This window comes from Embleya sp. L77 (assembly GCF_055557415.1).
This window is the reverse complement of the sequence record NZ_CM145709.1, coordinates 5,829,665-5,945,007: the sequence shown is the minus strand read 5'-3', so window position 1 is coordinate 5,945,007 and position 115,343 is coordinate 5,829,665. Positions and strand designations below refer to the sequence as shown.

Below are 115,343 nucleotides of genomic sequence, written 5' to 3'. Positions count from 1 at the left end.
GCTGCCGGGTCGATACGCGTCGAGCAGCGCGGTCGCCGCGCCCACTGTGGCGAGGCCGGTGGCTTCTGGGGTGGTCACCTGAGGCTCCTTTGATTCTCCGGCGGGGTGCTGCGGAGGCCGTGCGGTGGCTCGTTCGAAGAGCCGGGTCGAACCGGTGCGGGTGCGGGTGGTGCCCGCCGAGCCGGGCGGGACGGTGTGGGTCGGGCCCGGCGCGGGTGCCGAGGGTCCGTCACACGTGCAGCGTCGCGCCGCCGTCGACGTACATGTTGTGCATGGTGATCTGCCGGGCCCGATCCGAGGCGAGGAAGACGACCGCCTCGGCGATGTCGGCCGGGTCGGCGATCCGGCCCAGCGGGATCCCGGTGCGGTAGCTGGCGAGGTCGCCGTCGAGGACCCGCCGCGGCGCGTCCGCGTCGGTCCACAGGGCGCGTTGCATGGGGGTGTCGGTGGAGCCGGGTGAGACCACGTTGCAGCGCACGCCGCTGCGCGCGAGTTCCAGGCCCAGACACATCGTGAACATGGTCGCGGCGGCCTTGGACGCCGCGTACGCCGCCATCCCGGTGCGCGGGATGCCGGCCGCGTTGGAGCCGACCGTGACGATGCTGCCCGCACCGCGTTCGGCCATCGGGCCGGCCACCGCGCGGCTGGTGTGGAAGACCCCGGTGCTGTTGACCGCGAACGTCTGCGCCCAGGCCAGGTCGGTGAGTTCGGTCACCGGCGAGGTGTGCAGCACGCCCGCGACGTTGACCAGGATGGCGATCGGCCCCAGGTGTCGCTCGATCGCGGCCACGGTGGCGGTCACCGCCTGGCCGTCGGTGACGTCGAGCGGGTAGACGGCCACCGCGTCGGTGTCCTCGTCGACCACCGACTTCTTGACGCCGACCGGGTCGCGGTCGGTGGCGGCGACGATCGCGCCGTGGTCGACGAGGGCCCGGACGACGGCGGCACCGATGCCCTGGGCGGCGCCGGTGACCACCGCGACGCGGCCGGCGAGGTCTGATGGGTGCACGAAAATCCCCTCGGCAAACACGACTCCGAAGTCGGAGTTTAGGTGAGCCTAACCTAACCTCGTGCGTTCGGTCGATGGTGGCCGGGGGCCTCCTCGAATCACCCGAACCTCGACAACTGGCCGGATTTCTCCCGAGGATGCACCCCTCACGGCGCACGCTCGGAAGTCGCGCAGAGTGCCGCCGGTCCGCATGGTGACCCCTCCGGGCACCTCGAAGAGCCCTCGATGCTTAGGTTAGCCTCACCTTATGACTGTGCATCAGCCGATTCTGCGAAACTCGGCGGATCCTCCTAGCGATCCCGCCGACGCGACGCCCGAGCCGCCCTCGGACGAACGCGCCGACGCCCTGTCGAGGAACCCGCACGGCCGGCGCACGGTGCTCTTCTCCGGGATCGCACTGATCGCCACGGTGTCGGTGCTGGCCGGCGTCTCGCTCTCGGTGGGCGCCGGCGAGGTCGGCGTCGGCGGCGCGTTCGACTACCTCTTCGACCGGGGCGGCGCACGGTCGGACACCCACCTGACCCTGGTCATCCGCGACCTGCGGCTCCCCCGCACGCTGACCGCGCTGCTCGCCGGCGCCGCACTGGGCATGGCCGGGTGCCTGCTCCAGACGGTCACCCGCAACCCGCTCGCCGAGACCGGCCTGCTCGGCGTCAACGCCGGCGCCTCGCTCGGCGTCGTGCTCGGCATCACCCTGGTCGGCGTGCAGACCGGATACGGCTACCTGCTCTGGGCGTTCGCGGGCTCGGCCGTCGCGGGACTGCTCGTGCTGCTGATCTCCGGGCAGCGCGGCGGCGGTTCGCCGATGCGGCTGGTCCTGGCGGGCGCCGCGCTGAGCGCGACGTTCGGCGGCATCACCAACGTCCTGATCGTCAACTCGGCCGAGGCGTACGATACTTTCCGCTTCTGGGTGCTCGGCTCACTGGCCGGCATCCAGGGCTACGAGTCGCTCGGCAGCCTGGCCCCGGTGCTCGCGGTCGGCTTCGCGATCGCGCTGCTGACCTCCCGCTCGTTGTCCGCCCTGGTGCTCGGCGACGACCTCGCCCGCAGTCTCGGCCACCGCCCCGCGCCGACCCGGGTCCTGGTCGCCCTGGCGGTCACCCTGCTCACCGCGTCCTCGGTCGCCCTGGTCGGCCCGATCTCCTTCCTCGGCCTGCTCGCCGGCTTCCTCGCCCGCACCCTGGTCGGCCCGCGGATCCCGGCCCAACTGTGCTTCGCGGCCCTGATCGGCGCGGCCGTACTGACCGCCGCCGACGTCGCGGCGCGGGTGGTCTCCCGGCCGTTCGAGGCGCCGGTGTCGGTGATCGTCGCGCTGATCGGCGCACCGCTGCTGATCGGCGTGGTCCGCTCCCGGCGACTGGGCGCGCTGGGTCTGACCGATCCGGCCACGGCCGAATCGGCCACCCGCTCCGGCGGTCGCCGCTCGCCACTGCGGCGGCTGGGCCCGGCCGTGGCCGCCCGACTGCCGCGCCGGCTGCGCACGCCGCCCGAACACCTGGTGCTGCGCCGCGGCGCCCTGTCCCTGCTGCTGCCCAGCCGGGCCGTGCTGACCACGATCGTGCTCGCCGTCGCCCTGCTCGGTGCGATCGTGCTGTCCGTGTACTCCGGTCAACGCGAACTGGGCCTGGTCCGCACGTTCAACGCGGTCTTCGGCCACGGCGACCACTTCGACGTGCTGCTGGTCCGGGAGTTCCGGCTCGGTCGCATCATCGCCGGCGTGGCGGCGGGCGCGGCGCTGGGCGTCGCGGGCTGCCTGACCCAGACCCTGGCCCGAAACCGGCTGGCCACCCCGGAGTTGCTGGGCGTCAACGACGGCGCGACCGCCGCCGTGCTGATCTCCGTCACGTTCAGTGCGAGCGGCACCTTCGGCGCGTGGTGGGCCGGGCCGATCGGCGCGATGGTCGCCGTCCTGGTGGTCACCGCGGTCGCCGGCGGGCTGGGCCAACGCGGCTACCGGGTCCTGGTGGTGGGGCTCGCGCTGTCCGCACTGGCCTCGGCGATCACCCAGGTGGTGCTGTCCCGCCGCTCGCTCAATTCGGCGAGCGCGCTGTACGTGTGGAGTTCGGGCAGCCTGAACGGGCGCGGCTACGACGTGGCCGGGCCGGTACTGATCGGGTTGGCCGTACTGGTCCCGCTCGCGCTCGTGCTCGGCCGCAAACTGGACGTGCTGCGCTTCGACGACTCCACCGCCGCCTCGCTGGGCGTGGATCCGGCCCGAATCCGGCTGGTCTGCCTGATCGCGGCGGTGTGCCTGGCCGGACTGGCGGTCGGGATCTGCGGGCCGGTGGGCTTCGTCGCACTGGCCGCCCCGGTGATCGCCGGCCGGCTGGCCGGGCCGCTGCGGGTGCCGATCCTGGGCTCGATGCTGGTCGGCGCGATCCTGATCGTGCTGGCCGACATGCTCGGCCGCATCCTGCTGGACGGCGCCGAGATTCCGGTGGGCGTGGTCAGTACGGTGCTCGGTGGCCCGTTCCTGCTGTGGGTGCTGCTGGGGCGATCGAGCGCGACGCGCGCATAGGCTCGGCCCGGCGGCTGCGCGGACTGCCGGCGCCGGCGCCTGCGCTCCGCCGAACGCGGGTCTGCCCGGACCCGCCATGTCCCGTTCTGCCCAGATATGCCCCGCTCGGATACGCCCGGACACGCCCGGGCGACAAGAAATTACGCCGAACGGGTGTACTCCGAAACGGGCGGGGCACTATGCCCGGGCACCGAACACCACGCACCGGGTACGACCAAGAGGGGGAAGCCGACCATGATCCCGAGCGCCACGACCGCTTCCACTGCCGCCGCGGAGGCCGCTTACGCCGCTCCTCCCGTCGCGCCGTCGGCGGCCGAACCGCCGGTGGTCGATCTGCCGGTCGTCGAAGACATGTCGGAGGTCACCGCGAGCGACGCGCGAGCGATGTCCAAGGTGCTCTTCGACCGGCTGAAGGTGTTGGAAGAAGGCACGCACGAGTACCAGTACGTGCGCAACACGCTGATCGAGCTGAACATCCCTCTGGTTCGGTTCGTGGCCGCCCGCTATCGCTCGCGGCACGAATCCACCGAGGAGATGGTCCAGGTCGGCACGATCGGCCTGATCAAGGCGATCGACCGATTCGACGCGTCGTTCGGGACCGAGTTCCCCACCTTCGCGATACCCACCATCTCCGGCGAGATCAAGCGCTTCTTCCGGGACACCAGCTGGGCCGTGCACGTACCGCGCCGACTTCAGGAACTGCGCCTGGAACTGGCCCGCGCCCGGGACGCGTTCACGTGCGAGTTCGACCGTGAGCCGACGCCCGGCGAGTTGGCCGAGCGGCTCGGCCTCAGCGTCGAGGAGGTCACCGAGGGGCTGACCGCCGCCGCCGGATACTCGGCCGCCTCGCTGGACGCGCCGGCCGGGGACGACGGCCCCGCCGAGAGCTACGCCGTACGGTCCTCCTTCGTCGATCCCGGCTTCGAGATCGCGGAGAATCTGCACGTGCTCAAGCCGCTGCTGGCGGCGCTGCCGCAACGCGACCGGGACATCGTGTCGATGCGGTTCGGCGAGGAACTGACCCAGGCCCAGATCGGGGAACGCCTCGGCATCTCCCAGATGCACGTGTCCCGCCTGCTCAACCGCATCCTGACCCGGCTGCGCGCGGAACTGTTGGCCGACTGACCGGCCGGCGCCGCGGGCCCGGGACACGGGCTCGCGGCGCACACCGGGAGACCGGCGGGCCCGCGACCCGCGCCCGACCCCCGCCGGCCCGACCTGCCTGGCCCGACCTGCCTGGCTCGACCGCCTGCCGACCCCGGTGTCCGTCCGGCCCGAGGGCGGTCAGCCCTGGCGTGCCGGCAGCGCCGCCGCGCGGTTCAGGAGTGCGGCCATCGCCTCCGGGAAGTCGACCGTGATGGCCGGGCCCAGCTCCGGGCCCACTTCGTCCGCCGCCGCGCCGGTGATCTCCAGCCGGTGTGCCACCCGGGCGCCACCGCCGGGCAGACGGGTCAGGGTGTGGCTGAAACGCAGCCGTACGCCGCCGAACTCGGTCTCGTCCACGTAGCGCGCGTACTCCTCGATCTCCACGATCCGCGACCGGATCGGCTCCTGACCGGCGGGCGTCATCGAGACGTGCGATCCGACCTCGAACGGGCCCTCCAGCGAGACCGCCTCCAGCGAGGTGTCCCACTGCGCCCAGTTGTCGAGATCCGCGAGGACGGCCCAGATCGCCTCGACGCCGACTTCGGTCTCGACCGTGTGCTCGTGAGTCCACATGATGCGCCTGCTCCCGGTTCGTTCGGTTTCGCTGTGCATTGCTCGTCCACTGTTCGACCACGACGCCCGCTGGGACGTCCACGGGGACGTCCGCCGCGACGACTTATGCTACGCGGAGACTATCTCCGCTGCGATTATCCGGCAAGGACTCCGGATCGGCGGCGTCCGGCTCTGTGGCGCAGGGAACAGGGTCGAATCCCGCTTCGTTGTTCGATCGGCGTCGCGTGGCGCCCGGCGCGCCAGACGTCGACGACTACACGGGTGTGCACGCGCCCGCGGAAGTGGAGGCCCAGTGGGCTCGTCCGGTGCTCTCACCCGGTCCGTACGTCGCTTCCTGGGCAGACCCGGAACAGTGGGCTCGACCGGCCTGCGCCCGCTGGTCCGGCGCGCGGGAGAGCGGGAGCCGGACCTGCGCGCCCTGACCGACGCCGAGCTGCGGGCGGCGGTGGAGGTGCTGCGAAGCCGGGCCGCCGCGCGGGACGAAGCCGGCACACGGAAGGCGTCGGCGGCGTCCTGGGACGACGACGCCCTGGTCGAGTTGTGCGCACTGGGCCGCGAGGCCGCCCACCGCGCCCTGGGCGAACGCGCCTTCGACGTACAGCTCCTGGGCATGTTGGGCCTGCTGCGCGGCACGGTGGTGGAGATGGCCACCGGCGAGGGCAAGACTCTGGTCGGCGCGCTGGCCGCGGCCGGATTCGCGATCCAGGGTCGGCGCGTGCACGTCTTGTCGGTCAATGACTACCTGGCTCGCCGCGACGCCGAGTGGATGCGGCCCGTCTACGAACTCCTGGGCGTACAGGCCGGTTACGTCACCCAGGAATCCACCCACGCCGAGCGGCGGGCCGGTTACGCCCTGGACGTCGTCCACGTCGCGGTCGGCGAGGTGGGCTTCGACACGTTGCGCGACCGGTTGCGCACCGCCGCCGCGGAGTTGGTGCTGCCCGAGCCGGACGTGGCGATCGTCGACGAGGCCGACGCGGTGCTGATCGACGAGGCCCGGATCCCGCTCGTCCTGGCCGGCGGGGTGGCCGCGGGTTCGGACGAGGCGGAGGCCGCCCGGGTGGTCCGGGGCCTGGTCGACGGCCTGCACTTCGAGGCCGAGGCGGACGGCATGACCGTGCACCTGACCGACGCCGGTGTGACCGAGGTGGAACGCGCCCTGGGCGTGGACAACCTCTTCGCGCTCGGCATGGACGCCCGGCTCTCGCAGATCAACGTGGCGCTGTACGCGAGCGTGCTGCTGCGCCGCGACGTGGACTACCTGGTCCGGGACGGCCGGATCCGCCTGGTGGACGCCAACCGCGGCCGACTGGCGCAGCGCCAACGCTGGCCGGACGGGCTGCATGCGGCGGTGGAGGCCAAGGAGGGCCTGGTCGTCGGGCCGCGCGGTGAGGTGCTGGACCAGTTGATCGTCCAGGACCTGATCGGCGGATACCCCACCGTCGCCGGGATGACCGGCACCGCCGTGATCGTGGCCGAGCAACTGCGCGAGTTCTACCGCCTGGAGACCGGCGACCTGCCGCCGAACGTGCCGTGTGTACGGGTCGACGAACCGGACCGGCTCTACCACGACGAGGCATCGCGCGATGCCGCACTGATCGACCTGATCGAGCGCACCCACGCCACCGGTCGGCCGATCCTGGTGGGCACCCGCGACGTCGCCAAGTCCGAGCAGATCGGCGCGACGCTACGGGAGTCGGGCCTGCACTGCGCGGTGCTCAACGCCCGGGACGACAGCCGGGAGGCGGCGATCATCGCCGATGCGGGGGCGGTCGGGGCGATCACCGTGTCCACCCAGATGGCCGGGCGCGGCACGGACATCCGCCTCGGTGGCAAGGACGGCGCGGATCACGAACGGGTCGCCGAACTGGGTGGGTTGCTCGTGGTCGGGGTCGGCCGGTATCCCACCCGCCGACTGGACGACCAACTCCGCGGCCGGGCCGGCCGACAGGGCGACCCGGGCACTTCGGTCTTCCTGACCAGCCTGGACGACGAATCGATCACCCGGCACGCGTCCGACCCGCCGCCGCGATCCGCCCGGGTGGAGAACGACGGGCGGATCCGCGATGCCTCGGTGCGGCGCTACGTCGAGCAGGTCCAGCGGGTGGCCGAGGGCGCGTTGCTCGACGGGCACCGCACCACGTGGCGGTACAACCGACAACTGCGGCTCCAGCGCGAGGAGGTGCTCGACCTGCGCCGCCGCGTCCTGCACGGCGACGAGGCCGCCCGCGTCCTGGCCGAGCTGCGTCCCGAACGCTGGGCCGAACTCCTGGCCGAGGTCGGCGAATCCGTCCTGGCGGAGGCCGCCCGACAGATCCTCCTGCACGACCTCGACGCGGCCTGGAGCGAGCACCTGGCCCGCACCGCCGACCTCCGCGAGGGCATCCACCTGCGCGCCCTCGGCCGGCAGAACCCCATCGACGCCTTCCACGCCGAGACCCAACGCGCCTTCGTCCCGCTGATCGACCGCGCCCGCGAGGCCGCCGCCGACCACCTGGACACCGCCCACATCACCGAATCCGGCCTGGACGCCGAACGATCCGACATCCAACGCCCCACCTCGACCTGGACCTACATGGTCCGCGACCACCCCTTCACCTCGATGGACGAGCCGTTCCTGACCACAATCGGCAAACGCCTCCGACCGACGGGTCGGGAGGACTGAGGCGATCGGGCTTCGATCCCGGTCCGCTATCCCCCCGTCGCGCCCCCTCCGCCTCCCTGCCGCAGGAGGGCGTAGTCCGCGGCGGTCCAGGCCATGGCGGTGGCGCCGTCGAGGATGGCGCGGTCGGCGGCCGGGGAGACGGCGGCTTCGGCGAAGGCCGGTTCGTGCGGGCCGCAGGTGCCGCCGGTGATGTCCAGGACCGGGTGGATGGTGGGGATGGCGTGCGAGACGTTGCCCATGTCAGTGCATGCGAAGGGGTCTCGCTCGATCGGGTCCGGGCGACCCAACTCCCGGGCGTTGGCGCGCCACAGGGCGATCAGGGTCGGGTCGGTGCGGAAGTCGAGGTAGTCCGGCTCGGGGCGGGTCAGCCGGACCTCGCAGCCGATGGCCAGGGCGCCGGCGCGGAAGCAGGCCTCGACGCGGGTGCGGAGTTCGGCCAGGTGGGCCGCGTCGGTGGTGCGCAGCTCGTATTCGGCGGTGGCCCGATCCGGGACCGCGTTGGGCGAGGTGCCGGCCGCCGTGGTGATGCCGTGCACGCGCCAGTCGGTGGGCAACTGCCGTCCCAGTAGGCCCAGGGCGACCTGAGCCACCGTCAGCGCGTCGGCGGCGCTGCGGCCTTCGTGCGGGTTCAGGCTCGGGTGTGCGGCGGTGCCAAGGTATTCCACGGACAGCGTGCCGAGCGCGAAGGAACGGAACTCGGCCACCTCGAACGGGCACGGGTGCACCATCATCGCCGCGTCCACGCCGTCGAACGCGCCCGCCTCCAGCAGCAACGCCTTGCCCGCGCCGCGTTCCTCGGCCGGGGTGCCGACCACGCGCACGGTGAGGCCGAGCAGATCCGCGGCGGGCCCGAGGGCGAGCGCCGCGCCGACGCCGGCCGCCGCGATCAGGTTGTGTCCGCACGCGTGGCCCATTCCGGGCAGCGCGTCGTACTCGCATGCGATCGCGACGGTGATCGGGCCGGAGCCGATGCTCGCGACGAAGGCCGTGTCCAGGCCGAACGCGGGCGCGGTGACCGCGTATCCGTGGGCGCGCAGCAGGTCGGCGCACCACGCGGCGGCCCGGTGCTCGGCGAACGCCGGCTCCGGGTGGGCGTGGATGCGCCGGCTGAGTGCGAGCAGTTCGTCCCGGTTCGCCCGGACCCGATCGCGGATCGCGGCCCGGTCGGCATCCGAGGCCGGTCGGTCCGCAACGTCGGCCACGCTCATGTTCCGCTCCGCTCCATCGAGATTTCTTCGTCCCGGGGGCACCCTGACGAACCCCCGGAAGATAGCTTAGGCTTACCTAAATTCACGTGCCGGGGACCGGTACGTGCCGCCTGTCGTCGTCGCGCCCCGGGAGTCTCCACACCATGCGTCACCACCAGGCCGAGACCACCGTCCCTCATCCGGCCGAATCCGCCGACGCCGATGCGCCCGCCCGGGCCGCCGAGGGCGCGCGAACCGCCGAGTCCGCCGAGGCCGATGCGCCCGCCCCGGCCCGCGCCGGCACCGACGCCGCCCGGCTGCCCCTGCTCGCCGCGCAGGCCGGCATCGTCTACGCACAGGCCCTGATGCCGGACGATCCCGCTTACAACACCGGCGACCGGGTCGAGATCCGCGGCCCGCTGGACGTCGAACTGTTCGCCCGGGCCCTGCGCCGGGTCGGCGACGAGGCCGAGACGTTGCGCCTGCTGGTGGTCGCGGGCACCGACGGCACCCCGACCCAGCGCGTGACCGACCACGAACACCCGGTGCATCTCCTGGATCTGCGCACCGCGCAGGACCCAGCGGCGAAGGCCCGGGCCTGGTTGTACGCGGACCTGGCCCGGCCCGTCGCCCCGACCACCGGCCCGCTGGTCACGCACGCCGTGTTCCGACTCGCCGACGACCTGCACTGGTGGTACCGACGCGTGCACCACGTCGCGGTGGACGCGTACGCACTCACCCTGATCGACCGCCGCGTCGCCGAGTTGTACACCGCCTTCGCCCGCCATGACCGGCCCACCCCCAACCCGTTCGGCACGCTGCGCGAACTGGTCGCGGAGGAGGCCGACTACCGAGGGAGCGAAGCGTACGACACCGATCGCGCGTTCTGGCTGGATCGCCTCGCCGATCATCCCGAACCGGTCACCCTGTCCCGGACACCGGCAACCGTGCTGCCCACGGGCCCGGTTCTGCGCCGCAGCGTCGCACTCACGCCCGCCCGCACCGCGCGGCTCACCGCGGCCGCCTCGACCGCCCGGGCCACGTGGGCCGAACTGCTCATCGCGGCCACCGCCGGCTATCTGCACCGCAGCACCGGCGCCCGGGAGATCGTGCTCGGCCTGCCGCTGCTCAATCGACGCAGCCCCACCGCACTGCGCACCCCGGCGATGACGGTCAACATCCTGCCGTTGCGGGTGCGCGTACAACCCCGGGACACCGCAGCCGAGTTGCTTCGCCGAATGGTGCTCGAACTGCGCGCGGTGCGCCGACACCAGCGGTTCCGCCAGGAAGACCTGCTCCGCGAACTCGGCGCCACGGGCCGGGCCCGACCGCTGTACGGGCCGATGGTCAACATCAAGGCGTTCGAGCGGGATCCGGACCTCGGCGAAGCGGTAGGCCGGGTGCACAACCTGGCCGCCGGCCCCGTGGACGACCTGGCCGTCGGGGTGGTGCCGACCGCCGACGGCGGCCTGCGGATCGACCTGGACGCGCATCCCGCGCGCTACTCCCCCGCGGACCTGGCCGGCCACGAACTCGGCCTGCTGCGCTACCTCGACGCACTGGTCGACCACTTGCACGACGCGCCCGAGCGGCCGATCGGCCGGATCGACCTGCTCACCCCCGCCGAGGTCGAGCAGGCCACCGCCGGCCGCGCCGAGCCGCCGGCCGACACCACCCTGCCCGAGCTGTACTCCCGCCGGGCCGCCCGCACTCCGGACACGATCGCGGTCCGCGCCGGGGCCGACGCACGTACGTTCGCCGAGATCGAGTCGGCCGCCAACCGGCTCGCCCACGAACTGATCGCGATCGGGGTGACCGCCGAAGTCCCGGTCGCCGTCGCCCTGCACCGCGGTGCGGACACCGTGGTGGCGCTGCTCGCGGTGCTCAAGGCGGGCGGCGTCTGCCAGTTCCTCGATCTCGGCCACCCGGCCCGGCGGATCCGCGACGTGCTGGCCGACACCGGACCGGGCTGCCTGATCGGCACGACCGACACGATCGCGAAGCTGCCGGCGCACACCATCCCCACTCTGCTGCTGGACGATCCGGCCACCCGCGCCCGACTGGCCGCGCACCCGGACCGGGCCCCGCAACCGCCCCGTCTGGGGCAAAGCGCCTACGTGATCCACACCTCCGGCTCGACCGGCCGGCCCAAGGGCGTCGCGGTCACCCACGCCTCGCTCGCCAATCTGTACGCGAGCCACGGCGCCGACCACATCGCGCCCGCCGTCGAGCGCACCGGCCGCACCCGGCTGCGGATCGCGCACAGCGCGTCGTTCGCGTTCGACGCCTCCTGGGACCCGGTGTTGTGGATGGTGCACGGCCACGAGCTGCACCTGCTCGACGACGCCGGCTACCGCGATCCGCTCGCCCTGCTCGACTACCTGAACGAGCACCGGATCGACTACCTGGACGTGACACCCACCTACGCCGAGGCGTTGCTCGCCGAGGGCCTGGACGCGCCCGACCGGCACCACCCGGCCGTGCTGGTGGTCGGCGGCGAGAGCGTCGCCGAGCCGCTGTGGCAACGCCTCGCCGCGATCCCGGGCAGCCGACCGATCAACCTGTACGGGCCCACCGAGACCACCGTCGACGCCTACTTCTGGGGCCCGGACGGCACCGGCAGGCCCGTTCGTGCCTCGCGCGCGTACGTCCTGGACGGTTCGCTGCGCCCCACCCCGGTCGGGGTGACCGGCGAACTGCACATCGCCGGCGCCTGCCTGGCCCGCGGCTACCTGAACCGGCCCGACCTGACCGCCGAGCGGTTCGTGGCCGACCCCTTCGGCGCCGCGCACGGCGATCCGGGCGCCCGGATGTACCGCACCGGCGACCTGGCCCGACGCCGCGCGGACGGCACGCTCGAACTGCTGGGCCGGGCCGACGAACAGGTCAAGATCCGCGGCTTCCGGATCGAACCGGGCGAGATCCAGGCGGTGTTGGCCGCGCATCCGGACGTCGCGCAGGCCGCCGTGATCGCCCGGGACGCGGTGCACGGCAAACGGCTGCTGGGCTACGCCGTCCCGGTCGCCGGGCGCAGCCCGTCCCCCGAGACGCTCCGGGCGTACCTGGCCGCCGAGTTGCCCGAGCACATGGTTCCGGCCGCGGTGCTCGTGTTGCCGGCGCTGCCGCGCACCGCCAACGACAAGATCGACCGGCGCGCGCTGCCGGACCCGGCGCCGAGCGCGCCCGGTCTGCGGGAAGGACCTCGCGGATTGCACGAGGAGATCATCTGCGATCTGTTCGCGGCCGTCCTGGAATTGGCCGAACAACCGGCCCGAGACGCCGACTTCTTCGAGCTGGGCGGTCATTCGCTGCTCGCCGCGCGGCTGGCCGCGCGGGCCCGGGAGAGCTTCGAGGCGCCGATCGGCCTGGCCGACGTCTTCCGCCGGCCGACCCCGGCGGGTCTGGCCGAACTCGTCCGGTCGGGCACCGCGCCCGGGCCGCGCCCGGTGCTGGAACCGGTGGCGCACCCCGCCGACCGGTTGCCGCTGTCCCCCGCGCAGCAGCGGCTGTGGTTCATGTACCGGCTCGAAGGGCCCAGCCCCACCTACAACATCCCGCTCGTGCTGACCCTGACCGGCCCGCTGGAGCACACCGCGCTCGAACGCGCGTTGGGCGACCTCGTGGCGCGACACGAGACGCTGCGCACCGTCTACCCGACGCTCGGGGACGACGAGACGGGTGGAACCGGCGAGACCCCCGGGGTCGGCGAGGTGGATGCGGTGACCACGACGGGCGCGGTGGGCTCGCCGACCGCGATGGGCACGGTGTCTGCGCCCGGCGAGGTGCACGAGGCGTCCACGCAGGGCGAGGTGCGTGCGGCGGGCGAGCCGTATCAGCGGGTCCTGACGGTCGATCAGGCCCGTCCCCGGCTGCATCTCGCCGCGCCGGGCGCCTCGATCGCCGACGCCGTGCGGCACCCCTTCGACCTCGCGGTCGAACCGCCGCTGCGCGGCACGCTGTTCCGCACCGACGAGCACACCCACACGCTGGTCCTGCTGCTGCACCACATAGCCGGCGACGGCGCGTCCACCACGCCGCTCGCGCGCGACCTGGCCACCGCCTATGCGGCCCGGGTCGCCGGTCGCGAACCGGAGTTCACCCCGCTGCCGGTGCGCTATCCGGACCACGTCGCGTGGCAGGGCCGCCTGCTCGGCACCGCCGCCACGCCCACTCCCCTGGCCGTCCGGCAACTCGACTTCTGGAAGCGCACCCTCGCCGGCCTGCCGGACGAACTGGACCTGCCCACCGACCGCCCGCGTCCCCAAATCGCCTCCTACGCGGGCGACACCGTGCCGTTCCACCTGGATGCCACCGCGGCCACGGGCCTGGCCGAGCTGGCCCGATCGACCGGCACCAGCGTGTTCATGGCCGTCCAGGCCGCGCTGGCCGCGCTGCTCACCCGGCACGGCTGCGGTACCGACATCCCGCTGGGTGTCCCGGTCGCGGGCCGCGACGACGATGCCACCGCCGACTTGGTCGGGTTCTTCGTGAACACCCTGGTGCTGCGCGCCGACACCTCCGGTGCGCCGAGCTTCCGCACCCTGCTGGACCGGGTGCGCACCGCGACCCTGGCCGGGTACGACCACGCCGACGTGCCGTTCGACCGGGTCGTGGACGAGCTCAACCCGCCGCGCTCGCTGGGCCGGCACCCGCTGTTCCAGGTGCTGATCGCGTGGCAGTCGTTGCCCGACACCGAGTTCGCGCTCGGTCCGCTGACCGCGCGGATGACCGCCGTGCCGTCCGGGACGGCCAAGTTCGACCTCACCCTGAACGTGGGCGAGCAACCCGGGCGCGGTGTCGGCGGGTTCGTCGAGTTCCGCACCGACCTGTTCGACCGGGCCACCGTGCTCGGATTGTCCCGTCGGCTCGCCGCACTGCTGGCCGCCGCCGTCGCCGACCCGGACGCGCCGATCGACACACTGCCGCTGCTCGACGAACCCGAGCGGCACCGCGCGCTCGTCGAGTGGAACGTCGGACCCACCGCGACCGCGACCGCGTCGGCCACCCTGGTCGCCCGCTACGAACAGGCCGCCCGTACCCACCCCGAGCGCATCGCGGTCAGCTGTGCCGGCCTGTCGCTGAGCCACGCGGAGCTGTCCGCGCGCGCCAACCGCCTGGCCCGGCTGCTGGTCGCCCGGGACATCGGCCCCGGCGACATCGTCGCGCTCGCCCTGCCGCGTTCGCCCGAACTGGTCGTGGCCCTGCTCGCGGTCGCCAAGGCGGGCGCCGCCTACCTGCCGCTCGACCCGGACTACCCGGCCGATCGGCTCGCCTACATGCTCGACGACGCCGCGCCGGTGCTCCTGCTCACCGACTCGGCGACCGCGCTCCGGTTGCCCGCGCACGACCTGCCCCGGATCGCGGTGGACGGCAAGGACGCGGACGCCTACCCGAGTTCCGACCTGGGTCAGCACCAGCGCAAGCGCCCACTGCGGGCGAGCGATGCGGTCTATGTCATCTACACCTCCGGATCGACCGGTCGGCCCAAGGGTGTGCCGGTCACCCACCACAACGTGGCCCGGCTGTTCACCGCGACCGACCACTGGTTCGGCTTCGGTCCGGACGACGTGTGGACCCTGTTCCACTCCTACGCGTTCGACTTCTCGGTCTGGGAACTGTGGGGCGCGCTGCTGTTCGGCGGCCGGCTGGTCGTGGTGCCGCACCTGGTCAGCCGCGATCCGGCCGAGTTCCTCGACCTGCTCGCCCGCGAGCGGGTCACCGTGCTCAACCAGACCCCGTCCGCTTTCCACCAGTTGGTGGCCGCCGACCGGGAGCGTCCCGGCCGCGAACTGGCGCTGCGCTATGTGGTGTTCGGCGGCGAGGCGCTGGAACCGGCGCGGCTCGCCGACTGGTACGAGCGGCACGCCGACGACGCGCCGCGCCTGGTGAACATGTACGGCATCACCGAGACCACGGTGCACGTCACCTACCACCCGCTGGACCGGGCGTCGGCCGCCGCCGGGGCGGCGAGCACGATCGGGGTGAACATCCCGGACCTGCGCGTGTACGTCCTGGACCACCGGCTGCAACCGGTCCCGCCGGGGGTGACCGGTGAGATGTACGTCGCCGGCGAGGGCTTGGCGCGCGGCTACCTGGGCCGGCATGCGCTGACCGCGGGCCGCTTCGTGGCCGATCCGCACGCGGCCCGGTTCGGCGAGCGCGGGGCCCGGATGTACCGCTCCGGCGACCTGGCGCGGCGCCGCGCGGACGGCACCCTGGACTACCTCGGGCGGGCCGACCAGCAGGTCAAGATTCGCGGCTTCCGGGTCGAACTCGGCGAGATCGAGGCGGTGTTGGCCGCGCGTCCGGAAGTCTCGGACGCGGCCGTGGTGTTGCGCGAGGACACTCCCGGGGACAAACGACTGGTGGGCTATGTGGTCGCCGGTTCGCTCGCGGACGGATCCGCACTGCGCGAACACGCCGCCGCGACCCTGCCCACGCACATGGTTCCGTCGGCCGTGGTCGTGGTCGACCGGCTGCCGCTGACCGCCAACGGCAAGCTGGACCGCAAGGCGCTGCCGCGGCCGGAGCACACCGCCCCGGCCTCCGCCGGCCGTGCCCCGCGCGGACCACGCGAGGAGCAGCTGTGTGCGCTGTTCGCCGACGTGCTCGGCGTGCCCACGGTCGGCGTGCACGACAACTTCTTCGACCTGGGCGGCCATTCGCTGCTCGCGGTCCGACTGGCCGGGCGGATCAAGTCCGCGCTGGGCGCGGACGTGGGCATCGGCACGATCTTCCAGGCCCCCACCGCCGCCGGCCTGGACGCCGCGCTGGAGGCGACGGATCGCACCGACGCGCTGGACGTGCTGCTGCCGCTGCGTCCGGCCGGTCCCGCGGACCGGGCACCGCTGTTCTGCGTGCATCCGGCCGGCGGCCTCTCCTGGTGCTACGCGGGCCTGATCCGGAACCTGCCGGCGGATCTGCCGCTGTACGGCCTCCAAGCCCAGGGCGTCGGCCCGGCGACCGCCGGCGAGCCGCTGCCGGGCACGCTGGAGGAGTTGGCCGCGCACTACGTCGACCGGCTGCGCGAGGTGCGTCGGGAGGGCCCGTACCGGCTGCTCGGCTGGTCGACCGGGGGGATCATCGCGCACGCGATGGCGACCCGGCTCCAGGACCTGGGACACGAGGTGGAGTTGCTCGCGATCCTGGACGCGTACCCGGCCGAGGGTTTTCGCGAGTTGCCGGTGCCCGATCTCGCCGAGGCGCTGGAGGCGCTGCTCACCATGGGCGGCTACGGACCGGAGAGCCTGGCCGGCGCCCCGTTCGAACTCCGCGAGGTGATCGCGGTGTTGCGCCGCGAGGGCAGCCCGCTGGCCGGGCTGGACGAGGCCACGATCGAGGCGCTCAACGACATCTACCTGAACACCAACCACCTCGTCCGCGCCTTCGACCACCGGGTGTTCCGCGGCGACGTGCTGTTCTTCCGGGCCACCGTCGACACCATCGACGAGAACCTCACCCCCGACACCTGGGCCCCGTACGTCAGCGGTCGGATCGACACCACGAACGTGGCCTGCTCACACAAGGACATGACCCTGCCCGGCCCGATCGCGCAGATCGCGCGCGTGGTCCGGGACCGCCTCACCGAGTTGGAGAGCCCCTCCCATGACCTCTCGTGACCACGAGACCCCGACGAACCCGTTCGACGACGACACGGGCGAGTTCCTGGTCCTGGTGAACGACCTCGGGCAACACTCCCTGTGGCCCGACTTCGCCGCCGTGCCGGAGGGTTGGACCGGGGTGCACGGGCCGTGTGCGCGCTCGGCGGCGCTGGAGTGGATCACCGAGCACTGGACCGACCTGAGCCCGGCCGCGCGGTGACCGCGGAACACCTGGGGCCCGCTGCTCCGGCGACCACGAAACGCGCCTCCGGGTGGATCGTGATCGTCGTCTACACGGCCGCGATGTGCATGAACGGCCTGGATTCGACGATCGTCAATCCGGCGCTGCTGACCATCGCGGAGGACTTCGATCGGCCCGCGGTGGCCGCGAACACGGTCGAGATCGCTTTCCTGGTCGCGCTGGTGGCCGCGCTGCCGGTCGCCGGGCGGTTGAGTGATCGATTCGGCACCAAGCGCATCTTCCTCGGTTCGCTCGCCGTGTTCACCGCGGCCTCGGCCGCCTGCGGGCTGTCGCAGAACCTGGCCTCGCTGGTCCTGGCGCGCGTCGTACAGGGCCTGGCAGGTGGTCTGTTGACCCCGGTCGGGATGACCATCCTGTTCACCGCGTTCGCCCCGCACGAGCGCATGCGGCTGGCCAAGTGGCTGATCGTGCCGACCGCGCTGATGCCCGCCTTGGGCCCGCCGCTGGGCGGGTTCCTCACCGAACACCTGTCCTGGCACTGGCTGTTCCTGGTGAACGTGCCGATCGGCACGGCCGCCGTGCTGCTCGGCCTGTTCGGGCTGCGCGAGCACCGGGCGGGAGTGGTCGGTCCGTTCGACCGGACCGGCTTCGCGCTCACCACGCCGACCCTCGCACTGCTCACCTACGCACTCGGCTTCGGGCCGTCGCAGGGCTGGAGCACGCCCGCCATCGCGGTCTCCGGGATCCTCGGCCTCGTTCTGCTGGGCGTCACGATCGCGCGCCAACTTCGGGCCACCGAACCGCTCTTGCGCCTGCGGCTGCTGACCGACCGGGCCTTCGGCGCGGCGACCGCGCTGGCCCTGGTCACCTCGGCCGGGCTGATGGGTGTGCTGTTCGTCTTCCCGCTGCTGTATCAGGCGGCGCTCGGCGCTTCCGCGTTGGATGCCGGCCTGGGGGTCTTCCCCGAGGCGGTCGGGCTGATGTTCGCGTCGCAGGTGGTCGACCGGTTGTTGCCCCGCCTCGGCCCGCGGCGACTGGCCACGCCCGCGTTGTTGTCGGCCGCGCTGGTGTTCGGCGCGCTCGCCCTGCCCGGGGTCGCCGACAACGCATGGGCGGTACGGGTGTTGATGTTCTGCGTCGGGCTCGTGCTCGGTACCGCGGTGCTGACCGTGCAGATCGCCGGATTCGGCGAGATCGAACCACCGGACATGGGCCACGCGATGGCCCTGTTCACCATCGTGCGCACGCTCGGCGGATCCCTCGGGATCGCGGCCGGCGCCGCGGTGATCGAGGCGGGTGGCGGCTCGGGCCACGACGCGAGTGCGCCGGGGCCGTACCGCGCGGCGATCTGGGTCACGGCCGCACTGGTGGCGCTCGGTGCGGTGTTCGCGCTGCGACTCCCGCGTGAGGCGCCGGCTCCCCCACCGTTCGAGGACGACGACGACGCCGAACCGGCCCGCACGGACGCGGCCGGCGGCGAACCGGACCGGACCGAATCCGCGCGCCGAGGCGATGAGGCGGCCGGCACCGATTCCGCGGATCCCAACGCGGAATCCGACGCCGAGGCGGCCCGCAGCACCGATCCCGCGCGCCTCGACGTCGAATCGGGTCGCGCCGATCCGGCCGGTGCCTCAGTCCCCGGCCGAGGCTGACAGCAGCCCGACGAGTCCGACGGCGAGCCCGCCGCGCCAACAGGCGTAGTCGTGGCCGCCGTCGAACTCGGTGTAGGTGAGCGGGTATCCGCGTTCGAGCAGGACATCGCGCAGGCGCCGGTTCTCGGCGATCAGCATCCACTCCAGCAGCCCCACCTCGACGTGGAAGCGGATCGGCAACCGTTCGGTGGCGGCGAACCGCCGGGTCAGCCACTCGGGTCCGTCGTTGCTCTCGTCCGGGTCCGGCCACCAGAACGACCCGGACTGGGACAGCACGTTGCCGAACCGGTCCGGTCGATGCAGGGCCGCGAAGGCGGCGGTCAGGCCGCCCGCGCTCTGCCCGACGACCACGGTGTGCGCGGGATCCCCGGCGATCCCGTACTGCCGATCCGCCCACGGCAACAGCACGTCCGCCAGCCAGTCCACGAACGCCTCGTTGCAGGTGAGATCGGCGACCCGGCGATCCCGACCCATGGTGTCCACGAGCAGCGCGACGGTGGGCGGGATGCGGCCCTCGGCATGCAGGTTGTCCAGCGTGTCGCCGATGTCGAGTACCGAACCCCAGACCTCGCCGTCCAGCAACACCGCCACCCGGTAGGGCTCCTGCCGGTCGCCGGCGGGCACCAGCACGCTGACCCGGCGTCCGTCCACGGTGGTGTCCAGCCGCGATCCGCGCGGCACGCCCGGCCGTCGGCGCACCCACGGCTGCTCGGGCGCATCGGGCAGTGCGAGCACCGACGACGGGTTGCGACCGTCCCGCGCGGCCAGCGTGGGTGCGTGGTTGTACGGGTCGGGCACCGCGCCGTCCAACACGCCCAGCCAGGCGGCACGATCGGTGCGCAGGATCTGCTCGCGCGAACCGGCGCCGACGAAGAACTGGTACGACGCACGCAGGTCGGCGGGCAACCGATGGGTGAGCGCCCACACATCCGTCCCGGGCACTCGGCGCATCAGATGCGGCGTCAGGTCGCCCGCGTGCCGGTCCCGATCGGTGAACGTGTGCAGCAGCGCGAGCACGTCGCCGGCGGGCGCGGCCGGATCGTCCCGCCACACGAAGGTGACCAGGCGCTGCCCGGGATCGACCGGGTCCGGCTCGACCAGCGGAGCACCGACCGCCTCGACCCGGGCCCAGAACTCGGCGCCGGCATCGGCTCGTCCGGCGGCAACCGCCTCGGTCAGCGCGTGCAGGATCGGGGTGTCCATGATGCTCGGCTTTCTGCGCGAAGACGACGAGGACGAAGAACGGAAGAAGACGAAGGGGTTTCCCGGATGTCGGTGCCGGACCCCGGCGCCCGGGTGCGGGCACCAAGCCGGCGCGCCCGGTTCCGCAACGGGCCCGGCCCCGGAGCGCGTGTCGCGTCCCGGGGCCGGTCGCTGCCGTCGACGGCGGGTCAGGAGGTCGCGGACAGTGCCTTGGCGATGTCACCGAGCACCACGTCGGCGGCCAGCGGCCCGCCCCGGGTGGACCACACCGAACCGTCCACGGTGACCACGTGGTTCTTCTTGACCGCGTTCAACTCCTTGTACGCCGGCTTCTCCTGGACCTCCTTGAGCGCGCTCGCGCCGTCCGCGGTGAGCGTGCCCAGGAACAGCCAGTCGCCGTCGATCTCGGCGATCTTCTCCAGGCTCAGCGCGGGAGTGTGCGCGTTGCCGTCCTTGTCCTGCGCCTTGGGCCGGGTCAGCCCCATGTCGAGGGCGACACCACTGGCGAACTGGCGCTTCTCCATCCAGCTCGGGCCGTTCGGGTTCCAGCGCACGATGCTCACCGCGGCGCCCTTGTTCGCGGTCAGGTCCTCGCCGGTCTTCTTGGCCTTGGCCTCGTAGTCGGTGATCACCTTGTTCGCCTGGTCCAGCTTGTTGACCGCGTTGCCGATACCGCGGAAGGACAACTTCCAGTCGTCCGTGGGGGCCATCGTGACCAGCGTCGCCGGCGTGATCTTGCGCAGCTGCTTGAGCACCTGCTCGTCCTGCATGTCGCCGGCCAGGATCAGGTCCGGCTTGGCCGCGATCACCTTGTCCATCACCGGCTGGAGCAGGTTCCCGACCACCTCTATGCCCTTGACCTTGTCGGCCAGGTAGGCGGGCGGCTTGTCCAGGCCCTGGCCGTTGGTGATGCCGACCGGCTTGACGCCGAGCGCGAGCACCGCGTCCAGGTCCTCCTGGGTGAGCACCACGATGCGCTTGGGGCTCGCCGGCACCTGGACCGCGGTACCGGTCGCGTCCTTGACCGTGCGGGTGCCGCCGGCCGAGTCGCCGGCGGCCGGCGCCCCGCCGCCCTGGCTCGCGGCGGGCTTGGCCTCGGACTTGGAGTCGGAGTCGGAACCGCATCCGGTGAGCAGCAGACCGGCCGCCCCCGCCACGGCGAGCAGCCGAACCGCGCGCCGTCGGGCGGTCTCGAGCGGGCGATGAGATGAGGGCATGTGGGGCTCCGGGCACGAGTGAGGACGGGGGCCGGGGCTCGGCTCAACCCCCGGGGTCGTGCTTAGGTTAGCCTTACCTTCTACAAGTTGCGCAAGACGGTACGGGGCGCCATCCGCCCGGGTGGCACACGTCACGCCCGGGCCGCGAACGTGCGGTGCCCGTGCGGGGATCCCGCCGCTCGTTCGGGTGACCGCGGTGCGGTTGGCCGCCGTGCGCCCGGTGCCGGTCCGTACGGTGTCCGGCATGAAGCGGAGCACCGTGACGCGTTCGATGTTGTCGATGGCCGCAGCGTCCGCGCTCGTCCTGACCACGCAGGTCGGCCCGGCCACGGCCGACCTGCGTGGTCAGGACGCCGTCGGCTGCCTGGTCGACCGGTTGGACCAACTGCTCACGCTGCGCCACCGGTTGGACGGGCTGGCCCTGGACGGCCGCGCCGGCAACAGCCAGTACTGGTACGTCGACCATCAGCGCTGCACGCTCACGATCGCCAAGCTGCGCGGCGCCGCCGACCCGGCCACCTCGGCCTTCCTGCACACCGCCCGGATGTTGCCCGCGTCGGTCGAGGTGATCGAACTCCCCGCGCCGATCCGCCCGCGGGTGGCCCGAGGACCGGCCGCCGAGCCGAACTCCCGCGCCGCGACCGGGTTCCACGGCGGCAGCACGATCTACAGCGGGCTCACCGGCACGGTCTTCATCTGCACCGCCGGCTTCAACGGCTACCGCCCGAACACGACCGGTACGGCGGGTCATTGCGCCCGGGACGCCCCCACCTGGTACGACCGCACCGGGGCCCTCGTCGGCACCGTCGACCAGTATCGCTTCCCCGGCGGCGACTGGGCGGTCATCCCGGCAGCCGAGGGCCTGACTCCGACCGCCGACATCGTCGATGGCGCCTCCACCACCGCGATCACCGGCTTCGCCGTACCCCGGCTCCGTGACCGGGTCTGCGGCACCGGCGCCGCCAGCGGCACCCGGTGCGGCACCATCGACGCGACCGACGTCACCGTCAACTACCCCGAGGGCGCGGTCACCGGCCTGGTCCGCAGCACCCAGTCCGGCGCCGCCGGCGACTCCGGCGGCCCGGTCCACATCGGCCCCACCGGAGTCGCCCTGATCAGCGGCGGCCCACCCGAAGGCGCCCCCACCTTCCTCCAACCCCTGAACTTCTGAACCCACCAGATTTGCGTGACCCGGTCGGAAACCGGCACATTCAGCCGGCGAACGCGCTGTTCAACACCAGGGACAGATACGCCAGGGCCCCCAGACCCACTGCGTACCCATCGGTCCGGGTGATGAGTTGCCACCTGTGGTGATGGCATCGAACCGCCAGGCCGCGCCGGGGGTTCATACACGGACTGCCTGTCGCGGTCACCGCGCCACAACGTGAGACCATGGCCGCCGCGCCGAGCACCAACATCCAGAAGAGCACCATGAACATGGAGATCCCCTCATATCCGGGTGAGCCTTGCGAGGGAGCGGGCGACTAACCGGAAATACGTCGTTCCAGATCATTGAGAACCGCATGGGCCGGACCCCAGCACATCTTCACGGTGTCTTCGTCAGGGGTCATGCCATAGCTGAGCTGTGCACGTGGGTGAACGAAGTTGCGGTACTTGCGGACGATCGCGAGCAGATCCGATGCGTCCAAGTCCACATAGCCCCGGGCGTGCGCGGTCGTCAGGAGAAAGTCCAGGGATACCTTGTCGTCGGGATTCGGCTTTCCGTTGGGGAAGCGAAATCCGGCGGTACCGATGTCCGGCTCATGTTCCTTCAACACCGCAAACAGCAGACCTTCGACAAAGCTGCCGATGCCGATCACTGCATAGAGCGGGGCGCCGTGGGCCATGCAGATATCGGCCTGATTCGCGCGATCGAGCAGAACCTCCACGACTTTGTGATCCGCGATCAGCCGGGGCAATCGATCCGCCAGCCCCTCCGGCATGTAGAAATTTGCAAGCATGCCAACGCCGAGGCGACCGAGGACGGGGCGACCGGATACGTAGGTGACGGCCAGGTGCTCGGACTTGAGGACGAGATCGTTGATTGCCTCGCGTACCGACTCCGCGGCGTCGATGCCGTCGTCATATTCCCTGGGGTCACAAATCCGGCATACCAGTCGCCCAACGTCGTCGCCGGCGGTGTTCCGCTCCTCCAACAGGGCCCGCAGCCAGGCAACGCGTCCCATTGATCCGTCGTAGCGTGGCGTCGGTTGCCAGCCCGCGTGCTGCAGAAGCCGTTCCAGTTCGAACCCCTTGCGTTCGTATGGCCCATCGATATCGACGACGAACTCGGCCAGCCGTTCCAGGCTGCGCGGATCCAACTCCGGCATGTGCTCCTCCTAGGAGTCGTGAGCTGTTCGGGCACGGTCGTAGGCACGGGAGAGACGGTCTTCGATCAAACGCCCGCGACGCTTGAGTCCGAGCAGTCGCATCGCCTCGTCGATCCGAGCCTCTCGATCGTGTGGCAGGCCGTCGGACATCAACCACCGCATCGTCTCGACGAGTTCGGCCTCTTGATAGTCGGTGATCGAAGCGCGGCGGTCGATTCCGAACCACGGTGGGCGGGGGCGCGCAACAACGGTGCGCTCCGCGAGTGAAGGGTCGGTGCCGGGGGCCTCATCCCGCGAAATGGCGACCCCTCCCCTCTCGCGATCGCAGTCACGGACGGCCTCGTTCCAAGCAGTGACAACCGCGTGCAGTTCCTTTTCCGCGTCCCGGAACCAGTCCGTCGACCAAATCCGATGAAACCGCCATCCCAGCGATTCCAGATGCTGTTGCCGCAGGCGGTCACGGTCGCGAGCACTCTGCGTCCGGTGGTAGCTCGCGCCGTCGGCCTCGACCGCGAGAACGGGCCGGCCGGGCAGGTGTGGATGAAAGAGTGCGAAATCGATTCGGAAGTCCGACACACCCCACTGTGGGACCACCTGGATGCGCTCCGCGACGAGCGCATCGAAGATGGACCGCTCGAAGTCGTTCATGGGGCCGGCGACGGGTCCTCCCGACATGACGCCGTCGCCTCCTGCGGCCGCATATTCCAGGTATCGCCGCAGCACCTGGACGCCGAGATGGGGATCGTCCTGAGGACGCGGTGCCGGAAGCTCAGCCGCGGAAAACGAGCTGACTACCGTAACGCGTTCCCGCGCCCGGGTGATGGCGACATTGAGTCTGCGTGCACCACCCCGTCGATTCAGTGGCCCGAAGGTCAGGTGCAGCCTGCCATTGGCCTGCTTGGCATAGCCGATGCTGAGAATGACGGCATCCCGCTCATCCCCTTGTACTCGTTCGAGAGGACGAACGAAGAATGCGTGCCGAGCAGGAACGTCTCGGGCGAGGAACGCCTCAAGCTCGGGATGCTCTTGGCGCGCCTGTGCCAGCGCCGTCTCGATCCGCACGGCGTGTGGACTTCCCATCGTAATCACGCACAAGGACTTGTCTGGATCCCTGCGTGCGTGGTCCAGAACGAGATCCACCACCCGCTGTACCTCCTCGGGGGAGGACCCCTTCTGTCCCGGCCGGGCGCGACCGTCCACTACCTCCAGGCGGAGCGGGTCACGTTCCACAATCCCCGGGAATGTCACGAGATCCTCGTGATAGAACTCGACGTTGGAGAATGCGATCAATCGCTCGTCCCTGCTGCGATAATGCCACCGCAGTCGTTGGTTCACATGCCGCGGAAGCAGGGCCTTTACTGCTCCCAATAGGGATTCGTAGTTCGTAAGATTCTCCGACTCCTCGTCCTCGTCGGCATCGCCGGCGAAGACGCGGCGGAAGAAATCCGTCGGCGGGAGCTGTTGCTCGTCACCCGAGACAACGAGCTGCCGGCCGCGCATGATCGAGGTGATCGCGTGATGCGGTTCGATCTGGCTGGCCTCGTCGAAAATCACCACATCGAAAAGACGCGTGGCGGGCAAGAGCTGGCTCACCATCAAGGGCGACATCGCCCAGCAGGGGTGCAGTGCGAGCAGGACATCCGATGCCTGGCCGACCAGTTCGCGTGGCGCGGGCACTCGCTTTCGCCCCTGCACTTGAGCCCGCACCAGGCGGGCCTGGCGAGGGTGATCGTCCATCACCTTCTGGAGGTTTTCCGCGACTACGCTTTGCACTCGCGCGACGTTCCGACGTAGATGGTCACGGTCCGCGTGACAGAACTGGTCGATCGTACGCCGATGCTCCTCGCCGCTGAACTCGCCGAGTTGGGGTTCCTGCGCACGCATGTGTCTCAAGAGGGCAGTGAGCCAACTTCTGCGCAGGACCGTGGCCGCCGCCCGGGCGCTCAGGGGTCGCTCCCGGTCCATCTCGGCCAGTTGCCGAAGGAAGGAACCGAGACCGGATGCGCGCAGGTCGGCACCCAGCACCTTGAGAACCGGCAGACCATCGAGCAGATCACGATCCGCGTCGAGTTCGTGGAGCCAATCGTCGAGAAGGTCCGGAGAACTCGTTCTGACCCTCTCGTGGTCGACCGACGCCCAAGCCGCGATCGCGCCCAACCGGCGGTAGAGCGCGGTGAAGTCCGCGAGTAGCTCGTCCAAGTCCGCCATCTCGCCCGGTTGTCGGCCATCGACCGACCAGTCCGCCCACTTCTGTCCCCAAGCGATCGCCTCGGACAACTCCGCGAACAACCGAAGTGGATTGCGCTCCCCGACCGCGTGCATGGCCCGCGCCTCATTTCGCAACTTCCAACGGCGCCACGGACCCGGTCGGCCGGGTTGCGGGTGTCGTGTGCGCCAGCGGCGATCGGCGCACGCGTATCGCAGTACCTTCAACGGACTCCGGAAGACCTCGCCTCTCCACCGTTGGCGGGTCCGCTCGATTCCTTGGAGTAGATCGAAAAGCTCCTCCCAATGGACGAGTTGACTCGGCTCCCGCAGCCCGGCTGCGGCCACCGTCTCGCCGAGGCGGCTCCTGGTCGTGGCCAGCAGTCGCCGTGCCATGTCGAGATCACCGAGCACTGCGTCGACCTCGGCGACGTCTGTCACCGTGCTGCGTGCCCACGGGCTCTCGCCACGGATGACACGCAATCCCCCGTGGGCCACGAACTGCGCAAGGCGGTGCGAGATCTCCGCAAAGCGGTCACCAGGTACACGACGAAGCACGCTCTGTTGCAGTCGAATGGTGTCCGCATCCGTACCGGGCAAGGCAAGCAGTTCACCCATCACGTCATACGGGCTGAGACCCCAGAACTCCCAGGTTCGATGCAATGATTCACAATGATTGACCGATTCCCGGCGGGTCCTCGCCAAGGTTCGATGCAGCTCGGCAGCATCCACGGGAGGCCGGCTGCCGACTCGCTCCAGGGCATTGGCAAGGCGGCGCGCGAAATGCTTGCGCTCGAAGCTTTGCCCGTGCAGGTCGAAGACGAGATCCCCGAGCCCGATCTCGGTCAGCCGCTCGGTCACGGCCTCGATTGCCACACTCTTCTCCGCGACGAACAAGACTCGTTGATGCCGCGCAGCCAAGCTCGCGATGACATTGGCGATGGTCTGGCTCTTGCCTGTCCCGGGCGGGCCGTCGACGACCACGTCATGACCGCGCAGCACCAGATGGATCGCACGCGTTTGTGACGCGTCGGCGTCATGGACCAGATACTCGTTGACAGGATTCACGTCGTCGGCCCCGGGTACGGAGCCGCCACTCATGGCCCGTTGCCGAAGACGGTCCCACGCAGGCTCGTACCCGGCCATCGCAGCGACGATGTCGTGTTGGGCCATCAACGCGGTAGCCGCCTCGAGATCCCGGACCATCGGCAGCTTCTCATAGCTGAACAATCCGGCGAACAGTGCTCGTTCCAAACCGGATCCGACTTGTAGCGGCGCCAACAAGCGGTACACGGCCTCGTAGGCGAAGTCCAGCTTGTCATCCGGAGAATCGAACGCGTCCATCCGCGTGTCGATGTCTTCGAGCCATTCGTCGGGATCGCGCCCCAGCCCGAAGAGCCGATCCAGCGCGTATGGCAGGACCGGGTTGAAGACCGTCTCGTCGCCGGCGGTCAGGACATAGTCCCCGGCACTCCCAGGGCGACGCGTAAGTTCGGCCCCACGCAACACGAGAGGGGCGCGAAGCGGCCTGGCGGCGCCCCGACGGCTGTCCGCTTGGACCTCGATCGACACCAGCCCCGCTGCCAAACGCAGCGCGTCGAGACCGGCTTCGTCCCGAAGAGCGCGAGCATCCCGCGCCAGGAATCGGGCCGTGGTCGCGGCCTTTGCTTGGCGGTCTCGGCCGCGGATGAGTGCCTTGAGGGCGACCTGCGCGCCTGGCTCTGTCCAAAGGCGCAACATTTCGGGCGCCTCGGCGTCGGCAAGGTTCAGGGTGGCGCGCGTATCTCGGTAGTACAGCAGCGTGTTCTCCCACCCCATACCCCTGAGGTCGTCGATCCACGTGCTCGCTTGAGCGGCCACTGCCTCCGAAGCACCCGAAACATCCATCCGCCTCGCGCCCTCTCCCCGAGCCTGACAGCAACGTTTCAGGATTCGGCAGGCATACCAGGCATGCAACCTCATACCGACAAAATGGCTGGTTTGCATGCCTCGGATGAAATTGGGCCATCGCGTCGAACGCGCCCGGACATTCGCGCAGCCCCGCTTGAATGTGGAGTGCTTCGGTAGAGGGACTCAGCGGAGCAGTTTCAGTTGGGTCGTCAGGGTGTCCACGCCGCGGTAGGTAAGGCCGACGAGGGCCACGTGCTTCCAGCGGAGGATGCCGTCGGCGTCGATGATGAAGATGGCGCGGCGCAGCGCGTTGCTGCCCAGGCCGATGCCGTAGGACTCGACCACCTTGTGGTCGGTGTCGGCGAGCAGTGGCATGCGGAGCGAGTGCTTGCGGGCGAACTTCTCGTGGCTGTCCAGGCCTTGCGGGCTGATTCCCCAGACGGTGGCGTCGAGGTCGGTGAACTGTTCGAAGCCCGAGGAGTACGAGCACAGTTGCTTGGTGCACACCGCCGTGTCGTCGCCGGGGTAGAAGGCCAGCACGAGCGGACGACCGCGCTGCGCGGACAGGGTCAGCGATTCCCGGCGGACCTCGCCGTCGCTCAGGTGTACCGCGTCGAGGGTGAAGTCCGGTGCCGGGGCGCCGATCTCGGGGGTCTTGGACACGTCGTGGTCTCCTCGGGCGGGATGCCGGATGCGGGATGCGGGATGCCACATGCGGCATACGGGATGGGTGGCGGTGCGGAGCGGCCGGGCTTCGCACCGCGACGTTACCCCTATGGCGAAGGCACGTCCGCTATGGCCGGACAAGCGGTGTCCGGCGCGGCCGACCTTTCCGGCGTGGTCCGGCGTTCGACCGGCCACCCTCGATCGACAGTGCGCGGCCGATTCGGTCACCGCGTCGGGAAACGGACATCCCGGGGTCGCCGAAATCGAAGTCGCAGACTCCGGAATTCGATCCCGACTCGTTGTCCGGACCTGCACGCGAGTCTCTGCCGTACCGACCCCGGATCCGGCACCATGACGTAATGAGCCGTGTGGAGAAACGCACGTCGACCGAACCACTGCTGCCCGCACCGGAACCGCCCGCCCTGCCTCCGCTCGCGAAGCGGCCGATCGCGCTGATCACGATCGCGGTCTTCGCGGTGCAGGCGGCGTTGTCCGCGCGCTACGGCTTCCATCGCGACGAGTTGTACTTCGTGGTGGCCGGTCGGCACCTCGCGTGGGGCTACGTGGACCAGCCCCCGCTCACGCCGCTGCTGGCCCGCGCGTCCGGCGAGTTGTTCGGGGACGAGCCGCAGGATCTGCGGATATTCGCCGCGCTCGCGTGCGCGGCGACGGTCCTGGTCGTCGCGCTGATAGCACGCGAGTTCGGTACCGGCCGGGCGGGCCAGTTGCTCGCCGCGGCCTGTGCGGCCACGTCCGGGATCGTGCTGGGCGTCGGCCACCTGTGGTCCACCGCGACCTTGGACATCCTCGCGTGGCTCATGGTTGCGTGGTTCCTGCTGCGCCTGCTGCGCACCGGCGACGGGCGTTGGTGGCTCGCGGTGGGAGCGGCCGTCGGCGCCGCGATGCTGAACAAGTACCTGGTCGGTTTTCTCGTGGTGGCCCTGCTCGTCGGTCTGCTCGCCGTCGGCCCGCGCGAGGTGCTGCGCAGTCGCCTGCTCGGTGCGGGCATCGCGATCGCGGTCCTGCTCAGCGCGCCCGGCCTGATCTGGCAAGCCGGCCACGGCTGGCCGCAGTTCACCGTCGCCGGCGGGATCAGTGCGGACGACGGCACCGAGAACCGGATCATGTTCGTCCCCTTGCAAATCGCCTACCTGTCACCGCTGTTCGTGCCGATCTGGGTGGCCGGCGGGGTGCGGCTGTGGCGTTCGGCGGAGATGCGCTGGGCGCGCTCGATACTGCCCGGATACCTGGTCCTGTGCGTCCTGGTGATCGGCTCGGGCGGCAAGTCGTACTACGCACTGCCGCTGCTCCTGGTGCTGGTCGCGGCCGGTTGCGAGCCGACCGTGCGCTGGGCGGCGTCCCGACCCGCCCGGCGGGTGACGGTCGGCTCGATGCTCGTGGTCGCCACGGTCACCAGCGCGGTGATCTCGCTGCCGCTGCTGCCGGCCGACCGGGTGAACGCGGTGAACGGGATCAACCCGGAGCAGGGCGAGCAGATCGGCTGGCCCGAACTGGCCGACGCGGCGGCGGTGGCCTGGGCGCAGATCCCGCCCGAACAGCGCGACCGGGCGGTGCTGTTCGCGGGCAACTACGGCGAGGCCGGCGCGCTCGACCGGTACGGCCCCGCCCGCGGGCTGCCCAAGCCGTACTCGGGCCACATGTCCTTCGCCGACTGGGGCCCGCCGCCGGATCGCGCCGACGGTCCGGTCGTGATCGTACGCGAAGGCGAAGTGACCTCCAGATACCGGGACTTCATCGACTGCCGGCTGGTCACCCGGGTGGACAACGGTGAGGGCGTCGACAACGAGGAACAGCACGCGGTGGTCGAACTGTGCGCGGGCACGGCAAAGCCCTGGTCGCGTCTGTGGCCCGAGCTGCGGCACTTCTACTGACCGATCCGGGTCGACCCGCCGCACCCGGGTCGGCCCGCGCACCGGACCGAATCGACGCGCGCCGGGATGCAACCGGCCGGTGAGCAGTGAGAGTGAGAGGAGTGTCATGGCGAATGCGAGTCCGCCCGGCTACTACCGCACCGGCGGTGAGGGTCGGCCCGGGTCGCTGACCGGCTCGGCGTACCGGGAGGTCCGGCGTCGGGTTCTGCACCTGGAACTCGCGCCCGGCGCCCGATTCACCGAGAAGGCGGTGGCCGGCGAACTGGGCATGAGCAAGACGCCCGTACACGAGGCGCTCGCCCTGCTCGCCGAGGACGGTTTCGTCGAGGTGCTTCCGCGCAGTGGCTATCGGGTCTCCCGGGTCACCCTGCGCTCCGCGCGCGAACTGTTCGACCTGCATCGGGTGCTGGAGCAGGACGCGGCGGCCGCGGTGGCCCGGCGGCCGGCCGAGGTCGTCGCACTGGTGGCCCGCGAGGGCGCATGGGTGCGGGACGCGCAACCGGTCGAGGGCCCGGACGCGTGGCTGGACCGGTACACCCGGCTGCACCTGCTGCTCGGCGAGCTGGCGGGCAATCGGCACCTGCGCCGCGCCCTGGGCGGAACGCTGCACGCCCACCACCGGCTGCTCCGACTGTGCGTGGCCGCCGGCGGGCCGCACCTGCGCTCGCTCGCGGGCGACGACGCGCCGCTGCTGGACGCCCTCGCAGCGGGCGACCCGAACGCGGCCCGGCACGCGGTACACACCCGGCTGACCGGATGCCGCGAGCGGGTGCTGGACACACTCCTGTCCAGTGATGCCCTACTGGACGTGAACATCGCAGGACCCACGCCCGGGCCCTGACCGAACACGGCCGGTGTCGGGCGCGGGCTCGGCTCGCGCCTGGGGCCTTAATGGACTCGGCGGGCGCCGGGGGCGGGCTCAGTCCGCGCCCGGGCCCTGACGAACTCGGCGGGCGCCGCCGGCGGGAGGCGGACTCAGGCCGCGCTCGGGCCCTGAACGGACTCGGCCGGCGCCCCCGTCCGGGCGCGGGCTCAGGCCGCGCCCGGGGCCGGACTCGCCCAGCGCCCGGCGGCGAGACGCGGGCTCGGCTCGCGCCCGAGCCCTGAACGGACTCGGCGGGCGCTGCCGTCAGGGCACGGCCAGTCCGCGCCCGGGCCCGGATTCGGCCGGCGCCGCTGTCGGGACGCCCAGGCCCTGAACCGGCTCGGCCCCCGCCCCCGTCCGGGCGCCGGCTCAGCTCGCGCCCGTGCGGAGCAGTGTGCCCAGGTCCAGGTCGAGCAGGTCGGCCGGCAGTTCGGGGGCGCATTCGGCGCCGACCGTGCGGCCCAGGTGCGCGGCGACCGGCGGCACCAGCGCGCCGAACACGGCCGTGCCCAGCGCCCGGATGCCGTGCTCGACGGCGGCGGCCGCGGCCTCCTGGTCGCCCGCCGCCAGTGCAGCGCTCAGCGGCCCGTGGTCGGGCGTCGGCCAGGTCGGCTCGCCGAGTACGACGGCCAGGCACAGGTGGCGCAGCTGGTGGCGCAGCACGTACTCCTCGATCTCGGCGGCCCGCCCGTTGCCGGCCCGCTCGGCGAGCGCGGCGCCGAAACCGAGCCACCCGAGCGGCACGGACGCGACTCGGGCTCGCGCACGCACTCCGGCACCCATGGCGGGTCCGAGCGTCGACCCGACATCCGGCCCGACATCCGGCCCGAGACCCGACCCGACGCTCGACCCGAGACCCGCCCCGACACTCGACCCGTGCCCCGCCCCGACGCTCGACCCGCGCCCCGGCCCGGACACCCGATCCGCCGTCGAGGCCCCGCCCATCGCCGTGCGCCGCCACGCCCGCGCCGCCTCGTCCAACCCGCGCAGCCCCTCCGCATCGCGCCGTCCGGCCGCCAGTCGGGCCGTCAACGTCTCGATCGTCAGGCGCAGTTCGAGCAATTCCCGGATGTCGCGCAGGGTGACCGGCATGACCAGGTAGCCCGAATGCGGCGCGACCGCGACCAGGCTCTCGTGGGTGAGCAGGTTGAGCGCCTCGCGCACCGGCGTCTTGCCCATGTCCAGAGCGGTCGCCAGATCCCCTTCGCTGAACACCGTCCCGGGCAACATCTCCAGGCGCAGGATGCGGCCGCGGATTGTCTCCCGGGCGAGGGCGGTCCGGCTCTTGGTACGCGCTGTCGAGGTCGGCGTCATGTCCGGATTCTCCTCGGATCCCGGCCGCGATCGGCGTCGGCGACGAGGATCGGCGAAGATCGGCAAGCCGGTGCCGCGACCGGTTCACGGAACCCGGCGACCGGCGTATCGACCCCGACGCGGGCGGACACTCCCATGCCGCATGGGACTAATATCTCAGGCAGCCGGGTCGGCGACATGGATGCGGGGGCGCTCCGCTCCCGGATGGTGCCCACGACGTGGGACCTCTGCCATCGCCACCGCCGACTCCTGCGATGATCCTCGCGACGAGGAAGGTGGTTTCGGATGACCCGCGCGGCCCGCACGCCGACCGGCGCCGATCCGAGGCGCGCCCGTGCGGTGATCGGCCTTTCTCCTCCGACTCGCGACCGGGCCTACCATCGGAAGCGTGTCGAGGGCTCCTCCGACCGCATCCGCGAGCCGCACCCGCACGCCATCCCCTCGGGACGAACGACCTTGGACATCGACATATGACCGCGTCGCAGCACACCCGATCCGCATCCCCCATCACGCTCCTGCGGGAATGGCACGAGCGCACCGACGGCGCCGCCCTGCACGAGGCCCTGTTTCTCGGCCTGAACGTCGACCTGCCCTTTCTGGAGCGCGTCGCGGTCCCGCTCGCCCGTGGCCTCTCCGCCCGCGTCGCGATCTTCGGGGACGCCGCACAGGAGGCGCACCACCCACGCGAGGTACGCGGCGCCGGCCGTGACTACCTCTATGCGCCCACCGTGTGTTCCGGTGGTCTGCGCGCCAAGCTGGTCGTGCTGCTCGGCGAGCACGCGTGCCGAATCGCGGTCGGCGGCGGCACCGCGGCGCTGCCCGGCTGGGCGGGCGACGACCGGCTGTGGACGGTGGTGGAGACCGAGGACGACGCGTCCAACGCGCTGCTGGCCGACGTGGCCGACTGGCTGGACAAGCTGTCCGAACTCGACGGGGTCGCCATGGCCCCGTGGGCCGCCGAGTACCTGCGCGAGATCGCCGTGCTGCTGACCGAGCGGCACATCCTGGCCGACGAGACGCCCGGTCCCGACGCGCGGCTGCTGGACAACCTGGACCGCTCGCTGCTGGACCAGGTGCCGGCCGGCCCGGTGGAGGAACTGCACGTGTACGCGCCGGCCGTGGACCCGGCGGGTGACACGCTGCGCGAGCTGATCGCGCGACTGGCCCCCGCGCGGGTGCTGTTGGGTGTGCACGAGAACTGGTCGGGCCACACCGGCGCGTTGCTGCGCTCCGCGCTCGGCGGTCGTCCCGCCGACGTGCTCGTACTGCCCGAACAGCGGCTGGTACACGGCCGGTTCGCGCAGTGGCGGATCGGCGACCGGTGGTTCGCGCTGACCGGCAACGCCGACCTGACCCGGGCCGGGTTCGCCGGCACCGCGGCGGCCGGCGGCGGTCTCGACCTCGCCGTGCGCACCGCCGGCGGTCCGGTTTTGCCGCTCGGCGACGGCCGGCCCACCTCGCTCGCCGACCTGGACGCGCTGCGCGGCGTCGCGGCCGGCGCCGAACTCGTACTGCTCGGCGCGCGGGCGGACGGTGCGGGGCTGCACGTGGTGCTGGCCGGGGCCGCCCGCGAGCCGGTCACGGTGAGCACCTCCGCCGACGGTTCGCCGGGCTCCTGGCGGGAGTTGGGCATCATCCCGAGCGGCGCGTCGAGCGCCGACTTCCCGCCCGCAGCGGGCCTGGGGCCGGCCGTGCGCGGCAGCGTCGCCCGGGCCGACGGCAGCGTGGTCCACTCCGCCGCGGTCTTCGCGTACAGCCCGGCCGCCGCCGCGCGACCGAGCGACACGCGGCTCGCCGCCCGCCCGGAACCCATGTCCACCCCGCGGCCCGCGGCACCGGCGCCCGTGGTCGCGCCGCGGCCGGTCCAGGCCGCGTCCGCACCGGCGGCCGCACCGACACCGGCGCCGCGCCCGCCGGCACCGACCCTCACCCCCGCCGCGCCGCCTGCGCCGACCCCGACGCCTGCGCCGCTGTACGTGCCGTCCCACGTCGACCCGGAGCCGGTCCCGAGCGCCCCCGCCGAGGACGGCCCGTACGCCGAGGCCATCGAGGAGTTCGCCGCACACGGCTGGGTCGCCGGCATCGAGGACGGGATCTGGCGGATCACCGGCTCGTTCGGCAACCCGGTCCCGATCGCGGCGGTGGCCGCGACCCGGCTGGCGCAGTACGGCGAGCCGGTGCTGATCCAGGCCGGCAACGAGCGCCGCTGGGCCTTCATGGCCTGGCACGCGCCCGACCTGACGCTGCTGAACTGGCCCGCCCGGAACTGGCGCAGCTACCAGATACGTCCCCCGGCCGACCCCGAGTCGCGCTTCCGCGGCGGCGACTTGGCGAGCGTTCCGGGCCGGGTCGGTCCGCTCAACCGGCAGATCGGCGACCCGCCGCCGGCCCTGCTGCGGGTTCTGGACGAGGTCGGCATCGGCTTCGCCGAACTCGTCAAGACCCTGCAGCAGATCGGCGGCTGAGCGGCGGCACGAAGTACGGCGCCGCGCGGCCGGGTTCGGGGCCGGCTCGAATTCGCCGCAACCCGGGCACCGGCCGCGCTCGGGTACCGAGCGAGCGATCGTTAGACTGTCGACACCCAAAAACGGCGACACCCGAAATAGCCACACCCAAGACGATGTGCCCCGGAGCGGCCGGAGCCCGTGTGCGGAATCAGGAGCCGGACCCATGGCGGAGCCACTCGCGGCGGATCTGCGCGCCGACGGCCACACCGACTGGCGCGCGTACGAGCCGCTGCTTTTGCCACCGATCCTGGCCGCCTCGCTCGCCGCGTTCGACGAGCACGGCTATCACGGCACGACGGTGCGCGACATCGCCCGCCGGGTGGGCGTGACGGTGCCGGCGCTGTACTACCACTACCAGAACAAGCAGGCGCTGCTGGTCGAGTTGCTGATCGGCTCGATGAACGCGGCACTCGGTCGCTGCCGAGGCGCCCTCGCCGAGGCCGACGACGCGCCCACCGCGCGATTCGCCGCACTGGTCGAGTGCATCGTGCTGTACATGGCGAACCGCGCGCCGCTGGCCTTCCTGGACAGCGAGATGCGCAGCCTCGAACCCGACAACCGGGCCCGCTACATCGCCATGCGCGACGAACTCGAAGCCCTGATGCACGACGCGGTACGAGACGGCGTGGCCCTGGGCGAGTTCACCACCCCGTACCCGGTGGACGCCGGCCGCGCCGTCATCACGTGCTGCCAGGCAGTGGCCAACTGGTACCGCCCCACGGGCCCCCTGACCCCCCAACAAATCGCCAACCGCTACGTAACCATCTCCCTGGCCACAGTCGGCCACAAACCCACCCACCCCAGCCCGTGAGACAACTCAACACCCAACCCGGCCGGACCAATTCCAGCCCGGCCGGCGCTTGAGGCCACTCAGCCCCGCCGGCACTTGAGGCGAACCCAGCCCACCCAACACCCAACGCCGGCCGAACCAAATCCAGCCCGGCCGGCGCTTGAGGCCACTCAGCCCCGCCGGCACTTGAGGCGAACCCAGCCCACCCAACACCCAACGCCGGCCGAACCAAATCCAGCCCGGCCGGCGCTTGAGGCCACTCAGCCCCGCCGGCACTTGAGGCGAACCCAGCCCACCCAACACCCAACGCCGGCCGAACCAAATCCAGCCCGGCCGGCGCTTGAGGCCACTCAGCCCCGCCGGCGCTTGAGGCGAACCCAGCCCGGCCGGCGTTTGAGGCCAAATAGCCCGGCCGGCGACTGAGGCCCCGTCGGCCGGAGGCCGGGTCCCCAGCCCGGCCGGCGATTGAGGCCAAAAGGCCCAGTGCCCAACGCCTACTTCGGCGCCATCCTGATCGCACCGTCGAGCCGAATCACCTCACCATTGAGCATCTGGTTCTCCACGATGTGCGCGACCAACGCCGCATACTCCGCCGGCCGCCCCAACCGACTCGGATGCGGCACCTGCGCACCGAGCGACGCCCGCGCAGCCTCCGGCAGCGCCCCCAGCAGCGGCGTCTCGAACAACCCGGGCGCGATCGTCATCACCCGCACGGCCAGACCGGCGAGGTCCCGCGCGATCGGCAGCGTCATCGCCGCGATGCCGCCCTTGGACGCGCTGTACGCGGCCTGGCCGATCTGTCCGTCGAAGGCCGCCACCGACGCGGTGTTGACGATCACCCCGCGCTCGCCGTCCACCGGCTCGTGCCCGACCATGCGCTCCGCCGCCAGCCGCAGCACGTTGAACGTGCCGATCAGGTTGACGCTGACCACACGCGCGAACAGGTCCAGCGGGAAGGCGCCCTGCCGCCCCACCGTACGGGCCGCGTTGGCCACGCCCGCGCAGTTGACCGTGATCGCCAACGTGCCGTCCGCGTCCGCCGCGTCCACCGCCGCACGTACCTCGTCCTCCCGCGTGACGTCGCCGGGCACGAACACGGCCCGCTCACCGAGCCGTTCGGCCACCTCCTTGCCCTGTGACGAGGGCAGGTCGAAGAGCACGACCGACGCGCCCTTGTCGACGAGCAGTTCGGCGGTGGCCAGGCCCAGGCCCGAGGCGCCGCCGGTGATCAGGGCGGTGGTGCCTTCGATGCGCATCTATGTGTCTCCGTAACGATCAAAGCGAGGCGGGCAATTCGGAGCGCCGGGCCGGAAACAGGGTGAATCCGTGAATCCGAATCGGCAGAAAACAGGGTGGGCGGGTGCACAACCCTCAGAGGCGTTCGATGATCATCGCGTTGGCCATCCCGCCGCCCTCGCACATCGTCTGGAGGCCGTACCGGCCACCCGTGGACTCCAGCACCCCCAGCAGCGTGCTCAGCAGCCGCCCGCCGGACGCGCCGAGCGGGTGCCCGATCGCGATCGCACCGCCGCGCCGGTTCACCTTCTCCAAGTCGGCGCCCACCTCCGCCGCCCACGCCAACGGCACCGGCGCGAACGCCTCGTTGACCTCGAACGCGTCGATGTCGTCGATGCCCAGGCCGGCCCGTTCGAGCACCTTGCGGGTGGCCGGGATGATCCCGGTGAGCATCAGCAGCGGGTCGTCGCCGGTCACCGCGAACGCGTGGAAGCGGGCACGCGGGGTCAGCCCGAGCGCGGTCGCGCGCTCCTCGCTCATGATCAGCGCGGCGGAGGCGCCGTCGGTCAGCGGCGACGAGTTGCCCGGGGTGATCCGCCAGTCGATCTCCGGGAAGCGGGCACCCATGCCCTCGTCCACGAACGCGGGCTTGAGACCGGCCAAACCCTCCTCGGTCGTGGCGGGCCGCACCGTCTCGTCCACCCGGTGCTCGCCGCCGGCGAGCGTGATCGGCACGATCTCCCGATCGAACGCGCCCTCGGCGGCGGCCTGTGCGGCGAGCCGGTGCGAACGGGCGGAGAACCGGTCGAGCGCCGCCCGGTCCAGGTTCCAGCGGGCCGCGATCAACTCGGCCGAGTAGCCCTGTGGGATCAGTCCCTCGGGGTAGCGCTTGCCGAGCAGTTCGCCGAACGGGTCGCCCCCGCGCGCGGCGAAGCCCATCGGCACCCGGCTCATCGACTCGACGCCGCCCGCGATCACGATGTCGTACGCGCCGGCGATCACGCCCTGCGCGGCGAAGTGCGCGGCCTGCTGACTGGATCCGCACTGCCGGTCCACGGTCGTCGCCGGCACGCTCTCCGGGTATCCGGCGGCAAGCACCGCGTTGCGCGCGATGTTCAGCGACTGGTCGCCGGCCTGGGAGACGCACCCCGCGATCACGTCCTCGACCAGAGCCGGGTCGAGACCGTTGCGTTCGACCAGGGCACGCAGCGTGTGGGCGAGCAGGTCGACCGGATGGGCGCCGGACAGCGCGCCACCGGGCTTGCCCTTGCCGGAGGCGGTCCGCACCGCGTCGACGATGACGGCTGTGGTCATGGGTTTCGTCTCCTCGGATCCGCAAGGTTACTGAACGTTCGCTAAAGACATTCGACCCTCCGGCGCAACCCCTGTCAAGCATCGACCCGAGCACCACCGAACGTTGCCGGTCCCGACACCGGGCCCGGCTTCGATCGCACGCCGAGCACCGCGACGTGGGACCGAGGACAGGCCCTAGGCTGAACTCCGTGACCAGCGCACCCGTACGCGAACCACGCCAGCACCGCAGTCGCGTCACCCGAGTAAAACTCCTGGACACCGCCGTCGAGGTGCTGGCCGAGGTCGGCTGGCTCGGCGGCACCGTGACCGTGGTCGCCGAGCGGGCGAGCGTCTCCCGGGGCGCGGTGCAGCACCACTTCCCCACCCGCGAGGACCTGTTCACCGCCGCGATCGATCACATGGCCGGCGACCTGTTCGCCCGGATACGTCTGGACGGAGCGAGGATCCCGCCCGGCCGCGCACACACCGAGGCGGTGGTCGACGCGCTCGTGTCGATGTTCCGGGGCACGCTCTACCGGGCCGCGCTCAACCTGTGGGTGGCCGCGGTGGAGGACGACATGCTGCGGGCCAGGGTGGTGCCGCTGGATCGGCGACTGTGCGCCGCGATGTACGACATGGCGGTCGATCTGCTCGACGCCGACGTGTCCCGCCCCGGGGTGCCGGCCGCCGTCGAGGGCACCCTGAGCCTGGCCCGTGGGCTGGGCATCAGGGAACTGCTCACCGAGGACGAGGCGTGCCGACGGGCGATCGTCCGACAGTGGGCGGCGCACCTGGACACCGTGCTGACCGGCCGTACCCCGGCGTGACCCGCTCGTTCAGGCTCAGCCGGGCTCAGCCGCGCTCAGCCGGGCCGATCCGGCGTGATCGGGCCCGGGCGGGCCAGGGGCCTCATTTCACGCTTCGATGACCAATCCTTGATCCGCACCCGGCCAAATCCCGGACGGAACGGGATCCACGGGCCGTAACTTCACCGCGTGGACTGGAATCGACGGACCTGCGCCCGGCGCGGACACGAGACGTACGCTCCCGACGAACCGGCGTTGCGCGACCGACTGCACGCGAGCACGCCGGTCGGCGAGGCGTGGCGCTGCCTGCGCTGCGGGGACTACGTGCTCGGCGAGGTCAAGGGCCGCGGCCCGGCCGGCGACGCGCCGACGGTGATGCGCGGGCGGGCCCTGCGCGACGTGCTGATCCTGCGCTTCTTGGCCGTCGAGCGGGCCGCGCGCGGCGTACTGATCCTGCTCGCGGCCTACGCGGTCTGGCGCTTCAGCAATTCGCAGGACTCGGTGCGCAGGTTGTTCGAGGATGACCTGACCGCGTTCCGGCCGGTGGCCGAGCACTTCCATTACGACCTGGACCACTCGCCGATCGTCGACTCGATCCGCAAGACCTTCGACTACAAGCACTCGACGCTGGTCTGGGTCGCCGTCGCGATGGTCGTCTACGCGGTGATCGAGATCGTCGAGGCGGTCGGCCTGTGGCTGCTGAAGCGCTGGGCGGAATACCTCACGGTGGTCGCCACTGCGGCGTTCCTGCCGCTGGAGGGCTACGAGATGCGCGAGCACGTGAGCGCGTTCAAGGTGGCCACGCTCGCCCTGAACATCCTCGCGGTCGTCTACATCATCGTCGCGAAGCGGCTGTTCGGGGTCCGCGGCGGCGCCGAGGCGTTCGAGCGCGAACGGCACAGCGAATCCCTGCTGGAAATCGACGAGGCGATCCACCCCGGGCCGCCGCGGCAGCCGTGGGAGGAGCACGTACACACGCCCAAAACGCCGCACGCCCGCACCCCCTGACCGACCCACGCGGGCCGAACCCACACGGCCCCGGCCCGCGCGGACCCGCCCTGGACTCGACGCACGCGAAGCCGGCCCTGCGGTCCCGAGGCCCATGGATCCCACCCTCACGGACCCGACCCCGGACCCAACCCACGCGGACCCGAGCCCCGGACCCGACCCGCACGGACCGAGCTCGCGGACCGACCCCCGAAGCCCCGGGCGCCGGCCCCTGGTTCGACTCGGCCCCCGCCCCCTCACGGCACCAGCACCCACCGCCCCCGCAGCCCGCCCTTCGCCCGCCGGGCGTATGCCTCGGCCGCGTCCGCGAGCGGGACCGCCCCGGCCACCCGCAGGGTCAGCCCGCCCTTGTCGGCCAGCGCCGCGAGTTCGGCTGCCCGCGCACCGTCCGCACGCACCCAGACGTGGTGCACCCGCGTCCCGCGCAGGGCCGGCGGCGCAGCGCCCGCGTTGAGCGCCACGAACGCCCCGCCCCCGCGCACCGCGTCCAGCGCGTCCGGCCCGAGCATCGCCGCGTCCAGCGCCGCGTCCGCGCCGCCCGGCAGGATCGCCCGGATCCGGTCGGCCAGTTCCGGGCCGCGGGCCACGAACCACTCGGCCCCGACCCCGCGGAGGAAGTCCTCGTCCGCGGCGCCCGCGACCGCCGCCACGCGCACCCCGCGCGCCGCCGCGAGTTCGACCGTGAACCCGCCCACCGCGCCCGCCGCCCCGGTCACGACCAGGGTGTCCCCGGCTGTCAGGTCGAGCAGTTCCAGTCCCTGCCACGCGGTCAGCCCGTTCAACGGGATCGTCGCCGCCGCGACGGCATCCAGGCCGGTCGGCAGCGGCCCGACCGCGTCCGCGTCCAGCACCACGAACTCGGCCTGCGCACCCGTCCGTACATCCAGCCGATCACGCAACCCGAGCACCGCGTCGCCGACCGCGAACCCGGTGACTCCCGCGCCGACGCCTGCCACCTCGCCGGCGACGTCCCAGCCCAGGCCGAACACCTCGCGCGCGGACACCAGGCCGAATCGCACCGGCGCGCCCTCCAACACCATCGAATCCACCGGATTCACCGCCGCCGCCGCGACCCGGATCCGCACCTGCCCCGGCCCCGGTTCGCTGTCGGGCGCGTCCACGACCTCGACCACGGGCGATCCGGCTCGGGCGATCACCGCACGCATGACACCACTCCCACGCTCTGCGTCGGGCCGGTCCGTCCGGCCCCTCGACCGCCAACCTACGAAGAGTTACTCTCCCTTGGTAAGCACGTACCCGAGAGTGCGTATCCCACCCGAAGGAGAGCCATGCCGACCCGTACCGCGGCCGAACGTCGCGCCCAGGCCCGCTCCGCGTTCGACGCGTACATGGCCGAATGCCCGGCCCGGCGGCTCCTGGACGGGATCAGCGACAAATGGGTGAGCCTGCTCGTCAACGCGCTGGCCGACGGCCCGCAGCGCTACAGCGACCTGTCCCGCCGAGTGGCCGGGGTCAGCCAGAAGATGCTCACCCAGACCCTGCGCAACCTCGAACGCGACGGCCTGGTCACCCGCACCGTCACGCCGTCCGTCCCGGTCCGGGTCGACTACGCGCTGACCCCGCTGGGCGAGAGTCTGCTGCCGCTGATGCGGGCCATCAAGTCCTGGGCCGAGCAGCACATCCCCGAGGTGGACCGGGCCCGCGAGCGCTACGACGCGCAGCAGCCGCCGGCGATCGGCTGACCGGCCCGGCCCACGCACCGGGCCGCGGAATCGACCGCCCGTGCAGGTACGTTCGGGCCGCACGACCTCGGGTCACCGAAGGTCCGCCAGAAGATCGCCGACTGTTCATTTTCCGGCCCGCCGAGGGTGTTTCCGGCTCCATATCGTGATCTTGACCGGCGGAACGGACGTCGGCCGAACTTCCGAGGAGCCCAGTCGTGTCGCCTGGCCGTGAGACCCACGAGCGCGAACGGCGGATCGAACTGCTGATGGCGGAGAGCGCGCCGTTGCGCAGGTATGTGAGCGGAATCCTGGGCGCCGACCTGCACACCGTCGAAGACGTGGTCCAGGAAACGTTGTTACGAGCGTGGGAGGCCGCGGACCGGCTGGACTGGGACGGCCGACCGATCCGGATGTGGCTGTTCCGGGTCGCCCGCAACCTGGCCGTGGACGCCCGGCGGCGCAACCGATCACTACCGGTGGGCATCGATCCGAGCGAGTTCACCGGGTTGCCGACGGTGCCCGATCCGGCCGCGACGGTCGTGGATCGCTGCGTGCTCGTGCGGGCGTTGCGCGCACTGGCCGCGCCGCACCGCGAGGCGCTCGCCCAGGTGCACCTGCTCGATCGCAGCGGCGCGGACGTCGCCCGCGCCCTGGGGATACCGCGCGGGACGGTCAAGTCTCGTACCTACCACGGGATCGCGGCCATCCGTCGGGAGCCGGCCGCGATCGAGGAGAGCGGATGACAGGCTCCGAGGACCTCGCCATGCAGGTCGCCGGACACGACCTGACCACCCTGCTCGGCTACGCGGGGATCGTCGTCCTCGTCTTCGCCCTCGCGCACTGGGCCGCCATGCGGCGCGGCGGATGGCGCTTCGTCCGCCGCCGGCTGCGCCGGGAACTGGCGCTCACGGTGGCCGCGTTCGCCGAGCCGGTCACCGCATTCGGCCGGTATCGGCGGCGGCGCCGACTCTTGGTACGGGCGCTGCGCGGGCCGGACACCTGGGCCGACGCCGAGCACGCGCTGCGGCTCGCGGCCGGCATGGCGGCCGGTGCTCGTCCGTACGCGGCGCTGGTGGAGCGCGACGTGGTGGGCGTGTTGGTCACCTGCGGTCCGGACCTGCCCGAGCCCGCCGAGCCGTGGGCGGTCGACGAACTCGACCCCCGGCTGTGGTGGATCGCGCGCACCGACCTGGAAGTGGGCACCGGCCCGGCCCCATTGCTGGTCGCGATCGGTACCCGGGAGGACGCGGTGGTCTTCCTCGACCTGTTGACCGGCCCCCGCGTGCTCGCGGTGTCCGGCGAGCGGCGCGGCGCGCGGGCCACCGTACAGGCCCTGGCGGCGCAGCTCGACGCGCGGCTGCCGGCGGGTGCGGTCACCGTCGCGGACGGCATCCACCCGCGCCATGCCGGGCCGAGCACCGCCGAGGCGTTCGCCCTGGCGACCACCGCCGCGTCGAGCCGCCGCTACCCGCAGGTCGTGGTGTGTGCGGAAACCCCCGATGTGCCCGCCGCCTCACCGGTGTCGGTGCTGACCCTGGGTACGCCACGCGGCCACGCCCGGCTGTTGGCGGTGTCCCCGACCGGCGCCCTGCTCGTCCACGGCACCCCGCTGCGGGTGGACGCCCGTCCGCTGCCGCGCGCGATCGCCGCGACGGTGTGGCAACTGCCGCCGTGGTCCACGGAGGACGCCGCGCACCCGGCCCCGATCGCGGCCGACCCGGACCTGGATCCGGCCCCGGGCGCAGCAACCCCCGCCTCGGCCCCGGCATCGGGTCCGGCATCGGGTTCGACCCCGGGCGCGACCCCGGCCGAGCCGACCCCGCCGGCCCCGCACGACGACTTCGACGAGCCCGCCGACACCGACAAGCCGAGCGGCGTCTCCGTCGACGTGTGACCCCGCTTCCCCCACGCCGGACGGGCCGTTGATCGGCCCGTCCGGCGTTCGGGTCCTCTCCGGCGGATCCCGGTGGGGCCGCGCCGCCGAGATCCGCCGGACCGAACCTCCCGCATCCCATCCCAGGCCGCTCCCCCGGCCGCACCTCCCCGCCCACCCCCAGGAGCACGCCAACGTGAGACTCACCGTCACCACCGTGGACGCCGCGGACGGACTGCGCCGCGACCATCTCGTGGACCTCCCGCCCGGGAGCATCGTGGCGGACCTCGCGACCGCCGTGCGGCGACCGACCACACCCGCCGAGGCCGGCCCCGACGGGCACCCGCCCGAGTTGGGCGCGTTCCTCGACGGCGAGGCGCCGGCCGACGGGCAGGCGCTCTACCTCGGCGACACCGCGCTGGACCCGCACGCTCCGCTGACCGTCTCCGGGATCCGCGAGGCCACCGTCCTCGGCCTGGGTGCACCGCCCGCCGAGCCCGATCGGGTGCGCGCTCCGCGGCATCCCTTCGATCCGCAGACCCTGGTCCAGGTGCACGCGGTCTCCGGCCCCTACACCGGCCGGATCTGGCCGTTGGGCCCGGGCAGCCACGAGATCGGCGCCGACGAGGGTTGCGCGATCCGGCTGCCCGTCGCCGGCGTTCCGGCCCGGGGCCTGTGGGTGACGGTCTGCCCGGACGGCTCGGCGTACTGGCATCGCACCGTCCCCGACGACGGTGCGGTGCACGGCCGCGAGGTCGCGCCGCCGCCCACCGACGCGATCACCGCCGCCGCGGCGCTGCCGCGCAAGCACGAGGAACGGGTCCTGGAGGACGAGCGCGAGGCGGACCTCAAGGTGGAGCGGGAAAGCGCCCGGATCGCCCCGCCCAAGGAGCCGGTGGTCCGCACCCCCGCGCCGCCGGGCACGCCCTGGCCGCGGGAGGCCGACCTGGTCGTCGGCCCGTCCCTGCTGCGGTTGTCCGGGCCCGTCGAGGCGGACGCCGACGTCACGCCCTCCGACGACGGCATCGGGCTCGACTACAACCGGCCGCCCCGGATCGCCCCGCACCTGGACGCGGAGAAGATCCGGCTGCCCTCGCCGCCGCTGGAGCCGAACCGGCTGCCGTTCCCGTTGCTGGTGATGATCGCCCCGCTGGTGATGGGCCTGGCGATGGTCGGGTTCTTCCAGTCGTACTTCTATCTGATCTTCTGCATCATGAGCCCGCTCATGGCGATCGCGAACTGGATCTCCGGCCGCCGCGGCAATCGGCTCAAGCACCAACTCGACGGGGTGCAGTATCGGCGCCGGTTGCGCGTCCTGCACACCGACATCCGCACCGCCGTGCGGCGCGAGCGCATCGTCCGGGGCGAGGTCGGCCCCGACCCGGCCGCGGTCGCGCTGATCGCGACCGGCCCGGGCAGCCGGCTGTGGGAGCGGCGCCGGCGCGACGCCGACCACCTGGTACTGCGGATCGGCACGGTGGATCAGCCGTCGGTCAAGGAGGTCGAGGACCCGGCCCGGGACGAGCATCACCGCACCGCCCGCTGGACGTTGCCGGACACCCCGATCGGCGTCGAGATCGCCGACCACGGCGTGCTCGGGGTGGCCGGCCCCACCGAACCGATCCAGGCGCTGGCCCGCTGGCTGGTGATCCAGTCCGCCGTCCTGCACAGCCCGCGGGACCTGCGCGTGGTGGTGTTGACCGACCCCGATCGGGCCGCCGACTGGGCCTGGGTGCGCTGGTTGCCGCATCTGCGCCCGCAGTCCGGCTCGGCCGCGCCGGTCGTGCTGCTGGGTTCCGACCCGGAGTCCACCGCCAACCGGATCTCCGAACTGGTCGCGCAGATCCAGGGCCGCCGGCGCAGCATGGGCTCGTCGATGGGCCAGGCCATGTTCAGCGGCCCCGACATCCTGGTGATCGCGGACGGCGCCCGGCAGTTGCGCGAGGTGCCCGGCATGGTCCAGGTGCTCACCGACGGCCCGGCGGTTCGGGTGTTCAGCGTCTGCCTGGACGAGCAGGAGCGGCTGCTGCCCGAGGAGTGCGCCGCCGTGGTGCTGGCCACGGGTCGGCATCTGACGGTGCGCCAGACCGGCTTGCCCGACATCGCGGACGTGCGGGCCGATCACGTGGACGCCTCCTGGTGCGAGCAACTGGCCCGATCCCTCGCGCCGTTGCGCGATGTCAGCCCCGAACACGACAGCGGTCTCCCGCAGACCGTCAAGCTGCTCGACCTGGTCGACGCCGAGCCACCGAACGCGGCCGATTTCCAGGCTCGTTGGGCCCGCCGACCGGCCTCGACCACGTTCACCCTGGGGGCGGGCTACGACGGGCCGCTGCGGATCGACCTGGTGCGCGACGGCCCGCACGGCCTGATCGCGGGCACCACCGGCTCGGGCAAGTCCGAGTTGTTGCAGAGCTTCGTGGCGGCGCTCGCGGTGGCCAACCGGCCGGACGAGCTGACCTTCGTCCTGGTCGACTACAAGGGCGGCAGCGCGTTCAGCGAGTGTGCCGAACTCCCGCACACCCTGGGCATGGTCACCGACCTGGACGAGCACCTGGCCACCCGGGCACTGGACTCGCTCGCCGCGGAACTGCGGCGCCGCGAACACCTGTTGGCGGAGGTCGGAGCCAAGGACCACCCCGAGTACCGGGGCAAGCGCACCGCCGACCCCGCGCTGGCACCGCTGCCTCGACTGATCCTGGTGATCGACGAGTTCGCCACCCTGGTCCGCGAGGTGCCCGACTTCGTCGCGGGGCTGATCAACATCGCCCAGCGGGGTCGCTCGCTCGGCATCCACCTGGTGCTGGCCACCCAGCGACCGGCCGGGGTGGTCACCGGCGACATCCGCGCGAACACCAACCTGCGGATCGCCCTGCGGGTGACCGACGCCGGCGAGAGCCAGGACATCATCGACACCGCCGAGGCCGTGCACATCTCTGCCGGCACCCCGGGCCGGGCGCTGATCCGCACCGGACACAACGCGGCCGTGCCGTTCCAGGCCGCGTGGGTGGGCGCCGAGCGACCGATCCCCGGCAACGGCCCCGCGGCTGGCCCGACCCGATCGGTGCGCGCCACCGAACTGACCCTGGCCGGCCTCGGCCGCCCCGCGTCGCTGCCGGCCGTCGACGAGGGTCCGGACACCACGGACGCACCCCATCCGACCGACCTCAACGCGCTGGTCCTGGCCCTGCGCGAGGCCGCCGCGACGCTGCCGGACTACACCCCGCAGCCCAGCCCCTGGTTGCCGGCGCTGGCCGAACGGGTGCTGCTGGACGACCTGCCGGCGGTGGAGCGGGCCGACACCGGCGCGTCCGACACCTGCCCGCCGCCCATCCCCTACGCGCTGGAGGACGTCCCGCAACTCCAGGAGCAGCGGGTGACCACGATGGACCTGGCCACGTTCGGCCACCTGTACGTGATCGGCTCGCCCCGCTCGGGCCGCACCCAGGTGCTGCGCACCCTCGCGGGCGCCGCGGCGGCCACGGCGAGTTGCGCCGACGTGCACCTGTACGGGATCGACGCGGGCGGCGGCGGGTTGGCCGCGTTGGAGGCCCTGCCGCACTGCGGCGCGGTGGTCTCGCGGCACGACATGGAGCGGATGGGGCGGCTGCTGGGCCGCCTGGTGCGCGAGTTGACCGAGCGTCAGGAACGGTGCAGCGTCCACAACGCCGCCGGGCTGGTGGAACTGCGCCGGATGCTCCCGGCGGCCGAGCGCCCCGCGCACATCGTGGTCCTGCTCGACGGCTGGGACGCGCTGGTGGGACTGCTCGACGACCACGACGGCGGCCGGCTCGTGGACGACGTGACGCGACTGCTGCGCGAAGGCGCGGCGGCCGGCATCCACTTCGTGGCGACCTCCGAACGGGCGCTGCTCGGCGGCCGGTTGGCCGCGCACAACGACCACAAGCTGCTGCTGCGCCAGGTGGATCGCACCGACTATCAAATGGTCGGCATGCCGTTGCGCAAGGTGCCGGCGGTGATCCCGCCCGGTCGCGGCTGGCACGTGTTGTCCCAGACCGAGAGCCAGGTCGCGCTGCTGGCGCCCGACCCGAGCGGGCAGGAACAGGCCGAGGCGCTGCGCCGGATCGGCGCGGAGGCGGCCCGCCGCGATGCCGGGCTGCCGCGCGAGCGCATGCCGGTGCGGATCCCGACCCTGCCGCGGGTGGTCGAGTTCGCCACCGCGTACGAGCGGGTGCCGGCCGCGGTCCGTCGTCCGATGTGGGGGCTGCTGGGCATCGGCGGGGACAGTGCGGAGCCGGTCGGCGTGGACTTCGCCGGCAAGCCGGTGTTCTGCGTGATCGGGCCCTCCGGCACCGGGCGCAGCACCACCCTCGCGTCGTTGTCGGTGTCGCTGCTCGCGGGTGGCACCTCGCTGCTCGTACTGACCCCGCGCGAATCGCCGTTGCGCGCGCTGGCGCAACATCCGCAGGTGCGCCTGCTGACCGAGGAGGATCCCGCCGCCGAGGACGTCGAGCGGGCCCTGGAGGAGTTGTCCGGCCCGCGCGTGGTGGTCGTCGACGACGCCGAACTGCTCGGGATGCCCGCCGCCGACCGGGTCCTGCGCGACCTGGCGGTCGCCGGGCGGGACCGCGGTCAGGCGCTGCTGTACGCGGGTTCCTACGACGCCCTCCAGGTGGCGATGGGCAGTTGGCTCAGTGCGGCCCGGCGCGGCAGCCGCAGCGGGATCCTGCTCGCGCCGAAGAACCTCCAGGAGGGCGACATGATCGGCGTCCGGCTCCCGACGAACGTGGTGCGCGTGGCGCCGCCCGTGCCCGGCCGGGGGTGGACCGCGAGTCCGGGGGGCATGCCGATGTCGGTGCAGGTGCCGCTGACGGTGTTGCGGTCGGTCGAGTAGCCGGCGCCACCGAACCGCCCCGCGAGTGACACGAATTCGGGCCGCACCCCCAAGGGGTGCGGCCCGAATCGTGGTGGGCGGGCCCGGGTTCGTACCCAGGCCGCCCGATGGTGCCGGAGGCTCAGTTCTTCTTCAGGTTCTTCGCCATCTCGACGTCCATCTCGTGCATCTGCGTGCGGATCTTGGCGAACATCTCGGAGAAGATCTGGATGCCGTCGATGGCGGCGGTCAGGCTGGTGTCGAACTTCGCGTACGCGTCGCGCATGGCCGGGCTCGACTCCTTGAAGACCATGCCGTTGTCGAGCAGCCCGTTCACGTCGCCGAGCAGGGTCTTGATCATCGGCGTGATCGTCTCGCGAGCCTTGGTGAGCTTGCCGGCGACCTCGTCGATCCGGCCGAAGTCGAGTGCGATATCGGGCATGGGTTCCTCCTGGGGAGATCGGCTCACCGCAGGGGTGGGCGAACCGGGTCGGGAACTGCGGGGGTCGGGTGCAGCGGATCGCGTGATGCGGGGATCACGCGACGCAGGAATCGGGTGATGCGGAGATCACCCGATGCCGGGACGGGGCGGTCGGGGGCTTCGACGGCAGCGGAGGTCGAGCGGGCTCAGTCGCGGCGCGGGATGTGGCCACCACCGCCACCGCCGCCGCCACCGCCCGGGGGAACGGGCTTCTCCGGCGGCTTGGGCGTGACGTCCTTCCATTCGTGCTTGCCGTCGACGCGGGTATACAGGTGCGTCTTCCCCTCGGAGTCGACCACCGTCTGGGTCCCGCCGCCGTCCTTGTTCAGGTGCGTCTCGGTGGTGGTCACGCTGCCGTCGGCCGCGGTGGACACGGTCTTGTAGTTCAGCCGGTCCGAGTCGTAGGTGGTGACCGACGTGTAGGTCTGACCGTTGGAGGTGACCTTGGTCTCCTCCTTGATCACGTTCCCGTTGGCGTCCAGGGTCAGATGGGTCTCGATCCGGCCGCCGTTGGGCGTGGTGATCACCTGGTCGAGCGGCGGCTTGTCGCCGGGGTCCTGGGCCTTGCAGAACTCCGGGAAGGTGCCGTCGGGGCCCGGCGTGGCGCACTCGGACAGGTGCTCCTGCTTGTACTTCCAGGCGCTGACCTTGTTCCGCCACTCCTCCAGGCCCATGGTCGCGCCCATCACCCCCATGCCCTCGGTGATCTGCGCGTCGGCGTTGAAGTAGGCGTCGCCGACCTTGCCGAAGCAGTCGCCGAGCTTCTTGAGCAGGTCCTCGGCACGGGTCATCGGGCCCGCGGACAGCCGGTACAGGCTGCGGAACGCGCCGGTCAGCGTCGGGTCGCCGAACACCGCCTGGGCGTCGGTGTAGCCGCCCTTGCCCAGGGTGGCGAAGTCGCTGGACTTGAGCGTGGGCGAGATCCGCTCGGCCAGGTCGTACAGGTCCTTCTTGGCCTCGCTCAACGTGCTGTAGTCCAGCGCGAAGTCGATCACGTCCGCTCCCGTCGGGCAGCGCGGACCCACCGGCCGGATCCGTCGCCGTGACCACGCCGGGGCGACCCGCGCGGTTCATTGAACCGGGCAGCCGGTCCCGGCGTGGTCCCGGCGAGGTCCGGCGAGCACGGCGAGGAGACGACGGGTCATGGGCAATCGCCCCACCGACTGGAACGCGATCGGCTTGAGCACCGATCCCACCCCAGGCGACCCTGTCCGACTGCGTGCCCTGGTCACCTCGATGGAGAGCCTGGGCCGGGTCGCCCGCGAGATCGACGACGCGTTGAACTCGGTGCTGGACAAGACCGGCACGGGCGCCTTCGTGGGGCAGACCGCCGACGCACTGCGGGACAAGATCAGCGGCCCACTCCGGGAGTTCGTGCAGAGCATCGCCGACGCTTTCGAGAACTCGGCGAAGTCGATGCGCACGTACGCGGACGTGATGGAGGCTCAGCAGCGGGCCGCCGACACCGCGTTGAGCAACGGCCGGGACCTGGCACCGGAGGATCCACAGCGCGCTCATTTCGGGACGACCGCGCGCACCGCGGGCACCACCCAGCGCACCCAGGCCGAGGCCACGGCCAAGGTCGTCAACAGCGCGGCCACCGGGATCAAGCAGCCGGTGACCGACTGCGACCTGTTCTGGGAGGCGTTCAACTGGCTGGCGATCATCCTGATCCTGCCCGCGCTGCTGTTGGGTGGCCCGCTCGCGTTGCTGGCGATCGGGATCAACCTGGTCCTGTTCGTCAAGACCGCGGTGGACGTCGCGAACGGCAGGGCCGGGCTGCTCGACCTGTTCCTGGCCGGACTGGGAATGATCGCGCCGACCACCAAGGGCCTCAACCTGCTGAAGCTGTTCAAGGACGGGGCGAAGTTCGTCTGGGACAAGGGCCTCAAGGCCTTCGCGCAGGGCGCGTGGGGCGCCCTCAAGGGCACCTTCAAAGCGGGCGCGTTCCGCTCGTTCGCGTTCATCCCGGGCTTCAAGGACTTCGCCCGGCTCGCGGGCGGCTGGGTCAAGTCGGGCGCCCTGTGGGTGGGCGCGGCCACGCTCAAGCTGCCGTCCTGGGTCGGCTCCGCGCTCGGCAAGGGCGGCCTCGCGGTGATCAACGGCTTCAAGGCGGTGCCGGCCCTGTTCCGCGGCCTGCCGGGCCTGGTCAAGGGCGCCGCGGGCAGCACCTGGAAGTTCCTCAGGACCGAACTCGGCGGCACCAAGTGGCTGCGGCTGATCCTGCCGGTGGACGCGGCCGAGATCAGCCGGTTCGGCCTCAAGCGCGCACTGCGGATCGGCTTCTACGAGCGCGGCGTGCTGGGCAAATTCCGCTACGCCTCACCGCTGCTGAGCGCGGGTGGGCGCGGTCTGAGCCAGATCCCGACGCCGCCGCCGCTGCACGGGGTGGGCGCACTGCCCGAGATGTCGCTGGACAAGTTGGCGCAGATCCGAGCGGGCGACTGGTCCGGGTTCGGCGCGAACGACCTTCGGCTGAACAGCCTGGACCTGCCGACGAATCTGACCGTCACCTCCCCGGGCGGCCTGCACATCCCCACCTCCTTCGGCGAGGTGATGCAGTTCGCACCGGACGCGGTGCGCCGGATGGACGCGCTCCTGGACATCGGCGCGCGCGATCTGAAGATGGTGCAGATCGGCGACTGGGCCAAGTTGCCGACGCCGACGGGAAGCTCCCGACTGGAACTCGACGCGCTCGACTCGGTCGGCCGGCTCACTCCGACCACCGGCACGACCGGTGCGGTGCACGCGCCGCCCGGCCCGTCCGCGCTCCCGAGCGTCACGCACACCCCGTCCCCGACCTCGCTGTCCGCGCTCGACCTGGTCCAGACCGGGGCCGCACACCGGCCGAACCTGTCGTCCCCGATCGCCGGATCCGTCCCGGGCAGCGGCATCGCACACGTGGGCAACCCGAGCCTGAGCACCCACGGGTTGGCCGCCCCGACCCTGCCCGCGTCCGGCATGACCAACCACGCCCTGCCGGCGCCGAGCCTGCCCGCCTCGGGCCCGACCAACCACGGCCTGACCGGCCCGGGCCTGCCCGGCCACGGCGCGCCCGGCCCGCACGTGGAGGTCGGGCCGACCGGGTTCGGTACGCCGACGAGCCTGTCCGCACCGTCCCCGTCGGCCCTCGCGAGCGGCCCGGCGCCGACGGCGTTGGTCCCGGACCACGCCACGAACGCGCTCAACCTGCTGGATCACGGCCGGCCGGCGCCGCTGCGCCCGGACTCGGCCGCCAACGCGGGCGCGCTTCCCTCCGCGCCGCCGCACGGCCCCGGCGGCGGCGAGTTGCGCCCCGGCACGCCGAGCACGAACCCGGTCGCCGTCGCGCCGTCGCCGACGACGACCGGCGGCGGCCTGGCCGGCCCCGCCAACCGGCTGTCCCCGGCCCAACTGGAACAACTGTGGAAGAGCGACGCGGACCGGATCGGCGCGCTGTTCGGCAAGGCCGACGATCCGCTGCGATCCGGCCGCATCGAGGCCTGGCGCGACCTGGCCTCGGCGCGGACCGAACTGGGCCGAGCCCAGCAGGTGTTGCACGACCTGGAGATCCGCCCCGGCGGGTCCGCCAAGCCATCCCCGTTCGAGCGCGACGCCCGGATCGCGGTGGACCACGCCTCGACCAAGGTGGAGAACGCCCTCACCCGGCTGGATCAACTGGGCATGGACCCGGCCCGGATCGACCGCGACCTGGCCCGGGCACAGGCGGAAAGCCTGGTGGAACGCCCGAGGCTGGTCGGCGGGAGCGGGCACGACGTGGTCGGCGGCGGATCACCGGCGCTGCCGACGACGGCCGTGGCCGGGAGCGTCCCGCCGCCGACCGCGATCACCGCTCTGCATGTCGGCCTCGACTCGGTCGGGCTCGACAATGCGGCGATCCGCACGACGGTGAACGACGGCTACCGGGTCACCGACCCCGCGACCGGCCACTCCATCCGGTACGACAACGGGGGCACCGTCGTCGACGAGGGCCTCGCCCTCCACTCACCCGGTGAGCCCCGGTTCGTCGTCGACCACGGCACCGGTCACCCCTTCCTCACCGACGTGCACGGCAACCCCGTCACCGGCGTCGAGGTCACCGTGGTGCGGGGCGGCTACCGGGTCACCGACCCCGCCGGCGGCCACACCATCCGCTACCGCACCGACGGCGCCATCGCCGATCAGGGCATCGCACTCGGCGGGACGGGCGCACCCCGCTTCGTGGTCCACAGCGACGTCCGGCCTCCGGTCCTGACCAACGCCCACGGCAAACCGATCACCGACCACACCCTCACCACGATCCCCGACGGCTACCGGGTCACCGATCCCGCCGGCGGTGGGTCCGTCCGGTACGGCGGCGACGGCCGCATCGTCGAACGCGGCATCGCCCTCCAGGGCGCCGGCGAAGCCCACTTCGTCGTCCCCGGCGAACACGGCCCCGTCCTGACCGACGTACACGGCAACCCGGTCACCGACGTGGACGTCACCCCGGTCAACGGCGGCGGCTACCGCATCACCGAACCCGGCAGCGGCCAATCCACCCGCTACACCGGCAACGGCGCCATCGCGGAACACGGCATCGCCCTCCAGGGCGCCGGCGAAGCCCACTTCGTCGTCCCCGGCGAACACGGCCCCGTCCTGACCGACGTACACGGCAACCCGGTCACCGACGTGGACGTCACCCCGGTCAACGGCGGCGGCTACCGCATCACCGAACCCGGCAGCGGCCAATCCACCCGCTACACCGGCAACGGCGCCATCGCGGAACACGGCATCGCCCTCCAAGGCGCCGGCGAAGCCCACTTCATCACCCACGGCGACGTGCTCACCGACCTCCACGGCAACCCGGTCATCGGCGTCGACGTCACCGCCGTCAACGGCGGCGGCTACCGGATCACCGAACCCGGCACCGGCCAGACCACCCGCTACCGTGCCGACGGAAGCGCCGCCGAACACGGCATCGCCCTGGGCGGTTCCGGCGAGGGCCACTTCGTGGTGTTCCGCGACGGCCGGCCCCCCGTACCGACCGACGTACACGGCAAGCCGATCACCGACCGGACCCTGACCGAGATCGACAACGGCTACCGGGTGACCGACCCCGCGAACGGCAACTCCGTCCGCTACGCCGGCAACGGCACAGTGCTCGACCGGGGGTTGGCCCTGAACGAACTCGGCGAGCCCCGCTTCATCGTCGGCGGCAACACCGGCCACGTGCTCACCGACGTGCACGGCAACCCCATCGCCGGCGTCGAGATCACCCCGCTCACCGGCGGCGGCTACCGGGTCACCGAACCGGTCGGCGGCCACAGCACCCGCTACACCGCGAACGGCTGGGTCGCCGAACACGGCATCGCACTCGGCGGCCCCGGCGAAGCCCGCTTCGTGGTCGGCGAGGGCGGCGGGCGCGGCGTCACCGACATGCACGGCGCCCCGGTCGGCGACCGCGACCTCACCACGGTCGACAACGGCTTCCGGGTCACCGACCCGGCCACCGGCCACTCGATGCGCTACGACACCACGACCGGCGCCTTCGAACGCGGCACCCTGCTCGGCGGCGCGGGCGAGCCGCACTTCGTCGTGGCCCGTGGCGACACCGACCACATCCTCACCGACATGCACGGCACCCGCGTCGCCGACATCGAGGTCGCCGCGCTCGACGGCGGCGGCTTCCGGGTCACCGAACCGGTGAGCGGCCGGTCCACCCGCTACCTCGCCGACGGCTCGATCGCCGACCACGGCATCGCCGTCGGCGGACCCGGCGAGGCCCGCTTCGTGGTCGGCGACGACACGAACCGGGTCCTCACCGACGTGCACGGCACCCGGGTCGCCGACCGCACCCTCACCACCGTCGACAATGGCTTCCGGGTCACCGACCCGGCCACCGGCCACTCGATGCGCTACGACACCAGGACCGGCACCTTCGAACCCGGCACCGTGCTGGGCGGTACCGGCGGGACCCGGTTCGTGGCGGGCGACACCCTCACCGACATGCACGGCACCCCGCTCCCCCCGGAGCAACGACTCACCCGGCTCACGGACGCAGACGGCACGCACACCGGCTACCGGGTCGAGGTCGTGCACCCGAACACCGTGCGCAACGGCGAGTTCCACGAGTTCGGGGTGAACGGAAACGTCACCCGCGAGGGCTTCAACGTGCTCGACGACGGTCGGCTGACCAAGCATCAGTACATCGTCGACCACACCGGACCGACACCCACCTGGCGCCAGGATTTCCACCCCGGTCGGTCCGCCGACCGGGGATTCACCCCCCACGACTTCCAACACGGCACGGTGGACCTGCACGGCGCCGCCAACGGTCGGATCCAACTCAAGTCGAACACTCCCGGGAAGGCGGTCGTCTTCGAACGCCGACTGCTGCCGAACGGGCACACGCTCGACGCGTTCCGGCGTACCGACCTCAACGGCTTCGGCGCGTTCAGCCAACGCACCAAGTGGGTCGAATGGGGCACGGACGGTGTCCCGCTGGACCGGGGTTCGCGCAGGTTCGACACGTCCGGCTTCGGCTACACGGACGTCAACGAGCGCTTCATCACGGTGCGTGAATTCCGGGACACGCTCCAGAAGTTCGGCGACCGGGCCGGACACACGCTGGGCGTCAAGGGTGCCGACGGCTGGACCTGGCATCGCTACGACGGCGCGAGCGGGGAGCTGGCGAGCGGCCCGCGCACCCCGCACCGCGACGGCGGCTGGAGCGACCGGCACGGCCCGGCGGCCGGCACACACGCCGGGGAGGTGGTCCAGAAGCAGTGGGGTCCGATGCACCGGACCGACCATGCCCGGCACTACCTCGAACACCCGCTGGACGACGCGGGCATCCGCAAGGCGTCCTGGGACGAGCACTCGCCGCAGGGCAAGGAGACCGGCAAGCACGAGGTCAAGGCGGACGGCTCGACGTTCACCACGACCCGCATCTCCGAGCAGCGTCCGCCCCAGTGGGCCCGCAAGTTGCTGAGCAACAACCGGGTCGAACCCACCGGCACCCACGCGTTCCTCGCCTCCGACACCCGCTACCAGGTGTTCACGTGGGAGAAGTCGGTCCCCGGCGCGGACGGGCAGCTGGTCCCGGACAGCAGTGGCGTGCGGTTCGTCGGCGACGACGGCAGCTCCTTCGACATCCTGGCCGACGGCCGTTTCGCCCGCTCGCAGACCAAGTCGGCCGACGGTACGACGCTCAAGGTCGGCGACTCGGTGACGCCGCACCCCTCCTCCCCCGCCGGGGCGACCCCGTGGAGCCGGGGCGACGAGGTCGGCTACCGGCTGGAGACTCCCCACAACGGACCGGGCGAGGCGATCTGGCAGGACCTGCGTCCGGTGGTGGGCGCGGACGGCACCACCCGGTGGGCGGTGGTGCGCGAGGGGTTCCCGAACGGCAACGTCCGCCACTACACGACACCGGAGCCACCCGCTCCCGGGTCCACCGGCCACGCGGCCGACCCGCGCAGCGACTGGGTCGAGTACGACAGTCACGGATACCTGGCCGGCCGCAGGGACACCTGGCAGCTCGAAGGCACCGACCCGGTCACGATCGTCGCGCGCGGCTCCTCGACCGCGCGGACCTGGCGGTGGGAACGCGTCAACGCCGCCGGTGAGGTCCAGGAGTCCGGCAAGCGTGTGCTCTTCCGCGGTGCGGACGACCCCAAGCTGCCGTTCGACGACTCGTTCCGGGACTTCGACGCGGCGAAGAACCTGGTGCGCGAGCGGCGCATGCTCGACAGCGGTCGTTACGTCGACGCGTGCCGGGTCACCGGCGGCGACGCGTGGACGTGGCAGAAATACAACCGGGCCGGTGCGATCGTCCCGAGCGAGGGCGACCGGGTACGCACCTGGTGGAACCCGAAGGCGGACAACGGCGCCGGTGCCTGGCAGGCGACCCCGCTCGACGGCAGGAACCTGCACTTCCGCGACACGACGGTGAACGGTGGCGTGACGTCGGTGATCCACGAGACCCCGCCGCACATCACCGACGCACCGGCACGGGTGCGCGAGTACGGACCGAACGCGGGCGCCTCGCCGGAAACCGCCACCTGGAAGGAGTTCGACCACGGCACCACCGTCCGCACCCGCGAGGTCAAGACCACGCCCGAGGGGCGGAATTACTACCTGGAGACGGACGCGTGGCGCGGCCAGTGGCGGCGCTACAACGAGAACGGCGTCCTGGTGGCCCGGCGCACCGACGGCGGTGCGGTGATCGTCAACGACTCGTTGAACCGGTGGCGGGTGATCGGCAGCGAGTACGACTTCCGCGGCCAGGTGACCGAGGTGCGCGGCTGGGTACGGCGCATCCGCGAGGGTCAGCGCATGCCGTGGTCGGGCAGCCCCCTCGGCATCGACGCGACGCGGTTCCGTTCGGCGCTGGCCGAGCTCCCGGGCATCTCGCCCACCGGTACCGGCACCATCACCCTGGCCGAGGCCGCCTACCAGAGCTATGGGAAGTCGGTGCTGGTCAAGAAGCTCGCGCTGGAGTTCGCCCAGGAGTTCGCGATCGAATTCACCGCGAACATCGTCGTGGCCGACATCAACGCCAAGGCCCAGGGCAAGACCCTGGCGGAGACCGACTGGCAGAAGGCGGCGCTGAACGCGGCGGTGGGCGGCGTGGTCAAGGGCGGCGTGGGCGCCTTCGTGCACGAGAACAGGATGGACGGCTTCCGCAAGCTCGGCGACTTCAAGAGCGGCTACGGCAACATCGACGGCGGCAAGCACTGGAACCGGCGGCCGGGCAACCACGACAAGACGTGGGCCAACGAGTGGGCGGGCAACGAGACCGCGGTGCGCTGGCGCAGCGGCACCTACGACTTCGGCTACAGCGCCGGCGTCGGCATGTTGGCCGGTCTGGTCAACGGCAGCATCAACGCGAGCGTGTTCGGCGTCAAGGACGCCGACGGGGTCACCCACAAGCTCTCCGGCTGGGAGGCGCTGGGGGACGGCGCGATCTCGTCGTTGTCCGGCGTGATCAGCACCGGCAGCGTCTCGCTCGTCCGCATCGGTTTCCTCAATGCCGCCGGCGGCCGGTTCTTCCACCGCCAGGGGGCCACCGAGTTCCTGCTCAACATCGGCTTCAAGATCGGCGAAAAGATGTTCAACGGGTGGCTGTTGCCGCAGGTTCGCGCGGGAATCAACCCGGATTGGTACCGGCACAAGGATGCGTAGCGCACAGATGTCGAGCGTCGACCGTCGCGCGGCCGGCTCCACCGCGCCGGATGTCCGGGTGGCCGGCAAGGGCCGGGGCACGCATCGCCGGATCGCGGACGCGGTCCGCGCCGCCGCCCCCGGTGCGACCGTGCTGATCGCGGCCGGTCACTACACCGAATCGCTGGTGCTGGACCGGCCGGTGACGCTGTGCCCGGAACCGGGCGGCGGCGAGGTGGTGTTGACCGCGAGCGCGGCGGGCCCGGCGATCACCGTCGCCGCGGCGGACTGCGTGGTGCGCGGGCTGGGCCTGCGCGGCGCGGGCACCGATGCGCCGGCGGTCAGCGTGAGCCCGGGCGCTGGTCTGATCCTGGCCGACTGCGCGGTCACCGGCGGCCGAATCGAGGTGCGCGGCGGGCCGGATCGGGACGCGGAGGACGGCGGCGATCCGGATCCGGACGCGCCGCCGACGGCCGGCGGCACCACCTCGGCGCTGCTGCTCACCGGCACCCGCATCGGCGGCGCGCGGCTCGCGGGCCTGCATGTGTCCGGTGACGCGCGGGCCCGGGTCGAGGACGTCGAGGTGGGCGCGATCGAGGGCACCGGGATCGTGGTGTCGGGCAGCGCGCGGGTGGGCATCACGCGGTTGCGTCTGGACGCCACGTCCGGCTCCGGGATCCGGCTGCGCGGGCGGGCGATGTTGCGGCTGACCGATTCGGTGCTGAACGGCTGCGGGCGGGTCGGGCTGCTCCTGGAGGACGCCTCCTCGGCGGTGGCCGGCGAGAGCCGGGTCAGCGCGCCGGGAGCGGCCGGCATCCGGCTCGGCGGCAGCGCCCGGGCCGAGTTGACCGACTGCCGAATCCTGGACGCGGCCGCGGCCGGCATCGTGCTCGACGGCTCCGCGCGGGTGGTCGCGCAGGGCTGCGCGGTGCGCCGCTCGGCGACCAACGGCGTGCTGCTCACCGAGGGCGCGGGCGCCGACCTGACCGACTGTCGCATCCTCGACTCCGGCTACGGCGCGGTCCACGCGGCCGGCACCGCCGTGCTCAAGCTGGCCGACTGCCGGGTGCGGGGCACGCCCGAACACGGCGTGCACACCACGGACACCGCCCGGGCCGAACTGACCGACTGCACGGTCTCGGCCGCGGCGATGACCGGGATCGCGGTCACCGGCCGCTCCTCCGCCGCGCTTTCCGGCTGCCTGGTCGCGGACACCGCGACCGGGATCGGGATCGGTTCGCCGACCGGATCGCGGGTGTCCGGGTGCACGGTGCGCGCGGCCGGGCGGACCGGGATCGAGGTCACCGGCGAGGGCGTCGCCGAGTTGACCGGCAATCGGGTCACCGGTGCGGGGGCCGCGGGCATCGTGTTCGACGCGGGTTCGCGGGCCGAGTTGGCCGGCGGCTCGATCGAGGACTGCACCGGCTCGGGCCTGGTGGTGTGGACCGGCGCCCGGCCGAACGTGCACGGCCTGCGGATCGAACGGCCGGGCAAGAACGGCCTGTACGTGGCCGAGCAGGCCGGCGGCACCTTCACCGGGTGCGACGTGATCGGCGCCGGCTATGCCGCACTGCACGTGGGCGGCGGCGCGGATCCGCTGTTCCGCCGCTGCCGGGTGCGCGAGTGCACCGACGAGTTGAGCACCGAACCGGACGCCGCGCCGGTGTTCGACGACTGCGATCCGGCGCTCGGCGGGATCGCCGCCGCACAGCCCGCGACCGCCGCGGCCGCGGGTGCCGCACCGGGTCCGGTCACCGCGCCCACCCCGGAATTGCCCGACGTGGTCGAGGAGAGCCTGCCCGACCTGCTCGCCGAACTCGGCGAACTGGTCGGCCTGGACGGCGTCAAGCGCGATGTCGCGTCGATGGCCAAGCTGATGCAGACGGTCCGGCTTCGGGTCGAGGCCGGGTTGCCCGCGCCGCCGCTGAGCCGGCACTTGGTCTTCGCGGGCAACCCGGGCACCGGCAAGACCACGGTGGCCCGGCTGTACGGCCGGCTGCTCAAGGCGCTGGGCCTGCTCGGTCACGGACACCTGGTCGAGGTCGACCGCAGCGCGCTGGTCGGCGAGTACGTCGGCCACACCGGGCCCAAGACCGCCGCCGCGTTCAACCGGGCGATCGGCGGTGTGTTGTTCATCGACGAGGCGTACTCGTTGTCGCCGCTCGCGGGCGGCAACGACTTCGGCTCCGAGGCGATCGCCACGCTGGTGAAGCTGATGGAGGATCACCGCGACGACGTCGTGGTGATCGCCGCGGGCTATCCCGACGACATGGACCGCTTCGTGTCCTCCAACCCGGGACTGGCCTCGCGGTTCACCCGGACCCTGCTGTTCGAGGACTACGACGCCGAGCAACTCGTGGCCATCGTCGAGCACCAGGCGGAGCGCCACCGCTACGAACTGACCCCCGCCGCACGCACCGAACTGCTCGCCCTGTTCGGCGGGATGACCCGCGGCGGCGGCTTCGGCAACGGGCGCTCGGCCCGGCAGGCGTTCCAGGAGATGACGGAACGTCAGGCCGGTCGGGTCGCCGAACTCGACAACCCCGACGCGGCACAACTGATCGCCCTGGAGGTCGCGGATCTGCCCGCGTCCCTGGCAGGCGCGACCGCGTGAGCACCCTCCCCCCAACACCTGGAGTCCTCGTGTCCGCCAACAACCGCCCACGCAACGGTGGTTCGCCCGACGACCGGAACGGCTTCGCGGCCACCTTCGCCCGCCGGCCCGGCACCGGCGCCCGCGGCCCGCTGCCCGGCGCGCGGGTCTGGGGCACCATCGGCGGCGCCGCGGCGCTGACCACCGGCGCCATCGTGCTGGTGCCGCTGCTGGCCGCCCCCGGTGCGGCCTCGCAGCCGCGTCGCGACGTCGCGCACGTCGCGGCGAACGCCGCCCTGCCCGGCACGCCCGCCGGTTGGGGTACCCCGGGCAGCGCCGAACCGGCCCCCGTCGAGGGGGTTCCGGTCGGCCCGGACGGCACGCCCGTGCCGCAGGGCCCGCCCGGCGGCGCCCCGGTCGGCTACCCGCCGGCCGGTGGTTCGGGCACCGGGTCGGGTGGTTCGGTGCAGTACAACAACGGTTCCGGCGGCGGCGCGGCGGGTGGCGGGGGCGCGGTCGGCGGTGGCGCCGGCGGGGGCGGCGTGGGCGGCGGCGGTGCAGGCACGCCCGGCGGCGGATCCGTCCCGGGCATCCCGGCATCGAGCGCCGGCGGCGGAACGCCGCCGGGCCGTCCGCCCGTTCCGCCGGCGAGCACGCCCGCCAAGCCGCCGATCGCGCCGGCCCAGGGCCCGCAGATGGTCTACAACGGCTACGCCGGCCTGGGTTGCTCGAACTCGGGCGCCGGCTTCCGGGTGCAGGGCGATTACAGCGACGGCAAGGAGGGTTGGTACAAGGTCGGCAGCGGCGGCCTGGGCACGGCCGGCTGCGGGGACGACTTCTGGGCGATCCCGATGTCCGGCTCCAAGACCAAGGACGACTCCAGCGTCGCGGCCGTGTGGACCTGGAACGCCGGTGCCAAGGCCAAGAGTTGCTCGGTGCAGGTGTATGTCCCCGGCGGCTCGACCTGGCGCGACGCGGCCGGCAAGCCCGCGTTCTACCAGGTGTTGGACACCGACAGCGGTTCCGCTCCGGTCCGGTCCACCTTCACCGTCGACCAGACCGCGCACCGAGGTGCCTGGATCCAGGGTGTGAGTCTGCCGGTCAAGGACGGCAAGGTCGTGCTGCGGATGGTCAACCGGGGCGAGGACTGGGTCGGCACGACCAAGACCTACGCACACCTGGCGGCGGGCCAGGCGCGGGTGCTCTGCTACGACCGCTGAACCGGCGACCGCCTGCGCCGGCCGGGCCGTTCGCGGGCCGGCCGGCCTTCGGCCGCCCGCGCTCCCTGGCATGCGAAAGAGGCCCTTCCGGACCTTCCGGGAGGGCCTCCCGCCGCTCAGCGCGGATACATCTTGACGACCTTGCCGTTCAGGTCGGCCCGCAGATAGCCGCTTCCGTAGTCGTCGCTCACGTAGACCTTCAACGCCGGCACCCGGTCACTCAGCCCCATGTCCAGGATCACGTAGCGGTTCTTGGGCGTGGTGACACCCAGTTCCTTGTCGGCCTTGGCGATCAGGGCCGGAAGCGCGTCCCAGTTGACCTTCGCGAGGTCGATGGTCTTGTCGTCCCGGTCGGTCCCGGAGCCGGCGTCCTTCGTGGTGACGCCGTCGCGGTACGAGAACCGGTCGTACAGGCGGGCGTCGCCGGCTGTGGGTGCCTTCACCGACGCGAACTTGTCGTGCACGCTGAAGTCCTTGACCCTGGTGCCCCCGATCGTCGGGGCCATCGCCTCGATCACGCCGCGGATGGCGGTGGGGGTGAGCAGGTTCTCGGTATCCGTGGCGGGTTTGCTCGTGCGCGTCGCCGACGGCCGGATCGGCGTCTCGTCCACCAGGGGCACCGGCGCGTCCGGTGACCGGGTGGGGCTCGCGCTGTTCGTGGCTGCCTGCTTCTTGCCGGGGCCGGCCGCGTTCGCGTCCCGATCCGAATCCGAGCCGTCGAACTGGGACACCAGGACCACCGCGACCAGGGCGCCGACCAAGGCGGTGCCGAGCGCCGAACCGGTGATGATCCGGATCCGGCGCGCGCGCAGCCGGTCCGGCGAGCCGGGTTCGGCCGGGGTGAACGGCGTGCCGTAGTGCGAGGACGGTGGGGCGGACGGCGGTGGCGGGGTCGAAGACGCGTGCCGGGCGCCGGAGTTCGCTTCGGCGTCGATGCGGTCCGCGCCCGACCAGGCCGGTCCGGTGTCCGCGGGCCCGCCGTCCGCCGGTCCGCCCGCTGCCGCGCGACCGCCGCCGAGGTCGGCCGACTGCCAGGCGAGGGCGTCCGCGACCGGCAGTGCCGACGTGGTGTGTTGCGACGAGGGCCGGCCGGTCGGCTCGCCGGCCGCCGTGGCCAACAGCCGATCCAGGTGCGCCGCGTCCGGGCGGGCCGCGGGGTCGCGGACCAACAACGCGTCCAGGACCGGGGCCAGCGCGCCCGCGCGGGTCGGCGGCGGCACCGTCTCGGTCAGCACCGCGGCGAGCGTGGCCAGGCTGGTCGCCCGGCGCAGCGGATGTTGGCCCTCCACCGCGACGTACAACATCATCCCGAGCGACCACAGGTCGGACGCGGCGTTGTCCTCCTCGCCGCGGATGCGCTCCGGTGCGATGTACTCGGGTGAGCCGATCAGGTCGCCGGTCGCGGTCAGGCTCGTCGACTCGCGCAGCGCGGCGATGCCGAAGTCGGTCAGCACCGGACTGCCGTCGGCGCGCAACAGCACATTGCCCGGCTTGACGTCGCGGTGATGGATTCCGGCCGCGTGCGCCGCGCTCAGCGCGGACAACACCCCCCGGCCGATTGCGGCGGCCTCGGCGGGCCCGATCGGGCCGCTCGTCAGCCGGTCGTGCAGCGAGCCCCCGGGGACCAGTTCCATCACCAGCCACGGGTGCGGAACCTCGGCGGCGTCCACGATGTGATGGATCGTCACCACATTGGGGTGGTTCAGTCGGGCCAACGACCTGGCCTCGCGCAGCACCCGCTCGCGCAACATCCGCGCGGCGGTCGGGTCGTCCTCCAACAGCGCCGGGTCGGGCGGCCGGACCTCCTTGAGCGCCACCTCGCGTTCCAGGGCCAGATCGCGAGCCCGCCAGACCAAGCCCATACCGCCACCACCGAGCCGCTCCAGCAACTCGAAGCGGCCGTCGATCACGCGTCTGCCAGGTATACCCGGGGTCATGCGGCACACCCTACAAATCCGGACTCCCATCCCGGCAATCGGCGGCCGGATCGTGGGCAGATCCCTCGTCGGGAACCGAGTTCGGGCCGAGACTCGTCGCAGCAGGGGAAGCACGGAGCGCTCCCGATCCACGACGCACGGTCCGATCGACCGGACCCGAACCGGCCCACCCCGGCCGGCGGGGCCAGCTGCGACTCGGCCGGGAAGGCGTCACGGATCGTCTTCGCCCGGTCCTGTCGGTCCCAGCCGGAAGGCATCATGGCACTCGATCGCACCGTCACCCCGACCGGCACGTCCCGGGTGCCCGCCCCGACCGGCGGATATCACCGGTGGTTGCTGCTCGTCGTCGTGCTCGCCCAGTTGCCCGTCGTCGTGGGCGCATCGCTGCCGAGCACCGTCCCGGCGCCGTCGGCCGCCGATCTGCGGATCGATCCGGGCGACATCGCCTGGGTCGGTCACGCGCACCTGCTCGCACTCGGTGCGTTGTTGCTCCCGGCCGGCCGGCTCGCCGACCTCGTCGGGCCGCGCCGCACGTTCACGGTGGGGCTGATCGGCGTGGCCGGCGCCTCGCTCGTGGTCGGCACCGCCACCGGCCCGGGCCCGCTGTTCGCCGGTCGGGCGCTCCAGGGCGGCTTCGGCGCACTCGTGCTCACCGCCGGCCTGGCGCTGCTCACCACGACCTTCACCGACCGCTCGCAACGCGGCTGGGCACTGGGCCTGTACGCCGGCGTCGCCGCGGCGGGCGGCGGCCTGGGCGTGTTCGTGGCCGGCGCGTCCACGGCGAACGGCTACTGGCGGGCGCTGCCGTGTGCCCAGGCGGTCCTGCTCGTCGCCCTCGCCCTCGGCGTGCTCCGGCTGTTCGCCCGGCATCCCGAGCCGGCCCGCATCCGTATCCCGGGTCTCGACCTGCCCGCCGTGTTCGCCGCGACGACCGGCGTGGGTTGTGTGCTGTACGGCTGCCTGCGGTTCGAGACGCACGGTGGGCGGGACACCACGACATGGCTGTTCCTGGCTGCCGGCGGCATCCTGTCGGCCGTGTTCGCCCGTCGACAGAAGCTCGTGGGCAACCCGCTGAGTCCGCTGCTGCCGCCGCGGATCGTGCTGAACCGCGATCGCGGCGCGGCGTTGCTCGGCCTCGCGGTGTGCGGCATCGCCACCACCGTGACGGTTCGCTTCGTGTCGATCCATCTGCGCAGCGGCGGCCCGGGGTTCACCGACTCCCAGGTGGGGCCCCGGTTGTTGCCGCTGGTGTTGCCGCTGCTGCTCACCGCGCCGCTCGCGGCCGGCCTCCTGCTCCGCCGCTTCGGCGCCAAGACGATCGTGCCGATCGCCCTGGGCCTGTGCTGTGTCGGCTTCGTGCTGTTGTACGCGGTGGACCACAACAGTTCGTATCCGACGGACGTGGTCCCGGCGCTGCTCCTGATCGGATTCGGCGCCGGTCTGGCGTTCGGGCCCTGTGTGAGTGTGGCCGTGGACGGCGTCCGGGCGGTGGGTGCCGGCGCGGGAGCGACGGTCGGCGCGTATGTGCTCGGTGCCGCGATCGGGGTGTCCGTACTGGCCCGGGCCAGGGTGGACGCGTTCCGGTTGAGCGGTAGCCCGGACTGGGACGGGAATCCGATGGTGCCGTCGGCGGCCGGTGTGAGCGCCCGGCTGGTACCGGTGTACGAGTGGACCGGCGTGCTGCTCGCCCTCACCCTGGTGGCGACCGCCGTGCTCTTCTCGCCGCGCTCGCGCACGGTCGGCCCGGCGGAGGACGCCTGAGGTTGGCGCGTGGGGTGGGGCGTAGGGCACGGGCCTGGGGCGTGAGGAGACGTGGGATCCGGAGCCTGACGCTGACGCTCGGGGCCTGACGCCGGCTCCTGGCTCTCGACTTCCGGCTCCCGACACCACGACACCCGGCTCCCGGCTCCCGGCTCCCGGCTCCCGGCTCCATCGAGTGGCGCATCTTCCTCGGCTATCGAAACGCTTGCACCTTCCTGATCGGCCTGTTCGGCTTCGCGCTGGCCTCCGCCGCCGGTGGCGCCGCACCGAACTTCGAGGTTCTGGTCGCCGCCCGCGCGCTCCAGGGCGTCTTCGGCGCCCTGCTCGCGCCCGCCGCGCCGTCCCTGCTCACCACCACGTTCACCGATCCGGCCGAACGCGCCAAGGCGTTCGGCGTGTTCGGCGCCGTGGCCGGTGCGGGTGGTGGCGTCGGATTGCTCCTGGGCGGCCTGCTGACCCAGCATCTCGACTGGCGCTGGTGCCTGTACGTCAACCTGATCCTGGCCGGAGCCGCCATCGTCGGCGGTGTGCTCCTGCTCGGCAGGCACGAACCCGCCGCCGACCGCCCCCGCCTGGACCTCCCCGGCACGCTGGCCGTCTCGTCCGGACTGTTCGCCCTCGTCTACGGCTTCTCCCGTGCGGAGAGCGACGGTTGGAGCGACCCATTCACCTACGGCTGCCTCATCGCCGCCGTCGTGCTGTTGGCCGTGTTCACCCGGATCCAGAGCTCCGTCGCCAATCCGCTGCTGCCGCTTCGGGTCGTCGTCGACCGCGACCGGGGCGCCGCCCTGCTCGGCATGCTGATCTCCGGCGCCGGGATGTTCGGCATGTTCCTCTTCCTGACCTACTACATGCAGCAGACCCTGCACTACAGCCCGGTCCGGACCGGACTGTCGTTCCTGCCCATGGTGTTCGGCATCATGTTCACCGCGACCAGCGCAACCGTCGTGCTGCTGCCCCGATTCGGTCCCAAGCCGATCGTGCCGACCGGAATGGGCCTGGCCGCTCTGGGACTTCTCTACCTGACCCGGCTGGACCTGGACAGCTCGTATGCCGGCGACCTGATGCCCGGCCTGATCGTGTTCGGCGCCGGCGTGGGACTGGTGATCGCGCCGTGCATGAGCGCAGCCACCTTCGGCGTCCGTGCGGAGGATTCCGGGGTGGCCTCCGCCGCGGTCAACACCGTGCAGCAGGTGGGTGGTTCGGTGGGTGTCGCGCTCCTGAGCACGTTGTCCGCCACGGCCGGATCCGACTACCTGAAGCACCGTCAACCCAACCCGGAGACCTTCGCCCACGCCGCACTGGAAAGCTACGCGACCGCCTACCGCTGGTCCGCGGCGTTCTTTGTGGTCGGCCTGGTCGTCACGGCCGTACTCTTCCGCCCCGGCGCCCCGAAGACCGACCCGGACGCTGCCCCCGTCGTGCACATGTGAACCCGCCGGCGGGGTCCGCCGCTACTCGCCCAGGTAGGGGAACGCAAGCCGGAACACCCCGCCCCGCCCGGGTACACCCGGCGAAGCCGCATTCCGCTCGGCGGTCGCTCAGCCCTGCCGCTCCGCCAGCACGTCGAGCAGCCGACCGATGCGATTGCTGATGATCATGTCCACGCCCATGTCCAGCAGCCGGCGCATCACCCGCGGCGAGTCCACCGTCCAGGCGCTCACCCCGTACCCGTCCGCGTGGCAGCGGGCGACCGAGGCCGCGTCGTAGGCGCGCCAGCGCAGGTTGATGTACTCCGGCCGAAGGTCGCGCAGCACCGTCGCATCCGGTACCCGGGCGAACGAGTCGCCGCTGAGCCCGATGTGCGCGTCCGCCGCGTGCTCGCGCACCCGGCCCATCGCGACCGGTCCGCCGACGTACAGGATCTGTTCGTTCACGCCGTGCCGGGCGACCGCCTCGACCGCCGGTTCGGCCAATTCGATCTCGCCGAAGTCGACCATCAACCCGCCCTTGGAGCCCTTGATCAGCTCCAACGCCTCGTCGAAGCTGGGCACCCGATACTTCCCGCGCCGGCCGATCTCCCGGACCTGAGCCAAGGTCAGTTCGCGCACGTGCGCGTTGCGCCACCACAATCGGCGCAGCGTCGCGTCGTGCAACAGCACCAGGTGCCCGTCCCGGGTGATCTCCAGGTCGATCTCGACCAGGTCGGCGCCCCGGTTCAGTGCGCTGGCCAACGACGGCAGAGTGTTCTCCCGAAAGCGCCGGGGGTCGCCTCGGTGGGCCACGGCCAGGGTCACGACAATCCTCTCGATCGGGGACCGGCGGGCACACCGTACACGCCTGCCGGCCGACCCGACCTCATCGCCCGGAGCGGCCGGCCGGCGTGCCGAATCCGTGCAGCAGGGTGTCCACGATCCGGGTCGCGAGCACGTCGGCGTCCTCGCCCCGGTCGTCCTGTGCGGCCTCGTGGATCAGCGCGTAGTAGACGCGCCGGGTCCAGTCCAGGTCGACGTCCGGCCGCAACAACCCGGTCTCGCGCGCCCGCCGGAAGAGCCGATCGCAGCGGTCGAGCACGTCGGTGTGCACGTGCGCCACCTCCGGGTCGTCGGTGCGCAGCGCGTTCATCGCGAAGCCCCACGCGATCTTCACCCGCAGCACGTTCGCGGTCACCTGGTACAGCGCGACCGCGGGCGGCGTGGCTTCCGGGCGAGCCGCGGTCACCGCGTCGTGGAACTGCCGCGTGGCCCAGCCGGTCATCGCCACGATCAATGCCTCACGGGTGGCGAAGCGACGATGCACCGTCGTCCTGGCCACTCCGGCGGCCTCCGCGATCTGCTCCATCGTCGCCGCCGGATTGGCGCTGAGCACCCGCTCCGCCGCCTCCAGGATCGCCCGTACGGTCCGCTCGGCATCCGCTCGCAGCGGTCGCACCCGGTCACTGGCCCCGCCTGCCGTGGAAGTCACCCCCGAACTGTACGACAGAGTCGCCACTCTCTACCTACTTGCAACACTCATGACGCATGTTCTAGATTAACGGCATCAAAAAAGCTCCATGTATGCCGCCCGATGGCCCGAACTCATCACGCAGCATCCAGCTCATTCGCCACCCGGCTCATTCAGCACCGGCTCGTTCAGTACCGACCGTTCAGTACCGACTCAGCCGGCACCCGGCTCGTACAGCCCCCATCCCGCGACAAAGGAGTCCCCATGGACCTGCGCTCCACGACAAGACCGCCCTGGTGACCGGCGCAAGCCGAGGCATCGGCCTGGCGATCGTGTCCACCCTCGTCGACGAGGGTGTGCGCGTCCTGGCCGCCGCCCGCACCATCACGCCGGAACTGCTCGCGACCGGCGCCGGGACCATGTCCGTCGACCTGGCCCGGCCCGACGGGCCGACCCGCCTCGCCGAACGGGCCGCCGCCGAGTTCGGCAGGCTGGACATCCTGGTCAACAACGTCGGCGGCGGGGATGCGGGCGGGAACGACCAGACCGGCGGCTTCCTGAGCTTCACCGACGAGCAGTGGCTGACCTCGTTCGAGCTGAACTTCCTGGCCACCGTGCGTACCACCCGCGCCACGCTGCCCGCACTGATCGACGCGCACGGCGCGATCGTGAACATCTCCTCGCTCGGCGCCCGGGCACCGCACAGCGGACCGGTGCCGTACACCACCGCCAAGGCCGCGCTGACCGCGTTCGGCAAGGCCCTCGCCGAGGAGTTCGGCCCGCAGGGTGTCCGGGTCAACACGGTCTCCCCCGGCGCGGTGCGTACCGCGATGTGGGAGGCGCCGGATGGCTACGGCGCGCAACTGGCCGCGTCCATGGGCCTGTCCCACGAGCAGTTGCTCGCCGCCCTCCCCGGCGCGGCCGGCATGGTCACCGGTCGCTTCGTCGAACCCGCCGAGGTGGCGAGCACCGTCGCCTACCTGGTCTCCCCGCTCGCCGGCAGCGTGACCGGCACCGACCACCTCGTGGACGGCGGCGCGCTCAAGGCCGCCTGAGTCGCGGGCCCTTCTCGGGAAGGCCGAGGGTGCGACGGGGCCTACCCCCGAGGAGGGCCCCGTCGCATCCGACATCGCCGCCGGCGCGCCGGGTCCGTCCGTCCTCGGGCCGTCCGTCCTCAACCCACCCGTGGCCGCACACCCAGCGCCGGCAACACCGTCTCGCCGACCCGGTAGGCCTCCTCCAGCAGCGGATTGCCGGACAGGATGAACGTGTCCACGCCCATCGCCTCGAACTCCTGGAGCCGCTCGATCACCTGCGCCGTACTGCCCACCACGGCCGTGCCCGGCCCGGGCCGGAACAGCCCCATCCCCGGCCACAGGTTCGGGTACACCTCCAACTCCCGTGCACGCGCCGGGACCCGTCCTCCGTGCTGACGGAACTGCCGTTCCCAGCCCACCCCGTCCGCGTCCGCCGCCTGGCCCAGCTGCCGGGCGTAGGTGGCGTGGCTGGTCACCTCCAGCAGCCGATCGGCCGCCGCCCACGCCTCGTTCTCGCTCTCCCGAACGATCAGGTGCAACCGCAGGCCGACCCGCAGGGCCCGCCCGTGCGCGGCGGCACGCTCGCGTACCCGCTCCAGCTTCTCCTTGAGCAGGTGCGGCGGTTCACCCCAGGTCAGGTAGACGTCGACATGCTCGGCGGCCATCTCGATGCCGGCCGGCGACGAACCGCCGAACCACATCGGCACGTGCCCACCGTCCCGGTGCAACTCGCGCAGACCCGCGCCGGCCTGCCGCAGGTCGTAGAACCTGCCCTTGTGGTCGAAGACCTCACCCGCGGTGAGCCGCTTGACGATCGACCAGTATTCGGCGCTCAGTTCGTAGCGCTCGTCGTGGTCCAGATGCAGGCCGTACTCGCGCAGGCTCTCGGTCGAACCGTTGACCACGTTGAAGCGCAACCGACCCGCACCGAACAACGCCTCGAAGCTCAGCGCCATCTTCGCCAGCAGCGTCGGCGCGATCAGCCCCGGATGCACCGCGAGCAGCGGCCGGAACGTCGGCGCGGCGGCGGCCACCACGCCGGCCAGCGTCCACACGTCGTACAGGTCGGTCGCCAGCAGCGCGCCGCTGAAGCCCAACCGGTCCACCGCACCGGCGAGTTGCCGCAGGTAGTCCGCATCGACCGCACGCCGTCCGGCGGGCTCCCACGGGTAGGGACCCTCGCGCGGAATCACGTACCACAGCACCTCGGTGCTCATCGCGCACCGCCGTCCGCCGGCGCGAGCACCGCGGCCACCAGCGGCGTCAACGCGTCCGACCGCGCGTCGGCCACGGTGATCGGCCGGTCGATGAACCCGTTGGCGGCGAAGATGTCCGCCGCCTCCTGCTGCTCGGCGATGAACGACGCGGGTACCGGCTCCAGCCGCCACGGCAGCGCGGCCAGCGCCTCGGCCCAGTCCGCCTGCGTCCCCGGCAACTCGGCCGCGTGCAGGGCGGCCGCCTCGTCGAGATGCGTGGCCGCCCATTCGTCGGCCCGGCGCAGCGCGGCCACCACGATCGAAACCAGGTCGGGCCGTTCCTCGACGAACGCACGGCTCGCGAAGAACACCGAGCGGTCGGTGATCACTTCGCCGACCCGGTGCAGCACCCGCAGCCCGGGCTCGCGCCGCGCGGCGACCAACTCCGGGCCCTGCGCGACCCAGCCGGCGATCTCGCCGGAGCGCAGCCGCGCGGCCTGGTCCCGGCCCGCCTCCGGTCGCACCGCGGTGATGTCGTCCCGGTAGGACAGTCCGACGTCGTTCAACGCCTTGGCCACGAAGTGGGTCTGCCAGGAGCCGATGCTCAGCACGACCGTGCCGTCCTTGAGATCCACCGGCGCGCGCACCGGCCCCTCGTCGGCGACCAACAGCGCGCCGTGCTCGGGCCGCGGCGCGGACACCGCGACGTAGACGAGATCGTGGCCCTGCGCCTGACCGACGATCGGCGGCGTCGAACCGGTCCCGCCGAAGTCGATCGTGCCGTCGCCGAGCAGTTCGCCGACCCGGGTGCCCTCCACGGGCACCCAGGTCACGGTCTCGCCCAGCGGCTCCAGGGCGCGTTCGAGAATCCCCAGGCGCGCGAGCAGGTACAGCGACGGGTTGCTGCCGTGGACACCGATGGTGACGGTCATTCAGATCACTCCGGTCGAAGACGGGGAGGAGGAGAGGGACAGGGAGGAGGAGGGAGACGTGGACGGGGACGGGGATGGGGACGGGTGTGACGGGGAGGGTGCCGAGGGCGCAGGCAAAGGCGAAGGCGGGGACGAACGGCCGTCGGAGGAAGCGGGGACGGCGGCGGCTGCGGCGGCCTCCGTGGTGTGCACCCCCAGATCGGCGAGCAGTCGGCGCCGCAGCGCCGCGAAGGCCGGATCGGTGGGGTCGCGGGGCCGGTCGACGGCGACCACCTCGTCGGTGACGAGGTTTCCGTCGCGCAACACCGCGACCCGATCGGCCAGTCGGATCGCCTCCTCGACGTCGTGCGTGACAAGGAGCACGGCGGGCCGGTGCACCCGGCACAACTCGCCCACCAGGTCCTGCATACGCATCCGGGTGAGCGCATCCAGCGCCGCGAACGGCTCGTCCAGCAGCAGTAGTTCCGGCTCGCGCACCAGCGCGCGGGCGAGCGCGACGCGCTGTGCCTCACCGCCGGACAGGGTCGCCGGCCACGCCTGGGCGTGCCGCTCCAGGCCGACCTCGGTCAGCGCACGCAGCCCGATCTCCCGGGTGGCCCGGCCGCGGGGCAGTCCGACCACGACATTGCCCAACACCCGCTTGGAGGGCACCAGGCGCGGCTCCTGGAAGACGATGGTGCGGGCCTCGGGGACCAGGACCGTACCGCCGTCGCTGCGATCGAGCGCGCCGAGGATGCGCAGCAGGGTGGTCTTGCCGGTGCCGCTCGCGCCGAGCAGCGCGACGAACTCGCCGCGGGCGATGTCCAGGTCGACGCCGTCCAGGACGGCGCGGGTGCCGAACACCCGGCGCAGCCCCTCGATGTGTACCGCGGTCTCGACGCTCATCGGCCCGCTCCGTGTCCCTGGCCGCGCCACGGCATCAGCACCCGTTCGAGGACGCGTACGATCACGTCCGCGAGCAGGCCCAGGATCGCGTAGACCAGGATGCAGACGGTGAGGATGTCGGTCCGCGAGAAGCTCTGCGCCTGGCTCATCAGATAGCCGATCCCGGCCGTGGAGTTGATCTCCTCGGCCGCGATCAGCGCGATCACGCTCAGCGTCATGGACAGACGCAGTCCGGACAGCAGTGCGGGCAACGCCCCCGGCAGGACCACCTCGCGCACCAGCGCGATCCGGCCGACGCCGAAGCTGCGCATCGCCTCGACCAGCTTGCGGTCCACGTTGCGCACGCCGCCGGAGGCGGAGACGTACATCGGGAACGCGGTGGCCACCGCGATCAGGATCACCCGGGCGGATTCGCCGATGCCGAACCACACCATGAACAGCGGGACCAGCGCGAGGAAGGGCACCGTGCGAAGCAACTGCACCGAGGAGTCCAGGAGTTCCTCGCCGAGCCGGGAGAAGCCGGTGAGTACGCCCAGGGCCAACCCGATGGTCAGCCCGAAGACCAGACCCAGGCCCGCACGGCCCAGCGAGACCCGGAGCGCGTCCGGGAGTTGGCCGTTGTCCCACATCTCGCGCGCGGCCCGGACGACGTCGGCGGGCGAGCCGAGCAGGTCGGGGCTGAGCGCGCCGCTGTGCGAGGCCCAGGCCCAGCCGCCGATCAGCACGAGCGGGCCGATCGCACGAAGTGCCGGGCTGAGGAAGCGTGGCCGAGGACGCGGCAGCCGTGGGCGCGGGGTGACCAGGCCGGGATACGCGCGTTCCCGGGGTTCGGCCTCGACCAGGGTGGGCGCGGTCATCCGGTCGCCCCCGCCAGGGTGGCCACGTCCAGCAGGTGCGGCTTGACGTCGACCAGGCTCGGGGTGACCTTCTGGTCCAGGAAGAACTTGGCGACCTTGCCGAAGCGGTCCACGTCGGCGGGTCGGATCGGCTCCACCGTCGCGCCCTGCTTGGTGAACTCGACCTGGATCCGCTTGGGTTCGGCGCCGTACGCGGTGGGGCCGGTGTCGGTGAAGACGTTGATGTAGGCGGTCGGGTCGGCGATCTCCTTGATGCCGGCCTCGTGCAGGTAGGCGTAGAACGCCTTGATCACCTCGGGGTGCTTGTCCGCGAACGCGTTGCGCACCGCCCAGACCGAGTAGTTGTCCGAGCCGAGCGCGCGGCCGTCGGCCAGGAAGCGCGCGTTGCCCGAGGCCAGGGCGGGCACCGAGTAGGTGGCCCAGGTGGCCCACGCGTCGACCTGACCGGCGGCGAACACCGGTGCGGTCTGGTCGGCCCGCAGGTAGACCCGCTCCACCTTGTCGGCCGGGATGCCCGCCTGTTCGAGCGCGGCCAGGAGCAGGTATTCGCTGGTGCCGCCCTGCGAGCAGGCCACCTTCTTGCCGATCAGGTCGCGGATCGAGTGGATCTTCGAGTCGCTCTTCACCAGGATGCCCTCGCCCGCCAGGTCGGGGGCGGTGGCGCCGAACAGCTTGAAGCTCGGCTTCTGCCCGAGGGCGGCCACGGCGGAGGTGATCGAGCCGAGCGCGACGTCGAGTTGGCCCGCGTTGATGGCCTGCGCGGCCGGCGCGAACGGGCCCGCGCTGCCGGTCCAGGAGACCTTGGCGCCGACCTTGGCCAATGCCGCGTCCAGCGAGCCGTCCTTCTTGCCGAGCGCGAGCACCCCGTTGTTGCCGGGGTCGGGAATCCGCAACGTGACACCGCCCTTGGCGTCGCCGGCCGTCGACGCCTCGGCGTCCTTGGACGAGGAGCCGCAGCCGGTCAACGCGATCAGCGTCGCGGTCGCGACTGCGACGGCGGACAGCAGACGGGTGCGACGAGGGGGCCGGCTACTCATGGGATGCCTCCAGCGTGGATATGCGGGACGGTTCGGGGTCGAACGACGGTGCGGATGTGGGTGCGGGTGCGGATGTGACCGTGGGCGTGGATGTGGGTGTGTGGCCGAGCGGCCGGGTTGATTCGGGGGTGGGGCGCGGCGGTTGGGCCGGGGTGTCGGCCTCGGGGCGGCGTGCGCCGGCCTGCGCGCGGCGTGCGTCGGCGAGTTCGCGGGCCAGCCGCAGCGGCTCGGGGGCCGCCCACGCGTGCACATCCACGGGTGCGGCCAGGAAGCCCTGTCCGTACAGGAATCGTTCCTGCCGGGCGAGCAGGTCCAGTCGCTCCGCGGACAGGTCGATCCGCAGTGTGTCCGGGCCGAGTTCGCGGTACGCGCCGGCCACCCCGAAGGCGCCCGCACCGGTCTCGGCACCCAGGATCCGGGCCACCTCGGCGGGATGCCCGGGCGCCCAGTCCGCCGCCTCGACCAGCACCGCGAGGAACCGGGTGACCAACTCCGGGTGGTGGTCCAGCAGATCCTGGTGCACCGTGATCGGCCGCGGCGTCCCGTTGTTGATCCGGGCCCCGGGGTCGTCCGCCGCATCCAGGTCGACGGCCACCACCGCGCCGTGCCGTACGGCCGCCTCGACCGCGAGCGCGCCCTTGACGTACACGGCGTCCACCTCGCCACGGTCGAGCGCGGCCAACTCGGCCTCCCACTGCCCGATTCCGCGCGCCGCGGGCACCTCGACCGGGCGCGCGTCGGCCAGGCCGGCACCGGCCAGCGAGAGCGCCCCGGCGAAGCCGTGCAGCGCCATCGCCCGCCAGAAGTCGATCGCGATGTCATGTCGGGGAATCGCCAACCGCAACCCGCGCAACTGCTCGGGTGCGGTGATGCCGCTCTCCGCCCGGACCAGGATCGCCTGGCTCTCCTCGATCCAGGTCAGTCCGACCAGCCGGGTCGCCTCGCCGCGCGAACGCGCCCACAAGGCGGGCACGTTGCCGCCCTCGCGGAAGAGTCCGGGCAGCGCATGCGTGTAGTGGTGATCGGCGGCCACGTCGGCCGGGACGTCCTGGAGCGAGCGCACGGTGATCCCCTCGGCCGCGAACTCGGCGTCCAGCAGGCCCAGATCGGCCGCGATGCCGGTTGCGGTGGGGACGGGACAGCGGGTGAACCACAGTTCGTCGGGGCGGGCGCCGGTTACGGCGGTCATGGCGATACTTCCGTTCGCGTTCGTAGCGGCGGCGGGGGTCCGCGCGGCCCGGCCGGTGCGATTCCGGTCATGGCACCGGGCACGCACGGCACTGGGCACGGCGCGGATCGACCCGGGACCGAATCGGTCCGGGCAGGGGTCGACGGATGATGCGTGGTGTGATGCGCGGTGGGAGACCTACGCTTCGCGGGCGCCGCGACGACCGGGGGTGTGCGCGAGCGCCGAAGGTGACCGGGTCGATCGGGTCGATCGGACCGATCTGGCCGATCCGGCCGACCGGATCGACCGACTGGTCCGGTCGATCGAGTCGACCGGACTGGTCGGTCGGGCGCGGGCCTACGGAGGTTCGGTGCGGCGGTGGGTCAGCGACAGCCGGCGCTGGCGACGCGCGCGAGGTCGATGTGCCGGCGGCTGGTGAGCAGCGCGCGGGCGGTGGAGAGCGGCGCGGTGTACAACGCGTCTGCGGACACCGGGGCCTCCCTCTCGTTTTCGTCGATCACCGGTTCGGGTCGATCACCGGCGCTTGTCCATGACCGGCGTAAGTGCATCACCGGCGCATGTCCATAACCGGTGTACGTGCATCACCGGTGCACCGAATGGTGCTTCGGGTGGATCCTGGCACGCTCCGCGCCGCACGATCAAACTTTCCCACGATGTGGGATACCCGAATGCGCTCCGATGCGGACCGTGGCAGACAGTCGTCCTCGGGCTTGCCGTATGGTGAAAACTTCCGGTCGAACGGCGAGTCGGGGGATGCCATGGGCACGGTGGACACGAACGCGCCGCGCGCGGCCTCCGCACCGTCCGGGGCGCAGGCCGTACAGCGGGCCCTGGGCATCCTGCACTGCTTCCGGGCGACCGGCGCCGACCTGAGCGCGTCCGACATCGCCCGCCGGATGGACCTGTCGGTGTCCACCGCCCACCGTCTGGCCCGCACCCTGGTCGGTGCGGGCTTCCTCGATCAGGACGACCGCACCAGCCGCTACCGACTGGGCCCGGTGGTCGCCGAACTGGGCCTGCTGGCCTACCACCAGCGCGGACTGCACCACGCGGCACCCGAGTTGGAGCAGTTGTCCCGACGCACCTCGGCGACCTCCGACCTGGCGATCCGCAGCGGCCGGCACGCGCTGGTCCTGGTCGGCAGCTCGGTGCAGCCCGGCACCGGCCTCGGACTGCGCCGCCCGCTGCACTCGACCGCACTGGGCAAGGTGCTGCTGGCCTGGGCGGATCCGGCGGACGGCGGCCTGGAGCCGCTGCTGCCGCTGGCCCCGCAGACCGAGCGCACCATCGTGGACCCGGTCGCGCTCCAGGCCCAGTTGGATGCGGCCCGGGCGATCGGCTACGCGCTCAACGACGGCGAGTCGGTCCCGGGAGTACGCACCCTGGCGGTGCCGATCCTGAACCGGGCCGGCCACGCACACGCCGCGCTGGCCGTGCGGTCCACGCCCGCCGTGATGACCGACGAACGCATCCCGTGGTTCCGCGACCGGGCCCAGGCGTGCGCCGACGCCTTGGAAGTACTGCTGCTGCCGCCCCATCGCCGTCGACTGCGCGAGTCGGGGCTGCCGGCGGAATAGGTCCGGCACGACACGGGTCCGCACGACGCCTTGGGTCGGAGGTCGTGAACGGGCCTTCCCTGCCGGCTTCGGTGGGAGGTCGTGCATGGGCCCGGCCCACGACTTCGGTCGGGGGTCGCGAAACGGGGCCGCCCCACCGACTTCGGTGGGAAGTCGTGAACGGGCCCGGCCCACGACTTCGGTCGGGAGTCGTGAACGGGCCCGGCCCACGACTTCGGTCGGGAGTCGTGAAACGGAGCCCGCCCCATCGGCTTCGATCGGAGCGTGGGCCGCCCCACCGGCTTCGAGAAGAGGGTCGCGAAACGGGGTCCGCCCCACGGCTTCCGTCGGAAGTCGTGGGGCGGACCCGAGTTCGAGCGTCGGTCAGGCGGCGGCGACCAGTGCGTCGCGGCCGAGCGCGCGGGTGCGGGTGGCAGCGGTGACGGTCGCAGTGGCTGCCCACTCCGTCTTGGTCCTGGGGCCGGCGAACACCGCGAGCCGCAGGAAGGCGAACCGGGCAAGTCCGGCGATGCCCGAGGCGGTCAGGTAGGTGCCCTGCTCGACCATGATGCTCGGCGCGGTCTGCACCGCGTGCAGGCCGAGCACCGCCGCCGTGGTGAACAGGTAGGCGACCGCCGCCGAACCGCCCGCCTGGAAGTGCGCCTTGAGGTCGGCGCGGCCCGCCCGGAAGGCGAACCGGCTGTGCAGCTCGGTGGCCAGGATGGTGCCGGCCACGGTGATCACCGCGTTGGCGACGGCGATCGGCAGGTGCCCGGAGAGCGCGACGAGCGCGGCGCTGGAGGCCAGCCCCGTGCCGCCACCGAAGACCACGAAGCGAGCGAAGGAGGCGACCGTACCGGGCGTCGACGGCTGAGTGGTGTCCTGCTCTGCGACCCGGCTGCGGTTGTTCACGTGACTCTCCTTGACCCCCTGCGAGCCCTGTCGGCCCGTCTGCTTCAAACCTAGGGATCGCGCAACGCATTCCCCATGGGGCCCACTTCCCTCTCTCGGTGGGGCTGGCCCCACCCCTCACACGGCGGCCCTCCTCCGGGTGGTGCGGACACAACCGTGGCCGGCACCGAACGAAGACTGCCGACAATATGGTCGAAATCCCTCCAAAAAATACCGCGATTTCCGTCGATCACGACCTTCACGCGGCCCTTCCGATTCCGACCGGGCGTCGATGTCTGCCTCGTCACATCGCACCGTGTGTGCCAAGTCACTCACACGCGGCGACGCTCGACCGCCCGCGCACGGGGGCTGCCACCGGACCCGACCCCGGTCGCCGAGTCGAGGCCGAGGTCGCCGGAGCACGTCGATCCACATGGATGAGACAAGCCGGTAGCATTAGTTTTGTGAGCACACGAATCGCGGACCTCGGCACCGGCGGCGCACCCCTGCTCGGCGAGCCGCTTCCGGTGGAGCTGGCCAACACCCGCTACGCGGTACGGGGTGTACCGCACGAGGGCCTGGCCGAGCCGGAGCACCTGGCCGCCTGGCTGCGCGACGTCTCCCCGCGCCTGGCCGGCCCGCCCTCCGACGCCGCGCTGCTCGCGGTGGACGCGGCGGACCTGGCGGCGGCGCTCGACCTGCGCGAGTGCATCGCCGCGCTGCTGCGGGCCGCGATGACGGACACCGCGCCGGCCGCCGACGTGCCGACCCGGCTCAACGCGTACACCCGCGCGGCCCCGCACTGGCGCGAGCTGACCTGGCCGGCGGCGAGCACGCGTACCGAGGCCGGGCCGATCGCCGCGGTGCTGGCCGAGTTGGCGGACGCCACGATCGATCTGGTCACCGGTCCCGACCGGGCCGAACTGAGGCCCTGTCACGGTCCGGGGTGCGTACTGCACTTCGTCAAGAACAACCCGCGCCGCGAGTGGTGCTCCGCGGGCTGCGGCAACCGCGCCCGGGTGGCCCGGCACTACCAACGCACGAAGAACGCACCCGGGGCGTAGGCGGCGCCCTTCCCCCGAGCCGCAGTGGCCCTTGGCCTCGGCCTCGGCCTTGGCCTTGGCCTTGGGCCTTGGCCTTGGCCTTGGGCCTTGGCCTTGGCCTTGGCCTTGGCCTTGGCCTTGGACCTTGGCTTGACAGAGGCGCTCGCACGGCTCCGCCGAGGTGGCGGGAGCGGCGAAGGCACGCCGCGCCGCCGAGGCGGCACGCGGGCGCACCGTGGGGCGGCGACGGAATAGCTGCCGCCGGAATGTTACCCATCGGTTAACCCCAGGGTCTCCCGCAGTCAGCTGACGGACCGTCAGGATGGACGGCGTCCGTGCTCGATTCGCCCGCTCCGGTCGGTTCGGCCGGCTCGGCCGCCGACTCGTCCTGGAGGTCCGCCCGCATGTCTCCCCTCTCCCGTCGTGGCTTTCTCGGGGCCGCCGCCGCATCCGGCGCCGGGCTCGCCGTCGCCTCGGGTGTCTCGCCCGCCGTCGCGGAAGCCGTCGCCGCCACCGCCGGGACACCCGGCACCCTGGACGACGTCGAGCACGTGGTGATCCTGATGCAGGAGAACCGGTCGTTCGACCACTATTTCGGCACGCTGCGCGGCGTACGCGGCTACGGCGACCGCTCGCTGGTCCGCTTCCCCGGCGGTGGCGACGTCCTGCACCAGCGGCTGCTCGGGTCGGCCGGCGGCACCACACTGCTGCCCTGGCACCTGGACACCACGACCAGCAACGCCCAGCAGGTACCCGGCCTGGACCACTCCTGGGGCGGCGGCCACAGCGCGTGGGCGAACGGGCAGTACAACAACTGGATTCCGGCCAAGTCGTGGCTGACCATGGGCCACTACCAACGCAACGACATCCCGTACCAGTTCGCCCTCGCCGACGCGTTCACCGTGTGCGACCAGTACTTCTCGTCCGCGATGGCCTCCACCAACCCGAACCGCCTCTACCTGTGGACCGGCACCGTGGATCCGGCGGGCCGCGCCGGCGGGCCGGTCGTGGACAACAGCGAACCGGGCTTCCGCTGGACCACCTACCCGGAGCGGCTCCAGGCCGCGGGCATCTCCTGGCGGGTCTACCAGCAGGAGGACAACTACGACGACAACGCACTCGCCTGGTTCGACGCCTTCCGCACCGCGCCGCAGAGTTCACCGCTGTACGTGAACGGCATGGCGCGGCGCGGCCCGAAGGCGTTCGCCGACGACGTCGCGGCCGGTTCGCTGCCGGCGGTGAGCTGGATCGTGGCGCCCACCGAGGAATCCGAACACCCGAACTACCCGCCGGCCAAGGGCGCGCACTTCACCGCGACCTACGTACTCGACGCCCTCGCCGCGCACCCCGAGGTGTGGGCCAAGACGGTGGTCCTGCTCAACTACGACGAGAACGACGGCTTCTACGACCACGTCGTGCCGCCCACCGCGCCGCCCGGCACGCCCGACGAGTACATCTCCGGCGCGCCGATCGGCCTCGGCCCGCGCGTGCCGATGATCGTCATCTCGCCGTGGAGCCACGGCGGTCGGGTGTGCTCGGAGGTCTTCGACCACACCTCGGTGCTGCGCTTCCTGGAGAACTGGACCGGCGTACGCGAGGAGAACATCTCCGCGTGGCGGCGGACCGTGTGCGGGGACCTGATGAGCGCGTTCACGTTCACCGACAAGGACGTCTCGTTCCCGACGCTGCCCGACACCCGTGCGCTGCTCGACGATCTCGCCCGGCAGAAGTGGAAGTTGCCGCCGCTGATCCCGCCGATCGTGCAGCGGCAGCCGGTCCAGGAGAGCGGCGATCGGCCGGCGCTGCCGATCGACTACGGGTTCGCCACCTCCTCGCGTACCGAGGCCGACAAGGGCCTGCTGTGGATCCGGATCGAGAACACCGGCCGCCTGGGGGCGGGCTTCTCGATCTACACGGTCAACCACCGCAAGTTCGGCGCGTGGCAGTACACCGTGCCGGTCGGCGGCGCGGTCGAGGACTTCTTCAGCGCGCAGAGCGTCAGCGGCGGGCCGTACGACATCGACGTACACGGCCCCGACGGCTACCTGCGCGGCTTCAAGGGCGACGTCCGCACCTGGACCGACCCGACCAAGGGCCACCCGGAGGCAACCGCCGTCGACCGCCCCGGCCGCACCCTCGACCTCACCCTCACCAACTCCGGTGGCGCACCGATCACCTTCACGATCCAAGGCATCGGCACCCCCCGAACCCTCCTCGCCCCGCCCCACACCACCAGCCACATCGCAGCCCCCACCGACCCCACCGGTCACTACGACATCACCATCACAACCGACACCCAAGACAACTTCACCCGCCACTTCACCGGCCGCCTCCACCACTGAGGGACGGGGGGCCGGGAGACGGACGGGACGGGGGCGCCGGGGCGGGATGGCCCGACGCGGCGGCGCGGGCGGCCCGAGCCGCGCACGCGACGGCGCGGGCGGCCCGAGCCGCGCACGCGGCGAGGCGGAATCGCCGGAGCCCGGAGCGCGGCGAGGCGAGGTGGGTCGAGGGCACGAAGGCAGCGAGCCCAAGCAGCCCGAGCCACCGAAGCAACGAACTCGGAGCAGCCCAAATCGCGAACGCGACGAGGCAGGACGGCTCGAAGCGCGAACACGACGAGGCGGGACGGCCCGAGCCGCCGACGCGGGCGCGCCGGGAGAGGCCCGCGTCGCAGACGCGACAAGTCGCGGTGGCCCGGGCAGACACACAGCAGGGCGGAACGGCCCGAGGCGCGAACGCGAGGGCGCGGACGGCCCGAGCCGCGCACGCGGCGAGGCGGGACGGCCCCAGCCGCGCACGCGGCGAGGCGGGACGGCCCCAGCCGCGCACGCGGCGAGGCGGGACGGCCCCAGCCGCGCACGCGGCGAGGCGGGACGGCCCCAGCCGCGCACGCGGCGAGGCGGGACGGCCCCAGCCGCGCACGCGGCGAGGCGGGACGGCCCGAGCCGCCGACGCGGGCGCGCCGGGAGAGGCCCGGGTCGCAGACGTGACGAGTCGCGGTGGCCAGAGTCGCAAGCGCAACGTTGCTGCTTGTTGGGCGCCTTCGGCGCCGGCTCGCGAGGCACCACTTTTTCTTTCCCCCGCTTCGCTCCTCCAAGAAAAAGCGGCCCCTCGCTCGGGACGGTGTGTCCCTCCGCTTCGCTCCGGGCCACACCGTCCACACTTTGCGGCTCCGCCGCTCTCCGCGCTGCGCGCGTCGATCACGAGGTCTCACGTGCGTCGGGGGCGCTGACGCGCCGGGACGGGGGCAAACATGGCGACCGTCCGACCTGACCCAGTTCCAGCCCCAGCCCCAGCCCAGCCGCGGAACGCTCCCTCTCGGCCCTTCGCCCCCGTATCTCGACCCTTCGCTCACCCCCGGGCTCCGGCCCGGACCCCGCATCGCCCAGGTCCCGCAACCCCACCCGTCCCACCCGACCCGCCCGGCTCCGCCCCACCCAACCCCAACTCGCCCCGCCCAACCCCAACTCAACCCAACGCCACCCCCAGCCCAACCCAACCCGGCCGCCCAACCCCCCAGCCCAATATCGCGTTTGGGATCGGGGATGTCCCGTTCCCCGTCGATTCACCCGTTCGAGCGGCTTGTGCGTTACACGCCCGATCCGCCCCACGCGTCCGCGTAGCCTGGCGCCCGCGACGGTACTTCCCCTGCCCGACGAGGCTTTGCCCCGCCCACACGGGACCACCCGACCATCCCGCCGGCGGCCGGAAAAGAGTCCGCCGTGCGGTCCGCAGGACACCCGCACGATTCGTTTCCGACTTTTCGAGGATGCCGATGGTTCTCGCTGGATCGTCCCCCGGAGGCCGACGGCCGGCCCTCGCGTGGGTCCTCCCCCTCCTCGTGACCGCCGCGTGCGCGGCCGCAGCCGTGGCCGCGGTCTCCTCCCAGGCTCGCCCCGCGGTGGCCTTGTGCGGTGGACTCGCGACCGTCGCCGTCGCCGTGTGCGCCGCCGAGGCGGGCCGCCGTGGGCGCATCATCGCCCAACTGCACATGCGGCTCCAGCAGCAACAGGTCGGGCTGCGCCGTCGACTCGCCGCGCAGGAGGTGGAGACGGTCCGGCTGGCCGAGGAGTTGCTGCCCGAGGCCATCGGCCGCCTCCAGGCCGGCGAGCCCGTACCGGAGGTCATGCGCAAGGTCGCCCCGCAACCGGACGACCCGACCGAGTTCGCGGTCGCGCACCGCAACGTGATCCGCTCGGTGATCGACACCGTCAGCGCCGAGGAGGACCTGCGCGAGTCCGCCCAGCGCGCGTTCGTCAACATCGCCCGCCGCGTTCAGGCCACCATTCACCAACAGGCCCAGGACATGCGGGACATGGAGGACCGGCACGGCGACGACCCGGTCGTCTTCCGCGACCTCCTGCACCTCGACCACGGCAACGCGCTGATCGGCCGGATGGCCGACAGCATCGCGGTGCTCGGCGGCGCCCGCCCCGGCCGCCAGTGGGAAACCGACATCGGCATGTACAGCGTGCTGCGCGGCGCGATGTCGCGCATCCTGGACTACCGCCGGGTCAAGTTGCACTCGGTCGTCGAGGTCGCGGTCATCGCCCAGCACGTCGAGCCGCTGATCCACGCGATCGCCGAACTGCTCGACAACGCCACCCGATACTCGCCCCCCTCCACCACCGTGCACCTGAGCACCACCGAGGTGCAGACCGGCATCGCGGTCGAGATCGAGGACGCCGGCGTCGGCCTGAGCGAGGAGGCCCGCCGTCGGGCCGAGCGCATCCTGTCCCTGGACGGCGAAGCGCTCAACCTCAACGACCTGGGCGAGACCCCGCGCCTGGGCCTGACCGTGGTGGCCCGCCTCGCGCACGCCAACAACTTCAAGGTGATGCTCCGCCCGTCGGCCTACTCCGGCGTGCGCGCCGTCGTGGTCATCCCGCAGAACCAGATCACCGCGAACGTGCCGCCGATGTACCCGATGCCCGAGCACCTCCAGCACCTGGACGAACTCCCGTCCCTGCACGACATGATGACCGACACACCCGTCGGCACCGAGTTGGGGGCGAACGGGCTCCCGCAACGCCGTCGGCGCAGCCTGGGCACCGTCCCGCGCGCCGCGGCTCCCCGCGGCGAGCACCGCGCGACCGCGTCCAAGCCCGCCGTGCCGAGCGTCGACGACACCCCGCCGGGACTCGGGCTGGACGCCTTCCTCAGTGGCATCAACGGCGAACTTCCGCCCACCGAACGGCGATCCGAGACCGGGGACGATTCGTGGGACAACGGGGGATATCGATGACGGGGTACCGACCGAACATGGACTGGATGCTCGCCGACCTGGCGAAGAGCGTGCCGTTCACGCGCTACATTGTGCTGCTGTCCGCGGACGGCCTGCGGATGGCCCAGCACAACACCGCGGCGGACACCGCCGACCGGCTCGCCGCCGCGTGCGCGGGCCTGCAGAGCCTCGCCGCCGCGATCGCGTCCGAATTCCCCAAGGGGGACGGCCGGATGCGCCTGGTCGTGATCGAGGTCAACGGCGGCTACTTCTACATGATGGCCGCCGGCGCCGGCGCCTATCTCGCGGTACTGGCCGACGGCCAGGTGGACACCGGCCTGCTCGGTCACCGGATGCGCGACCTGGTCATCCGGATCGGCGAACACCTGACCAGTCCGCCGCGCCGCGACGGGGCCTTTCCGTGAGTGTGCCGCGGCGCTCACGGCGCGATCCGTACCCCGAACGGCTGTACATGGTCGGGGAAAGCCCCGAGGCCCAGAACCGGTTGGACCTCGTCACGCTGTTCGTCGCCAAGCACGAACCGAAGCGCGGGATGGCTCCCGAACTCGCCGCGATCCTGCGGATGTGTGAACAGCCGCTGTCGATGGCGGAGATCTCCGCCCACATGCGGTTGCCGACCAGCGTGCTGACGCTGGTGCTGCTGGACATGGTGCGCACGAACCAACTGGAGGCCAGGGCACCGATCCCGGCCGCTTCGTTGCCCGACATCGATCTGCTCAAGGCGGTGATGCATGGACTACAAAGGCTCTGAGACCCTCGCCGGGCCGCGCCCCGAGGACATGCTGCCCGCGACGGCCGCCGCCGCGGTCAAGGTCGTGGTCGTCGGTGGCTTCGGTGTCGGCAAGACCACCCTGGTCGGCGCGGTCAGCGAGATCCGGCCGCTCACCACCGAGGAGACGATGACCCAGGCGGGCGTCGGAATCGACGATCTCGCGGGCGTCGAGGCCAAGACCACCACGACCGTGGCGATGGACTTCGGCCGGATCAGCCTCAACGAGCGGCTGGTGCTCTACCTGTTCGGCACCCCCGGCCAGGAGCGCTTCTGGTTCCTGTGGAACGGCTTGTTCGACGGCGCGCTCGGTGCCGTGGTCCTGGTCGACACGCGGCGCCTGGAGGTGTGCTTCGACGTGATGGGCCGGCTGGAGGATCGCGGCGTGCCGTTCGTGGTCGCGATCAACACGTTCCCCGAGTCGCCGGTCTACTCGATGGACGAACTGCGCAGCGCACTCGACCTGGACGAGTCCGTACCGATGGTCGACTGCGACGCCCGCAGCCGGGGTTCGAGCCGGGACGTCCTGATGGCCCTCATGCAATACCTCTACACGCTCACCACGAACCGGGAGACGCAATGACCGCTCCTCCCCCCGTTCCGCCGCCGGGCTGCCCCGCGCACGCGGGCGCGACGGCCACCGAGGGCATCACCAGGTTGTACGGCCCGGAGACCATCGCGGACCCGGGTGCCGCGTACGAGAGGTTGCGCGCCGAGTACGGGGCGGTCGCGCCGATCCTGGTCGACGGCGACTTCCCGGGCTGGCTGGTACTGGGTTACCGGGAAAACCTGGAGGTCATGCGCACGCCGAGCCGGTTCTCCCGGGACGCGCGCAACTGGCGCGACTGGCGCGAGGGTCGCATCCCGCCGGACGCCACCATCCTGCCGATCCTGGAGTACCGCCCGGACTGCGTGTCCAGCGACGGCGCCGAGCACCAGCGGCTGCGCACCGTGGTGACCGAGAGCCTGGACCGGTTCGACCGCCGCGGCATCCGCAAGCACGTGCAACGACTCGCCCACGAACTGATCGACCGGATCGCGGCCGACGGCCATGCCGACCTGGTCGCCCAGTTCGCACAGCAGTTGCCGATGCTGGTCATCGCGCAGCTCTACGGTCTGCCCGACGAGATGGGCGCGCGCCTGGTCGAGGCCAGCGCCGAGCTGATGATGCAGGGCGAACGCGCGCTCGAATGCAACGAGTTCATCCTGCAGACGCTGCGCGACCTGGCCGACCGCAAGCGCGCCGAACCGGCCGCCGACTTCCCGTCCTGGCTGATCGAGCATCCGAACAAGCTGTCCGAGGACGAGGTCCTGCACCACCTCCGGCTGGTGATGGTCGCGGCGAACGAGCTGACCATCGCGCTGATCGCGAACACGCTGCGGGTGGTCCTGACCGACGACCGCTTCGCCGCCTCGCTGGCCGGCGCGCGGTTGACGCTTCCCGACGCGGTCGAGCAAGTCCTCTGGGACGAACCGCCGTTGTGGGTCATCCCGGGCCGCTGGGCCCTGGTGGACACCGAGTTGGGCGGACGTCGGATCAAGGCCGGCGACCTGCTCGTACTCGGCGTGATGGCCGGCAACGTCGATCCGCAGATCCGTACCGACCTCACCGTCCCGGTCCACAACAACCGCGCCCACCTGGCGTTCAGCGGCGGCGCGCACCTGTGTCCGGGACAGGACATCGGCCGCGCCATCACGGACACCGCGATCGACACGCTCAACAGCCGGCTTCCCGACATCCGCCTGGCCCACCCCGACCGCCCACCGGCCTGGCACGCGGCCACCTGGGCCCGCTACCTCACGTCGCTGCCGGTCGAGTTCACCCCGGTCCCCCTGGTCAAGCCCACCGAATGGACCCGCCCCCTCCGCCCACCACGCCCCACCACCCCACCGGAACCACCACTACCCCCCCTACCCACCAACTGGTGGACCCGCCTCACCACTTGGCTCTTCGGCTGACCCCCCAAAAAAGGAGATAGGCACCCCGGACGGGCTGAAGCCCCCACACACCCCCTCAGCCCGTCCGGCGCCTAAGGACAACAAAGCTCCGCCCCCGACACCGCAGCGCCCGACACCAACAACCTCTTCAGCCCGTCCGACGCTTGAAGACAACAAAGCTCCATCCTCAACACCGCAGCACGGGCACGAACCCCCTCAGCCCGTCCGACGCTTGAGGACAACGTGAGCCCCGTCCCCGACACCGCAACGCCCGGGACGAACAACCTCTTCAGCCCGTCCGGCGTTTGAGGACATCAAAGCTTCATCCCCCAACACCGCAGCGCGCGGCACAAACCCCTCCAGCCCGTCCGGCGCTTGAGGACAACAAAGGCTTCGTCCCCCACACCACAGCGCGCGCCACGAACCCCTCCAGCCCGTCCGGCGCTTGAGGACAACAAAGGCTTCGTCCCCCACACCACAGCACGCGGCACGAACCCCTCCAGCCCGTCCGGCGCTTGAGGACAAAGCAAGCCCCGCCCCCCCACACCGCAGCCCGCAGGACGAACCCCCTCAGCCCGTCCGGCGTTTGAGGACACCAAGGCCCCGCCCCAGCCGAGTGCACACCCGGGTTCACGACCCCCCGGTGATCACCCGCAACAGGTCCCCGACCACATCCGCCGCCGCCGAGCGCGAAGCGTTCAGTGCCGGCCGTGGATCGGCCTTCCCGGGCTCGGCGACCAGCCGCGACCGCAGGGTCCTGGTGTAGGCGATGTTGAGCGCCGTACCCACGTTGATCTTCGTCATCCCCGCGGCCACCGCTCGCCGTAGTTCGGTGTCCGGCACGCCCGACGATCCGTGCAGGACCAGCGGCACGTTGACCGCCGCCCGCAACCGCGCGATCAGGTCGTGGTCGAGCGTGGCGGTGCGATCCAGCATCGCGTGGCTGCTGCCGACCGCGACGGCCAACGCATCGACGCCGGTCGCCCGCACGTACGCGGCGGCCTCGTCCGGATCCGTGCGCGCCCCCGGCGCGTGTGCGTCGAGCGCGGGATGGCCCGGCTTGCCGCCGACCTCGCCGAGTTCGGCCTCCAGGGTGATCCCGCGCTCGTGCGCCCAGGCCACCGCGTCCGAGGTGGCGGCCACGTTGTCCGCGTAGCTCAGCCGCGACGCGTCGAACATGACCGAGCTGATCCCGGTCCCCTCGGCGGCCTGCAACAGGTCCACCGATTCGACGTGGTCCAGGTGCAGCGCGACCGGTACCGCGGCCTCCTCCGCAAGCACCCGACACGCGGCCGCGAGCGGACCGAGCCGCCCCCGCCGGAACTTCACCGCGTTCTCGCTGATCGCCACCACGACCGGCAGCCCCGCCGCCTCCGCCGCGATCAGCACCGCCTCCGCGTGCTCCAACGTGATCACGTTGAAGGCGGCCACCCCCACTCCGTCCGCAAGCGCCGCGTCGGTCAATATCCCCGTCGAGGTCAACGGCATGTCATCTCTCCTCGTGAACGATCCCGACCACCATCAGCCCCGAGCCCGCCCGCACCCGAATCCGCGCGGCCCGCCCGGACACCGGCCCGCGTCCCACAGGACCCTCGCCCGTACCTCATCGCGGCGGCTCCACCGCATCGACCCGCACCCTCGGCCGCCAGGTCCGGTACAGCTCGCCGTCCACGTCCCCCGCCGCCGGCGCGGCAACCGCCGCCGCCGACAGGGCCACCGCGTCCCGCAGCCGATCCGGCCACGGGCTGCCCTCGGCCAACCCGCGTGCCAGTGCCGCCACCGCCGCGTCGCCCGCGCCGGTGGCATTGCCGTGTACCGAAGCCGGCGGTACGGCTCGCCACCAGCCCGCCCCGGTCCCGGCGACCATGCCCTCCGGGCCGAACGAGGCGACCACCGCCGTGTCGGCCCGTGCCTCCCGCAGCAACCGCGCCACCGCCCGCAGCGGATCGCTCTCGCCCGTCGCCGCGACCAACTCGTCGGCGTTCGGCTTGACCACGTCCGGCCCGGCCGCGACGCCGGCGACCAGTGCCGGCCCCGACGCGTCCAGCACCACCGGCACCCGCGCGGCCCGCGCGAGCGTCACCAACTCCGCGTAGCCGTCCACCGCGATCCCCGGCGGCAGACTCCCCGACAGCACCAACACCGATGCGGCGGGCAGGAGTTCGGCCGTGGCGGCAACCACTCGGGCCCACTCCTGCGCGGTCCGCGCGGCGCCGAGTTCGTTCAGCGACGTCGCACCGCCCGAGCCGGTCTCCACGATCGTGGTGGTGCAGCGGGTCTCGCCGGACACCGGCACCGCCGTCAACGCGATGTCCGCCGCCGCCAGGTCGGCCCGTATTCGCTCACCCGTCCCGCCGCCCAGCGGGGCCACCACCACGACGGCGACCCCCAGCGAGCGCAGCACGCGCGCGACGTTGATGCCCTTGCCGCCGGCCCGCCCGCCGACCGAGTGCGGGCGGTTCGCGCCGTGCCGGATCAGCTCTTCCAAGTGGTACGTGACATCCCAGGCCGGATTCGGCGTCACCGTGAGGATCACGAAGCCACCCGCCCGTTCCGGGCCTCGCCGCCGGCCATCCGCTCGACGGTGTCGCCGATGCGGCCCCTCACGACCCGTCCAGCACCACGGACCGGGTCAGGTGCCTCGGCTCGTCCGGGTTCAGCCCCCGGCTCTCCGCGACCGCGACCGCGAGCTTCTGCACCCGGACCAGTTCCGCCATCGGGTCGAGCGCACCGGCCACGAACGTGCCACCGGTGGCCGCGACCTGATCGGCGAGGCCCTCCGGCGCCGGCCCGAACACCCACGTGATCCGGTTCGGCGCGGCGATGCTGATCGGCCCGTGCCGGTACTCCATCGCCGGGTAGCTCTCCGTCCACGCGCACGCGGCCTCGCGCATTTTCAGCGCGGCCTCCGCGGCGAGTCCGGTGGACCATCCCGTACCCAGGAAGCTGAACTGCTCCGCCGCCACGAACTCCGGTTCGGGCACCCAGGCGAGAGCCGCCTTCGCGTCCCGGATCGCCGCCGTCAGGTCCTCGCCCACGTGCGACCGCAGCAGCGCGAGTGCCGTGGTGGCGAACCTGGTCTGCACGACCGATTGTTCGTCCGCGAAGTCGAGCATCACGATCTCGTCCGCCGCGGTCATGATCGGCGTGCCCGGAGTTCCGGTGATCGCGGTCGTCGCGACGGTGCCCCGAAGGTCCGCCAGCAGCCGCAGCACCTCGGTGGTGGTGCCGGAGCGGGTCAGCGCGATCACCCGGTCGTAGTCCCGTACACCCGGGAACTCCGACGCCGCGAAGGCATCGGTGACGCCGAGTCCGGCCCGCTCGCGCAGCACGGCATACGCCTGGCCGATGAACCACGAGGTGCCGCACCCGACGATCGCGACCCGCTCACCGGACTTGGGCAGTCCTGCGCAGTCCACGGCCAGCGCGGCGGCCCGCGCCCACAGCTCGGGCTGGGTGGCGATTTCGGCAGAGGTGTGGCTCACGGTCGTCATGGCGCTCCCGGGTCCTGGACGGTACGGAGTGCGCACTGCTGCACTCCCATGCTTGAAACTATTCATTTGATAGCAGTTTCAAGCACGAATGAGCAATGCCGCGCACGCCAGCAAGGCATGATTCACACCCTTTCATCCAAGAATCTCCCCTCCCATGAGCCGCCCGCCAAGCCCGCGAGCACCCCGACGTGCTTGTCCGCTGCGCGGACGGTTGCGCGTCCCCTACGGGTTCGGGTCCGACCGGTCTCTCCGAGCCGGGGTGCGCGGCCCCTACGGGGCCGGTTGCGCGTCCGCTGCGCGCCGGGTCGGGGTCGGGCCGGGCGCTGCGGGGCGGTTGGTCGTGTGGTGTGGGTCGCGGGCGCGGAGCGGGCATGCACCCCGGCGCGCCCGACCGGGTTGCTCGGCCCCTACGGGGCGGGTTGCGCGTCCGGGTCGGGGTTGGGCCGGGTGCGCGGGGCGGTTGGTCGTGTGGTGTGGGTGGCGGGCGCGTAGCGGACGTGCATCCCGGGCGCGTAGCGGACGGCTCGACCGTGACCGCGAAGCGGGCATGCACCCCGGCGCGCCCGCCGGGTTGCTCGGCGGGTTGCTTGTCCGCTGCGCGGCCGGTTGCGCGTCCCCTACGGGTTCGGGGTCCGACCGGTCTCTCCGAGCCGGGGTGCGCGGCCCCTACGGGGCCGGTTGCGCGGCCGGGTCGGGGTTGGGCCGGGTGCGCGGGCGGTTGGTCGTGTCGTGTGGGGTGGCGGGCGCGTAGCGGACGTGCAGCCCGGGCGCGTAGCGGACGGCTCGACCGTGACCGCGGAGCGGGCATGCACCCCGGCGCCGACCTCTCCGAGCGGGTGGGTGGTCGGCGAAGAACAACCGTGGGCCGCACCGAGCGCGTCGAAGCCGGCGCGGGGCAACAAAACACCGCGGGCCGCGCGGGGACGGCCCCGAGACCGACCCGCGCAACGCCCCACGAGCCGCCGGTGCGGAACGGGCGGGACCGTGCCCGGCAAGCCGCAAGCGGTATGGCAAGCCTCAAGCGGTTCAGGGACCACAGCGCGGACGAGCAACCCAGCTGGCCGACACACAACGGACCCGAGACCGGCACGGGCGCCCGACGGCCTGGGCAGTCCGCGGGCAACGGACCAGCGACCGGAGCAGGCCCAACCGCCCTGGCTGCGGGCCCGGCCTCACCCCCGCCCCCGCGGCGGGCGACCGCGACGCGGTCCCGGCCCGGACCGACCCCCGGCAGCTCTGTCACCCGCGCACGGCCGGCGCTACATTGGCCCGGCTCACACGGCGGTCCGCCTCTTGCAGCGGCCCGCCTCCAACGGCACGCCATGCGTCACGTGGCAGCGCGCGTCCAGCGGCACGCGTCCCTCGCCACACGGCGCAACGCACCACGCACCACGCGCCACGCGGCGTAACACGCCACACGGCGTCACCACCGTGCGCCACGCGACGCAACGCACCACGCACCACACGGCGCCACGCGCCACATGGGCGCCGCACACCACGCGCCACACGGGCGCCGCACATCACGCGTCGCCCCGCGACGCCCGAACGACGAGGGATCCGTGCACATGGGAGGTCGTCCCGAGTCCGACAACCGCGCCGCCTGGCAGCCGTTGCTCGCCGATCTGGAGCAGCGTCGGGCCGGGTCGCGGGCCATGGGCGGACCCGCGAAGGTCGCCCGCTACGCGGCGGCGGTCCCCGGTCGGCTGCCCGCCCGGGCCAGGATCGCCGCGCTCCTGGACGAGCAGTCGTTCACCGAGATCGGCACGCTCGCCGGCGGCGCGGAGATCCCCTCCGACGCGTTCGTCGCCGGTTCCGGGTTGCTGGACGGCCGCCCGGTGTTCGTGGGTGCCGAGGACTTCACCGTCCAGGGCGGCTCGATCGGCCCGGGTGCCGCCGCGAAGCGGGCCCGGCTCGTGCGGCTGGCCGGCCAGGAACGCGCACCGCTGGTGACCCTGCTCGAAGGCGCCGGCCATCGCGCGGGCAATGCGCTCGCCGGGCACACCGCCACGCCCAACGACCTCCAGGCCCTGGTCGACCTCGCCGGTCTGGTCCCCACCGTCGCGATCGTGCACGGCCCCTCCGCCGGACACGGCGCGCTGACCGCGCCGCTGTCCGACTTCGTGATCATGGTCGAGGGCACCGGCGCCCTGTTCACCGCCGGCCCGCCACTGGTCGCCGCCGCGACCGGCGAACGGGTCGACAAGCACACCCTCGGCGGCAGCCAGGTGCATTGCGTGGTCAGCGGCGTCGCGCACAACGCCGTCCCCGACGATGCCGCGGCGCTCCGGCTGGCCCGCCGATACCTCTCCTATTTCCCGTCCCACGCCTGGCAACTTCCGCCGTACGCGGGACCGGAGTCGGGCAACGCCGACGTCGGCCCGCGCAGCACGGAGGCGCTCCTGGACCTGATCCCGCCGGACGCGCGTCGCCCGTACGACATCAGGGCCGTGCTGACCGAGGTCTTCGACGCGGGCACGGTCCTGGAGTTGCAACCGGCACACGGCGCCTCCATCGTCACCGCGCTCGCCCGCCTCGGCGGCCACGCGGTCGCCGTACTGGCAAACCAGCCCGCGGTCCGGGCCGGCACCATCGACACCGACGCCGCCGACAAGGCTGCCCGCTTCGTCCGGATCGCGGGTGCGTTCCATCTCCCGATGGTCTTCCTCGCCGACAACCCCGGCGTGTTGGCCGGCACCGCCGCCGAGCGGTCGGGCGTCCTGCGCGCGGCGGCTCGACTGTTCGCGGCCCAGCACCGGTTGCGGGTCCCGAAGCTGCACCTGACGCTCCGCAAGGCGTTCGGTTTCGGCAGCTCGGTGATGGCGATGAACCCGTTCGACGCGCAGACCGTCTCGTACGCGCTCCCTGGCGTCACCCTCGGCGGCATCCCGGCCGCCGCCGGCGCCGCCGCCGCGAAGCAGGACGCGGACACGGCACGCCGACTCACCGCGAGCGAGGCAAGCGGCCCGTGGCGCTCGGCGAACGCGCTCTCCTACGACGACGTGATCGCGCCGACCGAGGTCCGCGACGCCCTGCTCGCCGGCCTGACCCGCGCACGGGCTCGGCTGACCGGCCCGGTCGAGCCGGATCGGCGCCCCGACCTGCTGCCTTAGGCTCACCACATGGACGGTTTGGGTGACCTGCTGCGTGGGATCAGGGCGGACGGCGCGCTGTTCGACCGACGGTTGTTGCCGCCGGAGGCATCCGCCGAGGTCGCCTCCGGCGCGCCGCTGACCCTGTACACGGTGATCCGCGGCAGCGGCCGGCTGATCCCGGACGGCGGCCCGGCGCTGCCGCTGCGCCCGGGCGACACCGCCCTGGTCCGCGGCTGCCCCCCGGTCACGTTCGTCGCCGACGCCCGCCCGGATCGGGACGCGTCACCGAAGCCGAACCGGGACACGGACGCCACCACCGAACTCCTCTCCGGCGCCTACCGCGCGCACGCCGACGTCGGCCGCCGGTTGCCCGCCGCCCTCCCCCAGGCCCTGCTCGTCCCGGACGACGAGGGCTGCGACGCGGTCCTGAGCTTCGTATCCGCCGAGGTCGCCGCCGACAAACCGGGCCAACAGTTCGTTCTGGACCGCCTGCTCGACTGGATGCTGGTCTGTACGCTCCGCGCCTGGTTCGACCGCCCCGAGGCGCAACCGCCCGCGTGGTACCTGGCCCTGGCCGACCCGGTCGTGGGCGCCGCCCTGCGTGCGGTCCACGACGCGCCGGCCCGGCCGTGGACGATCGCCGCCCTGGCCGCGGAGGCGGGCGTCTCGCGCACGTCGCTCGCCGAACGTTTCACCTCCCGGGTCGGCAGGCCGCCGCTCACCTACCTGACCGAGTGGCGGATGGCCCTGGCCGCCGACCTGCTCACCGAGCGGGACGCCACGGTCGCCGCCGTGGCCCGCCGGGTCGGTTACGCCGACCCGTTCGCATTCAGCACCGCCTTCAAACGCGTCCGCGGCCTGAGCCCGACGGCCTACCGCAGCACCCGCGCGGCCTGACCGGGCCGGGTCCGGCGCGGCCACCCACCGACTGCTATTCCGGCGACTGCTCGAACATCCAGCGGTGCCCTTCCGGATCGGCCACGGTGTACGAACGCCCGTGTTCGGTGTCCCGCGGCGGAGCGAGCACGGTCGCGCCGCCGTCGCGGGCCCGGGCGAAGTGCCGGTCGAGGTCGGCGACGTACACGTGGACCCCGTCCACCACGTACGGCACGCTCAGCCACTTCGCCGCGTCCGCGCAGGTCTCGGCGTGCGTTCGGGGCGAGCGGTAGTCGGGGGTCGGCTCGCCGACCATGATCAGCGCCCCGTCCGGTGCCGCCAGCTCGCCGTGGCCGACCGAGCCGTCCGGCATCAGGATCCGGGTCACCTCGCGGAAGCCGAACGCCTCGCTCAGCCAATCCATCGCGGCGGCGGCGTCCTGGTAGGAGATCATCGGCGTGACGGTCTGCGGCATGGTCGGCTCCTTCGATCGCGCGAATCCCGCCCTGCCGAGTCTGGGCGCAGCGGGCGCGCCGGTCTTGGACGAATGGGAACGTGCGCGCGCCGCGGACCCTCCGGGTGGATGCGGCGGCGGCCCGGACGCACGCACATGTTCCCCGGCTTCTCGCCCATGGTCGCCCGGTCCGGCCGCGCCCAGGCTGGAGCCATGACAGAACCGACGCAGCACCCGATCCTCGTTCTCGGCGGCACCGGCAAGACCGGCAGCCGGGTGGTCGACGGGCTCCGCGCCCGAGGCGCCGCCGTGCGGCCGGCCTCGCGCTCCACCGCACACCACTTCGACTGGTCCGACGACACCACGTGGGGTCCCGCGCTGGCCGGCGTCTTTGCGGTCTACCTGGTCCCGCTGGACGGCGTGCCCACCGGCCCGGCCTTCGTCCGGCAGGCCACCGCCGCCGGGGTCGAACGGATCGTCCTGCTCTCCGCGCGCGGCGTCGACACTCCCGGCTACTTCGCCGCCGACGACCCGGCCAACCAGGCGCGCCTGGAGCTGGAAGCGGCCGTCCGCGACAGTGGCGCCGAGTGGACGATCCTGCGCCCCGGCTGGTTCGCGCAGAACTTCAGCGAGGGCTTCTTCCGCGACGACATCCGATCCGGCGAGCTGTACCTGCCGGCCGGCACCGCCCCGGTGTCCTTCGTCGACACCGAGGACATCGCCGCCGTCGCGGTCGCGGCCCTGCTGGACCCCGGCCACGCGGGCCGGACCTACGAGCTCTCCGGCCCGCGCGCGGTGACCTTCGACGAGGCCCTCGCCGAGATCGCCGCCGCGACCGGCCATCGGGCCCGCTACATCCCGGTCGAGCCCGCCGCCTACACCGCCGCCCTGGTCGACCAGGGCATGTCCGAACTCGACGCGGCCATCTGGACCTCGGCCCTGAACGGCATCCTGCGCGGTCTGGAGGCCAAGATCTCCGACGGCATCCCGCGCGCCCTGGGTCGCCCCGGCCGCGACTTCACCGAGTTCGTCCGCACGGCGGCCCCCACCGGCGCCTGGACCGTCTGACCCACCTGCCCCGCCCCCGCGGGCGGCCGACGATCGGGTCGTCGGCCGCCCGCGGCACGATCGCGCCGAGCCCGTGACCCGGCTTTCGCCGCCCGGCCGGCGTACCCGTCGGCCGGCGCACCCGTCGGCCGGGCGGCCCGGATCCCCGCACGCTCGCGGCCCGTCGTAAAGCCCGGCGATGATCGAATTCGACAACGATTCACGGCGCGCATATCCACCGCCGGTGCCGCCGCACGAACATCGATGCGTGACATCTCCCGCACCCGATCAATCCCGTGCGGCCGAATCCCGATCGATTTTGTCGAATCGATCCATTGCGATCGATCGCCGGGCGCCGTGTCGATTAGCGAAATACCCGAGGAATGATCTTTCCCGATTCGCCCCGCGCGCGATATCCCATCCGGCGCCGGTGAACATCGGAGACCGCCTTCACTCGGATGGCCGACAAAATCGCAAACCCGGTCCGGGGATTTACCGACCGCCCCGCCGGCCCGTCCATTACCGGTGCACCGGCCCGAAGAATCCGCCCGTCGCTTTCCGGCCGGCCCTCACCGCATCCGTGGCCGGTCCGCCCCGAGCCCGGCGCCGAGCGGGCGGCCGAGCGGGCGCCGAGGCACATGCGGCACAGCGAGCCGGCCCGTCCCGTGCGTAACGCGGCGGAGGGCGGGCATTCTCAAGACAGGTTCAGGACCGTAGGACCGACGCCGGTGCCCGACCCCACCCGCACCCTCAGGAAAAATCCGACCCACTGCCACCGGCGCTCGGATACCGTCGATCCGCGGCCACGACGGCGGCGCCGACCCCGGAACCCCGGGCCCACCGGCGCGACCGTGCAGATCACCGGGCCGTCCCGCACACTGGGGAACCCACCGCTCGAAGCCGCTGCGGGCCGACGTGACCCAGGTCACGCTCGCGGGGGCGTAACACTTTTGCCGATCGGAGCGATGCCTTGAGTGGCGCCGGCAGCGCCGACGGGTCCGGTCCCGCGGATCCGTCATCGATTCGGTGTAGTTGCGGCGCCGCAGCATGCCCGCGTGAACCGAGAGGTTATTTGTGACCCCGAGCTCGTCCAGCACGCTTCCCAACAGAATCGCCGAATCGGAATCTCTGGTGGCGCTCATCGAGCGTGGCCGTGCCGAAGGATCGATTACCGGCGAGGACATACGCCGAGCCTTCGAAACCGATGCCATCCCTGCAACGCAGTGGAAGAGCATCCTCCGTAGCCTCAACGAGGTCCTCGATGAGGCCGGTGTGACGTTGACCGTCAACCCGGTCAAAGAGACCCAACGGAGAGACGTAGCCACAACTCGGCGATCTGTCAAGAAGACGCTATCCACGCGCTCAACCCGTGTCAAGAACACAGAGACCTTGCCCGCGCAAGTCACGCCCGCGGCAACGGAATCGGGAGAGTCCGTCGTGGAATCTGCTCCGAAGCCGAAGAAGGCTGCAGCCAAGAAGAAGACGGCGGCCAAGAAGACCACCACCGCCACCGAGACGACCGCCGTCGAGTCGCCCGCCCCCAAGGACGGCGACGAGGCACTGGTCGAAGAAGACCTGTTCGACGAGCCCGCCGAGGTCGCGGCCCCCGAGGTCGGACCCAGCGGCTTCGTCCTCACCACGGACGAGGACGACGCCCCGCAGCAGCAGGTGACCACACCGGGTGCCACCGCGGACCCGGTCAAGGACTACCTGCGGCTGATCGGCAAGGTCTCGCTGCTCAACGCCGAGCAGGAGGTGTCGATCGCCAAGCGCATCGAGGCCGGCCTGTTCGCGTTGGAGAAGCTGGACTCCGAGCCCGGCCTCACGCCGCAGTTCCGGCACGAGCTGGAGCTCGTCGCCGAGGACGGCAAGCGCGCCAAGAACCACCTCCTGGAGGCCAACCTCCGCCTGGTGGTCTCGCTGGCGAAGCGCTACACCGGCCGCGGCATGCTCTTCCTGGACCTGATCCAGGAGGGCAACGTCGGTCTCATTCGTGCGGTCGAGAAGTTCGACTACACGAAGGGCTTCAAGTTCTCCACGTACGCCACCTGGTGGATTCGCCAGGCGATCACCCGGGCCATGGCCGACCAGGCGCGGACCATCCGCATCCCGGTGCACATGGTCGAGGTGATCAACAAGCTGGCCCGCGTGCAGCGCCAGATGCTCCAGGACCTGGGCCGCGAGCCCACCCCGGAGGAGCTGGCCAAGGAACTCGACATGACCCCGGAGAAGGTCGTCGAGGTGCAGAAGTACGGCCGCGAGCCGATCTCCCTGCACACCCCCCTCGGCGAGGAGGGCGACAGCGAGTTCGGTGACCTGATCGAGGACACCGAGGCGATCCGCCCGGCCGACGCGGTCAGCTTCACCCTGCTCCAGGAACAGCTGCACTCGGTCCTGGACACCCTGGCCGAGCGCGAGGCCGGCGTGATCTCGATGCGTTTCGGGCTCACCGACGGTCAGCCCAAGACGCTCGACGAGATCGGCAAGGTCTACGGCGTCACCCGCGAGCGGATCCGCCAGATCGAGTCGAAGACCATGTCCAAGCTGCGCCACCCGTCCCGCTCCCAGGTGCTGCGCGACTACCTGGACTAGGCAGGACCCCGGGTACGGACGGACCGCCCCTCGGCGGCCTCCGTCCGTACCCGGCGCCACACCCCGGGCCGTGCCGGTCAGGGTGCCAGTCGGTGCGGGCCGCGGAACAGGAACGTCGCGTCCCGGATCGAGGGCAGGTCCAGGAGCAGCATCAGCAGTCGGCTCAGCCCCAGGCCCAGGCCCCCGTGCGGCGGCATGCCGTAGCGGAAGCAGTCCAGGTAGGACGCGAGCGGTGCCGCGTCCATGCCCTTTTCCCGCAGTTGTGCGAGCAGTCGGTCGTGGCGATGCTCGCGTTGCGCGCCCGTGGTGATCTCGACGCCCTTCCAGAGCAGGTCGAAGCTCTCCGTGACGGTGGGGTCGTCGTCCGGGCGCAGGTGGTAGAACGGCCGGATCCCGGCCGGGAAGCGGGTCACGAAGACGAACTCGTGTCCGGTCTCCGCGGCGATCAGGGCGGACAGCGCCCGTTCGCCCTCGGGGTCCAGGTCGACCCTGGTGCCCGCCGGGTCCCAGCCCCGGGCACGCAGTCGGGCGAGCGCATCGGCCATGGTGATCCGTGGGAACGGCCGCTCCGGGACGGTGACCTGGACGCCGAGCAGCTCCTCGATCGTCGCGCCGTGTTCGGCTCGGACGTCGGCCAGTACCGCCCGCAGCAGTCGCTCCTCGAAGGCCATCACGTCCTCGACGCCGTCGATCCAAGCGAGTTCGGCGTCCACGCCGGTGAACTCGGTGGCGTGTCGGGAGGTGTACGACGGTTCGGCGCGAAAGACCGGGCCGATCTCGAAGACCCTGTCGATGCCCGCCGCGATGGCCATCTGCTTGTAGAACTGCGGTGATTGGGCCAGGTAGGCGGGGCGGCCGAAGTAGTCGACGGTGAACACCTCGGCGCCGGATTCGGATGCCGTGCCCATCAGCTTGGGCGTGTGCAGCTCGGTGAAGCCCTCGGCCGCGGTAACCCGGCGCATCGCCTGCTCGACGGTGGTCTGTACGTCCAGGACCAGTCGTCGGTCGGGGCGGCGCAGGTCCAGGAAGCGCCAGTCGAGGCGGCGGTCGGGGCCGGTGTGTGCGTCGATCGGCAGGCCGGGTTCGGCGGCCGAGAGGATCTCGACCCGTTCCGGCAGCAGTTCCAGGCCGCCCAGGCGGACCGTCTCGTTGGCCACGACCCTGCCGGTGATCCGTACCGCCGACTCGACGGTGACCCGCTCGAACGCGGCCTCGATCGGGTCGTCGGCGCCGGCGCGGGCGTGCGCGGCCTGGACCCGGCCGGTGTGGTCGCGGAGCACGACGAACTGCATGCGGCGTTGCAACCGGAGCGTGTCGATCCAGCCGTGCACGGTGACCCTCTCGTCCAGATGCTCGGACAGGTCGCGGACGAGGGTGCGCGGCATGGCGGCAACTCCCTTGGTTGCGGGCGCGTTGGTCGCGCCGGGTACGGCGGGTGGTAGACGGCCACCCGGGGGGATCGTCAGCGTAGGTCGGCCGGGTCGGCGGTGTCGCCGGATTTAGCGACGGCCGAGGGCGCGGGAGGGCCGGCCCGCCGGCGCCGGGCCCACCGGGCCGCGGCCGGCGATCGGGCCCGTGCAGATACCCGTGCAGATAACCGGCAGGGCCGTACATCACCCGACTTGTCCGTTCGCGTGATCGCGAACTGCCTTCGACGGCACGGCAATTGATCACGAGGGGCGTTACCTGCGGTTTACCATCGGTGGTGTGCCGCACCACCCCCGACCGGCGGCCCCGAGGTGTCGAGATCATGTCCGAGAACACTGGAGACCGAGTGTGGTCTACCGAGCCCGCCGGCGAGCGACCGCCCGCCGGCATCGACGTCAACGTGCCGAGCGTCGCGCGCATCTACGACTACCTGATCGGCGGCAAGGACAACTACGCCGCCGACCGCGCGGTGGCCCGGAAGTTGATCGAGGTGGCGCCCGACCTCGAACACGACGCCGGCGCGCATCGCCGGATCCTGCACCGCGGCGTGCGCTTCCTGGTCGAGCAGGGCATCCGGCAGTTCGTCGACATCGGGTCCGGCTTGCCGACCGCGCAGAACACCCACCAGGTCGCCCAGGCGGTGGCGCCGGAGGCCACCGTGGTCTACGTGGACAACGACCCGATCGTGCTCGCGCACGGCCGCGCGCTGCTCGCCGAGAACGAGCGGACCACGGTGATCACCGCCGACCTGCGTGAGCCCGAGTCGATCCTGAAGAACCCGGACGTGCTGCGCCTGATCGACTTCGATCGGCCGGTCGCGCTGATGTTGCTCGGGGTGATCCACCACATCAACGACGACGAGGATCCGGCCGGGTTGTTGCGCACCTACCTCGACGCGTTGCCGTCCGGGAGTTGGCTGTTCCTGACCCACTTCCTGCGCAGCGGCCCGGAGTCGGAGCGGATGGAGCAGGTGATGCAGGGCTCGCACAAGAGCGGCCGCTTCCGCGAGCGCGCGGAGATCGCCGCCTACCTGGACGGTCTGGAGCCGGCCGAACCGGGCCTGGTCTACATCGACCTGTGGCGTCCCGAGGAGCCGGTGGACGAGGCGACCCTGTCGGTCACCCAGCGCCTGGTCCTGGGGGCGGTGGCCCGCAAGCCGTAGCGGGTCCGGGGCCCGGGGGCCTGCGGACGGCGGGTCCAGGGCCCTGGGGCCTGCGGTCGACGCGATACGGCCCGCAGGCGGTTCGCGCGTGCGAACCGCCTGCGGGCCGTGGTGTCGGGGCGGGGCGGGCGAGCCGCCTGCGGTCACCGGGTGGCCGGGATCATCGCCGCCGGTTCGGTGGTCGCGGTGCCGGCCGCGACCGGCTCCGTGGCCGAGGTGCCGCGGGCGAAGCGCAGCGCCACCAGTGCGGTCGCGCCGACGCCCGCGCCGGCGATCAGCACCGCCGTACGCAGCCCGGCCGGCGTGGACGCGTGGGCGTTGGCCACCGCGACCAGGATCGCCAGGCCCACCGCGCCGCCGATCTGTTGGGCGGTGGAGGCCATGCCGGACGCGATGCCCTGCTCGTGCCCGGCCACGCCGACCGCGGCCGCGCCGAACATCAGCGTGTAGCCGGCGCCCTGGCCCAGACCCAGGATGACGAAGCCGGGGACCATGGACGGGTACGAGGCACCGGCGGACATCGACAGGCCGACCACGACGGTGCCCGTCGCGCCGACGAGCAGGCTCGCGATCATCGCGGTGCGCGTTCCGAAGCGGGTCGCCGCCCGGCCGCCGAGCAGCGAGCCCGCGGTGATCGCGAGCATCGGGACCAGGTAGGCCAGGCCGGTCTCCAGCGCGGTGTAGCCCTTGACCTCCTGAAAGTACACGGTGAGGAAGTAGGCGAGTGTGCCGATCGTCGCCATGTAGAGGAAGGTGACCGCCATGCCGGTGTTCAGGTTGCGACCGCGCAGCAGGCGCAGCGGCATCAGCGGGTCCGGGCTGCGGCGCTCGATGGACAGGAAGGCGCCGATCAGGACCACCCCGAAGGCGACGCTCGCCAGGATCGGCGCGGAGGTCCAGCCCGACTCGGGGGCCTGGACGAACGCGAACACGATCGCGATGGTGCCCACGGTCGAGGTGAGCGCGCCGGCCAGGTCGAAGCGGCGGTCCGCGCGCCGGGCGCCGTCCGCGGGGATCAGCCGCAGTGCGGTCAGCGCGGCGGCGCCGGCAAGCGGGACGTTGACGTAGAAGACCGCCTGCCAGCCCAGGAATTGGGTCAGTACCCCGCCGAGCAGCGAGCCCACGATCATCCCGCTGCCGCCCGCCGCGCCCCATACCGCGAACGCCCGGTTGCGCTCCCTGCCCTCGGCGAACAGGGTGCCGACCAGGGTCAGCGTGGCAGGGAACAGGAAGGCCCCGCCCACACCCTGCACGGCGCGGGCCGCGATCAACAGCCCGGGACTGCCGGCGAGCCCGCCGGCCAGTGAGGAACCCGCGTACAGCGCCAAGCCCAGGACGAACATCCGGCGTGGTCCGTACAGGTCGCATGCCCGGCCGCCGAGCAGCAGCAGGCCGCCGAACGCGACGGCGTAGGCACTGACCACCCATTGCAGGCTCTGCGCGGTGAAGCCGAGGCCGTCGCCGATCTCGGGCAGTGCGACGTAGACGATGTTGTAGTCGACGGAGATGATCAACTGGGCGAAGGCGAGCAGGGCCAGGACCAGCGCGGACCGACGGGCGCCGGTGCCGGTGGTCTTCGCGTCGGTACCGGTGCCCGTGCCGCCGGTGGTCCCGCCTCGGGTGGTGGTGATGCTCATCGGTGCTTCCCCCGCTCGTCCGTGCCGACGCGCTCGGCGACGCCGATCGCGATTCGGTTCGAGATGTGGTGCGCGCTGCTCATGACGACGAATCTAGGTGCGCAAACGACCGGGTATAGGGTTCATTTCCATGTCGGAAATCGAGGTCAATTCGGCCCGCTGGATCGGCCGTGACCTGCATCTGGAGCTGTCCGGTACGGGTGGTCGGCGGGCCGTGCTGATCCGCGCGATCCGCGAGGCGATCCGGACCGGTCGGCTGGCTCCGGACACGCCGCTGCCGCCGTACCGGTCGCTCGCGGTCGATCTGGGCATCGCCCGGAACACGGTCGCCGACGCGTATGCCGAGCTGGTCGCGGAGGGCTGGCTGACGGCGCGTCAGGGGTCCGGGACCCGCGTCGCCCGGCGGGCCGAACCGCTCGCCGCGCCACGCCGCCGGGCCCGAACCGGGCTGCCGGCGCGGCCCGCCGGGGCAACGCACAATCTGCGCCAGGGGCAGCCGGACGCGGCGTCCTTCCCGCGTGCCGCGTGGGTCGCGTCGGCCCGGCGGGCGCTGAACGCCGCGCCGAACGAGGCGTTCGGGCCGGGCGATCCGCAGGGGCGCCCGGAGTTGCGTCTCGCGCTGACCGACTACCTCGCGCGGGTGCGCGGGGTACGCACCCACCCGGACCGGATCGTGATCTGCTCGGGCTTCGCGCATGCGTTGCGGCTGCTGTTCGCCGGCGTGTTGCGCGGGCCGGCCGCCGTGGAGTCGTACGGGCTGGCCTTCCACCGTTCGATCCTGGCCGCCGCGTCGATCCGGACGCTGCCCCTGGGCATCGACGAACACGGCGCCGACACCGACGCGTTGGCCGCCCTGCCGAGCGCCCGCGTGGCGGTGCTGACGCCGGCTCACCAGTTCCCCACCGGCGGCCCGCTGTCGCCCGAGCGGCGGCTCGCGGTGTTGGACTGGGCGCGGGCACGGGGCGGGCTGGTGCTGGAGGACGACTACGACGGCGAGTTCCGCTACGACCGGCGTCCGGTCGGCGCGGTCCAGGGCATGGATCCGGACCGGGTGGTGTACGTGGGCTCGGTCAGCAAGAGCCTGTCCCCGGCGATCCGGCTCGGCTGGATGGTGCTCCCCGAGCACCTGGTGGACGACGTCCTGGCGGTGAAGGGCGTACGCGAGGCATGGGCCGGCGTCACCGATCAGCTCACCTTGGCCGACTTCATCGAGGGCGGCCACTACGACCGGCACATCCGCCGGATGCGCCGGCGCTACCGCGACCGCCGCGACCACCTGCTCGCCGCGTTGGCCGAACACGCCCCGCACGTCGTCGCGACCGGCATCGCCGCCGGACTGCACGCCGTCCTGCGGCTGCCGGCCGGCAGCGAACCCGCCACGGTCGAGGCCGCCGCCCGCCAGGGCCTGACCCTGGACGGCCTCGCCGACTTCCGCCACCCGGACGCGACGGGCCCGGTCCCGGACGGCCTGGTGGTCGGATACGCGACTCCCCCGGACCACTCGTACACGGCGGCGGTCGAGGCACTGTGCCGCTCGCTGCGGGCGGCGACGACGCACAACCAGGCCCGGCCCGCCCGGTCCACGGTGAACTCCTTCGACCCGGGCCCGGCCTAGGCCGTGTCCGGCGGATCTTGGTGGGGCCGCGCCGCCCGGCATCCGCCCTTCGGGCTCCTCGCTGCGCTCTTCTCGCCGCACCGGAGAAACAGCCGAAGAGAACCACTATGCGGCTGCTTCTCCGGCACGCCGAGCCACGGCACCAGACGACGCGACCTCATCCACCAAGATCCACCGGACCCGGCCTAAGCCAGTGCGTTGACGATCGTGCCGAACACCGTCGGCAGGCGGTGGGCCGCGGGGACGATCAGGCGGGCCGTGTGCGGGCGGGCGCGGGCGGTGAGGAGGGTTTCGGTGAGGACTCGGTGCCGGCGGGACAGCCGGCGCCAGTCGGCTTCGTAGCGCTCGGGGCAACCCGCGACGAGGGCGGCGACCAGGGCCCGGGCCGAGGCCAGGGCCAGCGCGATGCCCTCGCCGGTGAGCGCGTCGGTGTAGCCGGCCGCGTCGCCGACGAGCAGGACGCGGCCCGCGACCCGGGTGCGCACCCGGCGGCGCAGCGGCCCCGCGCCGCGCACGTCGCCGGCCGCCGCGCCCGCCAGCCGGGCCCGCAGTGCGGGGAACGCGGCCAGGTGCTCGTCGTAGGGCCGTCCGCGCGGGCCCAGGACCGCGACGCCGACCAGGTCCGGCCCGACCGGCGTCACGTACGCCTCGCCGTGCGGGGACCAGTGCACCTCGACGAAGTCGGTCCACGGCTCGACCGCGTAGTGCCGGCGCAGCCCGTACCGCCGGGCGCGCCGATCCGGCGGCGTCGGTCCCAGCGCGGCCCGGATCGGCGAGTGCAGGCCGTCCGCGGCGACCAGCCAGTGTGCGGTCAGTCCGGCGGCGGTCACCCCGTGTGCGTCCTGGTGCACGTCGCCGACCCGGCCGACCCGGTGCTCGACCCCGAGCGCGCGCGCCCGTTCGTACAGCGCGGCGTGCAGCGTGGTGCGCCGGACTCCCAGCCCCGGCCCGGTCCGGAACCGGGCCTCGACCGCGTGTCGGGCGTCCAGGTACCGGATCCCGGCCAACGGCCGGCCGGCGGGCGTGATGCCCAGTCGGGCGAGCGCGGTCACGCCCGTGGGCATCAGTCCCTCGCCGCAGGCCTTGTCCACCGGCGCCGGCCGCGGCTCCACCACCACCACGCGCAGCCCCGCGAGCGCACCGTGGATCGCGGTCGCCAGGCCGGCCGGCCCGCCGCCCGCGACGAGCAGGTCGATCACGCGGTCGCCGCCGACAGCGCGGCCGACTCGCAGCGGATCCGGACCACCATCAGCGCGGCGTTGAGCGCGGTGAAGGTGAGCGCGGTGACCCACGCGCCGTGTACGAGGGGCAGCGCCAGGCCCTCGACCGCGACCGCGACGTAGTTCGGGTGTCGCAACCAGGTCAGCCGATACGGTCCGCTGCGCACCAGCGGCAGCCCCGGCACGACCACCACCTGGGTGTTCCAGCGCGGGCCGAGCGCGATGATGCACCACCAGCGCAGCGCCTGCGCGGCAAGCACGAGGACGACCATGGTCCAGCCGAACCAGGGCACGAACGGCCGCTCGGCCGGCCACACTTCGAGCACGCATGCGGCCAACAGGCCGACGTGCAGCACGACCATCGGCGGATAGTGCCGCCGGCCGCTGACCACGCCGCCCCGGGCCAGGCTCCAGGCCAGGTTGCGTCGGGCCACCACCAACTCGACGACGCGTTCGACGGCGACCAGGCCCACCAGGACGAAGTACCAGTACATCGCGCCTACCACTCCACGAGGACGAGTTCGGAGCAGAACCCCGGGCCCATCGCGATCATCAGGCCCGGCGTACCGGGTTCGGGCCGGGCGGCGATCGTGTCGCGCAGCACGTGCAGTACCGAGGTGGACGACAGGTTTCCCGTCGCGGCCAGCGAACGCCACGTCAGATCGAGGGCGCCGGCCGGGAGTTCGAGCGTCTCGGCGACGGCTTCGAGCACCTTGGGGCCGCCCGGGTGGCACACCCACGCGGTGATGTCGGCCGGGCTCAGGTCGTGTTCGGCGAGGAAGGATCGCACGTCGCCGGCCAGGTACTCGCGGACCACGTCGGGGACGTTCGGGCCGAGCACGATCCGGAACCCGGAGCCGCCCACGTCCCAGCCCATCACCCGGGCCGAGTCCGGATACATGCGACTGCGGCCGGCCACCACTCTGGGGCCGCGCCCCGGCCCGGTGCGCGCGTCCCCGCAGGCGACCACCGCCGCCGCGCCGTCGCCGAACAGGGCACCCGCGACCAGGTTGGCGATCGAGGCGTCGGCGCGTTGGAGGGTGAGCGAGCACAGTTCGACCGAGACCAGCAGTGCGACGTGCTCGGGCCACCCGCGCAGGTAGTCGTGCACCCGGGCGATCCCGGCGGCGCCCGCGACGCAGCCCAGGCCGAACACCGGCAGCCGTTTGACGTCGGGGCGCAGGCCGAGCCGGCCGACCAGGCGGGCGTCGATCGAGGGCACCGCGAGGCCGGTCACCGTGGTGAACACGATCAGGTCCACGTCGAGCGCGCTCAGCCCGGCGGCGCCGAGTGCGGACTCGATCGCCTCGGCCGCGAGCTCGACCGCGACGTCCAGGTAGGCGTCGTTGGCCGCGCCGAAGTCGTCCAGCTTGGCGTAGTGGTCCAGGGGCAGCGCCAGATGGCGGGTGTCCACCCGGGCGCTCGCGTGCAGCCGGTCCAGGACGCGGCGATCGGCGCCGACCGGCAGACACAGCCCCGCGAACGCCTCGGTGATCTCGGCCTGTGGATATCGGTGCGGCGGCAGGGCACCACGGACGGCGGCGATGCGGGTCACGGCGAACCCCCGGCTGGATGAGGCGACGGAAATGCGGGACGGCGAACGGGTGTGACTGCTGGGGCGGTTGCGCCGAACGGGTGCGGGAACGCTGGAACAGTGCCCAGCGGGAACACCGAACCCACGTCGTTTGCCCGCGCACGCGACCCGCATGCGCCCGTCCCGCGCCGACTCCCGGAAAGGTCACCCACGTGAGCGAAGCCGCAGCGCCGCGCCGCCCGCCCGTGACCGCCCCCGCGCGCCCCCGCGAACGGGCCCCTGCGGTCGGCCTCGTGCTCGCCTGCCACCCGGGCCCGACCGTGGCCGTCACGGCCCTGGTGACCGCCCTGGCCGCCGCGGCCGGCCGGGACGCCGCGGGCTGCGCGCTGGTCGGCGCGGCGGTGCTCAGCGGGCAGTTGTCGGTCGGGTGGTGCAACGACGCGGTGGACGCCGCCCGCGATCGGGCTGCCGGGCGGACCGGCAAGCCGGTGGTCGCCGGCCTGGTCGGGGCCGAGCGGGTGGCGCTCGCCGCCGGTTCCGCGCTGGTGTTGTGCCTGCCGCTGTCCTACGCGTCGGGGCCGGCGGCGGGCACCGCACATGTGGTCGGGGTGGCTGCCGCGTGGACCTACGACCTCGGGGTCAAGGGCACCGCCTGGTCGTGGCTGCCCTACGCGGTCGGCTTCGGCAGCCTGCCGGCGTTCGTCGCGTTCGGGCTGCCCGGGCGGCCGGCACCCACGTGGTGGATCGTCACCGCCGCCGCGCTGCTGGGCTGCGGCGCGCACCTGGCCGACGCGCTGCCGGATCTGGACGTCGACCGCGCGGGCGGCGTGCGCGGCCTGCCGCACCGACTCGGCCCGACCGGCATCCGGGCGCTCGCACCGCTGCCGCTGCTCGGCGCCACCGCGCTGCTGGCGTACGGCCGCCCGGACCGGTCCGGGCGGCTCGCCCTGGTCGGTGCCGGTGTCCTGGCCGGGGCGGGTGCGCTGCTCGGCGGCCGGCGGCCCGGGGTCCCGTTCGCCGCCGCGATCGCCGTCGCCGCGATCGACGTGGCCCTGCTGCTGCGTCGGGGAGCCGGTATCGCCGCACACGGACGCGGATCACGCGGGGTCCGACGATCATCACACCAATGCGCGTAGACCGTGGCCTGCCAGAGCGGTTTCGGTATGCCCTGGAAAAGCGTCCGATGAGGTGATATATACCGATCACTGCTTGACATTCTGTCAAATTGGATCTTCGTATTTAACAATCTGTCCCATTGTCCAGTTCAGAGCACCAGGAAATCATTCATGCCCATAGCTCGATCCCGGATTCACACAAACCGCCCGCAGATCGGGCACCGCGAGCCAGCTCGTACCGTGCCGGCCCCCCTGTTGTCCCCTCATACCTGGAGGAACCCGCACATGAGCGGACGCCTTACCCACCGCCGCCTGATCGCCTGCGCCGCAACCTTGATCGCGGGCTCCATGCTCCTGACCGGCTGTGGGGACGACGGCGGCGACAGCGCGCTCGGCAAGAAGGACGAGAACGCGCCGTTCTTCAAGATGCTCCCGCCGGACGTCCAGAAGTCCGGCAAGCTCCAGATCGGCTCGGAGATCGCGTACGCGCCGATCGAGTTCATGAAGGGCGGCAAGGCCGTCGGTGTCGACCCCGAGCTGGCCGCCGCGCTCAGCAAGCAGCTCGGCGTCAAGTACGAGTACAAGAACTCGCCGTTCGACTCGCTGATCACCGGGATCACCTCCAAGCGCTTCGACCTGGTCATGTCCGCGATGACCGACAAGAAGGAGCGGCAGGGCCAGGGCCTGGCGTTCGTCGACTACTTCCGCGCCGGTACCTCGATCCTGGTGCAGAAGGGCAACCCGCAGAACATCAAGTCCCTCGACGACCTGTGCGGCAAGATCGTCGCGTTGCAGCAGGCGACGACCAACGAGGATGTCGCGATCGCCCAGTCCAAGAAGTGCGAGGAGTCGGGCAAGGGCGCGATCACGATCCAGAAGTACGAGCACGACGGCGAGGCCCTGCTCAAGCTCAAGAGCGGCGCCGCCGTCGCCGACCTCAACGACTTCCCGGTCGCCGCGTACAACGCGCAGACCTCCGGTGACGGCAAGGACTTCGAGGTCACGGGCGATCAGATCGATGCCGGGCTCTACGGCATCGGCGTCGGCAAGGACAACACGCAGCTCCAGCAGGCGCTGAAGTCGGCCCTGGAGGCCCTGATCAAGAACGGCGAGTACGCCAAGATCCTGGCCAACTGGAAGGTCGAGGCCGGCGCCGTCTCCGAGGTCACCATCAACGGCGGCACTTCCTGATCCGAGGTCCGGCCCCGTCGCCCAGGGCGGCGGGGCCGGACCCGGCGGACCGTCCCCCCATCGGTCCACCCGCGCCCGCGCCCGCACTCGTGCTCCAAGAGGAGGTCACCTTCCCGTGACCACACCCCCACCCCCCGCCGCCTCCGACAAACAGCCGGCCCACCGGGAACACATCAAAGCGATCCCGGTGCCGCACTACGGTCGTTGGGTCGCCGCCGTCGTGGTCCTGGCCCTGGTCGGCCTCCTGATCAACGCGTTCGCGAACGCGAAGATCCACTGGAGCGTGACCGGCGATTACCTGTTCGACGAGCAGATCATCAAGGGCGCCGTCAACACGCTCAAGATCAGCCTCTACTCGATGGCGCTCGGGCTCGTGCTCGGCGTGCTCGCCGCGATCGGGCGACTCTCCGGCAATCCGGTCACCTCGACGGTCTCGTCGCTGTACATCTGGTTCTTCCGCGGCACGCCGGTCCTGGTCCAGTTGCTCATCTGGGGCAACCTCGCGCTGATCTTCCCGACCATGCTGGGCCACAACACCAACGACGTGATCTCCCCGACCATCGCGGCGCTGCTCGGCCTCGGCATCAACGAGGGCGCGTACATGGCCGAGATCGTGCGATCGGGCATCCAGTCCGTCGACGAGGGTCAGACCGAGGCCGCACACGCGCTCGGCATGTCCAAGGGCCGCACCCTGCGGCGCATCGTGCTGCCGCAGGCGATGCGAGTGATCGTGCCGCCCACCGGCAACGAGTTCATCAACATGCTCAAGACGTCCTCGCTGGCCAGCGTCGTGGTGTACCCCGAGGTGCTGCAGAAGGCGAAGGACGTGTACACCAACAACCTCGCGGTGATGGAACTGCTCTTCGCGGCCTGCTTCTGGTACCTGCTGCTGACCACCGTCTTCAGCATCGGCCAGTACTACCTGGAACGCCGCTTCTCGCGCGGGGCCAGCCGGGCGCTGCCGCCCACCCCGCTCCAGCGGATCAGGGCCAACCTGTTCCCCACCCGGCGTCCGGGAGTCGAGATCCGATGACGACCAATTTCGACAAGCCCACGCCCGGGGCGGCGGACCCGGTGCGACCGATGGTCAAGGCCGAGGACGTCTGCAAGTCGTTCGGCGCGCTGGAGGTGCTCAAGGGCATCGACCTGGAGGTCGGCTCCGGCGAGGTCATGTGCATCGTCGGCCCCTCCGGCTCCGGCAAGTCCACCTTCCTGCGCTGCATCAACCACCTGGAGAAGGTCAACGCCGGGCGGTTGTGGGTGGACGGCGAACTCGTCGGCTACCGGGAGAAGGACGGCAAGCTCTACGAACTCCGGGACAGCGAGGTCGCGCTCAAGCGGCGCGACATCGGCATGGTGTTCCAGCGCTTCAACCTCTTCCCGCACATGACCGCGGCGGGCAACATCATGGAGGCGCCCACCCAGGTCAAGGGCATAAGCAAGCCCGAAGCCCGGGAGCGCGCCCACCAGCTCCTGGCCCGGGTCGGCCTGGCCGACAAGGCGAACGCCTACCCCGCCCAGCTCTCCGGCGGGCAGCAGCAGCGGGTGGCCATCGCCCGGGCACTGGCCATGGACCCCAAGCTGATGTTGTTCGACGAGCCGACCTCCGCGCTCGACCCCGAACTGGTCGGCGAGGTCCTGGACGTGATGCGCGACCTCGCCCGGGACGGCATGACGATGATCGTGGTCACCCACGAGATGGGCTTCGCCCGCGAGGTCGGCGACTCGCTGGTGTTCATGGACGACGGACTCGTCGTCGAGTCCGGAGTGCCGCGCGAGGTGCTGAGCAACCCGCAACACGAGCGCACGAAGGCATTCCTGTCCAAGGTGCTCTGACACCGCTCGGTTTCGCGTGTCGTGCTCCGTCCGGGGTGGTCATCCGCCCCGGACGGAGTAATTCCGTTCGCGCTCCGGGCCGGGTTGGGTAGGGGCAGGGTGCCACCCGGCAGGGAGCCCGGGGACCCACACCGCGGAGGAATCCGTCATGCCGCACACCGCCGACCGCCTGGCCGCGCTGGCCCAGCAGGTACTCGGCCGTCCGACCCCGATCCGCATCCGGGCCTGGGACCGCAGCGAGGCCGGACCGCCGGACGGCCCGGCACTGGTCGTCCGCAACCGGCGGGCGCTGCGCCGACTGATGTGGAAGCCGGGCGAGCTGGGTTTCGCACGCGGTTGGGTGTCCGGCGACCTCGACGTGGACGGCGACCTCTACGACGCGCTCGACCGGTTGTCGGGCATCGCGCTGCACCGCGACAAACCGGCGCCCGGGAGCACCACCCCGGCTGCCCAGGGCCCGGACGGCCGCGACCGCCGCCCCGAACGCCCGCGCCCGTCCGCGCGCGTCGCGCTGGGCATGCTGCGCCCGGTGGGCGAGGCACTCACCCTGACCGGGCTGCCGGTACCGCCGCCGGCACCCGCCGAGGAGGTCCGGCGCCGCCGGGGCATACTGCACAGCCTGCGCCGCGACCAGGAGGCGATCCGGCACCACTACGACGTCGGCAACGACTTCTACGCGCTGATCCTGGGCCCCTCGATGGTCTACTCGTGTGCGTACTGGGACCGCCCCGACGCGACGCTGGAGGACGCCCAGCGCGCCAAGCTCGACCTGATCTGCCGCAAGCTGGCCCTGGGGCCGGGCATGCGGCTGCTGGACGTGGGTTGCGGGTGGGGCTCGATGGCGCTGCACGCCGCCGAGCACTACGGCGTCCAGGTGGTCGGCATCACCATCTCGCGCGAACAGGCCGACCTGGCCCGCAAACGTGTCTCCGAGGCGGGCCTGACCGGCCGGGTCGAGATCAGGATCCAGGACTACCGCGAACACGCCGACGGCCCCTACGACGCGATCTCCTCGATCGGCATGGCCGAACACGTGGGCCGGATCCGCTTCCGCGAATACGCCGACATCCTCTACGAACTCCTGCGCCCCGGCGGCCGGTTGCTCAACCACCAGATCGCCAGACGCCCGTCTCCGAACGAAGCGGCCTACCAGGTCGACGAGTTCATCGACCGCTACGTCTTCCCCGACGGCGAACTGGCACCGGTGGGCCGCACGGTCTCGGTCCTGGAGGAGGCGGGCTTCGAGATCCGGGACGTGCACGCGCTGCGCGAGCACTACGCGACCACGCTGCGCGCGTGGGTGGCCAACCTGGAGGCCGCCGCGGAGCGGGCCGAACGCCTGGCCTCCCCCGGCCGGGTGCGCGTGTGGCGCCTGTACATGGCCGCGTCGGCCCTGGCCTTCGAACAGAACCGCATCGGCGTCAACCAGATCCTGGCGATCAAGACGCCGGCCTCGGGACGCTCGGGGATGCCGCCGACCCGGACCATGTGAGCGGCGGGGGCGAGCGGTCGGGGCGGCCCGATGGGACGACCCGGACGGCCTCGCCGACCTGGTCGAGCGGGCCGCGTTCGTACCCGCCCCGGATCCCGCGCCGGTCGATCACGGGCAGGTCGCGAGGCGATCGGCGAGTGGGGGGCCTTTACATGCCACGCGCGACGCCCGGTCCGGATGCGTCGTCGACAAAGTCCGTGGTGGGGACGCCCGTTCGTGGATGTCCCCACCACGGGGTGGTTCAGTCGAGGTCGGTTGCCTTCTCCTCGGTGGTGTTGCGGTGGAAGTGGAACGGGCAGTGGGTTCCGCCCAGGCCGATCGTGGTGACGCGTTCGAAGCGGAAGCCGTGGCGGTCCGGGTCGATCGCCTCGATCCAGGCGCTGTCGAACGCGCACAGGGCGGGGGTCAGTTCCGGGGCGGAGTTGGCGACCAGTACGTCGTGGTAGAAGCAGCGGTGCACGTCGAGAAGGTAGTTCCGGTCGTCGTCCGCGGGTCGGTCGAAGGTGAACGTGGCGCCGAAGGATTGCTCCTCGCGGGACTTGGACAGCGCGACCATGGCCGTGAACGGGTCGGGTGCGGCGTCGAGCATGGCGAGCGTGCCGGCCCGGAACGTCGCGTGAAACGGTTCGATGAGCGCGGCCCGAACGAGGGCGAGGGCGTCCTCGCGACACAGGTGCGGCAGCAGGGTGCGGTACGCGGCGACCAGCACGAGGGTCAGCCGCAGGTTGTGTCGGGACGGCTCGTCGTCGATCAGGTGTGCGTTGGCGACCTCGAGGTCGGCGTGCAACGCGCGGATTGCGGCGGGGAGTTCGTCCGGGAGCGAACGCGCGCGAACGGTTTCCGCGAGGTGGTCGAGGAACGCGTCGAGGAGGATTGCGGTGTCGCGATCGGGGTCGGGGACGTAGCCGCCCTCGCCGATCTCGATGTCGAAGTGGTCGGTGGCCATGGAGGTCCTTCCGAGACGGGCTCGGTTCCGACGCACGGACACGGCACCACCGGGCAGGCAGGGCCGGCCGCACTCGCGAACCGAGCGAGCACGGCAGCGCGCTCCACCGACCTACCAGGCGCTGACGAACTTGGATGAGTGTCACTCTTGCGCCCGCCCAGTCTGGCAGACGCGCGGTGACCCTGTCCCGCCCGCCGACGAGCCCCGCGGCACCGCCGCCCGCCGTGACAAGACCACAGCCTCGTGCGCAGCCGCAATCACCCTCGCGGCGACCCTGCTCCGGCTCCGACGCCCCCATGGAAGAGACGCGCTAGAGAGTCTTCCAGGGGTTCGACGACCCGCAGTCCACCCGACCGCGCGACCCGACGTGCCATGTCCACTGGCCATCGCCGGTCACCGTGACGCCGTGCTGTTCGCGTCGGGGTTCACCGCGCGCCCGCCACGCTTGGTACGCGGCCTCGATCTCTCGCCAAAGATCGCGCGGACCGCCCTCGTTCACCTCGAACGAGGCCGCGTCCGGTACGTAGTCGACGGATGCCCAGGACTCCCCGTCGGCGTACCACGTGGTGAACTCCCCTGCGTGCGCGCCCGATCCGAAGAACGTACGTTGCTCGACCTCGGGCAGCCGAAGCCCGATCGCGAAATCCGCGTGCTCCTCCTGGAGGGGTCGCGGATCCGTCGCCGTGTGGCGGACCCTGCACGCACTCGGGTCCGCGATCACGTCGCCCACGAACCGCCTGGCCTCGAACCTCGGACGTTGCGACCGGGCCCACATGAAGTTGACGTTCCCCACGAACCGGCCGGACGCCGTGCCGTCGCCCGCGACGACCAGGCGCAGGAGCCCGGAGTTGTGGTACGCCGTGCCCCAGGGCGTGACGATCACCCCTTCGGGCCGGACCTGCTCCACCCACGCGTAGGGCACGTTCCGTACCGCCATGGTGGCGATGAGCCGATCGTAGGGGGCGCCCTCCTTGTACCCGTGCAACCCGTCGCCGACGATCAGGGTCGGCATCGGGTCGGCAGCGCGCAAGGACTCGTGTGCCTGGATCGCCACGAGGGGATCCACCTCGACCGAGGTCACCCGGCCGCCCTTGAGCGCGGCGGACAACAACGCGGTGGACCACCCGGTGCCGGTCCCGATTTCGAGGATGTGGTGATCCGGGTCGACGTCGAGTTGTTCGAGCATGTGCCGCACGAGCGAGGGTTGCGACGACGACGATGTCGGGATCAGGTTGCCGTCCGGCATGCCGTCATCCATCTGGGTGACAAGCGGGATGTCGGCCGCCACGGCCTGCGCCCACGCCTCGGGGTCGGTGTCGCGGTCGATCCGATCGCCACTCCCCCACACCACCGCCGGGACATACGAGCTCCGGGGCGTGTCCGCGAACACGCCGTCCCAGTCGACCAAGGTGCTCACTTGTCCTTCTCCTTGTCGCGGTCCTTGTCCTTCGGCGGCACGGGCCTGTCCCATTGGCCGTCCTGCTGCCGTCGGGGGGTCTTGGCGTCGCCGTCCTTGTCGTCCTTGGCGTGGTTCCCCATCGTCGTGCCTCCCGAATTGGTGGGTGTCGAGCCGGTGTCGGTCGGTGCCGGCATCGATATCGGTATCGGCGTCATCGCCCCTGCTCTTCATCGAACAAGAACGGTGGTTCCGGCCAATCGGCCACCGCACCCAACAGGCAGCCGACTCGTTCGAGATCGGCCAACAATGCGAACCACTCGGGACCGTCAGGCGGTTGAACGGTCGCCAACATGCCCTTGTCCACGGCGCACAATTCCGTCAGCGTGCCGTCCGGCCGAAGGGTCGCGTCCTCCCCGCCGACGTACCGCACGCTCCGGTACAGAATCGGCGGAGGGGGCCGAAGAATG

At 72.1% G+C, this 115,343-nt stretch carries 81 protein-coding genes and 1 pseudogene (2 of these 82 running past the window's edge); 42 read left to right on the top strand and 40 right to left on the bottom strand.

All coding sequences use genetic code 11. The annotated features are described in order from the left end of the window. Together dhbC and ACZOOI_RS25360 are read right to left on the bottom strand one after the other, a co-directional pair. Positions 1–78 carry the start of an isochorismate synthase DhbC gene (gene dhbC, locus ACZOOI_RS25365; protein ID WP_465277994.1) on the bottom strand. 1,110 nt of this gene lie to the left of the window's left edge, so 78 of the gene's 1,188 nt are visible here — the first part of the coding sequence; it begins with the start codon at positions 76–78; the stop codon falls past the left edge of the window. A gap of 151 nt (positions 79–229) precedes the next feature. Beyond that, positions 230–1,009, bottom strand: a complete 780-nt coding sequence (locus ACZOOI_RS25360) for a 2,3-dihydro-2,3-dihydroxybenzoate dehydrogenase (protein ID WP_465277993.1) — start codon at positions 1,007–1,009, stop codon at positions 230–232. Positions 1,010–1,256: 247 nt separating this feature from the next. Between ACZOOI_RS25360 and fhuB the strand changes: the two genes are divergently transcribed. Next, a complete protein-coding gene (gene fhuB / locus ACZOOI_RS25355) occupies positions 1,257–3,527 on the top strand; it encodes a Fe(3+)-hydroxamate ABC transporter permease FhuB (RefSeq protein ID WP_465277992.1) in 2,271 nt (756 codons plus the stop codon). A gap of 234 nt (positions 3,528–3,761) precedes the next feature. Then, positions 3,762–4,652, top strand: a complete 891-nt coding sequence (locus tag ACZOOI_RS25350; protein ID WP_465277991.1) for a SigB/SigF/SigG family RNA polymerase sigma factor — start codon at positions 3,762–3,764, stop codon at positions 4,650–4,652. 159 nt (positions 4,653–4,811) lie between these two features. On the opposite strand, the gene ACZOOI_RS25345 is transcribed toward ACZOOI_RS25350, so the two are convergent. After that, positions 4,812–5,246 carry an SRPBCC family protein gene (locus ACZOOI_RS25345; RefSeq protein WP_465277990.1) on the bottom strand — a complete coding sequence of 145 codons (435 nt, stop codon included), beginning with the start codon at positions 5,244–5,246 and terminating at the stop codon, positions 4,812–4,814. Between the two features lie 292 nt (positions 5,247–5,538). Here ACZOOI_RS25345 and secA2 point away from each other — a divergent pair, with 292 nt between their 5' ends. Beyond that, complete coding sequence (secA2, locus tag ACZOOI_RS25340; protein ID WP_465277989.1) at positions 5,539–7,911, top strand: accessory Sec system translocase SecA2; 2,373 nt, start codon at positions 5,539–5,541, stop codon at positions 7,909–7,911. 26 nt (positions 7,912–7,937) lie between these two features. On the opposite strand, the gene ACZOOI_RS25335 is transcribed toward secA2, so the two are convergent. Beyond that, positions 7,938–9,119 (bottom strand): amidohydrolase, encoded by a 1,182-nt coding sequence (locus tag ACZOOI_RS25335; protein WP_465277988.1) that lies wholly within the window; start codon positions 9,117–9,119, stop codon positions 7,938–7,940. A gap of 143 nt (positions 9,120–9,262) precedes the next feature. On the opposite strand from ACZOOI_RS25335, the gene ACZOOI_RS25330 reads away from it, so the two are divergent. The 3 genes from ACZOOI_RS25330 to ACZOOI_RS25320 are packed head-to-tail and all read left to right on the top strand — an operon-like array spanning position 9,263 to position 18,553. Further along, positions 9,263–16,717, top strand: a complete 7,455-nt coding sequence (locus ACZOOI_RS25330) for an amino acid adenylation domain-containing protein (RefSeq protein ID WP_465277987.1) — start codon at positions 9,263–9,265, stop codon at positions 16,715–16,717. After that, positions 16,704–16,919, top strand: coding sequence for an MbtH family protein (locus ACZOOI_RS25325; RefSeq protein ID WP_465277986.1), 216 nt, complete (start codon positions 16,704–16,706; stop codon positions 16,917–16,919). The genes ACZOOI_RS25330 and ACZOOI_RS25325 overlap by 14 nt, the downstream gene beginning before the upstream one ends. Before the next feature lie 11 nt (positions 16,920–16,930). Continuing rightward, on the top strand, positions 16,931–18,553 hold the full coding sequence (locus ACZOOI_RS25320) for a DHA2 family efflux MFS transporter permease subunit (RefSeq protein ID WP_465281284.1): 1,623 nt from the start codon (positions 16,931–16,933) through the stop codon (positions 18,551–18,553). Here the strand turns inward: ACZOOI_RS25320 and fes are convergent. Continuing rightward, positions 18,533–19,756, bottom strand: a complete 1,224-nt coding sequence (fes, locus tag ACZOOI_RS25315) for an enterochelin esterase (protein WP_465277985.1) — start codon at positions 19,754–19,756, stop codon at positions 18,533–18,535. The two genes, ACZOOI_RS25320 and fes, sit on opposite strands and share 21 nt — an antisense overlap. A gap of 188 nt (positions 19,757–19,944) precedes the next feature. Then, positions 19,945–20,973: an ABC transporter substrate-binding protein gene (locus ACZOOI_RS25310; protein WP_465277984.1), complete on the bottom strand. Its 1,029-nt coding sequence runs from the start codon at positions 20,971–20,973 to the stop codon at positions 19,945–19,947. A 244-nt stretch (positions 20,974–21,217) separates the two neighbouring features. Between ACZOOI_RS25310 and ACZOOI_RS25305 the strand changes: the two genes are divergently transcribed. Continuing rightward, positions 21,218–22,144, top strand: coding sequence for a S1 family peptidase (locus ACZOOI_RS25305; protein WP_465277983.1), 927 nt, complete (start codon positions 21,218–21,220; stop codon positions 22,142–22,144). Positions 22,145–22,184: 40 nt separating this feature from the next. Here ACZOOI_RS25305 and ACZOOI_RS25300 read toward each other — a convergent pair whose 3' ends face one another. The 4 genes from ACZOOI_RS25300 to ACZOOI_RS25285 form a co-directional block, all read right to left on the bottom strand. Then, positions 22,185–22,412 (bottom strand): hypothetical protein, encoded by a 228-nt coding sequence (locus tag ACZOOI_RS25300; RefSeq protein WP_465277982.1) that lies wholly within the window; start codon positions 22,410–22,412, stop codon positions 22,185–22,187. Between the two features lie 45 nt (positions 22,413–22,457). Further along, the gene (locus tag ACZOOI_RS25295; protein ID WP_465277981.1) at positions 22,458–23,303 is read right to left on the bottom strand and encodes a hypothetical protein; all 846 of its coding nucleotides are present in this window, start codon (positions 23,301–23,303) and stop codon (positions 22,458–22,460) included. A gap of 9 nt (positions 23,304–23,312) precedes the next feature. Beyond that, the gene (locus ACZOOI_RS25290; protein ID WP_465277980.1) at positions 23,313–27,494 is read right to left on the bottom strand and encodes an AAA domain-containing protein; all 4,182 of its coding nucleotides are present in this window, start codon (positions 27,492–27,494) and stop codon (positions 23,313–23,315) included. Positions 27,495–27,581: 87 nt separating this feature from the next. Next, positions 27,582–28,061 carry a peroxiredoxin gene (locus tag ACZOOI_RS25285; RefSeq protein ID WP_465277979.1) on the bottom strand — a complete coding sequence of 160 codons (480 nt, stop codon included), beginning with the start codon at positions 28,059–28,061 and terminating at the stop codon, positions 27,582–27,584. A gap of 362 nt (positions 28,062–28,423) precedes the next feature. On the opposite strand from ACZOOI_RS25285, the gene ACZOOI_RS25280 reads away from it, so the two are divergent. Together ACZOOI_RS25280 and ACZOOI_RS25275 are read left to right on the top strand one after the other, a co-directional pair. Beyond that, positions 28,424–29,956, top strand: a complete 1,533-nt coding sequence (locus ACZOOI_RS25280) for an ArnT family glycosyltransferase (RefSeq protein WP_465277978.1) — start codon at positions 28,424–28,426, stop codon at positions 29,954–29,956. A 106-nt stretch (positions 29,957–30,062) separates the two neighbouring features. Then, a complete protein-coding gene (locus tag ACZOOI_RS25275; protein WP_465277977.1) occupies positions 30,063–30,797 on the top strand; it encodes a GntR family transcriptional regulator in 735 nt (244 codons plus the stop codon). A 393-nt stretch (positions 30,798–31,190) separates the two neighbouring features. On the opposite strand, the gene ACZOOI_RS25270 is transcribed toward ACZOOI_RS25275, so the two are convergent. Continuing rightward, on the bottom strand, positions 31,191–32,135 hold the full coding sequence (locus ACZOOI_RS25270; RefSeq protein ID WP_465277976.1) for a GntR family transcriptional regulator: 945 nt from the start codon (positions 32,133–32,135) through the stop codon (positions 31,191–31,193). A gap of 470 nt (positions 32,136–32,605) precedes the next feature. On the opposite strand from ACZOOI_RS25270, the gene ACZOOI_RS25265 reads away from it, so the two are divergent. Together ACZOOI_RS25265 and ACZOOI_RS25260 are read left to right on the top strand one after the other, a co-directional pair. Further along, complete coding sequence (locus tag ACZOOI_RS25265) at positions 32,606–34,600, top strand: hypothetical protein (RefSeq protein WP_465277975.1); 1,995 nt, start codon at positions 32,606–32,608, stop codon at positions 34,598–34,600. Positions 34,601–34,805: 205 nt separating this feature from the next. Then, positions 34,806–35,453, top strand: a complete 648-nt coding sequence (locus tag ACZOOI_RS25260) for a TetR/AcrR family transcriptional regulator (protein WP_465277974.1) — start codon at positions 34,806–34,808, stop codon at positions 35,451–35,453. 473 nt (positions 35,454–35,926) lie between these two features. Here ACZOOI_RS25260 and ACZOOI_RS25255 read toward each other — a convergent pair whose 3' ends face one another. Together ACZOOI_RS25255 and ACZOOI_RS25250 are read right to left on the bottom strand one after the other, a co-directional pair. After that, entirely contained in the window at positions 35,927–36,688 is a 762-nt protein-coding gene (locus ACZOOI_RS25255; protein ID WP_465277973.1) for a 3-hydroxyacyl-CoA dehydrogenase, read from the bottom strand. Positions 36,689–36,803: 115 nt separating this feature from the next. Next, positions 36,804–37,982: a thiolase family protein gene (locus tag ACZOOI_RS25250; RefSeq protein WP_465277972.1), complete on the bottom strand. Its 1,179-nt coding sequence runs from the start codon at positions 37,980–37,982 to the stop codon at positions 36,804–36,806. 188 nt (positions 37,983–38,170) lie between these two features. Between ACZOOI_RS25250 and ACZOOI_RS25245 the strand changes: the two genes are divergently transcribed. Together ACZOOI_RS25245 and ACZOOI_RS25240 are read left to right on the top strand one after the other, a co-directional pair. Next, a complete protein-coding gene (locus ACZOOI_RS25245; protein WP_465277971.1) occupies positions 38,171–38,788 on the top strand; it encodes a TetR/AcrR family transcriptional regulator in 618 nt (205 codons plus the stop codon). A gap of 168 nt (positions 38,789–38,956) precedes the next feature. Next, a complete protein-coding gene (locus tag ACZOOI_RS25240) occupies positions 38,957–39,775 on the top strand; it encodes a DUF2127 domain-containing protein (protein ID WP_465277970.1) in 819 nt (272 codons plus the stop codon). Between the two features lie 236 nt (positions 39,776–40,011). On the opposite strand, the gene ACZOOI_RS25235 is transcribed toward ACZOOI_RS25240, so the two are convergent. Then, positions 40,012–40,941: an NADP-dependent oxidoreductase gene (locus ACZOOI_RS25235; RefSeq protein ID WP_465277969.1), complete on the bottom strand. Its 930-nt coding sequence runs from the start codon at positions 40,939–40,941 to the stop codon at positions 40,012–40,014. Positions 40,942–41,064: 123 nt separating this feature from the next. Between ACZOOI_RS25235 and ACZOOI_RS25230 the strand changes: the two genes are divergently transcribed. The 4 genes from ACZOOI_RS25230 to ACZOOI_RS25215 all read left to right on the top strand — a co-directional run bounded on the left by ACZOOI_RS25230 (position 41,065) and on the right by ACZOOI_RS25215 (position 48,188). Continuing rightward, positions 41,065–41,478 (top strand): winged helix-turn-helix transcriptional regulator, encoded by a 414-nt coding sequence (locus ACZOOI_RS25230; RefSeq protein WP_465277968.1) that lies wholly within the window; start codon positions 41,065–41,067, stop codon positions 41,476–41,478. A gap of 197 nt (positions 41,479–41,675) precedes the next feature. Continuing rightward, the gene (locus tag ACZOOI_RS25225) at positions 41,676–42,203 is read left to right on the top strand and encodes a sigma-70 family RNA polymerase sigma factor (RefSeq protein ID WP_465277967.1); all 528 of its coding nucleotides are present in this window, start codon (positions 41,676–41,678) and stop codon (positions 42,201–42,203) included. Then, entirely contained in the window at positions 42,200–43,354 is a 1,155-nt protein-coding gene (locus ACZOOI_RS25220) for a hypothetical protein (RefSeq protein WP_465277966.1), read from the top strand. Before ACZOOI_RS25225 ends, ACZOOI_RS25220 begins: the two co-directional genes overlap by 4 nt. Before the next feature lie 175 nt (positions 43,355–43,529). After that, positions 43,530–48,188 carry an FtsK/SpoIIIE domain-containing protein gene (locus ACZOOI_RS25215; RefSeq protein ID WP_465277965.1) on the top strand — a complete coding sequence of 1,553 codons (4,659 nt, stop codon included), beginning with the start codon at positions 43,530–43,532 and terminating at the stop codon, positions 48,186–48,188. Between the two features lie 121 nt (positions 48,189–48,309). On the opposite strand, the gene ACZOOI_RS25210 is transcribed toward ACZOOI_RS25215, so the two are convergent. Together ACZOOI_RS25210 and ACZOOI_RS25205 are read right to left on the bottom strand one after the other, a co-directional pair. After that, positions 48,310–48,609 carry a hypothetical protein gene (locus ACZOOI_RS25210; RefSeq protein ID WP_396008793.1) on the bottom strand — a complete coding sequence of 100 codons (300 nt, stop codon included), beginning with the start codon at positions 48,607–48,609 and terminating at the stop codon, positions 48,310–48,312. 185 nt (positions 48,610–48,794) lie between these two features. Beyond that, a complete protein-coding gene (locus tag ACZOOI_RS25205; protein WP_465277964.1) occupies positions 48,795–49,643 on the bottom strand; it encodes a hypothetical protein in 849 nt (282 codons plus the stop codon). A 148-nt stretch (positions 49,644–49,791) separates the two neighbouring features. On the opposite strand from ACZOOI_RS25205, the gene ACZOOI_RS25200 reads away from it, so the two are divergent. The 3 genes from ACZOOI_RS25200 to ACZOOI_RS25190 are packed head-to-tail and all read left to right on the top strand — an operon-like array spanning position 49,792 to position 61,587. Next, entirely contained in the window at positions 49,792–57,795 is an 8,004-nt protein-coding gene (locus tag ACZOOI_RS25200; protein ID WP_465277963.1) for an RHS repeat domain-containing protein, read from the top strand. Between the two features lie 7 nt (positions 57,796–57,802). Then, positions 57,803–60,388 (top strand): right-handed parallel beta-helix repeat-containing protein, encoded by a 2,586-nt coding sequence (locus ACZOOI_RS25195; protein ID WP_465277962.1) that lies wholly within the window; start codon positions 57,803–57,805, stop codon positions 60,386–60,388. 29 nt (positions 60,389–60,417) lie between these two features. Beyond that, the gene (locus ACZOOI_RS25190; RefSeq protein WP_465277961.1) at positions 60,418–61,587 is read left to right on the top strand and encodes a hypothetical protein; all 1,170 of its coding nucleotides are present in this window, start codon (positions 60,418–60,420) and stop codon (positions 61,585–61,587) included. A 116-nt stretch (positions 61,588–61,703) separates the two neighbouring features. Here ACZOOI_RS25190 and ACZOOI_RS25185 read toward each other — a convergent pair whose 3' ends face one another. Then, positions 61,704–63,524, bottom strand: coding sequence for a serine/threonine-protein kinase (locus ACZOOI_RS25185; RefSeq protein ID WP_465277960.1), 1,821 nt, complete (start codon positions 63,522–63,524; stop codon positions 61,704–61,706). Between the two features lie 258 nt (positions 63,525–63,782). Here ACZOOI_RS25185 and ACZOOI_RS25180 point away from each other — a divergent pair, with 258 nt between their 5' ends. After that, positions 63,783–65,285, top strand: a complete 1,503-nt coding sequence (locus ACZOOI_RS25180) for an MFS transporter (RefSeq protein WP_465277959.1) — start codon at positions 63,783–63,785, stop codon at positions 65,283–65,285. 209 nt (positions 65,286–65,494) lie between these two features. Continuing rightward, positions 65,495–66,718 (top strand): annotated as a pseudogene (locus ACZOOI_RS25175) (MFS transporter); the annotation flags it as partial. 108 nt (positions 66,719–66,826) lie between these two features. Here ACZOOI_RS25175 and ACZOOI_RS25170 read toward each other — a convergent pair. Then, entirely contained in the window at positions 66,827–67,522 is a 696-nt protein-coding gene (locus tag ACZOOI_RS25170; RefSeq protein WP_465277958.1) for a glycerophosphodiester phosphodiesterase, read from the bottom strand. Between the two features lie 61 nt (positions 67,523–67,583). Then, on the bottom strand, positions 67,584–68,189 hold the full coding sequence (locus ACZOOI_RS25165) for a TetR/AcrR family transcriptional regulator (protein WP_465277957.1): 606 nt from the start codon (positions 68,187–68,189) through the stop codon (positions 67,584–67,586). 272 nt (positions 68,190–68,461) lie between these two features. Between ACZOOI_RS25165 and ACZOOI_RS25160 the strand changes: the two genes are divergently transcribed. Further along, the gene (locus ACZOOI_RS25160) at positions 68,462–69,223 is read left to right on the top strand and encodes an SDR family oxidoreductase (protein ID WP_465281283.1); all 762 of its coding nucleotides are present in this window, start codon (positions 68,462–68,464) and stop codon (positions 69,221–69,223) included. A 119-nt stretch (positions 69,224–69,342) separates the two neighbouring features. Here ACZOOI_RS25160 and ACZOOI_RS25155 read toward each other — a convergent pair whose 3' ends face one another. The 7 genes from ACZOOI_RS25155 to ACZOOI_RS25125 all read right to left on the bottom strand — a co-directional run bounded on the left by ACZOOI_RS25155 (position 69,343) and on the right by ACZOOI_RS25125 (position 75,771). After that, positions 69,343–70,422 carry an LLM class flavin-dependent oxidoreductase gene (locus ACZOOI_RS25155; protein WP_391587754.1) on the bottom strand — a complete coding sequence of 360 codons (1,080 nt, stop codon included), beginning with the start codon at positions 70,420–70,422 and terminating at the stop codon, positions 69,343–69,345. Then, positions 70,419–71,333, bottom strand: coding sequence for an ABC transporter substrate-binding protein (locus ACZOOI_RS25150; RefSeq protein ID WP_465277956.1), 915 nt, complete (start codon positions 71,331–71,333; stop codon positions 70,419–70,421). The genes ACZOOI_RS25155 and ACZOOI_RS25150 overlap by 4 nt, the downstream gene beginning before the upstream one ends. Continuing rightward, positions 71,334–72,218, bottom strand: coding sequence for an ABC transporter ATP-binding protein (locus tag ACZOOI_RS25145; RefSeq protein ID WP_465277955.1), 885 nt, complete (start codon positions 72,216–72,218; stop codon positions 71,334–71,336). It abuts the gene before it with no gap. Further along, on the bottom strand, positions 72,215–73,075 hold the full coding sequence (locus ACZOOI_RS25140; protein ID WP_465277954.1) for an ABC transporter permease: 861 nt from the start codon (positions 73,073–73,075) through the stop codon (positions 72,215–72,217). Before ACZOOI_RS25140 ends, ACZOOI_RS25145 begins: the two co-directional genes overlap by 4 nt. After that, complete coding sequence (locus ACZOOI_RS25135; protein ID WP_465277953.1) at positions 73,072–74,112, bottom strand: ABC transporter substrate-binding protein; 1,041 nt, start codon at positions 74,110–74,112, stop codon at positions 73,072–73,074. Before ACZOOI_RS25135 ends, ACZOOI_RS25140 begins: the two co-directional genes overlap by 4 nt. Next, the gene (locus ACZOOI_RS25130) at positions 74,105–75,301 is read right to left on the bottom strand and encodes an ABC transporter substrate-binding protein (protein ID WP_465277952.1); all 1,197 of its coding nucleotides are present in this window, start codon (positions 75,299–75,301) and stop codon (positions 74,105–74,107) included. The genes ACZOOI_RS25135 and ACZOOI_RS25130 overlap by 8 nt, the downstream gene beginning before the upstream one ends. Positions 75,302–75,663: 362 nt before the next feature. After that, complete coding sequence (locus tag ACZOOI_RS25125; protein ID WP_391587748.1) at positions 75,664–75,771, bottom strand: putative leader peptide; 108 nt, start codon at positions 75,769–75,771, stop codon at positions 75,664–75,666. Between the two features lie 288 nt (positions 75,772–76,059). On the opposite strand from ACZOOI_RS25125, the gene ACZOOI_RS25120 reads away from it, so the two are divergent. Further along, entirely contained in the window at positions 76,060–76,878 is an 819-nt protein-coding gene (locus ACZOOI_RS25120; protein WP_465277951.1) for an IclR family transcriptional regulator, read from the top strand. Between the two features lie 363 nt (positions 76,879–77,241). On the opposite strand, the gene ACZOOI_RS25115 is transcribed toward ACZOOI_RS25120, so the two are convergent. Next, positions 77,242–77,769, bottom strand: a complete 528-nt coding sequence (locus ACZOOI_RS25115) for a GtrA domain-containing protein (RefSeq protein ID WP_465277950.1) — start codon at positions 77,767–77,769, stop codon at positions 77,242–77,244. A gap of 443 nt (positions 77,770–78,212) precedes the next feature. Here ACZOOI_RS25115 and ACZOOI_RS25110 point away from each other — a divergent pair, with 443 nt between their 5' ends. The 7 genes from ACZOOI_RS25110 to ACZOOI_RS25080 all read left to right on the top strand — a co-directional run bounded on the left by ACZOOI_RS25110 (position 78,213) and on the right by ACZOOI_RS25080 (position 86,767). After that, positions 78,213–78,812 (top strand): CGNR zinc finger domain-containing protein, encoded by a 600-nt coding sequence (locus ACZOOI_RS25110; RefSeq protein WP_465277949.1) that lies wholly within the window; start codon positions 78,213–78,215, stop codon positions 78,810–78,812. 383 nt (positions 78,813–79,195) lie between these two features. Then, complete coding sequence (locus ACZOOI_RS25105; protein ID WP_465277948.1) at positions 79,196–81,133, top strand: phosphocholine-specific phospholipase C; 1,938 nt, start codon at positions 79,196–79,198, stop codon at positions 81,131–81,133. A 1,436-nt stretch (positions 81,134–82,569) separates the two neighbouring features. Beyond that, a complete protein-coding gene (locus ACZOOI_RS25100) occupies positions 82,570–84,039 on the top strand; it encodes a sensor histidine kinase (protein ID WP_465277947.1) in 1,470 nt (489 codons plus the stop codon). A 17-nt stretch (positions 84,040–84,056) separates the two neighbouring features. Further along, positions 84,057–84,443, top strand: a complete 387-nt coding sequence (locus tag ACZOOI_RS25095) for a roadblock/LC7 domain-containing protein (protein ID WP_391587741.1) — start codon at positions 84,057–84,059, stop codon at positions 84,441–84,443. Positions 84,444–84,490: 47 nt separating this feature from the next. Next, positions 84,491–84,790: a DUF742 domain-containing protein gene (locus tag ACZOOI_RS25090; protein WP_465281282.1), complete on the top strand. Its 300-nt coding sequence runs from the start codon at positions 84,491–84,493 to the stop codon at positions 84,788–84,790. Next, positions 84,771–85,391, top strand: a complete 621-nt coding sequence (locus tag ACZOOI_RS25085; protein ID WP_465277946.1) for a GTP-binding protein — start codon at positions 84,771–84,773, stop codon at positions 85,389–85,391. Before ACZOOI_RS25090 ends, ACZOOI_RS25085 begins: the two co-directional genes overlap by 20 nt. Beyond that, positions 85,388–86,767, top strand: coding sequence for a cytochrome P450 (locus tag ACZOOI_RS25080; protein WP_465277945.1), 1,380 nt, complete (start codon positions 85,388–85,390; stop codon positions 86,765–86,767). The genes ACZOOI_RS25085 and ACZOOI_RS25080 overlap by 4 nt, the downstream gene beginning before the upstream one ends. Positions 86,768–87,376: 609 nt before the next feature. On the opposite strand, the gene ACZOOI_RS25075 is transcribed toward ACZOOI_RS25080, so the two are convergent. The 3 genes from ACZOOI_RS25075 to ACZOOI_RS25065 all read right to left on the bottom strand — a co-directional run bounded on the left by ACZOOI_RS25075 (position 87,377) and on the right by ACZOOI_RS25065 (position 90,231). Continuing rightward, positions 87,377–88,234: a class II fructose-bisphosphate aldolase gene (locus tag ACZOOI_RS25075; protein WP_465277944.1), complete on the bottom strand. Its 858-nt coding sequence runs from the start codon at positions 88,232–88,234 to the stop codon at positions 87,377–87,379. A 115-nt stretch (positions 88,235–88,349) separates the two neighbouring features. Then, positions 88,350–89,282: a 1-phosphofructokinase family hexose kinase gene (locus ACZOOI_RS25070; RefSeq protein WP_465277943.1), complete on the bottom strand. Its 933-nt coding sequence runs from the start codon at positions 89,280–89,282 to the stop codon at positions 88,350–88,352. Positions 89,283–89,349: 67 nt separating this feature from the next. Then, positions 89,350–90,231, bottom strand: coding sequence for an SIS domain-containing protein (locus ACZOOI_RS25065; protein ID WP_465281281.1), 882 nt, complete (start codon positions 90,229–90,231; stop codon positions 89,350–89,352). 1,574 nt (positions 90,232–91,805) lie between these two features. Here ACZOOI_RS25065 and ACZOOI_RS25060 point away from each other — a divergent pair. Next, positions 91,806–93,350 (top strand): acyl-CoA carboxylase subunit beta, encoded by a 1,545-nt coding sequence (locus ACZOOI_RS25060; RefSeq protein WP_465277942.1) that lies wholly within the window; start codon positions 91,806–91,808, stop codon positions 93,348–93,350. Between the two features lie 9 nt (positions 93,351–93,359). Continuing rightward, complete coding sequence (locus tag ACZOOI_RS25055; protein WP_465277941.1) at positions 93,360–94,229, top strand: AraC family transcriptional regulator; 870 nt, start codon at positions 93,360–93,362, stop codon at positions 94,227–94,229. 34 nt (positions 94,230–94,263) lie between these two features. On the opposite strand, the gene ACZOOI_RS25050 is transcribed toward ACZOOI_RS25055, so the two are convergent. After that, entirely contained in the window at positions 94,264–94,683 is a 420-nt protein-coding gene (locus tag ACZOOI_RS25050; RefSeq protein WP_465277940.1) for a VOC family protein, read from the bottom strand. Between the two features lie 192 nt (positions 94,684–94,875). Between ACZOOI_RS25050 and ACZOOI_RS25045 the strand changes: the two genes are divergently transcribed. Then, positions 94,876–95,730 carry an NAD(P)H-binding protein gene (locus ACZOOI_RS25045; protein WP_465277939.1) on the top strand — a complete coding sequence of 285 codons (855 nt, stop codon included), beginning with the start codon at positions 94,876–94,878 and terminating at the stop codon, positions 95,728–95,730. Between the two features lie 1,053 nt (positions 95,731–96,783). Then, the gene (locus ACZOOI_RS25040) at positions 96,784–98,301 is read left to right on the top strand and encodes an RNA polymerase sigma factor (RefSeq protein ID WP_465277938.1); all 1,518 of its coding nucleotides are present in this window, start codon (positions 96,784–96,786) and stop codon (positions 98,299–98,301) included. Between the two features lie 77 nt (positions 98,302–98,378). On the opposite strand, the gene aspS is transcribed toward ACZOOI_RS25040, so the two are convergent. After that, entirely contained in the window at positions 98,379–99,686 is a 1,308-nt protein-coding gene (gene aspS, locus ACZOOI_RS25035; RefSeq protein ID WP_465277937.1) for an aspartate--tRNA(Asn) ligase, read from the bottom strand. A 365-nt stretch (positions 99,687–100,051) separates the two neighbouring features. Here aspS and ACZOOI_RS25030 point away from each other — a divergent pair, with 365 nt between their 5' ends. Next, a complete protein-coding gene (locus ACZOOI_RS25030) occupies positions 100,052–100,891 on the top strand; it encodes an SAM-dependent methyltransferase (protein ID WP_465277936.1) in 840 nt (279 codons plus the stop codon). Between the two features lie 143 nt (positions 100,892–101,034). Here ACZOOI_RS25030 and ACZOOI_RS25025 read toward each other — a convergent pair whose 3' ends face one another. Beyond that, on the bottom strand, positions 101,035–102,528 hold the full coding sequence (locus ACZOOI_RS25025) for an MFS transporter (RefSeq protein ID WP_465277935.1): 1,494 nt from the start codon (positions 102,526–102,528) through the stop codon (positions 101,035–101,037). 130 nt (positions 102,529–102,658) lie between these two features. Here ACZOOI_RS25025 and pdxR point away from each other — a divergent pair, with 130 nt between their 5' ends. Next, positions 102,659–104,143: a MocR-like pyridoxine biosynthesis transcription factor PdxR gene (gene pdxR, locus ACZOOI_RS25020; protein ID WP_465277934.1), complete on the top strand. Its 1,485-nt coding sequence runs from the start codon at positions 102,659–102,661 to the stop codon at positions 104,141–104,143. Between the two features lie 185 nt (positions 104,144–104,328). Here the strand turns inward: pdxR and ACZOOI_RS25015 are convergent, their stop codons facing one another. From ACZOOI_RS25015 to ACZOOI_RS25005, 3 genes are read right to left on the bottom strand one after another with little or no spacing between them, the layout of a single operon-like run. Further along, entirely contained in the window at positions 104,329–105,342 is a 1,014-nt protein-coding gene (locus tag ACZOOI_RS25015) for an NAD(P)/FAD-dependent oxidoreductase (RefSeq protein WP_465277933.1), read from the bottom strand. Continuing rightward, complete coding sequence (locus tag ACZOOI_RS25010) at positions 105,339–105,857, bottom strand: isoprenylcysteine carboxyl methyltransferase family protein (RefSeq protein ID WP_465277932.1); 519 nt, start codon at positions 105,855–105,857, stop codon at positions 105,339–105,341. The genes ACZOOI_RS25015 and ACZOOI_RS25010 overlap by 4 nt, the downstream gene beginning before the upstream one ends. 5 nt (positions 105,858–105,862) lie before the next feature. Next, a complete protein-coding gene (locus ACZOOI_RS25005) occupies positions 105,863–106,918 on the bottom strand; it encodes a type III polyketide synthase (protein ID WP_465277931.1) in 1,056 nt (351 codons plus the stop codon). A 191-nt stretch (positions 106,919–107,109) separates the two neighbouring features. Between ACZOOI_RS25005 and ACZOOI_RS25000 the strand changes: the two genes are divergently transcribed. The 5 genes from ACZOOI_RS25000 (at position 107,110) to ACZOOI_RS24980 (ending at position 112,531) form a co-directional block, all read left to right on the top strand. Continuing rightward, positions 107,110–108,033 (top strand): UbiA family prenyltransferase, encoded by a 924-nt coding sequence (locus tag ACZOOI_RS25000; protein WP_465277930.1) that lies wholly within the window; start codon positions 107,110–107,112, stop codon positions 108,031–108,033. Between the two features lie 264 nt (positions 108,034–108,297). After that, complete coding sequence (locus tag ACZOOI_RS24995; RefSeq protein ID WP_465277929.1) at positions 108,298–109,203, top strand: ABC transporter substrate-binding protein; 906 nt, start codon at positions 108,298–108,300, stop codon at positions 109,201–109,203. Between the two features lie 115 nt (positions 109,204–109,318). Then, the gene (locus ACZOOI_RS24990; protein ID WP_465277928.1) at positions 109,319–110,236 is read left to right on the top strand and encodes an amino acid ABC transporter permease; all 918 of its coding nucleotides are present in this window, start codon (positions 109,319–109,321) and stop codon (positions 110,234–110,236) included. Between the two features lie 41 nt (positions 110,237–110,277). Then, positions 110,278–111,039, top strand: coding sequence for an amino acid ABC transporter ATP-binding protein (locus ACZOOI_RS24985; protein WP_465281280.1), 762 nt, complete (start codon positions 110,278–110,280; stop codon positions 111,037–111,039). A gap of 148 nt (positions 111,040–111,187) precedes the next feature. Beyond that, on the top strand, positions 111,188–112,531 hold the full coding sequence (locus ACZOOI_RS24980) for a class I SAM-dependent methyltransferase (RefSeq protein WP_465277927.1): 1,344 nt from the start codon (positions 111,188–111,190) through the stop codon (positions 112,529–112,531). 241 nt (positions 112,532–112,772) lie between these two features. Here the strand turns inward: ACZOOI_RS24980 and ACZOOI_RS24975 are convergent, their stop codons facing one another. The 4 genes from ACZOOI_RS24975 to ACZOOI_RS24960 form a co-directional block, all read right to left on the bottom strand. Further along, positions 112,773–113,477: an L-2-amino-thiazoline-4-carboxylic acid hydrolase gene (locus ACZOOI_RS24975; RefSeq protein WP_465277926.1), complete on the bottom strand. Its 705-nt coding sequence runs from the start codon at positions 113,475–113,477 to the stop codon at positions 112,773–112,775. A 310-nt stretch (positions 113,478–113,787) separates the two neighbouring features. After that, positions 113,788–114,894, bottom strand: coding sequence for a methyltransferase domain-containing protein (locus tag ACZOOI_RS24970; RefSeq protein ID WP_465277925.1), 1,107 nt, complete (start codon positions 114,892–114,894; stop codon positions 113,788–113,790). Continuing rightward, positions 114,891–115,016, bottom strand: a complete 126-nt coding sequence (locus ACZOOI_RS24965; protein WP_465277924.1) for a hypothetical protein — start codon at positions 115,014–115,016, stop codon at positions 114,891–114,893. Before ACZOOI_RS24965 ends, ACZOOI_RS24970 begins: the two co-directional genes overlap by 4 nt. Before the next feature lie 71 nt (positions 115,017–115,087). Further along, positions 115,088–115,343: the 3' portion of a hypothetical protein gene (locus tag ACZOOI_RS24960; RefSeq protein ID WP_465277923.1), read on the bottom strand. The gene runs 200 nt beyond the window's last position; only the last 256 of its 456 coding nucleotides appear in the window; the start codon falls outside the window, past its right edge — the gene reads right to left on this strand; it ends in the stop codon at positions 115,088–115,090.

What these genes read in the sequence shown, in the direction of transcription:
- ACZOOI_RS25120 (WP_465277951.1), top strand. Translation starts at nt 76,060, where the DNA reads ATGGGCACGGTGGACACGAACGCGCCGCGCGCGGCCTCCGCACCGTCC.
- ACZOOI_RS25185 (WP_465277960.1), bottom strand. Translation starts at nt 63,524, where the DNA reads ATGACCCCGGGTATACCTGGCAGACGCGTGATCGACGGCCGCTTCGAG.
- ACZOOI_RS25210 (WP_396008793.1), bottom strand. Translation starts at nt 48,609, where the DNA reads ATGCCCGATATCGCACTCGACTTCGGCCGGATCGACGAGGTCGCCGGC.
- ACZOOI_RS25310 (WP_465277984.1), bottom strand. Translation starts at nt 20,973, where the DNA reads ATGCCCTCATCTCATCGCCCGCTCGAGACCGCCCGACGGCGCGCGGTT.
- ACZOOI_RS25075 (WP_465277944.1), bottom strand. Translation starts at nt 88,234, where the DNA reads ATGCCGTTGACCTCGACGGGGATATTGACCGACGCGGCGCTTGCGGAC.
- ACZOOI_RS25195 (WP_465277962.1), top strand. Translation starts at nt 57,803, where the DNA reads ATGTCGAGCGTCGACCGTCGCGCGGCCGGCTCCACCGCGCCGGATGTC.
- ACZOOI_RS25145 (WP_465277955.1), bottom strand. Translation starts at nt 72,218, where the DNA reads ATGAGCGTCGAGACCGCGGTACACATCGAGGGGCTGCGCCGGGTGTTC.
- ACZOOI_RS25180 (WP_465277959.1), top strand. Translation starts at nt 63,783, where the DNA reads ATGGCACTCGATCGCACCGTCACCCCGACCGGCACGTCCCGGGTGCCC.
- ACZOOI_RS25155 (WP_391587754.1), bottom strand. Translation starts at nt 70,422, where the DNA reads ATGAGCACCGAGGTGCTGTGGTACGTGATTCCGCGCGAGGGTCCCTAC.
- ACZOOI_RS25090 (WP_465281282.1), top strand. Translation starts at nt 84,491, where the DNA reads ATGGTCGGGGAAAGCCCCGAGGCCCAGAACCGGTTGGACCTCGTCACG.
- ACZOOI_RS25270 (WP_465277976.1), bottom strand. Translation starts at nt 32,135, where the DNA reads ATGACGCCGACCTCGACAGCGCGTACCAAGAGCCGGACCGCCCTCGCC.
- ACZOOI_RS25130 (WP_465277952.1), bottom strand. Translation starts at nt 75,301, where the DNA reads ATGACCGCCGTAACCGGCGCCCGCCCCGACGAACTGTGGTTCACCCGC.
- ACZOOI_RS25265 (WP_465277975.1), top strand. Translation starts at nt 32,606, where the DNA reads ATGACCGCGTCGCAGCACACCCGATCCGCATCCCCCATCACGCTCCTG.
- fes (WP_465277985.1), bottom strand. Translation starts at nt 19,756, where the DNA reads ATGGACACCCCGATCCTGCACGCGCTGACCGAGGCGGTTGCCGCCGGA.
- ACZOOI_RS25330 (WP_465277987.1), top strand. Translation starts at nt 9,263, where the DNA reads ATGCGTCACCACCAGGCCGAGACCACCGTCCCTCATCCGGCCGAATCC.
- ACZOOI_RS25305 (WP_465277983.1), top strand. Translation starts at nt 21,218, where the DNA reads ATGAAGCGGAGCACCGTGACGCGTTCGATGTTGTCGATGGCCGCAGCG.
- ACZOOI_RS25275 (WP_465277977.1), top strand. Translation starts at nt 30,063, where the DNA reads ATGGCGAATGCGAGTCCGCCCGGCTACTACCGCACCGGCGGTGAGGGT.
- ACZOOI_RS25060 (WP_465277942.1), top strand. Translation starts at nt 91,806, where the DNA reads ATGGGAGGTCGTCCCGAGTCCGACAACCGCGCCGCCTGGCAGCCGTTG.
- ACZOOI_RS25030 (WP_465277936.1), top strand. Translation starts at nt 100,052, where the DNA reads ATGTCCGAGAACACTGGAGACCGAGTGTGGTCTACCGAGCCCGCCGGC.
- ACZOOI_RS25235 (WP_465277969.1), bottom strand. Translation starts at nt 40,941, where the DNA reads ATGCGTGCGGTGATCGCCCGAGCCGGATCGCCCGTGGTCGAGGTCGTG.
- ACZOOI_RS25260 (WP_465277974.1), top strand. Translation starts at nt 34,806, where the DNA reads ATGGCGGAGCCACTCGCGGCGGATCTGCGCGCCGACGGCCACACCGAC.
- ACZOOI_RS25080 (WP_465277945.1), top strand. Translation starts at nt 85,388, where the DNA reads ATGACCGCTCCTCCCCCCGTTCCGCCGCCGGGCTGCCCCGCGCACGCG.
- fhuB (WP_465277992.1), top strand. Translation starts at nt 1,257, where the DNA reads ATGACTGTGCATCAGCCGATTCTGCGAAACTCGGCGGATCCTCCTAGC.
- ACZOOI_RS24980 (WP_465277927.1), top strand. Translation starts at nt 111,188, where the DNA reads ATGCCGCACACCGCCGACCGCCTGGCCGCGCTGGCCCAGCAGGTACTC.
- ACZOOI_RS25095 (WP_391587741.1), top strand. Translation starts at nt 84,057, where the DNA reads ATGGACTGGATGCTCGCCGACCTGGCGAAGAGCGTGCCGTTCACGCGC.
- ACZOOI_RS25300 (WP_465277982.1), bottom strand. Translation starts at nt 22,412, where the DNA reads ATGTTCATGGTGCTCTTCTGGATGTTGGTGCTCGGCGCGGCGGCCATG.
- ACZOOI_RS25325 (WP_465277986.1), top strand. Translation starts at nt 16,704, where the DNA reads ATGACCTCTCGTGACCACGAGACCCCGACGAACCCGTTCGACGACGAC.
- ACZOOI_RS24995 (WP_465277929.1), top strand. Translation starts at nt 108,298, where the DNA reads ATGAGCGGACGCCTTACCCACCGCCGCCTGATCGCCTGCGCCGCAACC.
- ACZOOI_RS25085 (WP_465277946.1), top strand. Translation starts at nt 84,771, where the DNA reads ATGGACTACAAAGGCTCTGAGACCCTCGCCGGGCCGCGCCCCGAGGAC.
- ACZOOI_RS25230 (WP_465277968.1), top strand. Translation starts at nt 41,065, where the DNA reads ATGCCGACCCGTACCGCGGCCGAACGTCGCGCCCAGGCCCGCTCCGCG.
- ACZOOI_RS25010 (WP_465277932.1), bottom strand. Translation starts at nt 105,857, where the DNA reads ATGTACTGGTACTTCGTCCTGGTGGGCCTGGTCGCCGTCGAACGCGTC.
- ACZOOI_RS25255 (WP_465277973.1), bottom strand. Translation starts at nt 36,688, where the DNA reads ATGCGCATCGAAGGCACCACCGCCCTGATCACCGGCGGCGCCTCGGGC.
- ACZOOI_RS25150 (WP_465277956.1), bottom strand. Translation starts at nt 71,333, where the DNA reads ATGACCGTCACCATCGGTGTCCACGGCAGCAACCCGTCGCTGTACCTG.
- ACZOOI_RS25025 (WP_465277935.1), bottom strand. Translation starts at nt 102,528, where the DNA reads ATGAGCATCACCACCACCCGAGGCGGGACCACCGGCGGCACGGGCACC.
- ACZOOI_RS25055 (WP_465277941.1), top strand. Translation starts at nt 93,360, where the DNA reads ATGGACGGTTTGGGTGACCTGCTGCGTGGGATCAGGGCGGACGGCGCG.
- ACZOOI_RS25345 (WP_465277990.1), bottom strand. Translation starts at nt 5,246, where the DNA reads ATGTGGACTCACGAGCACACGGTCGAGACCGAAGTCGGCGTCGAGGCG.
- ACZOOI_RS24965 (WP_465277924.1), bottom strand. Translation starts at nt 115,016, where the DNA reads ATGGGGAACCACGCCAAGGACGACAAGGACGGCGACGCCAAGACCCCC.
- pdxR (WP_465277934.1), top strand. Translation starts at nt 102,659, where the DNA reads ATGTCGGAAATCGAGGTCAATTCGGCCCGCTGGATCGGCCGTGACCTG.
- ACZOOI_RS25295 (WP_465277981.1), bottom strand. Translation starts at nt 23,303, where the DNA reads ATGCCGGAGTTGGATCCGCGCAGCCTGGAACGGCTGGCCGAGTTCGTC.
- ACZOOI_RS25105 (WP_465277948.1), top strand. Translation starts at nt 79,196, where the DNA reads ATGTCTCCCCTCTCCCGTCGTGGCTTTCTCGGGGCCGCCGCCGCATCC.
- ACZOOI_RS24975 (WP_465277926.1), bottom strand. Translation starts at nt 113,477, where the DNA reads ATGGCCACCGACCACTTCGACATCGAGATCGGCGAGGGCGGCTACGTC.
- ACZOOI_RS25350 (WP_465277991.1), top strand. Translation starts at nt 3,762, where the DNA reads ATGATCCCGAGCGCCACGACCGCTTCCACTGCCGCCGCGGAGGCCGCT.
- ACZOOI_RS25250 (WP_465277972.1), bottom strand. Translation starts at nt 37,982, where the DNA reads ATGACCACAGCCGTCATCGTCGACGCGGTGCGGACCGCCTCCGGCAAG.
- ACZOOI_RS25100 (WP_465277947.1), top strand. Translation starts at nt 82,570, where the DNA reads ATGGTTCTCGCTGGATCGTCCCCCGGAGGCCGACGGCCGGCCCTCGCG.
- ACZOOI_RS25220 (WP_465277966.1), top strand. Translation starts at nt 42,200, where the DNA reads ATGACAGGCTCCGAGGACCTCGCCATGCAGGTCGCCGGACACGACCTG.
- ACZOOI_RS25045 (WP_465277939.1), top strand. Translation starts at nt 94,876, where the DNA reads ATGACAGAACCGACGCAGCACCCGATCCTCGTTCTCGGCGGCACCGGC.
- ACZOOI_RS25135 (WP_465277953.1), bottom strand. Translation starts at nt 74,112, where the DNA reads ATGAGTAGCCGGCCCCCTCGTCGCACCCGTCTGCTGTCCGCCGTCGCA.
- ACZOOI_RS25140 (WP_465277954.1), bottom strand. Translation starts at nt 73,075, where the DNA reads ATGACCGCGCCCACCCTGGTCGAGGCCGAACCCCGGGAACGCGCGTAT.
- ACZOOI_RS25200 (WP_465277963.1), top strand. Translation starts at nt 49,792, where the DNA reads ATGGGCAATCGCCCCACCGACTGGAACGCGATCGGCTTGAGCACCGAT.
- ACZOOI_RS25280 (WP_465277978.1), top strand. Translation starts at nt 28,424, where the DNA reads ATGAGCCGTGTGGAGAAACGCACGTCGACCGAACCACTGCTGCCCGCA.
- aspS (WP_465277937.1), bottom strand. Translation starts at nt 99,686, where the DNA reads ATGCCGCGCACCCTCGTCCGCGACCTGTCCGAGCATCTGGACGAGAGG.
- ACZOOI_RS25290 (WP_465277980.1), bottom strand. Translation starts at nt 27,494, where the DNA reads ATGCAAACCAGCCATTTTGTCGGTATGAGGTTGCATGCCTGGTATGCC.
- ACZOOI_RS25050 (WP_465277940.1), bottom strand. Translation starts at nt 94,683, where the DNA reads ATGCCGCAGACCGTCACGCCGATGATCTCCTACCAGGACGCCGCCGCC.
- ACZOOI_RS25335 (WP_465277988.1), bottom strand. Translation starts at nt 9,119, where the DNA reads ATGAGCGTGGCCGACGTTGCGGACCGACCGGCCTCGGATGCCGACCGG.